This window comes from Lentzea sp. NPDC037011 (assembly GCF_055607425.1).
This window is the reverse complement of the sequence record NZ_JBVJRT010000007.1, coordinates 338639-450307: the sequence shown is the minus strand read 5'-3', so window position 1 is coordinate 450307 and position 111669 is coordinate 338639. Positions and strand designations below refer to the sequence as shown.

Here is a 111669-nt window from a genome sequence, read left to right as displayed (position 1 = left end):
CCACCCATCACGACACCTTCATCGATTTGCTCAACAGCATCTCCGACTACCTGCACACCAGCGGGCAACCCCGCCAAGCGCTTTCCCACGCCCAGTACGCCCATCGGCTTGCCCACAACAATCACTGCCCCGACCACACCATCACGCTCGATGCTGGCACGCGCCTGGCCACCCGCCTGTCGGCATTGGGTGAGTACCGAGCCGCGCACGAACTCGACGAAGACACTCTCACCCGACGCCGCCGCATCCTCGGCGACGACCACCCGACACCCTCACCTCCGCCAACAACCTCGCCACCCGCCAATGGGCGCTAGGTATGTATATGGCCGCGCGCGAACTCAACGAAGACACTCTCACCCGACGCCGCCGCGTGTTCGGCGACGACCACCCCGATACGCTGGCTTCCGCTAGCAACCTCGCCATAGACCTGTCGGCGTTGGGTGAGCATCAAGCCGCGCGCGAACTCGGCGAAGACACTCTCACCCGACGCCGCCGCGTGTTCGGCGACGACCACCCCAACACCCTCAACTCCGCCAACAACCTCGCCATAAACCTGTCGGCGTTGGGTGAGCATCAAACCGCGCGCGAACTTGGCGAAGACACCCTGACTCGCTCCGGCCGCATCCTCGGCGACGACCACCCCAACACGCTGCGCACCGCGCACAACCTCGTTGCAGTCCTGCGCAAACTCGACCAAACCAACCAAGCCGACGCTCTGCAGGCATGGATCGACAACGCCACCAACCCTTGACCACGCGAGCCACGCAACACCGCGGTAGAACTTTTGTGTTCTCACGAACATTCGGTCATGCCACCGAGCGTGCGGGCGTCACCGCGATCCTCCGAGCCAGTAGAGGGCGAGAGCGACGTCGCAGGCGATCTAGGCGTGATCATGCTGGTGAGCCAGATCGAGCAGGTCGTCGATCAGCTGCATGTAGCGATGGTATCGATCACGTGAGGAGGACAGAGTCCTGCCCAGAAGTTCCAAGCCACGGTGGGCTCGTTTGTCGTACACGGCCATTCGGTGTGGGGCGACGGCTACGAGCACCGCGGAGGCCAGGGCATCCCCTGTCCTGAATCCCGGAAGCGAACTCAACAGCCGGCGGCTTTGGAATGCTGCCGCCGGTGTCGACGCGCGCTCGTCACGCACCGCGTCCACAGCGCGCGCCGTAGTGGTGCGCACCTTGAGGTCCGGCAGGCTCATCAGCCGGCGCACCCACGAGGTGTCTGCCCGAAGCCGCTTCCACAACAGCAACGCGCCGATGTCCGACTGGCCAACGCTTCCCGCGGCCTGAACGCGCCGCTACCTCGACGAGCACCCCGTCGTAAGCGGACGCCACATGGCGCTCGTACGCGGTGCGAGCCCGTAGCCAACCGCGCCCAACTTTGATCTTGAGCACCGCCTTGATCTGTCACACCCGTCAGCATGCAGGGCAATGCCCACTCAGTTCGACAAGCCCGGTGCCTAACCATCCGCATCTGCCGATGAGCGGACACTTGAGGGGCGCGGGTGCAAGTTAACAGCGGAGAGACGTGGCGTTCGGGGCGTTGCGTGGCGGCGCTCGACGGCTCCTCCATTCGGGACAGCGTGTTGGTTCCTGCTGGCTGTGGGCGTATTCCAGTCCGTGGCCACTGCCAGACGGCACCGCTCCATTCAGCAGCACCGACGGCGATCTACCCCAAGACTGGCACCTCAGCACGCAATAGGTACCTCAATTCGATTTGGGACCGGCTGGCCATGCCAGCACGCCGACTATGATCATGTTCTACGTTCTGGCATTCATGATGCAGGAGAACAATAATTGACTGAAGGTAGTTATCGCCGGTTGCACCTAGTGCCGCGTAGAGAAGGTCCCTAAACGCAGAGACCTCACCCCAGAAGATGTATCTTCTGGCAGTCCCGTTCGTCGCCGAGCAATGCGATGGTTTGATACTTACCGTGCCAGGCTCGACGAACCATCCATCCCCGCACACCGCGAGTACAATCTCGTCGGGTGTCTGGTATCGCGTTGTCACGTATCGCGCATAGGGACCGATCCCCTCCTTGGCGCGAGGATACTCCCCCAGTACCGAGTTCTGCAGCCAGACTCGAACACCATAATCGGGAAAGTACGGTGCCAGAATACCACCCAACGCCGGGTCATCGGCCCATGCCACCAGTAGTTTCATCCTGGCGCGAGGGCCCAGCCTGTCCCAGCCCACCTCGTCGGCCCTACGATAGACCCTAGAAACTACCTGCGTGCGGACACTCTCCGGCATGCGCTGGCGATACCAACTACTGCCTGCGCCTCCATCGCTCGCGCCAGTGGAGGTGCGAGGCTTCTGGGCGCCGCCTACGTCGCGAGCGCCGTAGGCGACTGCACGAAGCGGCTCCTGGGCACTTTTATCCAATACCTGTTGCTCAGGCACCAGAACCTTTGACCCGCCGGTCGAAGTCTGGACGAGCGTTCGGCCATTGATGAGCTGCCAATGGCAGCGACCTTCCTCCGAGTGGTACATGATGAGGACGACCGGCAACGAGTGATTCGTCCAGTAGCTCACGTGGTCGTCGGATGGCCTGAACCACCATCCACCTGGGCCCCGATCCCGGAAGAAACTCTCGCCACTCTTAATCTGTAGAGCCAGCAGCTTTCCTGTGACGATCTCGCCGTCGACAACCTCAATATGAGCGTCGATACCGAAGTCCTCCGCAGACTGCTCACGAAACAGCCACCCAAGTTCCTCTTCGACGGCTAGCCTGGTTCGAGTCACACCGAGACTCGCCGACTTGGCCGACGGCTTCCGACGCATCATGTGCTCATCTTCGCAGGTTGCTCGACGAAAACGCCTTGCGGACTGTCGATAGTCACCGCACTACAGCCTCCTGCGGTGCGGTAACCATGGTCATCGTGCCGGTAAGCGGTCGTGACCTGTAGTGGCCCCAGCCGCAGACCTCCAGTTGGGACTGGCGGCGAAGCCTGGCGGCGTTGTATCCGGCTGAACTGGCGGCACAAACGAAGCCTCGCAAGCCGGCTAAGTCGAAACGGCAAGCACCGCAGCAGTACCTCTCCTGTGTCGCCATGAACGTCCGGTCATGCCGCTGATTATGCGGCCGAGCACAGGCAAGACAGCGCCAATGAGCCTTGGGAGCACAGAGTGGGAGCAGATTGGGAGCAACTCCGCGCGTTGAACATGCCAGAACGGTCCTCAATGGACTTGAACTGAACCGCACTGACCTGCGAGAGTCGCGTTTCCGCAGGCCAGCGCGGTATCGGTGTCATAGTTCACACCTAAGTAGTCCTCGGACCGACCCGACCTGCGCTCGGTAGAGCCAAGCCGCAGGTCAAAGCGTTGAACGGCTTCCGACCCTCAGTGACCAGATGTGTCCCCTGGAACATCACCTGGATGACCACCGCGCGAGGAACACCGCGATGTCACCACACTGATCACAGCCCAGCGCTGCAGGTGCACGATCCATGAGATCACCAGGCTCTGCCGCGCTCGGACAACGCCGTCACACGCCGACCGCGACCAGGAAGAACACCCAAACGGAGGGTGCAATTCGCTTGAGGCAACGCAACCCCATTTCGCCCCGCGCAAACCGATTCTCCCCAAATCCTCCCAAATAGCGGGCTACCGGCCAGTAAGGACCAATTTGGACAGTCACAGCAAGATCGAAAGTGACGGTCGCGTTCAGGCTGGCCGGGTCAGCTCACCGAGCACCGCAAGCGCTCGCGCCAGCACCGGCGAGTCGTCGTCCACCCGCACGGCGGCGGCGAGGTCGATGCGGTGCTCCCCGGTCAACGGCCGGTAGACCGTGCCGGTGACGCCCAGCTCGGCCACCGGCTCCGGCACCACCGCCACCCCGAGACCGGACGCCACGAACGTGACCAGGGTCGAGGTCTCCGACACCTCGTGCCGCACCCGCGGCTCGAACCCGGCGGCACGGCACAGCCGCGCGACGATCCCGTGCATCACCGACCGGCCGCCGGAGGCGTGCACGACCAGGTCTTCGGTCTCCAGGTCCGCGATGCCCAACCGGCGGCGGCGGGCCAGGCGGTGGCCCTCGGGCAGTGCGATGATCAGGCGGTCGCGGCGGACCGTGCTCAGCCGCACCGACGGGTGGTCGACCGGCGGGCGCAGCAGGGCGAGGTCGATCGTGCGGGCCAGCAGCGCCGCAACCTGGTCGGGGGCGAGCATCTCGCCGCGGAACGCGAAGTCCACGTCGGGCAGCTCCTCGCGCAGGGTGCGGGCGAGGGCGGGCAGCAGGCTGTAGGTGGCGGAGCCGACGCAGCCGACGACGAGCCGCCCCTCCATCCCGGCGGCGACGCGGCGGGCCTCGGCACCGGCGTCGTCCACGGCGGCCAGCACGGCGCGGGCGCGGTCCAGGTAGACGGCGCCGGCACGGGTGAGCTCGACCTTGCGGGTGGTGCGGCGCAGCAGGGTCACGCCCAGCTCCGCCTCCAGCTGCTGGATCTGCTGCGACAGCGGCGGCTGGGCCATGTGCAGGCGTTCGGCGGCCCGGCCGAAGTGCCGTTCCTCGGCGACGGCGACGAAGTAGCGCAGATGGCGGAGTTCCACGCATTGATACTCACAGAGTCTCAGCCGACGTGAAATGAGTATTTCCAGATATGGACGTGACGATCTAGCGTCGAGGGCATGACCGACGTCGTGATCTGCGCGCCCCTCCGCACACCGGTCGGGAGGTTCGGCGGTGCTCTGGCACCGCTGAGCGCCACCGACCTGGCGGCCACCCTGCTGAAGGAACTGGTTCGCCGCACCGGGCTGGGCGAGGGCGACGTGGACGACGTCGTGCTCGGGCAGTGCTACCCGAACGGCGAGTCACCCGCGATCGGCCGGATCGCCGCGCTCGACGCCGGGCTGGGCGTCGGGGTGCCGGGTGTGCAGGTCGACCGGCGCTGCGGGTCGGGGCTGCAGGCCGTGCTGTACGCGGCGGGCCAGGTCGCGACCGGTGCCGCGCGGGTCGTCGTGGCCGGTGGTGCCGAGTCGATGTCGCAGGTGGAGCACTACGCGCTCGGGCTGCGCACCGGCGTCAAGAGCGGCGGCGTCGAACTGATGGACCGGCTGGTGCGGGCACGCGAGACGGCCGGTGGCCGGTTCCACCCGGTGGCCGGCGGCATGCTGGAGACCGCGGAGAACCTGCGCCGCGAGTACGGCATCTCCCGCGAGGAGCAGGACGAGCTGTCGGTGCGCTCGCAGCAGCGGTGGGGCGCGGCGCAGGAGGCGGGCCGGTTCGCCGACGAGCTGGTGCCGGTGACGGTCCCGCACCGCAAGGGTGACGTGGTCGTCGACCGCGACGAGCACCCGCGGCCGGACACCACGCTGGAGGACCTGGCGAAGCTGCGGCCGGTGCGGCTCAAGATCGACCCCGAGTCGACGGTCACGGCGGGCAACGCCAGCGGGCAGAACGACGGCGCCGCGCTGTGCGTCGTCACCACGCGCGCCGAGGCGGAGAAGCGCGGGCTGCGACCCCTGCTCGCGCTCAGGTCGTGGGCCGTGGCCGGTGTCGGGCCCGAGGTCATGGGCATCGGTCCGGTGCCCGCCGCTGCCGCCGCGCTCGACCGCGCCGGGCTCACCCTCGACGACGTCGGCGTCATCGAGCTCAACGAGGCGTTCGCCGCCCAGGTCCTCGCCTGCCTGCGCGAGTGGAAGCTCGACCCGGCCGACGAACGGCTGAACCCCAACGGGTCCGGCATCTCCCTCGGCCACCCCGTCGGCGCCACCGGGGCGCGCGTCCTCGCCACTCTGGCGCACGAGATGCAGCGCAGGGACAGCCGCTACGGGCTGGAGACCATGTGCATCGGCGGCGGGCAGGGTCTCGCCGCCGTCTTCGAGGCGGTGCGGTCATGAGCCTGGACAAGGTGGTCGGCTCAGCCGCGGAGGCGGTCGCCGGCATCCGGTCGGGGGCCAGCGTCGCGGTCGGCGGGTTCGGGCTCGCCGGCATCCCGTGGTTCCTCATCGAGGCGTTGCTGGAGCAGGGCGCCAACGACCTCACGATCGTGTCCAACAACTGCGGTGTCGACGGTGCCGGTCTCGGGCTGCTGCTCGACCACCGCCGGATCAGCCGGGTGATCGCGTCCTACGTCGGGGAGAACAAGGAGTTCGCCCGGCAGTACCTCTCCGGCGAGCTGACCGTCGAGCTCACCCCGCAGGGCACGCTCGCGGAACGGCTGCGCGCGGGCGGTTCCGGCGTCGGCGCGTTCTACACCCCCACCGGGGTCGGCACGCTGGTGTCCGAGGGCGGCCTGCCGTGGCGCTATCACGCCGACGGCACCGTCGCGGTCGTCTCACCGCCCAAGGAGGTGCGGACGTTCCACGGCAGGGAGATGGTCCTGGAGGAGTCGATCGTCACCGACGCCGCGCTCGTGCGGGCCGCGGTCGCCGACCGCGCGGGCAACTGCGTGTTCCACGCCGCCGCCCGCAACTTCAACCCCGCGGCCGCGATGGCGGGCCGGTTCACCGTCGTCGAGGCCGAACGCGTGGTCGAGGTCGGCGAGATCGACCCCGACCACGTGCACCTGCCGGGCGTGTTCGTGCAGAGCGTCGTCGCGCTCACCCCGGAGCAGGCCGCCCGCAAGGACATCGAGAAGCGCACCACCCGCGCCCGCCCGGAGGCGAACTGACATGGCCTGGACCCGCGACGAGATGGCCGCCAGGGCCGCGCTCGAACTGCGCGACGGCGAGTACGTCAACCTCGGCATCGGCCTGCCCACGCTGATCCCCGACCACCTGCCGGCGGGCTCGGCCGTGACGCTGCACGCCGAGAACGGCATCCTCGGCGTCGGCCCGTTCCCCTACGACGACGAGGTCGACCCCGACCTGATCAACGCGGGCAAGCAGACCGTGAGCGTGCTGCCGGGCGCTTCGTTCTTCGACTCCCCCACCAGCTTCGCCATGATCCGCGGCGGCCACATCGACACCGCCGTGCTCGGCGGCATGCAGGTCTCCGCGCACGGCGACCTGGCCAACTGGATGGTGCCCGGCGCGATGGTGAAGGGCATGGGCGGCGCCATGGACCTCGTCAGCGGCGCCGGACGCGTCATCGTCCTCATGGAGCACACCACCCGCAAGGGCGAGCCGAAGCTGGTCGAGTCGTGCTCGCTGCCGCTGACCGGCCGCGGGGTCGTGTCCCGCGTGATCAGCGATCTGGCCGTCCTGGACGTCGCCGACGGGGCGTTCCACCTCGTCGAGCTCGCTCCGGGCGTGCCGGTGGAGGAGGTCGTGGCGAAGACGGGTGCGCCGGTGGTGGAACGCGAGCCGGCCCGGCCGTGACCGCACCGCTTCCGCGGCGCGTCAGGACTCGCGCAGCTCCAGCGCCGCCTCGATGGCCGAGGTGACCGCCTCGGACTCGGGCTCGGTCGTCGGCCGGAACCGGGCCAGCACCTGCCCGTCAGCGGACAGCAGGAACTTCTCGAAGTTCCACTGGACGTCACCGGCGGTGCCGTCGGCGTCGGCGTGCTCGGTGAGCGCCGTGTAGACGGGGTGGCGGCCGGGTCCGTTGACGTCGACCTTCTCGTACATCGGGAACGAGACGCCGTAGGTGGCCGAGCAGAAGGTCGCGATCTCCTCCGACGAGCCGGGCTCCTGGCCGCCGAACTGGTTGCAGGGGAAGCCGACCACGCTGAACCCGCGGTCGGAGTACTTGCCCTGCAACCGTTCCAGGCCCGCGTACTGGGGCGTGAGGCCGCACTTGGAGGCGACGTTCACGACGAGCAGCACCTTGCCGCGCAGGGGGCCCAGGTCGCCGGGTTCGCCGGACAGCGTGGAAACGGGGATGTCGTAGATGCTCACGGCACGAACCTATGTCACTGGTGCCTGACTCCACACGGCACTGGTCGATCTTGCTCCGCCGCACCGCCGTGACCTGCGGTGTCGGGGTTCACGGAAGAACGCGCGCCAGTTTCTCGCGCACCGCGTGCGCCTCCGGGAGGTCCAGCGCGTCGAACAACGCCTCGGCCCGCTGCCACGCCTCCACCGCCTCCGCGGCATGGCCGGTGGCGGTCAGCGCGTCGCCCAGCTGGTCGGCCGTGACGGCCTCGCTGTAGGAGTCGCCCAGCTCGCGGAACAACGCGCAGGCGCGCCGGTGGTGCTTGACGGCGGCGGCGTGGTCGCCGCGTTGCTGCTGCACGAACCCGAGGGTGCGCCGGGTGTGCGCCTCGCAGTCGCGGTCGTGCACCTCGTCCTGCAACCGCAACGCGGCGAGGCTGTGCTCGACCGCGAGGTCGAGGTCGCCCAGCAGTGCGTGGAACCACCCGGCCGCGCTGAGGCTGAACGACTCCCACGCGCGGTCGCCGGTGGCGCGGAACAGGGTCAGCGCCCGCCGGGCGTGCTCCAGGGCCGCGGCGGGCTCGGCGCCGCGGGCGTGGGCGACGCTGAGCGAGAAGTGCGCGATGCCCGCGCCGGTGTCGTTGCCGACGGCGCGGAACGACGTCAGCGCCTCGGTGAGCTCCTCGACGGCGCGCGGCTGGTCGCCCGCGACGCTGGTGCCGCGGCCGAGCAGCAGCGACACCTCGGCCAGTGCCGTGCGGTCGCCCAGCCGGTGTGCGGCGGCGAGGGCGGTGCGCTGCGTGGCGACCCGGTCGTCCCACTGGCCGACGCGGGTCAGGAAGGTCGACAGCACCCAGGCCAGCTGCCAGGCGTGCACGTCCCAGCCGGACCGCGCGGCCAGAGCGGTGGCGGCGAGCAGCACCGGGCGTTCGGCGGTGAACCACTCGACCGCGTCGTCGTAGGAGTCGATCGGCAACGGCGTCACGCCGTCGCACGGCGGGGCCAGGTCGATCGGCGGCCAGTGCGGCGAAAGGTGACGCTCGGCCGCGAAACCCGTGTGCAGGTAGTGGTCGAGCACCCGGCTCAGCGCCTGCCGGGTCTCCTCCGGCGCGGCCTCGGCACGGGCGAAGGCGCGCAGCAGGTCGTGCGAGGCGAACCGGCCCGGCGCGGGCTCGTCCAGCACGTGCGCCCTGGTCAGCTCCGCGAGCAACGGCCGGACGACGCCGGGGTCGGCACCGGCGAGCGCGGCCGCGGCGGCCAGGTCGGCGTCCGGGCCGGGGTGGGCGCCGAGCAGGCGGAACAACCGGGCGGCAGCGGGCGAGAGTCGGTGGTAGGACCACGACAGCACGGCCCGCACGCTCGACGCCGGGTCCCCGGCGTCGAGCGCGTCGAGGCGGCTGCGTTCGTCGCGCAGCTCCGTCACCAGCACCCCCAACCCGAACGCGGGGTGCGCCAGCGCCCGTGCCGCGACGACGGACAGCGCGAGCGGCAGCCCGGCCGTGAGCCGGACGAGGTCGTGCACCGCGCCCGAGTCCGCGACCCGCGCCGCACCGAGCCGCTGGGTCAGCAGCGCGGCCGCCTCGTCGTCGGTGAGCACCGGCACCGTGACCGGCCGGGCCTGCTCGGCCACGACCAGCCCGGTCAGCCGGTTGCGGCTGGTCACCAGCACCAGGCAGGTGGTCCCGCCGGGCAGCAGCGGCCGGACCTGGTCCTCGTCGAGCGCGTTGTCGAGCACGACCAGCACCCGCCGCCCCGCGACCCGTTCCCGGAACAGCGCGCTGCGGGCATCGAGGTCGTCGGGCATCCGCTCGGGCAGCACGCCCAGCGCGCCCAGGAACCCGCGCAGCACGACACCGGCCGCGGCGGGCGGCGCGGACGGGTCGAAGCCGTGCAGGTTCACGTGCAGCTGGCCGTCCGGGAACGCGTGCGCGTGGTCGTGCGCCCAGCGCAGGACCAGCGAGGTCTTCCCCACCCCGCCGGGCCCGCCGACGACGACCACCCCGCCGGCCACGCCGTCCAGCTCGGCGCGCTCCCCCTCCCGCCCGACGAACGCGGGCGGTGGCGCCGGCAGCTGGCGCGGCACCGCAGGCGGCGTGACCAGGGCGAGCGCGGCGTCGTCGGTGAGCATCTGCCGGTGCAGGCGCCGCAGCTCGGGGCACGGGTCGACGCCCAGCTCCTCGGCGAGCCGCACGCGCAGGTCCTCGTAGCACCGCAACGCCTCCGCCGCCCGCCCGTCCCGGTACAGCGCGAGCAGCAACTGCCCGGTCAGCCGCTCGTCGTGCGGGCGCTCGGCGACCAGCGCCATCAGCTCCGGTACCAGCGCGCTGTGCCCGCCCCGCCGCAACGCGATGTCCGTGCCGAGCAACCGGGCGGCGAACCGCTCGTCCGCGAGCACGGCGCGCTGCGCGGCGAACCAGGGCGTGTCGGCGCCGTCGAACGCTTCGCCGCGCCACAGCCCGAGCGCCTCCGCGAGCAGCCCTGCCGCCGCGTCGTCGGGCAGGTCGCGGGCCTGCCGCACGAGTGCGCGGAACCGGTGCACGTCGACGTGGTCCGGTGCGACGTCGAGCAGGTAGCCACCCGGCCGCCGCACGATCACCACGCCCGGCACGCGCCGCAGCCGGGCGACGTAGGTGTAGAGCGTGGCCCGCGCCCGGTGCGGCAGGTCGTCGTGCCACACCGCGTCGACGACCTGGTCGACCGGCACGACCTCGCCCGCCCCGACCAGCAGCACCGCGAGCACCTTGCGCTGCATCGCGGGGCCCAGGTCGAGCGGCCCGTCGCAGGACCGCGCCTCGATGGTTCCCAGCACGGCGAACCGGGTCCTGACACCGTTCACGCCGCCACCTTACCGAGGTGGTCACGGACCGTTACGACCGGACACGCTGCGCTGCCGTCCGCCGGTCCCCGCCCCGGCGGGTCCGCTCGCTGTATCGTCGCGTTTTTCACCTCGTACAGGTACTGGTGCATGACTGACGCCGATGACCGCTCCGGCCGCGACACGTCCGTCGCCGGTGTTGCTCGCCGCCTCTGGGGCGTCGAGCCGGCACCCGCGATCCCGCGCTACGCGGAACCTGGCTGGCAGCCCTCGCCCCACCCGATCGACCGGCCGTGCCCGCGGTGCTCCGGCGAGCTGCACGGGCTGTACCGGGTGGCGGGCAACGTCGGCAAACCGCGGCTGCAGGCGGCGGTGGTGTGTCCGGGGTGCCCGGCGTCGTTCAAGCTGAGCGACCTGCACCTGGCGCAGCGCGCGGTGCTCGGCGAGCTGCGGCCGGAGGCGGTGGCCCGGCGGCTCGCCGACGACGAGCGGTTGTCGAAGCTGGCCGTCGAGCAGTGGACCAGGCCCGCACCGCCGGAGCCTCGGGCGGCACCGGTCGTGGAACGCCCTCGGCCCACCGAAAAGCCCGCCGAAGAACCCGCCGGAAAACCCGCCGGGAAGCCCACCGGGAAGCCCACCGGGAAGCGCGCGGAACCGGCACCGCAGCCGCCCGCGCCACCCGAACCAGTGGCGACAGAGCCGATCTCCCCGGAGCCGATCGCCCCTCCCCCGCGGCGCACGTCGACCACGGTCATCGCGGCGAAGATCCGCCGCATCCTCGCCGACGCCGACGGCGCGGAGGAGCGCAGCCACCCGGTCGCGGTGCCGCTGGCCCCGGCCGAGGACGTCACCGAGCACCGGATGCTGTTCTGGTGCAAGACGGTCGACCCGGACCTGACCGTGCCGCGGCTGCCGGAGGGCACCGACGTCCGCGTCGTGTTCCCGGACGCGGACGGGTTCGCGGACCTGCGCGCCCGGCTGAGCGCCGCCGGGGTCCCGTTCCGCGCGGTGCCGCACTGGGTCGAGGAGGAGTGGATCAGCTCGGTCGGCGAGGACGCGCTGGGGCCGTTGCGGGTGACGCCGTCGCTGACCGGGATGGCGGGCATGGTCGCCGAACCGACGGCGCCGCTGACCGACGCCGGTGCACGGGCGGCGCGGGACGCGTTCGAGCTGCTGTGGGACCTGCACGAGCCGGTCGACCACGCCACCGAACCACGACCGGTGCCCGCGGCTGACCTGGTGCCGCGCGACTGGCTGCGGTTCCTGCCCTACTCGACGCTGAACCCCGCGCAGGCGCAGGCCTGCCCGTCCGTTGTGGACGGTGACGGGCACGTGGTGGTCACGGCGCCGACCGGTGCGGGCAAGACGGTGGTCGGGATGCTCGCGGTGCTGCGCAGCATCCTCGAAGAGGGGCGCAAGGCGGCGTGGCTGGTGCCGCAGCGGACGCTGACCGACGAGCTGGACCGCGAGCTGGAGACGTGGCGCGGGCAGGGGCTGCGCGTCGAACGGCTGTCCGGCGAGTACACCGTCGACGTCGAACGGGTGCGCGCCGCCGACCTGTGGGTGGCGACCACGGAGAAGTTCGAGGCGATCTGCCGGGCGTCGTCGCTGCAGACGGCGCTCGCCGAGGTCGGCTGCATGGTCGTGGACGAGATCCACCTGCTCGGCAGCGCGGGCCGCGGTGCGTTGCTGGAGGCGTTGCTCGCACGGGTGCGCGGGGCCGAGTCGCCGGTGCGGATCGTCGGGTTGTCGGCGACCGTGGCCAACGCCCAGGAGGTCGCGGACTGGCTGGAGGGCGACCTGGTCACCACGACCTGGCGGCCGTCGCGGCTCACCTGGCAGCTGCCGATGCTGCCCGCCACCTCCCGGCACGCCGAGGCGTCGCGGATGCGCGAGCAGGCGGTGGCGGAGCTCGTGCAGCGGCACACCGCCGACAAGGGCAGCGTGCTGGTGTTCTGCGGGTCGAAGCCGAAGGTCCGCTCGACCGCGCTGATGATCGCCGCCGAGCGCGGTGCGCCGGTGCACCTGGTGGGGCCCACCGACTTCGACAAGCTGGAGACGGTGTGCGCCGAGGTCGGGGTGCGGCTGCACTACGCCGACTGGGACGGCAAGCACGCGGCCGAGCAGGCGTTCCGGGCGCGCGAGGCCGACGTGCTGGTCGCCACGACCACGGTCGCCGCGGGCGTGAACCTGCCGGCCCGCGCGGTGGTCGTGCGCGACACGAAGATCGGCACCGACCCGATGGACACCGCCACGGTCATGCAGATGTTCGGCCGGGCCGGTCGCGTCGGCGCCGGCGAGACCGAGGGCTGGGCGTACCTCGTGACCGACGAGACCGAGCGCGCGGACTGGCAGCGGCGGCTCATGGCCGGGTACGCCGTCTACTCGCAGATCTACGACAGCCTGGCCGACCACGTGCTCGCCGAGGTGTTGCAGGGCCGCATCACCACGGTCGTCGAGGCCGAGGCGTGGTGGCGGCAGACGCTGGCCTTCGCCCAAGGCGACGAGGACGTCGAACCGGTGCACGACGCCGTGGCGTTCCTCGTCGAGAAGGACTACCTGGTGCAGCGCGGTACCACGCTGACGGTCACCGACCTCGGCCGGCTGACCGCGCAGCTGATGGTCTCCACCTACACCGGCGCCCGGCTGCGGCAGGTGCTCGGCCTGCTGCCGGCACCGGAGGACGCCGACACGGCGGAGGAAGCGCTGACGTGCGTGCTCGGCGTGACCGTCCCCGAGCTGGCCGACGCACCGGTCGCCGAGGCCAACCGCCCGGCCGTGGCCACCGCGATCCGGGCCCGCGGCCGCACCTCGCGGATCACCGACACCACCGCCGTGCAGGGCCTGGGTTCGTCGGCGAACGTCCAGCGCGGTGACCTGGCGTGGGCGGCGCTGCTGCTCGTGGCCCGCTCACCCGAGCTGTTCGCGGGCCGCAGCCGCCGGGCCGTCGCGGGCATCCCGCTGGGCTCCCTGCACCCGGTGCTGGAGCAGGCACCACGTTACCTCGCCTGGCTTGCGGCACAAGGACATCTGGGCACCGTGCACCCGTGGGTGGCGATCGTGTCGGCGGACCTGGACCGGCGGGTGCGGTGGCGTTCCTGCACTCCCGGCCGCGGCGCGGGCCGCCTGCTGTGGATGTGCGAGCAGATGGCGACCCGCGCGCACGCCAAGGAACTCGTGCCGGGCATGTGGCGCTCGGCGGTCAGCCGCGGTGTGCGCGCACCGGACTGGGCCCCCGGCCGGCCACCGGCGCACTGCCAGCTCGACCAGGCGTCCTACACCGCGTTGCTGCGCGAGCGGACCACGTCGGCGGTGCTGACGGTGAGCGCGCAAGGCGTTGCGGTCACCGGGATCGCGGGTGCGGCGGCGGTCGCGTGGACCGGCCGCAAGCGCACCGCGGTGACGATCACCAGGGCCACCACGGAGATCGGCTACCCGGTCGTGGACGAGGGCGACCCCGACCTGGGCGCCGCGTCCGGTGCCGCGGTGTTCACCCGCCGCGGTGACCACCGGGCCACGGGCTGGCTGGCGGAGTACGACCGGATCAGCCCGACGGTCGAGTCCGACGACGAACCCGCGCCCAAACCGGCCCGGCGCGGGCTCGGCCGGGTGCGCTGAGCGTCAGCGCCAGCCGGTGACGGTGACGTCGTCGCCGACGGCGATGGTGCCGGGCCGCAACACGGCCGCCTTCAGGCCGAAGACAACGCCGTCGGGCCCACGGCGGTAGGTCGCGAGCGTGCGCAGCGGTTCCGGTCCGGCCCGCACGCCCTCGTCCTGGTCGACCAGCGTGACGGCGCACCGGATGGCCAGCTCGCCGAAGCCGAGCTCCGCGCCGCCGACGGCCATCCGCTCGGCCCTGTCCTCGGTGCAGGGCTCCGGCCAGCCGCTGACCACGACGTTGGGCCGGAAGCGCTCCAGCGCCACCGGGTTCCCGCCGCGCTCGGCGATCCGCGCGTTCAGGTCGTCCACTGAGGACAGTGAGAGGACGTGCACCGCGGTCGGGTCCGTGCCCGCGGCGGCCCGAGCGGCCCTGTCCGGCTCCCGCACCAGGCGGACCGGCTTGCCGACGACCTCGGACAGCCACGCGGCCGCCTCGTCGCCCTGGTCGATCCCGGCGTCGGGCCACTTCTCCACCGCCACCGGCCGGGTGGCGCCACCCGTCACGACGGTCAGCACCAGCTCACCGGCGCCGGGTGCGCTGAGCTCCAGCTCCGCGCCCTCGCGCAGCACCCGGCCGCGGACGAGGGCCAGCCGCGGCAGCTCGCCCTGCCACTGGGTCGACCCGTCCACCCCCACGACGGCGAACAGCCGATCGCCCGCCGGCCCGGCCGGGGTGAGCTCCGCCCGGTCCACGGCGACACCGGCGCACCCCTTGATCGGGTACAGCGTCAACGCGTGCACGTGTGCCATGTGCGCCAACGTACTCGGCCTCGGAGACCGCTGGGTCGAATTCGATGAGAACGCTCTCACGGTCGGCGGAACTGCCCGGCGCACACAGCGGCGGGGCCGGCCTGAGCCGACCCCGCCTCGTGATCACCTGGTGGTCACGCCTTCACGGAGTGCTTCCCGTGCGCCCAGGACGTGGCGTCGCCGCCGTCGCCTGCGGGACCGGAGTGGCCACCGACCGTGGTGCTGTGGTTGGTCGCGTCACCGGTCGAACCCGTGGCACCGGTGTTTCCGGAGTCGCCCGAGGTGACCTCGGTCCAGGACTCGGTGCCGTGGTTCGTCCAGCCGTGCTTCCAGTCGTGGCCCTTCCACCCGTGGCACTTGTCGCCGCGGTGGCCGGGCTGTTCGTTCTTCACCACGGCCGTGTTGCCGCCGGTGGCACCGGAGCTCCCGGAGTTGCCCGAGTTGCCGGTGGTGGCGTTGTTCGAGCTGGTGGCGTTGCCACCGTCACCCGAGTTGCCGCCGTTGCCCGCGGTGGCCTTGGTGGAGCCGGACTTGCTGTGGTGGCCCCACTTGTCGCCGTGGTGGTTCCAGGACTTCTTCTGCTCGGTCACGGCCCACGCGTCGCCGCCGTCACCGGCCGGGCCGGAGTTGCCGCCCACGGTGTTGCTGTGGTTGGAAGCGTCACCGGTCGCACCGGTGGCACCCGTGTCGCCGGAGTCGCCCGACGTCACCGCGGTCCAGGACTTCGTGCTGTCCCAGGACCAGCCGTGGCCCCGCTCGGACCCGATCGTGCGGACGACCGCCGTGTTGCCGCCGGTGGCACCGGAGCTCCCGGAGTCGCCCGAGTTGCCGGTGGTGGCGTTGTTCGAGCTGGTGGCGTTGCCACCGTCACCCGAGTTGCCGCCGTTGCCCGCGGTGGCCTTGGTGGAGCCGGACTTGCTGTGGTGGCTCCACTTCTGACCATCGGTGGCGTGCCCACCGTTGCCCGCGGCACCGGAGTTGCCGCCCACGGTGTTGCTGTGGTTGGCCGCGTCCCCGGTCGCACCGGTGGCACCCGTGTCGCCGGAGTCGCCCGACGTCACGTTCGTGTGGCACTCCGCCAGCACGCAGAGCCCGTAGGCGCTGTTGCCGCCGGTGGCACCCGAGTTCCCGGAGTTGCCCGAGTTGCCGGACGTGGCGTTGTTCGAGCTGGTGGCGTTGCCGCCCTGACCCGAGTCACCACCGTTGCCGGCGGTCGCGGAGGTGTTCCGCGCACGACCCGTGGCGGTGGCGTCGCCCCCGTTGCCCGCGGCGCCGGACTTTCCGCCCACGGTGTTGCTGTGATTGGAAGCGTCACCGGTCGAACCCGTGGCACCAGTGTTCCCGGAGTCACCCGAACTCACGTTCGTGTGGCACTCCGCCAGCACGCAGAGCCCGTAGGCGCTGTTGCCGCCGGTGGCACCCGAGTTCCCGGAGTTGCCCGAGTTGCCGGACCGCGCGGTGTTCGAGCTGGTGGCGTTGCCGCCGTTGCCCGAGTCACCGCCGTTGCCGCCCTTGACGACCGAGCTCACGATGTCGTTCACCCCGCCCAGGAGACCGTGGTCACCCGTGTCGGCGCTGGCCATCGCTGTTCCGAACAGGAGGAATCCTCCCGAGAACGCTGCGGCCACGAGACCGCGTCGCACAGAGCTGTGCATGTCGAACCTTCCCGTCAATCAAGCTGGTGATCTGGTCGGCTTGGTTGCGGGACTGCTCAGCTGGGATGATTTCGGCCGTAGTAATAACACCACGAGCCGCGGAACTGCTGTTTTCCACTCGCCATCGGCGACGCGTTGTCCGGGTGCACTCCCGAAAGAGCCGGGAGGTCCGAGACGGCGGTGCCCGTCGATCCGCTCGACGACGCCGATCCCGTCGTGCCGGGCAAAGCGAGCGGCACAGCGGGCGACTGCCCTTCCGGCGACTGGACCGGCAATTGGACCGGCGTCTGGACCGGCGTCTGGGCCGCTGGCACCACGTCAGGCGCGGAGGTCTGCTCGGCCTTCGCCGGCACGACCTGCTGGGGCAGCGCCACCGCGGGCGCCTCGGGAACAACGGCCGGCACCACGGGTGCGACCACCTCCGGCGGGGCCGATGGCAGTGGCACCAGCGGTTCCACGACCTGCGGAGGTGGAGCGTCCCGCACCACGCCCACCACGGGGGCGAGCACCGGCGCGGTCACGGGCCGCAGCGGCTCCAGCACCGGGTCCAGGGTCTGCACCGCGGTGTCGACCACGGGTGTCAGCAGCGGTGCGGTCACCTGGGCGATCGGCGCCACCACCTCGGCCACCGGGGACACGAGCGCGTCCAGCAAGCCCGAGTCGTTCTCGTCGGCATTCGCCACTCCCGCCGAGAGCAAGCCGAATCCCAAGAGGAACCCGGCCACTCCCAGAGTTCGCCGCAGCGTTGTGGAACATGTTGATTTCATGCGTATCACCCCCTTTCGCTGAATCAGCACCTGTCATCGAGGCATTCGGTGCCCCACGGGTGCCGGTTCACTCGAAAGTGGAAGTTTTTCTTCTGCTCCAGGTCAGCGATCTGAATTAGTTTGAAACACGCATTTCCCACTACTTTGCGACACCGTTCGAGGCCGAAAGGTCAACGCGGAGTGAGAGTGGCGGAGCGACCGGTTGGATCATCGGCGATCGGCGGTCCGTGGGTTACGGTGGTCGGCGTGCTGACGACCACGTCGCCTGCGACCGGGCACCAGGTGGCCGAGCGGATCAGGCGGCTGGAGGCGCGGCTGGTTCGCGACCACGACGAGGTGCCACCGAGCCTGGTGCACGAGTGGGTCGAACGCGCCATCGCCCGCTTCGGCGGCGCCCGCGTGCGCGACTACGTCCCGCTGCTGGTGGAACGCTCGGTGCGGGCCTCCGCGCAGGACTTCTCCTCCGGCTCACCCGAACTACCCGGCACGTGGCTGTCGGCCTGGGCCCGCAACACCGCCCGCCGCCTGCTCGCCACCGAGCTCCCCCGCCGCTGGTCGCACACCGCCGGTGTGGCCCGCCGCGCCGAGCAGGTGGCCCGCGTCCTGCCCGCCGGCCAGCGGGACCTGCTGGTGGCGGCCGCCTGGGTGCACGACATCGGCTACGCCTCCGAGCTGGCCGACACGGGCCTGCACCCGGTCGACGGCGCCCGCTACCTGCGCCGGGCCGGGATGTCCCCGCGGCTGTGCGGTCTCGTCGCCCACCACTCGGGCGCCGCCGCCGTCGCCGAGCTGACCGGTCTGTCCGACGCCCTGGCGGAGTTCCCCGACGAACGCGGCCGGCTGCGCGACGCGCTCTGGTACGCCGACATGTCCACCTGCCCCGACGGCCACGCGATCACGGTCGAGGCCCGGCTCGCGGAGATCCGCCGGCGTCGTGGCCCCGACGACCCGGTGGTGCGCGCGCTCGCGCTCAACGGCGAGGAGCGGCTGGCCGCGGTGCGCCGCATCCACCGGCTGCTGCGCCGGGCGAGCTGACCTCAGCCGCGGCCGGCCTCCGGCCACCGGAAGATCCCCGAAGTCGCCATCACCACCCGCCGCCGCGCCTTCTCCTCGTCGTCCCCGAACCGGTCGATGGCCCAGGACAGCGCCAGCACCAGCTCGAACACCTCGTCGGCGCTGATCTCCCCCGCCACCTGCCCTGCCTCCTCGGCCGCGTCCAGCAGCACCCCGACCCGTTCCACCAGCGGCGCGTTCGCGGAGTGCAACGCCGAGCTGTCGTCGTCGTGCGCGGTCGCGAGGCACACCGGCAGGTCGTGCCAGATCCGCAGTCCCCAGCCCACCCGCACCAGCCACTCGGCCAATGCCTCGGCCGGAGGCAGTGCACGGGACAGCTCGTCGGCCTCCGCCAGCGCACGGGCGTAGAAGCCCTCGATGACGGCGGCCACCAGGTCGTCGCGGGTGGGGAAGTTCCGGTAGAGGGTGGCGTTGCCGACGCCGGCGCGCAACGCGATCGCGTCGAGCGAGGCGAGCACTCCCTCCGCCTCGAACGTCTCCCGCGCGGCGACCAGGATCGCGTCGCGGTTGCGCTGGGCGTCAGCGCGAAGAGGGCGTGTTCCAGCCAACGCAACTCCTCCTCGACAAAGTGGGGAGTGTCCCCACATACTCGTATCCGGGGAAGCTCCCCACTTGTCCCAGGAGTGTAGATGACCTACGACGACCTGACCGGGCTGCGGATCTCCGTGGCCGGCGGCATCGCCACCGCCACGCTCGACCACCCGCCGCTGAACCTGATGGACGGCGTGCTGGTGCCGTCGTTGCGCGGCTTCGTCAACCGGGTGCGCCACGACACCGGCGTGCGCGTCGTGGTGTTCGACAGCGCGGACCCGGAGTTCTTCAGCGCACACGGCGACATGGCCTACCTGACCGACCCAGCGGCGTTGCCCGCCGCCACCGCCGCCGCGATCGCCGCCGCGCCGGACGTGCCCGTCCCGGACGGCATGAACATCCTCCAGGCCGTTGCCGACGAGGTGCGCGGGCTGCCGCAGGTGACCATCGCAAGATCGCCGGCTTCGCCCGTGGCGCGGGCAACGAGTTCCTGATGGCGCTCGACCTGCGCTTCGCGGCCATCGGCCGGTCCGGTCAGGCGCAGCCGGAAGCCGTCATGGACATCCTCCCCGGCGGCGGTGGCACCGTGCTGATGACCCGGCTGCTCGGCCGGGAACGGGCGCTGGAGGTGCTGCTCGGGACCGACCTGGTCGACGCCGAGCTGGCCGAGCGGTACGGCCTGGTCAACCGGGCGCTGCCCGCCGACGAGATCGACGCGTTCGTCGACCGGCTGGCCCGCCGGATCGCCCGCCTGCGCCCCGAGGTCGTCGCCGCGATCAAGGCCACCGTCGAGACCATCGCGCCGAAGATCCCCCACGAGGCCTACGCCGCGGAGAACGCCGCCCTGCACTCGCTGTTCACCGAGGACATGGTCGCGTCCGCCCACCGCCAGCTCGCCGCCGGCGTGCAGACCCGCGAGGGGGAACGCGACCTCGAAGGTCTCCTCGACGGGCTCTGACCAGCACGGCGACGCCGGTGACGTGGGCGGTGCGGATCGGCAGGAGGTGGTCGTGGTGCGGCGGATGCCTTAGCCGCCCGCCCGGAGGGTCCGGGAGCACGGGTGGCTGGTTCCGGAGGAACGAGATGTCCCGCACGGACAGACGAAACCGGCGTGGGTGCGGCACCGCGAGCACGGCGGCCGGCCGCTGCACGACCTCCGGAGCGGCCCCTGCGACCTGCCGCCACTGCCCACCAGGGAGGACACCGGCACCCGGTGCCGCGGTCACACCTGGACGTAGCCGCCGTCCACGAACAGCTCCGCACCGTTGACGAAGCTCGCGGCGTCCGAGGCGAGGAAGAGCGCGGCCGCGGCGATCTCGTCCGGGTCGGCGACCCGGCCCAGCGGCACGGCGCTCGCGAGCTCGTCGAGGAACCCGGACCGCTGGTCCTCCGCCACCAGGCCGACCAGGCCCGGCGTCTCGGTCGGGCCGGGGCTGAGCACGTTGACGCGGAAGCCGCGCGTCTTCGCGTCGCGCGCCCAGCTGCGGACGAGGTTGCGCACCGCGGCCTTCGAGGCGCCGTAGACCTCCAGCCCCGGGTCCGGCCGGAGCGAGCTGGTCGAGCCCGTGACGATCACCGACGCACCGGGCGACAGCAGCGGCAGCGCCTTCTGCAGTCCGAAGATGACACCCTTGACGTTGCCGGCGAACGTGCTGTCGAACTGCTCCTCGGTGATCTCCTCCAACGGCGCCATCACGCCACCGCCCGCGTTGGCGGCGAGCACGTCGATCCGCCCCGCCTTCTCGCGCACGACGGCGTAGAGGGCGTCGAGGTCGGCGAGCTTCCCGACGTCGGCCCGCACGGGCACGACCGCGTCACCCAGCTCGGCCGCGACCGCGTCGAGCTGCTCCTGCCTGCGGCCGGTGACGAAGACCCGTGCGCCTTCGGCGACGAACCTGCGCGTGATGGCCAACCCGATCCCGCTGTTGCCGCCGGTCACCACGGCCACCTTGTCGGCGAGCACACCGGACATGAAGCACCACTCCCTAGTTCTTGACTGGTTCGTCCATAACGTAGGCACTTATGGACGATTCAGTCAAGAACTGGGTACGATGAGGCATGCCACGTCCGCGGAAGTTCGACGAGTCAGCCGTCCTGGCCGCCGCACGCGACCAGTTCTGGTCGGCCGGGTACGCCGGCACCACGATGGACGCCGTCGCCGCGGCCACCGACCTGGGCAAGGGCAGCCTGTACGGCGCCTTCGGCGGCAAGCAGGAGCTGTTCCACCGCGTGTTCGACGACTACTGCGCGCAGGCGGAGGACGGGGTCCGCCGCGAGCTGACCGGCCCCGACGAGGAGGCCTTCGCGCGCCTGACCGCCCACGTGCACGGCATCGCGGCCTCCGTCGCCGCGGACACCGCGCACCGCGGGTGCCTGCTCGCCAAGGGCACCGCCGAACTGGCCGAGCACGACCCGGTCGTCGCGGCCCGCGCGCTGCGGACGTTCGACGAGCTCGAACGCCTCCTGGTCGCCGACATCGAGGCGTGTCAGCGCCACGGCGACCTCTCCCCCGGCGCCGACCCGCACCGGCTGGCCGCGCTCGTGCTCACGGTGTTGCGCGGCATGGAGGCCCTGGGCAAGGCGGGCAAGGACGCGCGCTTCCTGGAGGCGGTCGCGGAGAGCGCGCTGGCCGCACTCCCGCGACCCTGAGCGCCGTCAGACCCTGGCCTGCTCCCGGACCGGCCTGACGGCGTCCGGCACGCGCCCGCCTTCGGGATAGGCGCAGGTGAAGGTGCCGCGGTAGCCGAAGAGCGGCCCGAACCGGTGGTTGGTCACCTCGACGTCGATGCGGAACCGGCCGAGGTCCTCGTCGTAGGACTCGCGGACCGTCGCGGCGCCGGTCACCAGGCCGGGGACGCGGAAGTGGAGCGGGCCCTCGTGGAAGCGCTGCTCACCGCTGCGGATCAGCAGCCCGCCGCGGTCGTCCACGGACAGGTCGAGGTCGACCGAGACGTGCTGGTGGGTGCCCAGGTAGTCCACGACGCGGCCGCGTTCGGGGCTGTAGATCATCGTGGCGTCCCACCGCCGGGGCCGCTCGAAGGCGAAGGTGCGGACGAACGTCATCGTCTCCCGGCCCAGCGAGTCGCGGTAGGGGTAGTTCTCGATGGTGAAGGGGACGTCGCTGCCGTGGCCGGGGAGCAGGATGTGGCGCTTGGCCCCGAGCCACAGGAACGGCCGGGTGAAGCCGCGCCCGTGCCACACCCGGTCCATCGTGCCGGTGCCGACGCAGGCGATGCCGTCGTCGCTGGTGAAGCCGAACCGGCGTTGCAGCTGCGGGTGCAGGCGGTCGAAGTCGGCGCCGAGGGCGCGCTGGAAGATCGACGTCACGGGCGCTCCAAGGTCAGCAGGGTCGAGGGCGCCGTCGACGACCGGCGGTCCGGCGGCGTGCGCCGGCACCTCCTGGCGGCCGGGGTGGACGGCAGCGGCGGAGCCAGCAGGGCGGCGAGGGTGAGGGCCGCGGCGAGCACGGCGGGCCCGGACAGCCAGGCCACGGCGCAGACACCGGCCCTCGTGCCCGCGTCCAGCAGCGCCCACCGCAACGACACCTCGGGACGGACGCCGCGTTCGAGCCACAGCCGGAGCCGGTCGAACGACCAGGCCGTCCCCCACCCCATCAGCAGGCGGAACGGGCGGTCGGCCAGCGCCCCCAGCCGCCCCCAGCCGGGCCGGTAGTCGTAGCCGGTGAGGAACCGGACCCCCGCGGCGGTCGGCACGTACCGCCAGTACCCCGACCCGGAGCGGATCGGGGACAGCGGGTGCGCCGAGCTGAACCGCAGCGCCGACGTCCGCGAGCCGTCGGCCTTGACCCGCTCACCGACGCTGACCCCGGTCCCGTCCACCTCCAGACCGGGCAGGACGCGGACCGAGTACCGGAAGCGCTGCTCCGCGTCCTGGTCCGCCTTCGGCAGGTGGTCGATCGTGGTGAACCGCAGGTCCCACCGCTGGTGCTGGTGCGGGTCCTGGGTCCGCAGCCACACGTCGTCGAGGTCGGCCCTGATCACCGTCTCCACGTAGAGCGTCCGCCGCCGCGCCATGGCACCCCCTCCTGTTTGAGCAGTTGCTCAAACAGGAGGTTAGCCGGATTTGAGCATATGCTCAAACAGGGCGTTGAGCTGGGGTTACTTCGCCTTCCCGGCCGTCTTGCGGAGTTTGGAGCGCAGCGCGCGCACCGCGATCGGCCCGAGGTCGTCCACCACCTCGATGAGCACGGCCAGCCGGTCGAGGGCGTCCATGGCCGCCTTCGACCCGTCCGGGTCGACGCCCTCGTACAGCTCCAGCCCGATGAACCCGGCGCTCACCGCACGGGCGAGACCCGCCGTGTCGATCAGGTCGGAGACCGGGGAGCCGGCCAGCGACCGGGTCAGCGCCCGCTCGATCGGGTTGATCCACAACCGCAGGGACGCCGCAGTGGCCTCGGCGAGCCGGGGGTCGGTCTGGGCGCCGGCCAGCAGCTGGGCGAGCACCATGACGTTGCCCTGCGCCCGTTCCTCGGCGTGCAGCGCGCGGCCCAGCTCCAGGAGCCGGCGCAGGTCGGTGATCTGCTCGAGCCGCTCGGCGAACAGCTCGACCCGCGCCTGCGTGGCGGCCAGGCACGCGGCCTGGAGCAGGTCGTGGACGGTGCCGAAGTGGTAGAAGACCAGCGCCTGGTTGACCCCGGCGGTGGCCGCGATGCTGCGCGCCGTGGTGCCGGTCAAACCGTGCGTGCGAATGGTCTCGATCGCGCCGTCGATCAGGCGTTGTCGGGTGTCGGCCACGGCATCACCGTAGAGGCCGGTGCCGGTCGCCCGAGGTGAGGCGGCCCTCGACTGGACGCGCACCGGACGCGCCGGTACCGGTGGGTGCTCCACGGCCTCACAGGGCGCACCGACCGGCGGGTCACCGACGAGCCGTTCCTGTCACCACGCATCGCCGAACACCACGTCGCCCGCGCGATGCGGAAGCGGGACGTCGGGTCCCGCGCTGCCGCCTCGGTGCGGCGGCGGTGTCGAACTCGGTCCTCGTGACCCTCGACCTGAGGTCACCACCGGCCCCAGCGGCTCCAGTCGGCGAGGGCGTACGACCCGACCACGACCTGCGGATTTGATCGAATTCGGCCGGGCGTTCGCGCCAATCGGAGATCGTGGTGTAAGGTAGTCCCATCAGTCATGGTTACGAAGTAGAACTCGCCCGTGATCAATATCACGGGCTTTTTGCTGTTTCAGCGTTTCCGCAGGCCGTGGCGGATGATCCCCAGGCACCCGCGACAGTGCGGATGCCAACTCATCACAGGAGTGCACATGGCTACCGGAACCGTGAAGTGGTTCAACGCCGAAAAGGGCTTCGGCTTCATCGAGCAGGACGGCGGCGGCGCCGACGTGTTCGTCCACTACTCGAACATCGCCGCGCAGGGCTACCGGGAGCTCCAGGAGGGCCAGAAGGTCTCCTTCGAGGTCACTCAGGGTCAGAAGGGCCCGCAGGCGGACAACGTCGTTCCCGCCTAGTTCTGCGTCGGCTGCCGGTCCGCTCGTCGGACTGAGCTGGTCACACCGAAGCCCGGCCTGGGTCCACCGATCCCGGCCGGGCTTTGACGTGCGCGGTGGCCGCTCGCCGGCTCCGGTGCCACCACCCGCCGCGCCGAGCCGGACCGAGCGTCGTGCGCTGGTCGAGCAGGCCACCGACTTCGCGTACTCCTCGTTCACCGCCGGCACGGCTGATCACGCCGATGGAGCGCGAGTGGTGTGCCGCTCGACGTCCGGGGTACTCGACCGAGCGACCCCGACGGGAGAGAGCCCATGCGTGGCGACATCGAGACCTACTTCGAAGACGGCCGGTGGAAGAACAAGGTCCAGGGCAACGACCAGGTCTCCAGCACACACCTCACCAAGCAGGACGCGGCCGCGAACGGTCGTGAGATGGCGATCGTGCACGCGGTGGACCACATCGTCCGGGGCCGCGACGGGGTGATCAGCGAGCACGACGTCTACCCCCGCGGCCGCGACCCCCACACCTTTCCCCGCTGATGTCGCTGTCGGTGTTCTCGCACCGGGAGTGCGAGAACACGGCACGACCTGGTCGGCGGGTGAGGAACGGCGGGGTGGCGACCGCGGAGCCTGCCCGGCGACGCGCCCGCAAGCCGCCGGCGAGACCGTACTGCGCGCCGCGGGCATGCGCGCAGTACGGTGAAGAAGTTAAACCTGATGCGGTCACGCAAGGCGTGGGCCCAGACCTCGCTACGTCCACGAGCGACTGGAATCAGTCGACGTGGTGGAGGAATGCTGTGCCAGCCGTGGACGACCGGCCGTTGTTCGGCGGTGTGAGCGAAGGTGCGCGCACCTGATGGGCCGCATCGGTCGGTGAGCGACGCACGAGCGGCGGTGATGGCCGCGCTTCGGGACAGCGGGAGCGGGCTCGACACCATGGCGCGCGTGATCCGCGCGTGCGTGGACGTGCTGCCGGTCGACGGCGCCTCGATCTCGGTGATGAGCAGCCCGCGGGAACGTGAGACGTTGTACGCCAGCGACGAGATCGCGACGAAGATCGAGGACGTCCAGTTCACCCTGGGCGAGGGCCCGTGCTTCGAGGCGTTCGCGAGCCGCAAACCCGTGCTGGTTCCCGACCTGCCCCGTGCGTCGGTCCTGGAGTGGCCGGTGTTCGCGGCTGCCATCGCCGCGCTGCCCATCGGCGCGATCTTCGCGTTCCCGCTGCAGGCGGGGGCGATCGGCATCGGCGCGCTCGACCTCTACCGCAGGCAGCCCGGCTGGCTTTCGGCTGACGAGCTCACCATGGCGCTGGAGGTGGTCGACGTCGTGACCGCGGTGCTGCTCGGTCTGCTCCTGGGCGAGGTCGACGACACCACCGGCCTCCGCAGCGTCATGGCACCCGGTCGCGAACAGGTCCACCAGGCGACCGGCATGCTCATCGCCGCCCTCGGCGTCCCCGCGGAGGAGGCGCTGTCCCGGTTGCGGGGCTACGCCTTCGCGAGGGGCAGGTCGCTGGACGAGATCGCCAGGGACATCACGAGCCGCAAGCTGTCACCGCTGGAGCTCGCCACATGACCACGTACGACACAGCACTCCCGTCCTGCGCGGCACCCACCGCAGGACGACCAAGACAGGAGCTGGTGATGAGCGATAACGCACTGTCCACGACAGAGCGGGAGTCGCGGTTGCTCAGGGCGCTCGTCCAGCTGGCGGACACGCTCGTCGACGACTACGACGTGGTGGACGTGCTGCACCGGCTGGTCGAGCACTGCGTCCACCTGCTGGATGCGACGGCGGCCGGGTTGATGCTGTCCGACCAGCACGGCGGCCTGCGGGTGGTGGCCTACTCGTCGGCCCAGACCCACATGCTCGAGCTGTTCCAGCTCCAGGCGAGCGAGGGCCCGTGCATGGACTGCGTGCACAGCGGTGAGGCTGTGCTGGTCGCGGACCTGACGACGGAGGTGCGGCGGTGGCCCCGGTTCGCACCGCGCGCCGTCGAGGAGGGTTTCGCCTCCGTGCACGCGGTGCCGATGAGGTTGCGCCGCGAGACCATCGGGACGTTGACCCTGTTCCGCCGCGAGACCGGGCTGCTCAACGACGAGGACCTGCTGGTCGTGCGCGCGCTGGCGGACACGGCGACGATCGGGATCTTGCAGGAGCGCGCGATCCGGCGCGGTGAGGTCGTCACCGAGCAGCTGCAGACGGCGTTGAACAGCCGGGTCGCCATAGAGCAGGCCAAGGGGGTGCTGGCGTTCGCCGGGGATCTTGAGATGGAGCAGGCGTTCCACACACTGCGCAGCTATGCGCGCAACGGCGGTCGCCGCCTGGCCGACGTGGCCAGGGAGCTCGTCGTCGGAGAGCTGCGGCCCGAGGACCTGCTCTCGGTGCGGCGTCGTCCTTCCGACGTGTGATTCCGACTCACGTCGCCCGCACGCCGATCGCGGGCTGCGCTCACCGCGTCACCGCGTGTGGGACCCACCGGGTCCGGGTAGTCTGATCTCGCTGGTAACAAGGAACAACCGCCCGGACCCGCGGTCTCATCACCTCGTCGTGAGGAGAACGCCGTGGGCGTCAGCACCGAGTCGATCGCGTTCACGCGCAAGAGGATCGCGCTCGTGTCCCAGCAAGCCAGTCCGCTGACCGATCCGGGTGTGACCGGTTCCGGGAGCCAGAGCCGCCACGTGGCGGGGCTCGCCGCCGCCCTGGCCGCGCTCGGCCACAGGATCGTCGTCTACACGCGGCGCGACCACCCGCACCTTCCGCAGCACGTGCAGACCCCGCAGGGCTACGAGGTCGTGCACGTGCCGGCCGGGCCGGCCGCGGCGCTGGACGCGGAGGAGGTCCTCGGCCACGCGGGCGACTTCGTCGAGTTCCTCGAACGCGCCTGGACCTCGCAACGCCCCGACGTCGTCCACGCCCACGGCTGGCAGTCCGGCATCGCGGCCGTGCTGAGCGCGCGGAGGAGCCTGGTGCCCGTCGTGCAGACGTACCACTCGCTGGGCCCGGCGCAACCGCAGGACCGCTGTGCGACGGACCGCGACTCCACCAAACGCCGCACCGTGGAGCGGCTCGTCGGTCACGAGGCCACCCGCGTCGTCGCGACCTCGTCCGCGGAGGCGCGGGCCGTGCTGGGGATGGGCGTGGACCGGTCGAAGCTCGTCGTGGTGCCCACCGGCGTCGATCTCGACCTGTTCGCGGCAGGACAGGGGACCACCGACCGGAATCCTCCGCGCAGGATCGTCTCGGTGGGCAGGCTCTTGCCGCACAAGGGGTTCGACGACCTGATCCGCATCCTGTCCACTGTGGACAACACAGAGCTGGTGATCGCCGGCGGGGGCGCGCAGGGCGACGTCCGCGGTGACGCGGAGAGCAGGAGGCTGCTCGCGCTGGCCCGTTCGACGGGTGTCGGCGACCGCGTCGTGTTCGCGGGCCACGTGCCCTACGCGCAGCTGCCCGTGCTGCTGCGGTCCGCTGACGTCGTGGTGTGCACGCCGAGGCACCAGTCGTCCAGTGGCGTGGCGCTGGAGGCGATGGCCTGTGGCACTCCTGTTCTCGCCACCCCGGTCGGCGGTCTGGTCGACCTCGTGGTGGACGGGCTGACCGGGGTGCTGGTCCCGCGCGACCGGCCGGAGGCGACCGCCAAGGCGTTGAGGGCCCTGCTCGCCGACGGCACGTACCGCGATCTGCTCAGCGTCGCAGGACACGACAGGGCACAGGCGCGGTACTCGTGGCAGCGGGTCGCCTCCGACCTGGTGCGCACCTACTCCACGGCGGTGAACGCCCGCAGTGCCGGTACCTCGGTGGTCGGGTCGCGGTCCTCCCGCGCGCGGACGGGGTCGACACCGAGGTGAGCGCGTCGGCTCCCCCCGCCGCCGCCCCGGACTACCGATACGCCGGACGCCACCGCCCCCGACCACCACCGCACGTCACGGGGGCACCGCCGTCACCACCGGCGCCGCCTGGCCAGCCAACGCCCGTACGCCCTCTCCCGTGCCGCGACCGGCTCGAACACGTTGCCGGAGGTGGGTGAGACCGTCTCCCTCGTCAGTGCCGCGAGACGGAACAGCGGCCCGACGAGCCGGTCGTAGAGCTCCGGCAGGCAGCGGAACGCCGAGACGATCAACGGGTTCGCCGGGCCGACCGGCACGGAGACGTGCCGGCGCGGCCGGTCGGCCAGGCGCACGATCGCGGCGGCGACGCGATCCGGGCTCAGCACCGGGACCGGTGGGCGTGCCGCACGTCCGCCGTAGTTGGCGGCCTGGTCGTACACCGGGGTGTTGACGCTGCCGGGGCTGACGATGCACACGTGCACGCCTCGTTCGTCGCGGGTTTCCTGTTGGAGGGTGCGCAGCAGCGCGCGCTGGCCCCACTTGGCCGCGGTGTAGGCGCCCATCCGCGGAACGGTGATCGAGCCGAGCAGTGAGTTCACCCCGATGAACACCCCCGTGCGCTGACGCCGCAGGACCGGCAGGACCGCTTGGGCGAGGTGGAGCGTGCCGTGGACCGCGGTGTCGACGACCGAGGTGAACACGGCCGCGGGCATCGACTCGACGGGTCCGTAGGCCATCACCGTGGCGGTGTGCACGACGACGTCGATGCGGCCGTGCAGCTCCAGCGCCTTCGTGACGATCCGGTCGGCGGCGGCGGGATCTCCGACGTCGTCGACGACGACGTCCACCGCGGCCACGCCCACCGCGCGGCAGGCCTTCTCCGCGGCGTCGAGCGCCTCTCCGCTGCGGGAGACCAGCACGACGTCGTCCCCGCGGAAGGCGAACGCCGTCGCCGCGGCGAGCCCGATCCCGCTGCTGGCCCCGACCACGAGCACGACGCGCCCCGTCACGGGTTCAGCACCACCTTCACGCAGCCGTCGCTCTTGGCGCGGAACACCTCGTACCCGTGCGCGGCGTCGGCGAGCGGGAGGCGGTGCGTGGTCAGGTCCAGGGTGCCGAGCGGATCGGCCGGGTCGAGCACGAACGGCAGGATGTCGTCGGTCCAGCGGCGCACGTGGGCCTGTCCCATGCGCAGCTGGATACCGCGGTCGAACATCTCCATCATCGGCATCGCGTCGAGCTCTCCACCGTACACACCGGACACCGACACCGTGCCGCCGCGCCGCACGCCCTTCAGAGCGGTGTGCAGGGCGTCGAGCCGGTCGACGGCCAGCTTGTCGACCACCTTCTGCGCCAGCGCGTCGGGGAGCAGTCCCGCGGCCTTCTGCGCCAGGGCGACGGCACCCCCGCCGTGCGCCTCCATGCCGACGGCGTCGATGGTGGCGTCCGGACCGCGGCCGTCCACCATCTCGACCAGCGCGGCGGCGAGCTCGTCGGAGCCGCCGAACTCGTCGAAGTCGACGGGTTCCGCGCCGTGCCGTTCGGCCAGCGCGAGACGTTCGGGCACCCGGTCCACGCCGATCACACGGCCGGCGCCGAGCAGCCGCGCGATCCGGACGGCGAACTGCCCGACCGGGCCGAGGCCGAGCACGGCGACGGTGCCGCCCGGTGGCACGTCGGCGTACCGCACCGCCTGCCACGCCGTCGGCAGGATGTCGGACAGGAACAGGAACTGGTCGTCGGGCGTGCCGTCCGGAACGACGATCGGCCCGAACTGGGCCTGCGGCACCCGCAGGTACTCGGCCTGGCCGCCGGGCACCGAACCGTAGAGCGAGGTGTAGCCGAACAGGCTCGCGCCCTTGCCCTCGCCGCGCACCTGCGTCGTCTCGCACTGCGCGAACAGGTCGCGCTCGCACATCCAGCAGTGCCCGCACGAGATGTTGAACGGCACCACGACCCGGTCGCCCACCTCGAGGTGACCGCTCGCCTCGGAACCGACCTCCTCGACGACGCCCATCGCCTCATGGCCGAGCACGTCACCCGGCTTCAGATAGGGCCCCAGCACCCCGTACAGGTGCAGGTCCGATCCGCAGATGGCGGTCGAGGTGACCCGGACGACCGCGTCGGTCGGTTCCTCGATGCGCGGGTCCGGCACGTCGACGACCTCGACGTTCTCATTGCCTTGCCATGTCAGCGCTTTGATGACATCTCCTCGGTCAGGTCACGGCCGAGCTGACCGCGGACGGTGTCCGCGAGCTCGTCCCAGCTGTCGGTGAACTTGCGGACCCCCTGGCGTTCCAGCTCGTCGGTGACCTCGCGGTAGTCGATCCCGAGCCGGCCGATCTCGCTGAGCACGTCGCGGGCGGGGCCGTAGAGCTCCCCCGGCACGAGAGGTGGTACCGAGCCGTGGTCGGCAAAGGCTTCCAGGGTGGGCCCGGGCATGGTGTTGACGGTGCCCGGGATGGCCAGTTCGGACACGTACATCGTGTCCGGGTAGGCGGGGTCCTTCACCCCCGTGGAGGCCCACAGGGGCCGTTGTGGCCGGGCTCCCGCCTCGGCCAGGTGGCGCCAGCGCTGCGTGGTCAGGCTCGACACGTGGATCTCGTGGGCGAGGCGGGCGTTGGCGATCGCCGCCTTTCCCTTGGCCGCGAGCGCGCGGTCGGTGCCGATGGCGTCGAGGCGCGCGTCGATCTCGGTGTCCACGCGGGAGACGAAGAACGAGGCCACCGAGTGGATGCCGGCCAGGTCGTGCCCGTTGAGCCGGGCCGCCTCCAGACCGGTGACGTGGGCGTCGACCACCTCGCGGTAGCGGTCCAGGGAGAAGATGAGCGTGACGTTGACGCTGATGCCCTCACTGATGACCGCGGTGATCGCGTCCAGTCCGGCGGTGGTGGCCGGGATCTTGATGAGCAGGTTCGGCTCGTCCACCACCGACCAGAGCAGACGGGCGCGGTCGACGGTGGCCTGCGGGTCGTGGGCGAGGCCGGGGTCGACCTCCAGCGACACCCTGCCGTCGACACCGCCCGTGCGGTCGTACACCGGGCGCAGGACCTGACAGGCCGCCCGGACGTCGTCGGTCGTGATGGCGAAGACCGTGTCCTCGACGCTCGCCTCTGCCTCCGCGAGGCGCCTGAGCTGCGGTGTGTAGCGCTCGCCGCGTGCCAGCGCGGAGGCGAAGATCGTCGGGTTGGTGGTGATGCCGACGACCCCGCGGTCCGCGACCAGCGCCTTCAGGCGGCCGTCGGAGAGGAGCTCGCGGGACAGGTCGTCGAGCCAGATGGACACGCCTGCGGCGGCGAGTTCGGTGAGCGGGTCGTGGCCCGTGGCCATGATGCCTCCGTGGTCGGGAAATCCTGGTGGTTCAGGCGGGGCGGTCGCCGGTGCTGCCGGTGGTGGGCGCGGTGCTGCGCTGCACACCTCCCGGGCGGACCGACGTGACCGCGTCGTGCAGGCAGTCGTGCGCGGCCTCCGCGACCGCAGTGGCGGTGACGCCGAACTCCTCGTAGAGGCGGCGGTGGTCGGCGGAGGCGCCGAAGTGTTCGAGCGACACCATCCGGCCGGCGTCGCCGACGACGTCGCGCCAGCCCTGGGCGACCGCGGCCTCGACGCTCACGCGGGCCCGCACGCCCGGCGGGAGCACTTCGTCCCGGTAGGACGGTTCCTGCGCGGCGAACCACTCGAGGCAGGGCATCGAGACCACGCGGGCCTCGACGCCGTCCTCTGCGAGCAACGCGCGGGCGTCGAGGGCGATCTGCACCTCGGACCCGGTCGCGACCAGGACCACGTCCGGCTCTCCTGGTCCGGCGAGGACGTATCCGCCCCGCGCGGCGCCCTCCGCCGGGGCCAGGCCGCCGGGACCGCGGTCGAGCACGGCGACGTCCTGCCGCGTCAGGACCAGACCGGCGGGACGGTCCCGGTTCTCCAGAATCCGCCGCCAGCACACCGCTGTCTCGTTGGCGTCGGCCGGGCGCACGACGTCCAGACCGGGGATCGCGCGCAACGCGGCGAGGTGCTCGACCGGCTGGTGCGTGGGTCCGTCCTCCCCCAGCCCGATCGAGTCGTGGGTCCACACGTGGGTGACGGGCAGCTGCATGAGGGCGGCCAGCCGGATCGCGGGCCGCTGGTAGTCGCTGAAGACCAGGAACGTACCGCCGTACGGGCGGGTCAGGCTCTGCAACGCGATGCCGTTGAGCGCGGCGGCCATGGCGTGTTCGCGGATGCCGAAGTGCAGGGTGCGCCCGTAGGGACCGCCTTGCCACTTCGTGGTCTGCTTGCCCATCGGGACGAACGACGGTTCGCCGTCCATCGTGGTGTTGTTGCTCCCGGCCAGATCGGCCGATCCACCCCACAGCTCCGGCAGCACGGGAGCCGGTGCCGAGAGGACCTTGCCCGACGCCGTGCGGGTCGCCATCCCCTTCGGGTCGGCGGGGAAGACCGGCAGGGCGTCGGTCCAGCCGTCCGGAAGCCGCTGATCGCGCAACCGGTCCAGCAGCGCCGCGCGGTCCGGGTTCGCGGTGCGCCAGCGCGCGTAGCCGGCTTCCCAGCGCTCGTGGGCGGCCGCACCGCGGTCCAGCACCGCACGGGCGTGCGCGAGCACCTCGTCCTCCACCGCGAAGCTGCGCTCCGGGTCGAAGCCGAGCAGGGTCTTGACGGCGGCGACCTCCTCGGCGCCGAGCGCGGACCCGTGCGCCTTGCCGGTGTTCTGCAGGGTGGGCGCGGGCCAGCCGATGACGGTGCGCAGCACGATCAGGGACGGACGGCCGGTGTCCGCCTTCGCCGCCTCGACCGCGGCGAGCACCGCGTCCACGTCCTCGACGTAGCGGCCGGTGCTGGTCCAGTCGACGGACTGGACGTGCCAGCCGCAGGCGGCGAAGCGGGCGGCCACGTCCTCGCTGAAGGAGACGTCGGTGTCGTCCTCGATGGAGATGTGGTTCGCGTCGTAGAACGCGACGAGGTTGCCGAGCTCCTGATGCCCCGCGAGCGAGGAGGCCTCGGCGGTGACCCCCTCCATCAGGTCGCCGTCGGAGGCCAGGACGTACACGTGGTGGTCGAACGGGCTCTGCCCCGGCGCGGCGTCCGGGTCGAGCAGTCCGCGTTCGCGGCGAGCAGCGAGCGCCATGCCCACCGCGCAGGCGAACCCCTGGCCCAGTGGTCCGGTGGTGATCTCCACACCGCGGGTGTGGCGGTACTCCGGGTGGCCGGGCGTGGCGGAGTTCCAGGTGCGCAACGAGGCCAGGTCGGTCAGTTCCAGCCCGTAGCCGCTCAGGTAGAGCTGCGCGTACAGCGTCAGGCTCGTGTGGCCGCAGGACAGGACGAACCGGTCGCGGCCGAGCCACTGGTCGTCGGCGGGATCGTGCCGCATCACCTGCTGGAACAGCAGGTAGGCCAACGGTGCGAGGCTCATCGCGGTGCCGGGGTGGCCGTTCCCCGCCTGTTGGACGGCATCGGCGGCCAGCACGCGGACGGTGTCCACGGCACGGACGTCCGCGTCGGTCCAGCCCGCGGCCTGCGCGACCGGCAGCGGCAGGGACGGGTCGCGGTGAAGTGGTGCGGTGGCCGTGCGTGTCATCTGTCGAGGCCTTCCCGGAGCTCGGTGCGTCCCCGTGCTGGATCAACGAAGTCGCGGGTCCGGGCGGCTGTTGAAGCTTCCCCACGCGAATAGCCGCAATCGGGCCGCCGAAACTCGCCGTGCACCTCGGTGTCGCCGATGTGGTGGAACCGGCGGACCGGGTGACTGCGGGACCTGAGCCGGTCGCTCGTCCACGGGGACGCGCGCAGCACTGTCGCGACCGCCTCGGGCACACCGGTGGCTCCGCGCAGGTTCCGCTTGACCGCCTCGGCACACCTCGGCGGTTCGGGGACGGCGCCGGACCGCGAAGCCGCCTGCCCCGCCCGGTGCGCCGGGCGGGTGTTGCGGGTGACGTGCCAGGGCGGCAGAGCACCGGAGCTGGTCCTGGTGCTGCCGGGTCTCGGCGGCAGGTGGCGGTGCACGGGGCACCGGGCGAGGGCCACGTCCCGGTGCCCTGTGCCGCCGCCGACGTCGTTCCGGCGCGACCGGCGCGTCCCGGTCAGGGGCGTAGAGTGAGTGGTCCGAGGGGACCTCGCGCATCGGCGTCCGAGCCAGGTGCCCCCTCCGGAGTGTCAGCGACCCCGCCCGGCTGGTCCGGACGGAGGCGGGAGCACCGGGATGATCTCGGGCCCGACCAGCACCAGTCCCAGCACCGAACTGACCGCGCCACGCGGGCTGCGGGTGACGAGGAAGCCGGACGCCCTGTCCGGCGGCCGGTTCCCCGGCGGCTGGCGACCTCTCGCCACCGACCCCGCCACCACCGTTCCGGCGCTGAACCCGCCGACCTGGTGCACGCGGCCGTGACCCGGCTCGTCTGACCTCCGCACCGCCTCACTCCTGAACAGACACCGCCCCGCCCCGGCCTCACGCCGGGGCGCGAAGCCGTCTGCCCCGATCCGAAAGGCCCACCGCTCCATGGTTCGCACCTATGGCTTCTTGAGCACCTATCCACCAACACAATGCGGGCTCGCGACGTTCACCGCCTCCCTCCAGCGCCACCTCGCCGCCGTCACCCCCGGCAGCGGGAGCCGCGTCGTCCGCGTCCTCAGCGACGTCGAACCGCACACAGCGGAACCGTCGGCGGGGCACCCCATGCGTCCCGGTGGGGTGGAGGCCGCGGCCGCGGTCCTCAACCGGTGCGACGTCGCGCTGGTCCAGCACGAGTACGGGATCTACGCCGGCAGTGACGGCGAGGAGGCGCTGGACGTGCTCGCCCGGCTGCGGGTCCCGGTGGCCGTCGTGCTGCACACGGTGCTCACCACGCCCACGCCGGGACAGCGCCGGGTGCTGGAGGCGGTCGTCGACCGCGCCGACGCCGTCATCACCATGTCGGAGGCGGCCAAGAGCCGCCTCCTGGCGGGTTACGCGGTCGAACGGCCGGGCGAGGTCGTGGTGATCCCGCACGGCGCCGTGCCCGCCGACAGGCCGGCCTCCGCAGCACCGGGCCGTGGCCCGCTGGTCCTCACCTGGGGCCTGCTCGGACGCGGCAAGGGCGTCGAGTGGGGCATCGCGGCGCTCGCCGCGCTGCGCGACCTGCGTCCGCGGTACCTCGTGGCGGGTCAGACCCATCCCAAGGTGCTGGCACACGAGGGCGAGGCGTACCGGACGCACCTGCGTGAGCAGGCCGCCGCCGCCGGGGTGACCGACCTGGTCGAGTTCGACCCGGCCTACCTCAGCGCCGAGGCGCTGGCGGACCTGGTGGGCAGGGCCGATGTCGTGCTGCTGCCGTACGACTCGTCCGAACAGGTCACCTCCGGAGTGCTCGTCGAAGCCCTCGCCGCGCGCAAACCGGTGGTCGCGACGGTGTTCCCGCACGCGGTCGAACTGCTCGCGGACGGCGCCGGACTGCTGGTACCGCACCGCGATCCCGCCGCCATCGCCGCGGCGCTGCGGCGCGTGCTGACCGAACCGGGTGTCGCCGCGGGCATGCGCGACCGGTCCGCGGAACTGGGTGCCGTGCTGAGCTGGCCCGCCGTGGCGAACCGCTACCGCAGCCTCTGCGACACCCTCGTGGCGGACAGGCTGTTCGCCGACCGCGTCGCCGTGACGCGATGAGCGGCCTTGATTTCGCCCACCTGATCCGGCTGAGCGACGACACCGGTCTGCACGAGCACGCCGACGGCCCGCTGCCGCGCCGCGAGCACGGCTACTGCCTCGACGACGTCGCGCGGGGCTTGGTCGTGCTGAGCCGCGAACCAGCCCTGTCGGCTGAGCTGGCCGCTCTGGCCGAACACTTCCTGGCCTTCACCGCCTACGCGCAGGCCGAGGACGGGCGCTTCCACAACCGACTCAGCCCCGATCGCCGGTGGATCGACGAACCGGGACTGGGCGACTGGTGGGGACGCGCGCTGTGGGGGCTCGGCACCGCCGCCGCGCGCAGCACGGTGCCCGCGATCCGGCGGACCGCGCTGGAGTGCTTCGACCGCAGCGCCCACCACAGGCCACCGTCGGTGCGCACGATGGCGTTCGCCGCACTCGGTGCCGCCGAGGTGCTGAGCTCCGAACCCCTCCACGCGCCCGCCGCCGCCCTGCTCGGCGACATCACCTCCTACATCGGTGGTCCCCGTCCGGACCCGAACTGGCCGTGGCCGGAGAACCGGCTGTTCTACGCCAACGCCGTGCTGCCGGAGGCGTTGATCGCCGCGGGTGACCTCCTGGGCAGCGACGAGGTCCGCGACGACGGGCTGCGGCTGCTGGACTGGTTGCTGGCCGTGGAGTCCAAGGACCGCCACCTCTCGCCGGTCCCGACCGGCGGGTGGTTCCTCGGCGAGCCGCGACCGGCGTTCGACCAGCAGCCCATCGAGGCGGCCGCCCTGGCCGACGCCTGCGCCCGCGCCTACCGGGTCACCGGGGACTCCTCGTGGCTCACCGGTGTCCGCCGCGCGATCGCGTGGTTCAGCGGGGACAACGACCTGGGCTCGCTGATGCAGGACGAGCACACCGGGGGCGGCTACGACGGCCTGACACCGCACGGCCCGAACACCAACCAGGGCGCCGAGTCGACCCTGGCGCTGATCTCCACCCGGCAACACCTCCGCACGCTCCAGCGGAGCGCCGGGTGAACGCCCGCGTCACGCGCAGCCCAGTGCGGCTGCGCCCGGACCCCCGCCGGGTGATCACCAAGCTGTTCGTGCCGGGAGAGGAGGTTCCCGAACACGAGTCCCGGTCGGCGGCCGTCATCCGGCGGGTGATGGCGCTGGACGAGACGACCGCGTGCGCCGCGCTCGAACGCACGGTCCGGCTGTTCGCCGGACGGCACCGCGACGTCCGCGCGACCTTCGCGGACAACTTCGCGAGCGTCAGCCACCGGCTGGCCCCGGACGTCGAGCTGTCCGAGTCCCGCCGTCTGCTGATCGGCGCGTACTTCACCCACGAGTACGCCGTCGAGGGTGCCGCGCTGTGCAACCCGTCCATGGTCCCCCACCCCGACCAGAGCGGGATGGCGCAGGGACAGCTGAGGTTCGTGCTGAGCGTGCGCGGGATCGGTGAGGGGCACCTGTCCTCGATCGGTTTCCGGACCGGCACGGCCGGTCCGGATGGCGTTCTCACCGTGGACCCGCAGCCGGGCACCACCAGCACCGGTCTGCGCAGGGACTCGGTCTACGACAAGGGCCTCTTCCAGGGCAAGCTCGCCGAACGCGGTCATGACGACGAGGTCTCCGCCGTGCTGAACCGCTGGCTGCCGGTGCGGTTCACCGGAGCGGAGCTCGACGAGCTGCTGACCGGTCTGCACCCGAAGCTGGTCGAGCGGCAGGCCGCTCACCGCACCGTCGAGCTGGTCAGGTGGATAGCCGCGTGCAACTACACCACCGAGTTCCCGCAGGAGTCGTCGGTGGGTGGACGGGTGCTCTGGCCGGCCGGCCCGTCGGAACGCCACGGCATGGAGGACGCCAGGTTCGTGCGCTTCACCGACGACGACGGCTCGCAGACCTACTACGCGACGTACACCGCTTACGACGGTGTCGACGTGGCGCCGCAACTGTTGCAGACCGACGACTTCCGCACGTTCCAGGTCACGCAGCTGACCGGTCCCGCCGCGCGCAACAAGGGGATGGCGCTGTTCCCCCGCCGCATCGGCGGCAGGTTCGCCGCGTTGTCCCGCGGAGATGGCGAGAGCACGGCCGTGACCACCTCCGCGGACCTCAGGACGTGGCAGCGACCCCAGGCCGTGGCGGCACCGGCCAGGGACTGGGAGCTCGTCCAGGTCGGCAACTGCGGCTCGCCGATCGAGACGCCCGAGGGCTGGTTGGTCCTCACCCACGGAGTGGGTCCGATGCGGCTCTACTCCATGGGCGCGATGCTGCTCGACCTCGACGACCCCTCGAAGGTGCTCGGCGCACTGCCGGAACCGTTGCTGACGCCGAGTCCCTCCGAGCGCGACGGCTACGTGCCGAACGTCGTCTACTCGTGCGGCGGCCTGCTGCACGGAGACACCCTCGTGATCCCGTACGGCGCGAGCGACGCGACCATCGCTCTGGCCACGACGTCGGTGACCGAGGTGATCGCCGCGATGGTCCCGTGACACCGTCCTGCGCGCGTGCCGCGACGGCACCCGAGCGACCGGCCTGACCGGCACGAGCGCTCGCCGGAGAGCTGTTCCGCACGACCGGGATCGCCGCTCCGGTGCCGGTCGCGCGGAGCCGGGAGAGCCTGCCACTGCTCGTCGCGCCGGCACCGCAACAGGTGCGGCGCCGCCTGCGCGTCGCCTTCGCCGACCTGCGGAACCTGGCAGGCTGGGTGTGCTTCGACGCCGGCCTGGTCACCGCTGCGCAACCACTTCTCGCACGCGCCGGCGCCGGCCGAGGTGGCCCGTGACGACGGGCTGATCGCCAACGCGTGCCACCGGCTCGGGCGGGTGTCCCTGCGCCACGGGCAGCTCGACGAAGCGTTGCGGTACTTCGACCTCGGCCGTCTCGCGGCCGCGCGCTCCGGCGACCGGCTCTCGACCGGCGTCCTGGCCGTCAACTCGGCGTGGGCGTGTGCGCAGAAGGGCGTCGAGCACAACGCCCTCACGTTGCTCGACCGCGGCCGGGAGGAGTTCGGCGCCGCGGACCGCGCCGAGGTGGTCGGCTGGGCGCGGTTCCTCACCGAGCCCGACCTGTCGGCCATGGGCGGAGCGGTGCACACCGTGCTGGCCGGCACCACGCACACCGCCGTTCCGCTGCTCCTCACGGCGGTCGACGGCTACGGCGAGGACATGCTCCGCAGCCGGGTGCTCAGCCTGGTGCTGCCGGCCACCGGTCAGCTCGTCGGGGGAGACCTGGATGTCGGTGTCGCCACCGGCCTGCGGGCCGTCGAGTCGGCGACCGCGGTCGGCTCGGCCAGGGTGCGCGACCGCTTCCGCTCCCTCGCCGCGCAGGCGCGCAGCCACCCGTCCCACGCCGGGGCGCTCGACCTCGCCCACCGCATCGACTCGGGAACGCCACGGCGGCGTCGTGAGCGACGAGCGGCCGGTCGCGGCACCGAGGTCCGCGTACCGGCCCGGTCGTTCCGGTCGACCCGCCCGCCTCCGCGAGGACGACCGCAGGTGGCGGCGGGTTTCGGGGCGGTGCGGCGGACGTCGCGCCAGTCCACCGGCTCCGGGCGCAGGGGGTGGACGATCCGGCCGGGTGCGGCACGCGCTGCGCAGCAGGGTGCTCGCCGACCGGGCGGAAGTGGTGCTCGCCGGGCACCCGCGGATCGCGCTGGGCGAGGCGGTCGTCCTTCCGCGGCGGCGGGGTCGACGTGGCGGCTCCACGGCCGGCGGGTCGTGGCCACCACCTGACTCACCGCCGGGCGGGCGCCAGGTCCTCCTCCACGTGGACGACCATCGACTCCAGCACAGGACTTCCGAACGTGGTGACCATCGCGACGTCGGCGGCGTCCCTGCCGCGGCCGACCACGACCCTGCCCTTGCGGGGCCCGCCGTTGCGCGGGTCGAAGGTCCACCAGCGGTCTCCCAGCCAGACCTCCATCCACGCCGCGAAGTCCATCGACGCCCCGTCCGGCCGCGCGTCGAGGTCGGGCAGGTAGCCGAAGACGTAGCGGGCGGGGATGTCGAGGGCGCGGCAGAACGAGATCGCCAGGTGCGTGAAGTCGCGGCAGAGCCCGATCTCCGTGGCGTTGACGCCGGCGGACAACGCCGTGGAGGTGCCGCAGCCGCTCTCCAGCGACTCGTGGACGTGTCGGCAGATCGCTCGCACCCTGCGGTATCCCGGCGGATGGGCGCCGAACCTCGACCAAGCCTCGTCGCCCAGCGCGTCGGACGCGCAGTGGCGGCTGGGCAACGTGTAGAGCAGCGCGTCATCGGGGAGGTCGTCGGGCCACAGCTCCGGCGCGTCCTCGTCCACGTCCTCGACGCGGTCGGGCACGTCCACCCACCCGACGTAGTTCACAGTGGACAGTCCGGGTGGCAGCACCAGGCGCGCGAGCCGGTTGCCGTACACGTCGAAGTGCTCCCGCACCGGCAGGTCGGGTTCGGTGAACAGGTCCTCACCGCTCACCCGCACGTGGTCCCGCCGGTCCGGTCCGACCAGGAACACCGCCGGGGTCGGCACCTCGGCGCGGTAGGTGAACACGCAGCCGACGCGGAGCAGGCGAGTGCTCCGCGTCGGTCGTGCCTCGCCGCTGTGGCGGAAGGTCACCGCACTCGCTCGGGGATGTGGTCGAGCGCGTGCAACACGTGCACGGCCAGAGCCCGCGCGGCCTTGCCGCCGAGCTCGGTGCGGCCGGTCAGCACGTCCTCCACCATCTTGAGCCGGCGGTCGTAGGCGGACGTGAAGGTCGATTCAGTCATTCTGCATCTCTCGTCTTCTGCTGGGGTACCCGGCCGCCCTCGGCTTCCCAGAAGTCCACAGTGGACTCCTCGGCTTCCAGGGCACCGATGCGGAACAGGTCTTCGACGGTGTCGGTGTTGTCGCGCCGGACAGCGCGCATCATCGTGTGGTGGGCGGCGGACGGGTCGGTGCCGGGCGGTACGACCAGCAGCGCGAGGCGGCTCCGGTCACCCGCGATGAGGTCGAGGGTGTGCGCCGGCCTGGACCAGAACCCGTTGAGGCGGACGCGGACGCCGTCCACCGCGATCTGGCGCGGCGCCGTGTCCCAGCCGGTCAGGTCGTAGCTCACCCGCGGGATGTCGCCCAGCCGAACTGCCAGCACCGAGAGCAGTGCCGGCAGTTCGGCGGCGAGGTCCCGGGAACGCGGCCACCACGCACCGTCGACATGCCCCATGACGAGCGCCTTCGGCCGCAACCGCAGTCGCAGCTGGTGATGCCGAGGCTGCTCCGTGGCCGTGACGGCCGGCGGGGCGATGGACCGGTGCGGAGCCGACGTCATGCCGGGACTCCCGTCTCCGGCCGAAACGGCCGGTTCTGGTTTCGCCGAGTACGACGTGAGCTTGACCGCTCAGGTACGAGATGTTCTCGGCACAATTGACACTACACTCTTTTTTCGCACTCAACCGATTGCACGTCCACTGATTTCTGACCGCCACCACCTGCCGACAGCGCTGCCGGCAGGTGGCACGCAGGGGCAAACCCGTTGCGCGGCCGTCCGCCCGCAGAATTCCGCCGCGCCCACCGGAACGTTCTCGCCACGGTGCGCGAAATGATCCGAGGAGGTTTCGGCCGGCGATTTCCTGGCTGAGCCGGAAAATCGCCGGACGCCGGCGGCCGTTCCGTTCTCGCGAGAAATCGCCGACGAGCACGAACGTTCATCGGGCTCGCCGACGGGGGAACAGCCGCCCGGCGGATCAACGGAGGTCGCCGGGGTCGCGTGCTCGCACACCACCGCCCCGGCGACGTCGAGGTGGAGGTCGAGGACGGCCGACAGGCCGTGATCGTCAGGGGCATGCACACCTGGCGGTTGCGCGCGACGACGCACAGCACCGCGCCGGCCTGCCGTGCCGTCTTCTCCAGGGCGACGAGGACGGTGAGTCCGGCCGCGCAGAGGAAGTCCACCCCTCCGAGGTCGAGAACGAGGTGGTGGGTGAGCCGCAACTGCCAGAAGACCTGATCGTGCAGCACCGCGCAGGTGATCCCATCCACCTCACCGCGCACGGCGACCACGACCGCTCCGGTGGGGGTCGTCCGCGCGGTGGTGGTGAGCAGTTCGGCGGGGCACCGGCTCGGCCGGGCCGCCCGCAGGCCGCCAGCACCGGTGAGATCGATGTGCACCACAGGAACTTCCTTCGTCGGCTGGCGCGACGCCGGGTCCAGGGCACGTGCCGCTGACGTTGCACCGCAGTACCACCGAGGCGGAAGCTCCGCGTGCCGCGACGTCTCCCCCGCCGCACCGGAAGATCCACAGTGGATGATCGAGGACACCGGTCCCGCGGAGGTGGAGTAGCGTCGGAGGCATCAACGACTCCGAGCACGAAGAACGACCGGCCGCGGGCCCGACTCAGGTCAGGGGGAGGATCCGCGCGGGCGTCGCCGTGGTGGCGGTCCTCCTCGCGCTCCTCGCGGCGGTGCTGGCGGTGCTGCTCGGCCTCGACCAGGCCGGTGTGGTGCTGCTGGGGGTCCTGGGCTGGCTGGTCGCCCTGGCGGCTCGGCTCCCGGTGCTGGGCTCAGCCGGGCGGCTGCACGCCCTCCGGCGGCGCGAGACCATCATCGCGGTGGTGTCCGGTGCCACCGACGAGGTGGTCCGGCTCGCGCTCGTCGTGATCGTCGTCAGCGGTGTCGAGTCCGCGCTCTGGGCCGGGTTCGGCTGGGCGCTGGCTCAGCTCGTCTTCCTCGCCGCCACCGAGCTGACCAGGTTCAGCGGGCCCGTCGGACGGCTGGCCGCCGAACAGCTGAAGGCACAGGGCGGGTTCGTCAGCACGCACCCCGCGCACAGCGCGGCTCGTGGCATTACGACCATGTCGTTCCACCTCGGTGCGACGCTGCTGCTGAGCACCGGCCCGTGGTGGGTGGTGGTGACGGCGTTCGCACACCTGCTGGTGAACACGGGACTCGTGCGGTGGGCCGGAAGGCGGCTCGTGCCGGTCGAGCTGTTCGGCGCCTTCGTGAGCGCAGCGCTGCTGCTGGCAGGACTGGTCGGCACCGGGGTGCTCGGCTGACCGCGGGTGGAGCGTGCGCCGATCTTCTCCACCGGCTCCTCAAGCCGCCGGACTCGGCGTTGGAGCCGGTCCTTCCTCCCACCTGACCCCCGGCGGGACGTCGATCCCCGGATGCCCGGCGCCGCCGAGGCCCGACAACGCCACAGCTCATCCGGGTTTGTGGTCCGGGCGGCGGGGAATCCCGTGCAGAGGTGCGCGGGCAGACCGCTGCCCCACCGATGACCCCGGACCCGGCGTCGGCGACCGACACCGGAGGTACAGCCGTCGTGACCACCGACCGCGGGGACTCGTCGCCCACGCGGACCGCAGTCCCCTTCACACTGCGCGTCAGCGCGGCTCTCGGCTGGCGCTTCCTCGTCGTCGTGGCCTCGCTGTACGTGATCGGTGTCATCTTCGGCCGGCTGGCATCGCTGGTGGTGCCGCTCGCGATCGCGTTGCTGCTGGCCGCGTTGCTCACACCGGCGGTCGGTTTCCTCATGTCGAAGCGGTTTCCGCGAGGTGTCGCGACGCTGGTGGTGCTCGTGGGCGGGCTCGTCGTCCTCGGCGGACTGCTCACGTTCGTCGTGACGACCTTCGTCAACGGCATACCGGCCCTGGCCGCGCAGCTCGTCCGCAGCATCGACGCCGTGTCCGGCTGGCTCGTCGACGGCCCCCTGCACCTCAGCGAGACCCAGCTGCGCGAGTTCGCCGACCGGGTCGTCAAAACCTTGCAGGACAACCAGTCCGGCATCACGTCGAGCGCCATCACCACGGCCGCCACGGTCGGGGAGACCCTCGTGGAGATGCTGCTCGTGTTGTTCGCACTCGCGTTCTTCCTCTACGACGGCCCGAGGATCTGGCAGTTCCTCATCCGCGTCGTCCCCGACGGCCCTCGCCGCAGGGTGGACGTCGCGGGCAGGCGCAGTCTCGCCGCGCTGGTCAGTTACGTCCGCGCGACCGGGGCGGTCGCCGTGGTGGACGCGCTCGGCATCGGCATCGGACTGGCCGTGCTGGGGGTACCGCTCGCGGTTCCGCTGGCGGCGCTGGTGTTCATCGGCGCGTTCGTCCCGATCTTCGGCGCGGTGGTGGCGGGTGGTGTGGCCGTCCTCGTCGCGCTCGTCGCGAACGGCCCGGTGACCGCGGCGATCGTGCTGGTCATCGTGATCGCGGTGAACCAGTTGGAAAGCCATGTCCTGCAACCGTTCCTGCTGGGACGGGCGGTGAAGCTGCACCCCCTCGCGGTGGTGCTGGCCATCGCGAGCGGGCTCCTCGTCGCGGGCATCGCCGGCGCGTTGCTCGCGGTACCGCTGTTGGCGGTGCTCAACTCCGCGATCCGTTCCCTGCTGAGCGAGGCCGACGAGCACGTGGCACCCGCCGACGTGCACACCAGCGAACCCGAAGAGTCCGGACCGGACGAACCCGGACTGGACACCGAAGCCGACACACCGAAACCCGGAGCAGGCAGATGACCTCGACGCACGACGTGCTGACGAAGACGGCCGACCGTCCTCGCGGCAGCGACTTCGCCCTTCTGACCAAAGAGATCAAAGCCGCCGGACTGCTGGAGCGCCGTCGCGGCTACTACGTGCTGCGGATGGCGGTGAACGGCGTCCTGCTCGGCGCCATCGCCGCCGCCTTCGTGCTGCTGGGCGACTCCTGGTGGCAGGTGCTGCTCGCCGTGGCCCTGGCCGTGGCCTCGACCCAGCTGGCGTTCATCGGGCACGACGCCGGGCACCGGCAGATCTTCCGCAGCCACCGTTCCAACGACGTGGTCGGGCATCTGCACGGCAGCCTGACCGGCATCAGCTACCAGTGGTGGGTCGCGAAGCACAACCGCCACCACGCCAACCCCAACCACGAGGACCACGACCCCGACATCGAGATCCACGCCCTCGCCTTCAGCCGCGCCCAGGCCAAGGACAAACGCGGCCTGAACGCCTGGATCACCAAACGGCAGGCCTTCCTGTTCTTCCCGCTGCTGCTCGCCGAAGCGGTCGTGCTGCGGATCTCCGGCATCGTCGCCCTGTGCCGCAACGAGCTGCGCAACCCGTGGCGCGAGGCCGCGCTCCAGATCGTGCCGCTGGCGGCGTACCTGCTGGCGGTCTTCGCCGTCCTCTCACCGTTGAAGGGGGTTGTGTTCATCGCCGTGCACCAGGGCCTGATGGGCGTGTACCTCGGGTGCTCGTTCGCACCCAACCACAAGGGGATGCCGATCATCACCGGTGAACAACGCCTCGACCACCTGCACAAGCAGGTGCTCACCTCCCGCAACGTCACCGGCGGCCGGTGGGTCGACGCGCTGCTCGGCGGGCTCAACCACCAGGTCGAGCACCACCTCTACCCGCACATGCCCCGCCCCAACCTGCGCCACGCGCAACCCGTCGTCGAGGACTTCTGCGGACGCCACGGAATCCCGTACAGCAAGACGACCATGGTCCGGTCGTACGCCGAGGTCCTGCGGCACCTGCACGACGCGGGTGCGCCGCTGCGCGGCACAGCACGATGACCGGTCCTGGGGAGACGCCGACGAACGCCGTGTCCGCGGACGGGACGCGTCCGCGGTCGACCAGCGCCTGCACCTGGCCATCGGCTTCCCGGCGTCCGAACGCGACTGGGTCGTCGAGCGCCTGGCGGCTCTCGGTGCCCGCCTGCGCTCCTACCGCGACGACCGGGCGGAGCCGGAGAGAGCGGTGAAGTGCCGGGAAGCGCCGACCGGCGGGTGGGCTGGTCGGCGAGCGCGGCGTCGAGTTCGGGCCGATCACGTCGGCGCGATCCCGTGTGGTGCGTCCCAGAGGTGGCGGCCAGGCTGTCGAGCGAGGAGCCACCACGCCGTCAGGCCTGCTCCCGCTTCCTCCACCGACGGCGCAGCCACAGGCTCACGCACACGAGCGGGTCGTGGTCCGCTCGTACGACAGTCCGGACGCCTTGCCCAGCGCGTACGAACCGGCCTACATGATCGCGAAGTAGACCAGAAGCGGCACCGCGATCCGGACGACGTCGAGCGGGCGGCTCGTGACGGTCCCGCCCCGCAGCGCGAACAGGACGACGATCGTGAACAGCAGCCCGTACAGGGCGATCGGGCCGCCGCGCGGCAGGTACTCCGACTCGTACGACTCCCGGCCCTTCGACCGCTCCCCCAGCCTGCGGCTGATGGCGGTGTTCTCGACGCGGTACCGGCTCAAGTCCCGCGCCTCTCCCCGTTCAGCACGCCGTTCCGGACTCGTCATGGCCACGACCCCGGCCACTTGGATTGACGAAAGTCGATACAACAGGTGTGACCTGCGACGGAGGACCTCACCGGGACCGAGGAGGACCGCCGTGGCCGACACCCCCGAGGTGCTGGTCGTCCGCGTCCACAACGCGGGCCGTTCCCAGCCGGCCGCGGCACTGCCGCAACACCTCGGCATGGGCCGGGTGTGAGGCCGAGCGCCACGTCGGCCGTTCCGGGCGCTTCGCAGCACCCTCCGCCGTCGGCCTGCTCATCGGGCGCGTCGAACACACCGGCACCGCCGCACACACCGGCCTCGGGCAGCACCAGCTCGACCCGCCGGGTGGCCGCGAGGTCACCGGAGACCGCGCCAACGGCAGACCGGGCCCGCCCGGAGCCGGTCAGCGACAGGAACGTCGGCGCACGGCCGTAGCTCTTCATGCCGACCGGGCAGACCCCGGCGGGCGCTTCCGGCCGGGCGACCTCAGGCGTCCTGCGCGGCGTGACCGGAGCGCGCACCCCGGCCCGGTCGCCCGAAGAGCCGCACACCCTGTTCGAGGTCCAGGGCCGTGCGCACACCATCGAGCGCGAGGCCCAGCTCGACGAGCGTGATCGCCACGGCCGGGCGCATGCCGACCACGACGGTGTCGGCGTCGAACAGCCGGGAGATGGACGCGATCGTGGCGAACATCCGGCCGATGAACGAGTCGACGATCTCGACGGCGGAGATGTCGATGACGACGCCGTGGGCGCCGGTCGAGCTGATCTTCTCGGCCAGGTCCTCCTGCAGCGCGAGCACTCCCTGGTCCCGCAGGTCGATCTGGACGGAGACCAGCAGCACGCCACCGATCTCGAGAATCGGGACGCGTTCCATCACACGGCCTCGTGGTCCGGGACGCCAACGCCCTCGTGGCGCAGGGCGTGCCTCAGGGCGTCGGCGAGCGAGGCCTTGGTGACGATGTCGCCGAACTCGATGCCCAGCGCCACGATCGTCTGCGCGATCTGCGGGCGGATGCCGGACACGATGCACTCCGCACCCATCAGCCGGGCCGCGACCACGGTCTTGAGCAGGTGCTGCGCGACCTGCGTGTCGACGGCGAACACGCCGGTGATGTCGATGATCGCGTGCTCGGAGCCGGTCTCGACCAGCATCTCCAGCAGCTTCTCCATCACCACCTGGGTGCGCGCGGAGTCCAGCGTGCCCACCAGCGGCACGGCGAGGACGCCCTCCCAGATCTTGACGACCGGCGTGGTCAGCTCCAGCAACTGCTCCGACTGCTCGCGGATGATCTCCTCACGCGCCCGCGCGTACGACTCGAACGTCCACAACCCCAATGCGTCCAGCAGCGCGGAGAACGCGAGCGCCTGCCGGAACAAAGCCGGATCTTCGCCGTTCTCCACCAGCGCGAAGACCCCGCGCTTGAGCGAGAAGACGCTCGACGCGGTCTCCGTGGGCGTGAAGCCGCCCCGCACGCCGGAGCGGGAGTACTCCTGGAGGAACGACCGGACCTCGTCGAACGCCGGTCCGGAGACGTCCCGGCCGTCCGATCCCGCCAGCGGCAGCACGAGCTGCAACAGCTCGCGGAAGTCGATGGTGAGCTCCGCCCTGGTCGAACGCCCGCGCAGCGGGGCCGCCACGGCGTCCACCCACTCCTCGACCACCCTTTCGGCGTTGGTCCGCAACAGCTCCGCCAAGTGGTTGGCTTGCCCTGCGCCTGCAGTCATACGAGCCTCCTGGGCTTCCACCTCCGCGGCCGGGGCTGACCACCCGCACGCCTGGTGGGGGCCAGGTCCGCCGGCACGAGGTGCGTTCGGTGCCGATGCGGTCAGTCGCGGTCTGGCGGGTGGGGCGAGGTCGGCGCGGCCGCGTCGAGGTCCGCCGCGCGGAGGCGGAACACCTGGAGTTCGGTGCCGAAGTACTTCGTGGTCTCGCCGACCCAGTGCATGCCGTTGTTGCGCACGGTGGCCGCAGCGCGGGTGTTGCCCGGCCGGACGACGGCGAACACCTCGTTCACGTCCTGGCTGAACGCCCAGGAGGCCAGGGCGTGGGTCGTCTCGGTGGCGTAGCCGTTGCCCCAGGTGTCGGGACGCAGCTGCCAGCCGATCTCCAGGTCCTCCTCGCCCGGCGGCAGCGGCAGCAGGACTGCCCCGCCGATCACCAGGCCGTCGCTGTCGCGCTGGATCGCCCAGCGGCCCGACGGCGCGGGCAGCCGCACGCTCTCCGCGGCCCACTGCTGCAACAGCAGCCGCATGGCCGCCCGGTCCGGGACCTGGTCCATCTCGGGACTGAGCCAGCGCGTCACCTCGGTGCGCCCGTACACGGCGAGTGCCGCGGCGGTGTCCTCGAGCTTCCACGGGCGCAGGGTCAGCCGCCCGGTGGTGAGCACGGTGGTGGTCGTCATGAGCAGATGCACCCCCGGGGCAACGCGGAGACCGCGGTGGCGGTGCAGTACCGCACCCCGAGGGGGTCGTGCTCGCGCCACAGGTGCGGGCAGACGCCGCACACGCGACCGGCTTCGGCTTCGGTGTCGATGGTCAGTGGCTCGGACGTGGTCATGCGGGAACTCCGATGAACGGTGCTGCGAGGAAGAGGACGCCGGTGGAAGAGGCGCGAGGACACCAGGGCCGCGAAACGGGTCCGAGGTCGCCCCGGCGCTCCCAACCTCCAGCCGGACGGCCGGGTCTCGTGATGCGCCCAAGGCGGCACCAGCTCGACCGCTGCTGCACGACATGCCCTCGGTGTTCCCCAGTCTACGCCAGTCCCGGAGCCCGGCTCGCCGGTGCCGCCGCACAGCGCGACGCGCCCGCGAGTCCGCGGCGAAGTTCGGTCCTGTTAGGACAGTTCGCGCCGCGGCCGGGCCCCGGCGCACCCCGCGCCAGGGCCCGGCGGGTTCCTCCGAGCGCGGCGCACCGCGTTCGCGCTGAACGTGGGCGCCGGTCCGGCCGCCACCGCACGTCCCCGCGAGGTCGAGCCGGAGGAGCACCCAGCCCTCATCGTCCGAAGTGGACAGACATCGCGGGTCACCCGTCTCCTGTGCCGTGATCGGGGTCTTCCTGCCCGCCACCGGTCGTGTTCGCGGAGCAGCGCGACCCGGCCCTCGCCGTTCGCGGGGGTGAGCCGGGCAGCCGGTCTCCGCGCACTCCCCCGCCCCACGCCCGTGACATCGCGGCGACGAGAGCCGGTGCGGGGAAACCGGTCAGGAGCAGACCGGTGCGCGATGGAGTACTGTCGGCGGGGTTGGGGTTCCAGTTGCCGCATCCAGCCGCCGCGGGCCCCGATCCAATCCGGCGCTGTCGCCTTCGGCCGGAGATCGGAGCACCGGCTTGCCGCCGGACCGCCAGCTCTTCACCTCGTCCTCCCGAAGCCACCGCACCGCACCGGACGAGCAGGTGCGCTCATGACACGGACCGGCCAGATCGGCAGGCAGACCGGTGCCGCCGCGGATTTCACCGAGGCCAGGCTCGCCGCCGACGAGACGGGGGTCGTCCGGCAACGCCAAGCGGCCCGCCTCGTCGCGCAGCACTGCCACGACGCGCAGGACTGCCGCGACCTGCTCGCGATGCTGGGCCTGTCCGAACTCGCACCGCGTACCGCAGGTCCGACGCGGGACGAGCAGAAGACCACGACTTCCCCGGAGGCGCTCGGCGTGCACCGGACGACCGAAGGAGCACGTCGATGACCCAGGGAACCGTGAAGTGGTTCAACGGCAGCAAGGGGTTCGGTTTCATCGCCCCCGAGGGCGGCGGACCGGACGTGTTCGTGCACCACTCCGAGGTCCACGAGTACGCCTACCAGGGCATACCGGAACACCAGCCGGTGCAGTTCGAGATCAGGCAGGGCGACAGGGGGCCGCAGGCCACGTCGGTCCGCCTTCTCTGACAGGACAAGGCATCCGAAAGCGGGCCACCACCGGGTGGTCCGCTTTCTCCGCCGGTTCGCCGGTGGCGGACGGCCCCTCCTCGCGCGCCCGCTGAAGGCGCCGGCAGTACTGTCGCCCCATGACTGATGCACAGGGCGGTCCCACGCTCGGTCCCACGTTGTCCGAGTGGCTCAGCGCTCGCGGGGAGACCGAACGGCACCTGGCGGCGGCAGTCGGCGCCCCGGTCGACGCGAAATGGGTGCAACGACTCGCGGACCTGCTCGCCACCGAGAGGTCCTGGCAGGAGCAGTACACCGACCTCCTCGCGCTCGGCAGTGCCGGTGGTCAGTTCCCGTCCTCGAACCGCTGAGCCGCCGACTGCCGGGACCACGTCTCCATGACGCCGCCGGCGCGCGCTGCGGTCAGGCTTCGCGCGCGTCCGGCCCCGTCACGTCCGCACGGGCAGGCGGTCGACCTCGGGCGCGTCCACCTGCCGGGTCGCACGGGACAGCAGCGCGCAGAAGCCCGCCGCGATCGTGGCCAGCACCGCGATCGTGACCGCCATGGGCCACGTCGAGTGGCCCTCCCCCGCACTCACCAACGGTGACACGACCGCGGCAAGCCCGAACTGCGACGCCCCCAGCACCGCCGACCCCGTGCCCGCCGCCTGCGGAACGGCGTCGAGGGCCAGTGCCGTGGCCGGCCCGAGCACGAACCCGAGGGACGCGACCGCGAAGAAGATCGGCACCACCAGCCAGCCCGCGCCGATGGGCAGCAGCGCCAGCACGAGCAGCACCACCGCGGCCGAGAAGAGCCACGTGACACCGATCGTGAGGATGCGGCGGGGGTTGCCGCGACGCAGCAGGCGGGAGGCGACCGCGCTGCTCGTGATCAGACCGAGCGCGTTGAGCCCGAACAGCAGGCCGTAGCTGACCGGCCCCATGCCGATGACGACCTGGTACAGGAACGGCGAGGCCGAGATGTAGGCCATGAGGACGGCGAACGAGAAGACGAACGTGGCCGTGGCGGTGAGGTAAGCCTTGCGCCCCAACGCGTGGAAACCGCCGGACCGCGCCGAACCCCGACGTGAACGCGGGTGGGTCTCGCGCACCACGACCGCGGAACCGGCGAGCATCGCGACAGCGAGACCGGCCAGGACGAACAGCACACCGCGCCAGCCGATGCCGTCGATGAGCAGGCTGCCCAGCAGCGGGGCGACAACGGGTGCCACGCCGCTGACGATCATCATGAGGCTGAACGCGCGCGCGGCGGTGCGGCCGGTGGCGAGGTCGGCGATGACCGCGCGGCCGATGACCATGCCCGCGGCGGCGCTCAGGCCCTGGAAGAGGCGGCCGGCCAGCAGGACCTCGATCGTCGGTGCGGTGGCGACGAGGAGGCTCGCGGCCACGAACACCGCCGAGCCTGCCAGCAACGGGCCGCGGCGGCCCCAGCGGTCCGACAGGGGGCCGAAGACGAGCTGGCCGGCGGCGAGGCCGAGCAGGAACGTCGTGAGGGTCAGCTGGACGGCGGTGTCGGTGGTGGTGAGGTCGGTGGCCATGCGCGGGAACGCGGGCAGGTAGAGGTCGATGCCGAACGGGGCCACGCTCGCCAGCAGGGCCAGCACGAGCAGGAGCGGCGTGGGGACGGCGCCGCGCGCGGGGGTGTCCACGCACTCTCCTATCGGTTGATAGCTATCAGGTGACAGCGAAGTTATCATGTGGCCGTGGACGAGGACCAGAAGGCGCGGTTGTTCGAGCTCGCCGACCTGATCGCGGCGGTCGGACGGCAGATCCACGCCGCCAAGGAGGTGCTGCACCGGGAGCCGTTGACACCGGTGGAGATCGCGGCGATGCGGTTCATCGACCGCAACCCCGGCACGTCGGCGGGGGTGGCGGCGGAGGCCACCCACCAGATCTCCAGCAACTTCAGCCGGGCGTTGCGCAGCCTGGAGAAGAAGGGGCTCGTGCACCGCGAGGCGGATGCGGAGGACGCGCGGCGCGTGCGCCTCTACCCCACCGCCCGCGCGCAGGAGAACCTGCGGCGGTTGAGCGTGCTGTGGAGCGATCTGCTCGACGACGCGCTGTCCGATGAGGACGACGTGGAGTCGATGATCTCGACGCTGCAGCGGATCGAGGCGAAGCTCGGCGAGAAGGCCCGCGCCCGCGCCGGTCAGGGCGGTGGGGGCGAGCCGGGGTCAGGCTGACGGGCCGCCGAGGTGGCGGGCCGGGAAGCGGCCGGCAAGACACCGGCCGGGGACACGAGGGTGCCGCGGTGTTCCCAGGGCCACGGAAAGGCCCCACCTGGCCGTGACCGGAACACCGCGGCGGACTCGTGCGACCCGGTCAGAGCTGGCCGGTACCGGGCGCGGTCTGGCCGGGCGCGGTCTGGCCGGGCGCGGTCTGGCCGGGGCGGTCGACGTCACCGCGCCACGCACCGGTCTCGGCTCCCCCGCGCTCCTCGATGAAGGTCTTGAACCGGTCGAGGTCGCCCTGCACGCGGCGGTCGAGGACGCCGAGCTTGTCGGCGACGTTCTCGACGAAGCCCTCCGGGTCGATGTCCATCTGCACCGTCACGCGCGTGTGGCGGTCGTCGAGGCGGTGCACGGTCACCACACCGGCGTGGTCGGGGCCGCTGTCGGAGCGCCACGCGACCCGCTGGTCGGGGTGCTGCTCGGTGATCGTGGCGTCGAACTCGCGCTTCACGCCGGCGATGCTGACCGTCCAGTGCGTGTGGGTGTCGTCGAGCTGGTCGATCCGGTCGACGCCCTCCATGAACCGCGGGAACTCCGCGAACTGGGTCCACTGGTTGTAGACGCTGGTCACGTCCGCCTCGACGTCGACGGACTTGGTGATCGTGCTCATGCTCGGAACTCCCTGCGGTTGAGGTGAACGCGTTGGCGGACGCGGACGACCGGCGGTCAGCGGCGCAGGCCGAAGACCCCGCACAGCACCGCCCAGGTCACGGCGAACACCGCGACCTTGCGCCGTGCCGCGGGGTCGGGCAGCGTCAGGCCGAACACCGCCGCGTCCGAGAGGTCCGCGGCGACGCGCGTGGCCACGGCCGTGCGCAGCGGTCGCCCCGTAGGTGCGAGGACCATCGCCAGGCCGATCGCGGTGTCACGGGCCCCGATGGCGGCGACGAGCGTCCGCACCGGTCCCGGCACGTCATCTCCCCGCGTGGTCAGGCCCGTGGGCTTGGCCAAGATCCGCGGGGACACGATCAACGCGGCGCTGTACGCGGCGGTCACCGCACCCAGCACACGTGTCATGACCACACCGGCACCATCACGGGACATTCCCGTCTCCTCTCGACACGACCGGGTCATCCGCCGCTATAGCGATACCCGAGAAATCGACTCAGAAACGGTTCACACTGGGATTCGCACCGATTCGGTGACGGTGCGGACGAACGACGCGAGCGTCGGCGACCGGTTGGCGGGCTGCCAGGCGAGCACCGTCGTGACGTCCGGCGCGTCCACGACGGGCACCGCCACGTGCTCCGGCCACTGCCACGCCCGGCTGGACGCGGGGATCACGAGCAGCGTCCTGCCGAGCGCCACGAGCTGCGCGAGCTTCGACTGGGTGCGCACCTCCGGCCCCGGACCGTCCGGATAGGACCCGTCCAGCCGCGGCCAGCGCGCGATCGGCAGGTCCGGCACGTGCTGGACCTCCGCGAGCGTGAGCTCCGCGCGGGCCGCGAGCGGGTGGGCGGCGGGCAGGATCGCCACCTGCCCCTCCACCACCAGGTCCTCGGTGTCGAACCCGGCCAGGTCGTCGTAGGGGCGGTGCATGACCGCCACGTCCGCGCTGCCGTCGCGCAGCAGCCCGGCCTGCTCGCCGACCTCGCACAGCAGCACCTCGACCGGCACCGGGTCGGGCGCGCTGCCGACGGCGTCGAGCAGGCGCTGCAACAGCTCGTGGGACGCGCCGGCCTTCGTCACGAGCACCAGCGGGCGGCGTTCGGCCGCGGCCTGGCGGGTGCGGCGCACGGCGGCCGAGACCGCGGCGAGGACCAGGCGGGCCTCGTGCAGCAGCACGCGGCCGGGTTCGGTGAGGGAAACGCCGCGGCGGTCGCGGTCGAGGAGCTGGACGCCCAGGCGGTGTTCGAGCTGCCGGATCGCGCGCGAGAGCGGCGGCTGGGCGATGCCGAGGCGGTCGGCGGCGCGACCGAAGTGCAGCTCCTCCGCGATTGCGACGAAGTAGCGCAGCTCGCGGGTCTCGACGTCGTGCACCCCGTCCAGCGTACGCGCGCTGATACCCGTGGAGTATCACGAGGTACTGGATCGATCTTGGACACCGTCCGCGGCGGCGCTGAGCATGGGTGGTGTGAACAAGAAGACCGCGCTGGTCACCGGCGCGAACAAGGGAATCGGTTTCGCCATCGCACGCGGGCTCGGGACGATCGGGTTCCGGGTGGCGGTGGGTGCACGTGACAGCGCACGGCGCGAGGAAGCCGTTGCGCGCCTGCAAGATGAGGGCATCGACGCGTTCGGGGTGGCGCTGGACGTCACGTCCGGCGAGAGCGTCACCGTTGCGGCGAAGACGATCGAGAAGACCGCGGGCGGGCTCGACGTGCTCGTCAACAACGCGGGCATCGCCGGCCGCTTCGACGGTGGCGCGCAGAACCCGTCCACACTGGACCTCGATGTCATGCGGACCGTGCTGGACACCAACGTGTTCGGCGTCGTGCGCGTGACGAACGCGGTGCTGCCGCTGCTGCGCCGGGCCGAGTCGCCGCGAATCGTCAACATCTCCAGCAACATGGGCTCGCTGACGTTGCAGACCGGGCCGGTGCTGGCCGCCTACGCGCCATCGAAGTCGATGCTCAACAGCATCACCGCGCAGTACGCGCGCGAGCTCGCCGGCACGAACGTCATCGTCAACGCCGTCTGCCCCGGTTACGTCGCGACGGACTTCACCGGGTTCAACGCACCGCGGACGCCCGAGCAGGGTGCGGCGGTCGCGATCAGGCTCGCCACGCTGCCCGACGACGGACCGCGCGGCGGGTTCTTCGACGACGGAGGCCCCGTTCCCTGGTAACGCGCTGGGGCGGGTCGAGCGCCGCGCCCACCCCTGCCTCTACCGGCATCTGCAAGTACCACCAACTCAACATCAACAGGCTCGTAGCTACTACCAACAGCACCTCGGGCTCTCCGCGGACGCCGATCGGGTTCGGCGGGTGACAACGGTGAGGACGGCGGTCAAGGCCTTGCGATCAAGTCGGAGACCCCCGGGGGTGAAGGCACTGCCGGCGTTCAGGGAGAGGCTGGTGCGGTGACCGGGCCGAACCAGCGGGCCAGGTGCGCGTCGAGGTCGTGCTGGTCCTCCCCCGCCCACGCCACGTGCCCGTCGGGACGCAGCAGCACGCACGGCGCGTCCACGTCCGCGGAGGGATCGGCGAGGAGGTCGACCCGGTCCGCCCAGCCACCGACGCCGAGGCGCCCGGTGCGGTCGAGCAGCAGGCCGCGGCCGCGGTGCAGCCGGTCGTAGAGCCGGCCCTGTGCCACGTCGAGGTCGCGCAGCCGCCGGCCGACCAGGTCGTGGCCTCCTCCGAGGTCGTAGCGCAGGCCGATCGCGGTGGTCTTCTCGGTCAGGTGGCGGTTGACCACGTCGAAGTCCATCAGCTCGGTGAGCAGCCGGCGCAACGCCCGCGCGCCCGGTTCGGGGGACGCCAGCAGCACCTGGGCGCGGGTGCTGTCCAGGACGTCCGCGGCGACCGGGTGCCGTTCGCAGTGGTAGGTGTCCAGCAACCCCTCCGGTGCCCGGCCGCGGACCTGCGCGGCGAGCTTCCAGCCGAGGTTGACCGCGTCCTGCACGCCCAGGTTGAGGCCCTGGCCACCGGCGGGCGGGTGGACGTGCGCCGCGTCGCCGGCCAGCAGCACCCGCCCGACCCGGTAGTGCTCGGCGAGCCGGGTGGCGTCACCGAAGCGGGACAGCCAGCGCGGTGAGTGCACGCCGAAGTCGGTGCCGGCGATGGCCAGCAGCGCCTGCCGGAAGTCGTCGAGCACCGGCGGTTCGCCGCGGTCGCTGACGTGCGGGGCGGGGACGACGACGCGGTGGACGCCGTCGCCGAACGGGTTGACGTCGAAGAACCGGCAGGTCCGCCTGACCTCGGCCACCTTGGCGTCGATCTCGTCCTGCGGGGCGCTCACCGCCAGCGCGCCCATCAGCGTGTCGTTGCGCGAGGGTTCACCGGGGAAGCCGACACCGAGCAGCTTGCGGACCGTGCTGCGCGCGCCGTCGCAGCCGACGAGGTAGCGGGCGCGCAGCCGTTCGCCGCCGGCCAGCTCGACGGTGACGCCGTCGTCGTCCTGGTCGAGTCCGGTGACCGCGCAGCCGCGCCGGACCAGGGCGCCCAGGTCGGCCGCGTGCCGTTCGAGGACGTCGACGACGACCGGTTGCGGCATGCCCAGCAGGTAGGGGTGCGCGGTGTCGAGGCCGGTGGGCGCCGGCTTGTCGATGGCGGCGAAGAACGCGGAGGCCGGTCGGCGGCGACCGCGGTAGAGCAGGCGGTCGAGCAGGCCGCGCATGGCCATCAGTTCGAGGGTGCGGGCGTGCAGGCCGACGATGCGGACGACCGAGGCGGGTTCGGTGTCGCGTTCCAGGACGAGCACGCGCACGTCGTGCAGGCGGAGCTCGGCGGCCAGCACGGCGCCGGTCGGACCGCAGCCGGCGATGATCACGTCGGGGTGGTCGGCGGGGTGGCCGGTGGGATGCATCGGTGGTGCCCTTCGGGAGTGGCTCGGTGGTCGAGGCGCTCCCGGCGACACCTGCGTCAGTCGCCCGGCCGTGACGGGAGGGAGAGCGCCCACGGCGTTGCGGTCATGGGTCTCACCTCCTCGGTCAGCGTCACGTTCGCCGGGAAGCTACAAGCCCGGCGCGTTCTCCGTCCACCGCTTTTGCCGCGGGTGGCGTTCGGCAAGGCCCGCCTGAAGTTCCTCGTCCTGATCCGCTGACACTCGTCAGGGCGAACGGACCGGCGACACCCACGGTATTAAACCGTCCAGCCGGTACAATAAGTCCGTGACTCCTGAGAACACCCCTGCGGCGGCGACAGCGCCGACTCTCTATCGCCGCAGGTGGGCGGCGTTGGCGGTGCTGGTCGGCTCGATGTTGCTGCTGGCCATCGACGGCACGGTGCTGTACCTGGCGGTGCCGTCGCTGACCGCCGACCTGGCCCCGAGCTCGACGCAGGTCCTGTGGATCGGCGACGTCTACGCGCTGGCGCTGGCAGGTCTGCTGGTGACGACGGGCACCCTGGCCGATCGGCTCGGACGCAAGCGGGTGCTGCTGGCGGGCACCGCGGCGTTCGGTGCGGCGTCGGCGCTGGCGGCGTTCGCGCCGGACGCGGAGATGCTGATCGCGGCACGGCTGCTGCTGGGCGTGGCGGGCGCGACGATCATGCCGTCGACGCTGTCGATCATCCGGAACATGTTCCCCGACCAGGCCGAACGCACCAGGGCGATCGCGATCTGGTCGGCGGCCTCCGCCGGAGGGATGGCGCTGGGGCCGCTGGTCGGCGGGCTGCTGCTGGAGCACTTCTGGTGGGGCTCGGTGTTCCTGATCAACGTGCCGGTGGTGCTGGTGTTCCTGGTGGCGGGCGCGGTGCTGCTGCCGGAGTCGCGCGACCCGCGGCCCGGCCGGTTCGACCTGCTGTCCGCCGCGCTGTCGATGGCCGCGGTCGTGCCGCTGGTGTACGCGGTCAAGCACGCCATCGGCTCCGGGGTGGACCTCGCGGCGGTGCTGACCGCGGTGGCCGGGGTGACCGCGGGCGTGCTGTTCGTCCGCCGTCAGCGGCGGCTGGAGACACCGCTGATCGACGTGGGGCTGTTCGCGAACAGGGCGTTCAGCGGAGCGGTGCTGGCCAACTTCGTCGCGATCTTCGCGCTCATGGGCGTGCTGTTCTTCTTCTCCCAGTACCTGCAGCTCGTCCGCGGTCTGCGCCCGCTCGCCGCCGGGCTGGTCGAGCTGCCCACGACGGTCGCGTCCATCCTGGCCGTGGCGGTGGTCGGCGTGCTGGTGGCACGGCTGGGCACCGGCCGTGCCGTCGCGGCGGGCCTGCTGTTCGCCGCGCTCGGCCTGGCGCTCGTCGCCGTCGCCGAGAGCTCCGACCACGTCCTGTGGCTGGCGGCGGCGCTGGTCCCGCTGGGGCTGGGCATCGGCGTGGCGATGACGCTCACCACCGACGCCGTGGTCTCCGCGGTGCCGTCCGAACGCGCCGGTGCGGCCTCGGCCATCTCCGAGACGGCCTTCGAGCTGGGCGGCGCGCTCGGCATCGCGTTGCTCGGCTCGACGGTGAGCCTGGTCTACCGGGCGGCGCTGGAGCTGCCCGCGGGCCTGACCGGCACGGCACGGGCGGCCGTGGAGGACTCGCTGGCGGCGGCCGTCAACACCGTCCGCGACAACGCGGGCGTGCTGGAGGCGGCACGGGCGGCGTTCACCACCGCCATGCAGGTCACGTCCGTGGTCGCCGCGGCGACCACGGTGATCGCCGCCCTCATCGCCTGGCGCACGATCCCCTCCGGTAGGAAGAGCGGCACCACCACGGCCCCGATCGAGGAGTAGTCCATGCCGCGTGTAGCCGGGCGCACCCCCGAGGACACCCGCCGCGCGCTGCTGGACGCCGCGGGCGTGTGCATCCGCGCCCGCGGCACCTCCGCCACCCTCGACCACATCGCGCGGGAGGCGGGCGTGTCCAAGGGCGGTCTCCTGCACCACTTCGCCACCAAGGACGACCTGGTGCGGGCCCTGGCCCAGGACCTGTTCGACCGGTTCCGCGCCGACGTCCTCGCCGCCGTGGACCCCGCCGACACCGGGCCGGGCCGCCTCACCCGCGCCTACGTCCGGGTCAGCGCCGCCTTCTCGCAGGACCCCGGCAACTTCCGCGACCTGGTGCCGCTGCTCAGCCACCTGGTCGCGATCCCGGAGATCATCGACCTCGCTCGCGACGACACCCTGCGCTGGCACGGCGACCTCGCGGCCGACGGCCTCCCGCCGCACGTCACCGCACTGGTCATGGCCGCGGCCGACGGGATCAGCGCCATCCCGACCTGGCACCACCACCCCGACCGGCAGCCGCTGGTCGACCTCGAGGCCCTCCTGCTGAGCCTCACCACGCCCGGCCCAGCCTGGGAGCACCTCGCCCCGGCGTGAGCGACGGCTCAGGCGACCTCTTCCAGCTCCCGCGGTTCCGCCGCTGCCTTGCCGCGGCGGCGCAGCACGACGACCGCGCCGACCACCACCGCGATGCCCAGCAGCACCCACATCGCGCCGTTGAAGACGGACTCGACGTACTTCGCGGAGGCACCCGCCGCCGAGCCGATGCCGATGTGCAGCGCCGACCAGCACGCCGCACCGGCGACCGAGGCAGGCAGGAACCTGCGGTACTCCAGCTTCGACGCACCCGCCGACGCCGGCACGAGCGTCCGCACGACGGGCATGAACCGGGCGACGAACACCGCCCACGCCCCGCGCCGCCGCAGCAGGTCGCTCGCCTTGTCCCAGTGCTGCCGCCCGATCCTGCGGACCAGCCGGCTGTCGCGCAGCCGGTCGCCGTAGCGGCGCCCGAGGTAGTAGCCGATGCTGTCGCCCGCCACCGCGCACACCGTGACCACCAGCCACATCACCGCGAACCGGGGCACGCTCGTCACCGTCGTCGAGGCGAGCAGCAACGCGGTCTCCCCCGGCGCGAGGAACCCCACGCCGAGCGTGCACTCGGCCAGCGTGAGCGCACCGGTCACCGCCAGCACGGCGGGCTGCGGCAGACCGGCCAGGCCTTCGAGGGCGTCGGTCAAGAAGGCCATGAACTCTCCCGCGGCAGGCGTCGGCGCGGTGGCTCGACGGTGGACTTGCGGACAGTTCACCGGAGCGGCCGCTGCGCGCACATCGGTCCGCGGTCTGAAGAGCGGTACACCTCAGGGGGTAAGGGGACCCCCCGAGTGGTGGGGGACGTCCCCGTCAGGTGGATGCCCCGGAACGATCGTTCGCCTCCGAACCGGAGCACCGGTCAGTAGGCTGGGCGTGCTGTGAGAGGAGCGCGATGAGCTACTCCACCCCGTTCCGGCGCGACGACGGTTTCCACCGCGAGAAGCGGCAGGAGGACACGTCGGTGGTCGCCCAGGCGCGGCAGGCGGCGGAGCAGCTCCCCGCACCTCCCGCGGACGACAGGGTCGTCGCACGGCCGCTGCGGCAGAAGGAGGTGCCGGCTGCCACTGCGCCGCCCGTGCTCGAACTGCTGCTGCACCACGAGGAAGAGCGCGCGGCGGCGCGGGCCTCCGGTGACCTGCGGCTCGCGGCCACCGCGCTCGTCGGGGTCGTCCAAGACCTGGACGTGTTGCTGGACAGCGTGGAGGACCACCTGCGCCAGACCTCCCGCCGCAGGTCGCGGCAACGGGTGCGGGAGGCCATGCCGCACCTCGTGGCGATCTCCGCGATCTCCGCGCTGCCCTGGGCGGAGGTGGGCGAGTTCCTCGACCTGCCACCCGACCGGGTCGCGGCCGTGCTGGACTCGCTGGCCCGGCACGGTGGCATCAGTCCCGCCCAGCGGCAGCGGGCGCTGGAGCAGATCAGGTGGCTGCGCGGCCAGTTGCGGCAGGTGGTGGCCACCCGGGACCACTCGTTGCTCGACCGGCTGCTGGCGTTCGTGTCGAAGTTCGTCCTGCTCGGGTTCGTCGTCCTCGCCTCGGCGGCCTCGGGCGCGTTCGCCGTGAGCGAGTCGGTGCTCAAGGAAGTCGTCAAGACGGGGGTCGTCGCGCTGGTCGCCGCCGCCTTGCAGATGAGCGTGGACCACGTGCTGGGAAAACGCACCAGGCAGGGCCGGCACAGCGCTGCCCGGGACGAGCACGCCGCGCTGGTCTCGGAACTGTCCGCGGCGGAGAGCCTGTGGGAGGCACCCGCGTACGACGGGGAGCACGCGGTCGTGCGCACGCGGGTGGCGGTGCGCATGTGCGCTGTGCGGGTTGCGTCGATTCCGTTGGAGTGGCGGGAGAAGTGGCGCTACTGGGACCTGCTCGACGAGCTCACCGCGGCGCTGGCCGAGGACACGCCGGACCGCCTTCGGGTCGGGCTGAGGAGGATCACCGCCCTGAGCCCACCGGCGTGACGCCCTACTCCGCCGCGGGCTGACCGTCGGCCTCCAGCCACGGCACGACGGCCTGGACGAAGCCGTCGGGGCTGGTCATGGGCCGTCCGTTCAGGCACGCCACGAGGTGGCCGACGCCGAGCAGCGCGTCCCAGGTGCGGGCCCGGTGGTAGGTCTGCGCGGACACGGCCCTGCGCACGGTGTCCCAGCCGTGCCAGGCCATCAGCGCCGCGTCGATCGCGGGGTCGGCGGGCATGGCGGTGTCCCAGTCGAGGACGCCGAGGAGCTTGCCGTCGGCCGACCAGTGGACGTTGCCGCCGCCGAGGTCGCCGTGCACCAGGGCGTCGGGGACGGGGTCGAGGGCCAGTGCGGCGTCCAGGCGGCGCAGGACCTCGGCCTGCCAGCGCCGCGGCAGGCGGGGCACGACGTCGGTGCCGATGACGTCCGACCAGTGCCTGCCTTCGACGCGGCCGTCGACCGCGGCCAGCAGGCCGGCGTCGAGCGGTACGGAGCGGACGGCCTCCAGCACCTCGGCGACCTGGTCGGGTGAGCCCTCGCCCTTCGGCAGCGGGGTGCCGTCGAGCCACGACACGGCGACCGCGGTCTGATCGCCGAACGGGGTGACCGGCGTCAGCGGCACCGGGACCTGGAACGGCAGGTCGGCGGCGGCCAGCGCGTGCAGCACGGCGACGCGCCGGGGCATGGTGGCCGCGGCCAGCGGACGCTTGCTGACGCGGACGGCGGCGGTGCCGGGGACCAGCAGCACGCGGTGGACGTTGCCCTCGGTCGCGAGGACGGCCCGGTCGAGGTTGACGCCGGGCAGCAGGGCGGCGGCGATCTCCAGCAGGTCGTCCACGACGGGTGTCCTCCGGGCTCGGGTGTGGATCTTCGACGGTAGCCGGTGCACCCGCTGGCGCGAAGCCGAGTCGTTCGGCGGGCAGCGGGTACCCGCAGGCGTCCGGCCGACCAGGACGAGCCGAGGAGATGCCCACGATGCGCCTGATGCGGGCGGGGAACGTGCCGGTGCGCGAGGTCGTGCTCGGGTTGCGGGAGAAGAGCCTCAACTACGACCCGGCCGAGATCCGGGCGTCCACCTGGCACTTCGACCACCACCGGTTCGTGCTCGGGCAGGACCCGGCGGGACGGCCGGAGGAGGGGTCGCTGTGGTGGCACGCCTGCCGCGAGCTGGGTGCGTACACGTTCACGCCGAAGAAGCTCCTGCGCGCCCACTACGTGCCCGAGGAACCGCTGCTCGGGCGCAACCTGCTGCTCGTGGGCCGGTTCGCGTTCGCCCGGTTCCTGATGGGCGTGCGGATCACCGAGACGGCGTTCGACGAGGACGGTGTGCGGTACAGCTGGGGCTGGAGCTACGAGACGCTGCAGGGGCACCTCGAACGGGGACGGGTCGACTACCGCGTGGTCAAGCACCTGGAGTCCGGTGTGGTCGCCCTGGAGGTGAACAGCTACAACCAGGTGAACCCGCGGGCGCACCCGCTGGTGCGGCTGGGGTGGGCGGTGTTCGGCCGGGGCGCGCAGCACCGGTTCTACACGGCGGTCGGCGCGAACCTGCGGGAGCTGTCCGAACGGGCCCATGAGACCGGGGTGAGCCCGGCCGTGAGCGGGGAGGGCCTGGTGGAGGTGCCGGTCGAGAGCGGGCCGGAGTCGTCCTGGGCGGTCGCCGTGCTGGACGGCGCGCGGGACTCGCACCCGGACGAGGTGGTGGCGCATACCGGGAGGTCGCACGGGTACACGCCGTAGGACGGAAGTGGACGCCGAGGCGGATCGAGGTCGATCGTGAAGGTCGTGATCACCGGTGCGTCGGGGAACGTGGGCACCGGGCTGGTGCGCGCGTTGGCCGCCGACAGCACCCACCACGAGGTGATCGGCGTCTGCCGCAGGCCACCGGATGCCGTCGCACCCTACGCCGCGGTCCGCTGGGTGGCGTGCGACCTGGCCGACGACTCGGCGCCGGACGTGCTGGAGGAGGCGATGCGCGGGGCCGACGCCGTCGTGCACCTGGCGTGGATGTTCCAGCCGGTGCGCGATGGCGAACGCTTGCAGCGCACCAATTTCAAAGGCACCACAGCGGTGCTCAGGGCGGCGCGGCGGGCCGGTGTGCGGCAGGTCGTGCACGGGTCCTCGATCGCGGCCTACGCGCCCGCGCCGGCACCGGTGGACGAAAGTGCCGCCACGACGGGCATTCCCGGCTCCAGCTACGGCGCGGGGAAGTCCGAAGTGGAGAGCGAGGTCGCGCGGTTCGCGCAGGAGAACCCGGACATCGCGGTGGCGCTCGTGCGGCCGGCGCTGGTGGCGCAGGCCGGTGCGTCGGCGAGCTTCCTGGCGCTGTTCCTCGACCCGGTCGTGCCGCGGCAGCTGTTCGGGTTGCTGCGCAGGGGGAAGCTGCCGCTGCTGCCGCTGCCGTCCTCGCTGCGGGTGCAGCTGGTGGACGCCGACGACGTGGGTGACGCGATCGTGCGGATTCTGAAGACCCGTGCCCGCGGGCCGTTCAACATCGCCGCCGACACCCTCGACGTCACCGACCTGGCTTCCACCGCCGGTGCGCGCGCTGTGCCGGTGCGGCCGGGCATCGCGCGTGCACTGGTGAGCCTGCTGTGGCGGCTGCGGGTGCTGCGGATGTCGCCGGGCTGGTTCGACGTCGGCACGCGTTCGCCGCTCGTCGACACCGCACGGGCGCGCACCGAGCTCGGGTGGGTGCCGCGCAAGTCCAGCGCGGCCTGTGCGCGGGAGCAGCTCGCGGGGCTCGCGGAGGCGACGGCGCTGCCGAGTCCGGCGTTGCGCCGCGACCGGTTCAAGACGGAGTCCCCGGTTTCCTGACCTGGCACAGGGGGATGTGGTGACGCGCAGGCCGGCGTGGTTCCTGGTGGCCGCCGTCGTCGCCGGCACGCTGTCGGGGGTCGTCACCCGCAGGCGGTAGCGCACGGCTCCGCGGGGTCCCACCTGGTACGAACGGCGCTACTATCCGGTTCGGTGGATCACAGCCACCTCCGGTGGCGCCGACAGGGAGTGGCCGAACATGGGAAGACCCGAGGAGCCCGGCGCAGGCGGCGAGCAGGAGTCGCTGCTCGTCGGCCGGCCCGGCACGCTGGAACGGCTGGACGAGGCCACCGTCGCGCTGGAGGCGCTGCGCGACGTCTTCGCGCTCGCCGAGCCGCTCGGCGCCGTCCTCGACCGCGTGGCGCACAGCGCCGTCCAGGCCTTCCACGACGCCGACGGCGTCACGATCACCGTGGTGACCGACAGCGGCAGCCACACCGAGGCCGCGACCGACGAGCACCTCGCCGAGATCGACCAGGCCCAGTACGCCGCCGGACGCGGTCCGTGCCTGCAGGCCGCGCACGCCCGTGAGACCGTCCGCGCGGTGGTGGGTGAGCACGAGCAGGTGTGGCCGGAGTTCGAGGAGGCGGCGCACCGCCTGGGCATCAGCGCCCACCTGGCCGTGCCGATGCTGGTGACGAGCACGAACGGCGACGAGCTGCTCGGCTCGCTGAACATCTACAGCGCCACGGCGAGCGCGTTCGACCCGTTCGACGAAGGGGTGGTGCGGCTGTTCACCACTGCCGCGTGCGCGGCGATCACCAACGCCCGGCTGTGGCACGACACCCGTTCCAGGGTCACGCAGCTGGAGACGGCGCTGTTCTCCCGCGCCGAGATCGACCAGGCCAAGGGCATGCTGATGGCGTTGCACGGGTGCAGTGCGGACGAGGCGTTCGCACTGCTGGTGAAGCGTTCCCAGGAGCAGAACACCAAGCTGCGCGAGGTCGTGCACGAGCTGCTCAGCTCCGTCCGCAAGGCCTGACCGGGTTTCCCGGTGCTGCCCGCGTTCACCGAGGCCGGGTACCGCACGCTCACGCAGGACCTGCCCGGTCACGGCGCACGGTCCACAGAGGACCTCTCGGTCACCGGTGCTGCGCGCGTCGCGGGTGCTGCTGTGACTTGGTGTCGGCGTGGTTGCTGCGCAAGCGCTTGGCCGCTCACAGCACACGCACCACCACCGCCTACGACCACGCGCGCCGCTCGGCGACACCGTCAGTCGCGCACCGGCACCTCGCGGCGCAGGACGACGTCGGACGGCGCCATGACGTGCCTGGCGTTGAGCGACCCGAACAGGGTGGCGAGCGGCTTGACCGCGGCGACCAGCCGCAGCACCGGCGCCGGCCCGTCGAGCCCGCGCCGCAACCGCTTGGCGCTGCTCTGCTCGATGCGCACCTGCCGTTCCTGCTCGGCCTGCACCGGCGGCCGCCGCCGCGCCTCCACCTCGGCGCAGGCCGCGTCGAGCTCGGCGTCGGTCCCGCCGTCGAGCAGCACCGGCACGACCTGGTTCGCGGTCTCGGCGGCGTCGCAGATGGCGAAGTTGATGCCGTTGCCCCCGACCGGTGAGATGACGTGCGCCGCGTCGCCGATGAGCAGCACCCCCGGCCGGTACCAGCGGTCGACCGCCGTGATCCGGACCGGCAGCAGCGTGAACTCCCCCGGATCGGCGACGGCGTCGACCCGGTCGCCCAGCCACGGCAGGCTCTCCCGCAACGCCGCCACGACCGGCCCGGCCCCCTCCTCCCTGAACCGGGGGAACGAGCCGGCCTCGATGGTGAACCCGACCTGCCACCGGTCGAGCTGGTTGAGCACGGCGATGGTGCCCAGCCGGTGCCCGAACAGCTGCAACCCCGACAACGCCGGATCGCCGCCGCGGCGCGGGAACTCCCGCCACAGCAGGTCGAGGCTCGCCCCCAGCTCGGTGGTCCGCGCCTCGGCGAGCACCCGCACCCTGGAGTTGCGCCCGTCTGCGGCCACCACGAGCCGGGCCCGCAGCTCGTGCCGTCCGTCGGCGTCGGCGTACTGCACACCGCACACGCGTCCGGTGTCGTCGCGCAGCAGTTGGCTCACCTTGGCCTGCATGCGCACCTCGAAGCCGTCGTAGGCGCTCGCGAGCCCGACCATGTGCGGCAGGAACAACGCCTGCGGGATCAGCGCGTAGTACGGGTACTTGGCGCTGGTCTTGTCGTAGCGGGCAATCGTGTACGTCTTCTTCGCCGTGTGCCAGTCGAACGTGCGGGCCGTGGTGTGCGGGATGGTCCGCAGCAGCTCGTCGGCCAGCCCCAGCTCGTCGAGGTAGTCGAGCACCGCCGGGGCGAGCGTGTCGCCGCGGAACCGGCGGTTGAAGTCCTTCTTCGCCTCCAGCAGCACGACCCTCAGCCCGGCGCGGGCCAGCAGGTGGGCGAGCACCACACCGGCCGGCCCACCGCCGGCGACGACGCAGTCAGTTGCGCGTTGTTCGACCATCGAAAGCTCCCGTGGCTGACTACCTGCGGAATCTGGTGAGGTGGGCTCAGGCCTGCATGACGGGCGGGAGGTAACGACGCATGCCGTGCCTCCGATCCAGATCGAGCCAGGCGAATCCGAGCGAGAGCGGAGTGGCCCGTTGAGCGCTGCCGAACCCGAGGAACCGAACCGCACCGGGACATCTCCCCAGCAGCACGCGCGACAAGTCACCGGGAACAACTTCTCGGGCACGAACTACGGGACCGCGCTGCAGGCCGGCGTCGTCCACGGCGGCATCAACGTTCAACCCGAGTCGTGCCAGTGCGGCATCAGAGCGATCGGGGCGTGCGTTCGGTGCCGAAGACCCCTGTGCAGCCGCCATGCTCCGATCTACGCGGACCCGTTGCTGTGCACCTCGTGCGCCGTCGCGGACAGCGAAGAGCGGAAAGCGGCCGCGCCCGCGCTGGAAGCGGCTCGCAAGCTGCAGGAACAGGAACGACAGCGGCAGTACCTGGCACTTCCGCTGATGGACCCGCTGGCCCTCGCCACCTGGCTCACGACTCGTCCGGGCCTGGACGGCGAGACACTCGTGATGCGGCCTGGGCCGGTCGACGGTGCGCGCTTGCTCAGAGCGCTCCAGATCACGCGCATACCGCCGCGAACGCGCCCCAACAACGACGGCTCCTGGTGGGACCGGCGCCGGAACCCGGTGATCACCCTCGGATGGCCGGTGCGCGACGAGCACAAGAGCTTCACCGAGACCTCGGGCTGGAGCGAGAAGAGGTACCTCCAGCCCGACGGTCGCACGCTCGTCGAGCGGTGGGGGATGCGGACCTCGCTCCCGACCGACGACGAACTCCTGCCGTCCTCCCACCTGTACGAGCACGACGACCTGTTCCAGGCGCGGATGATCCTCCACAGGTGGAAGGACCACTACCCCGGCGGCGCGACCCTGTTGCCGGAGGTCTGACCGCCGCAGGTACGCCACCGCCACCACGTCGACCCTCACCGCACGCCCCCCGAGCGCCGCCCTCGGCTCGGATCTGGTGCGTGGAGGGACCGCCTGGCTGGTGGAGCGGGACAACGCGACTCCTCGGACACGCGGAACCCGCAACCTGGGATCACACGACGCTCATCATGCAGGCCTGGCAGGGCCGGGCAACCATGGATCGCATGGACGCCGAGGCGTGTCTTGTCACCGGTGCGAGCCGTGGTCCGGCCGTGGGGCCGCCGCGCGGCTCGCGGACGAGCGATGACGCGCCAGGACCTCCAGCAGCTGTGCGGCGCCGCGGTCCGGGCCGGCCGCGCGGACCGCGGCGCGCAGGGAGGCGAACGGCTCGGGCTGGTCCAGCACCGACAGCAGCGCCTTCGTCACGTCCTCGGGGGTGGCGGCGTTGGGGTCGAGGCACACGCCCGCGCCCGCCCGTTCCGCGTCGTGGGCGATGCAGAACTGGTCGCTGGAGAACGGCAGCACCACCGCGGGAACCCCCGCCTGCAGGCATTCGGTGAACGAGTTGTTGCCGCCGTGGTGCACCATCGCGGCGACGTGCGGCAGCAACGCGCGCTGCGGGACCACGGACTCGATGACCACGCGTGGATCCGTTGCCAGGTCGGCAAGTTCAGCGACGCGGCCGCCGGCGGCGACCACCACGGTCAGGTCCGGGACCTGCAGGGCGCCGCGGACCACCGTGCGCAGCACGTCGTGGCGTGCGGACAGGAACGTGCCCAGCGCGACGAGCAGGACGCGGCGGCCGCGGACGCGGGCGAGCCAGGTGTCGTCGAGCGGTTCGGGAGTGGTGCAGTGGCCGAGGAACACCTGCTGTTGCGGTGACGGCAGCGGCGGAAGCCAAGGCAGGTGCGGGTAGTTCACGACGGCGGCGTGGGAGGAGGTCGAGGCGAACGCGCGGGGCGGCACCGGCCTGGACGGTGCGTGCTCGGCCAGGAACTCGGCGAACGCGGCGGTGAGGGCGCGGTCGGTGAGCCGCACTTCTGTTGCCAGCTCGGCGAGTTCGGCCGGTGACGGACGCACCGCGGACGGCCACAGCTGCGGCAGGCCGAAGAACTGGTCGTCGCGCGTGACGAGGTAGGTCGGGTGCCCGGTGACGTAGGACACGAACGGCAGGTCGAGCGCGTGCAACGCGAGCGTGGTCGCGTAGTCGATCTGGTCGACGACGTAGAAGTCCGGTCGCACGTCCTCGTGCAGTGCGCGGATGTCCTGCAGCACTTGGGCGGGCGCGGTCAGCGGCTCCGTCCTGCGCCGCCGGGTCTGCGCGAGCAGGGCCGCGACCGCACCTCCTTTCGTGGCTTCGAGGAAGTCGGTCACACCACGGGCCGCGCGGGCGTCCTGCGCGGTCCTCTCGGCGATGCCGCTGTTCGACTCGCGGGTCGTCCTCATTGCCGCGAAACGAACATCGCGTGCCAGGTCGGCGAACTCCGCGCCACAGGCGAACGTCACCTCCCGGGCACCTGCCGCGGCCAGCGCGGTGGCGAACACCGACATGGGCTGGGCGTGCGAGCGGAAAGGGGGACTCACAACGACAAAGCGCGGCACCTGGCTCCTCCTCCTCCTTGGCAGAACTCGGAAGTTGTTCGATCCGAACGCGCCTCCCGGTTCGAACACCGGGTGTGCGGACACATCCAGAGGTTCAGCGAGCGCTGGAAGCCCGGCAGAACACCGCTGCGGCGCCGGCCCCCGAGTCCGTGGTCGCGGCACTGACGAGCGACCCGGCCTTCTTCTCCCTGCTGTGCGAACAACTCCCCGCGATCGTGCGGGCACACGGCGCAGCGGCCGTGACCGCGCGGCTGCGGCACGCGTTGCGGTCCACTCAGGACGGCGAGCTCGGCACGTGGCTGCTCGACGCCGCCACGCTGCACCGCCTCACCCCGCTGACCCCCGACGAGGCACGGGCGCTCCTCCGCGGCCCGGCGCTGTGGCGGTACCTGGACGCGCTGGGCGAGCCGGTCGACGCCTCTCCGCGGTCCCCCTACGAGAAGCTGATGCTCGACCTGCTGCACGACGACCTCGCGCTGCCGGTGGCACCGCCGGCGGACGGGCCGGTCATCGCCCAGTCGATGCTCATCGGCGGCACGGCTCGGCCGGGTGAGGGCGCGAGCGGCGGGCTCACCGTGTTCCTGTCGTCACTGGCGGACGCGCTGGTGCGGCGGCCGGACGTCGGCCGGGTCGTCACCGTCGTGCTGGCGCCGGAACCGACGGCGGTGACGGTGACGCGGCACGCCGGGCTCGACCACTGGACGGTGCACGTCCCGGTCGACTCGCCGGTCGCGCTCGTCCAGCCGGACATGGCCCGCCACCGGGCCGGGATCACGTGGTGGCTCAGCCGGTTGCTGCCGAGGTGCGGTCTGGCGCCGGACGTCGTGCACGTCCGCTACTCCGACGACGGGTCCCTCGCCGTGGCCGACGCCGCGCGGCTGCTCGGGGCGCGGCTCGTGTTCACCGTGACCCCGGACCCGCACCGCCACCTCGCCGAACGCCACCTCGACGGCACCGCGGACGTGGCGGCGATGCGGTTCGACCTGCACCGGGTGCGGGCCGCCGACCACCTCGTCGCACGCGCGGACCAGGTGATCACCATCGGTGGCCGGCAGGACGAGGTCCTGGCGCACTTCCCGCAGCTGGACGCGGCGGCGTTGTGCGCGTTGGAGGAGGGCATCGCGCCACCACCGGCACCGGTGGGCCGCTCGCTGGTCGCCGAGCTGTTCGGGCCGTCCGCGCTCCCCCGGCTCGACGACTCGGCCGCCGGGTTGCCGGTGCTGCTCAACGTGGGGCGGCTGCACCCGATGAAGCAGCAGCCGCTGCTGGTGCGGGCGTGGCTGGAGGCGGGTCTGCACGAGCGGACCGCGCTGGTGGTCATCGGTGGTTCCCGCACCGACCGGACGCCGGACGAACAGGCCGTGCTCGACGAAGTGCTGGCGCTGGCCGAGTCCACGCCGTCGGCACGCGGCCGGATCGCGGTCCTGCCCGCGTGGTCCAACGACGACGTCCGGCGGTTGCAGCACGAGCTGGCGGCCACGGGTGGACCGCACGTCTACGCGTGTTCCAGCGTGAAGGAGGAGTTCGGCATCGCCGTGCTGGAGGCGATGGAGGCCGGGCTGCTCGCGGTGGGCCCGCAGCGCGGTGGCATGCACTGCTACCTCGACCACGGGCGCAACGGGTTCCTGGTCGACACCTCGACCGCGCGCACGCTCGGGGCGGGGCTGGCCCACGTCGTCGGACTCGGCGCGGCGGCGGCACCGGTGGCGGCGGCCGGGCGGGCGACCGTGCGCGAACGGTTCGCCATCGACGCGGTCGCGGAACCGTTCGCGGACCTCTACCGCCGGCTGGCGGGCCGACCGGTCACGCCGAGCTGACCCGCACGAACACCTCGTCGGCCCCCAACCTGCTGAACAGGTCCTGGTTGGCCGGGTCGCGGACCGCGGCGACGATGATCGCGGTCCGGTTGAGGCTGCGGACCGCCAGGGTGATCTGCAACCCGTCGAGGTCGTCGGGCACGGCGACGACCACCCGTCCCGCGAACGGCACCCCGGCGTGCCGCAACGCGCAGATGTCGCGCCCGTCGCCGCGGGTGGCCCTGGCGCCGTTGGCGAGCGCGCCGGTGAGCGCGACCGCGTCCGGGTCGACCACCACGACCTCGGTGTGCCCGTGGCGCAACGGCAAGTGGCGTAAGACGTCCAGCGCGGCGTCCCCGTAGCCGACGACGACGGTCAGCCCGATCACAGCGCACCCCGCCTCTCGTCACCCGCGCCGAGCGCCTTGCGGGACGGCGTGAGCTTCTCCGGCGACTCCGACTTGCGCGGCGGCCGGTCGTTGGCGATCAGCACCGCCATCCACGGCAGCGGCACGGACAGCAGGATCAGGGCGAGCGCGAGCCACCAGACCTTCGCGAACAGCACGGCCAGCACGAAACACGGGATGCGCAGGCTCATCATCACCGCGTACCGGCGCCGCCGGGCCGCGAGCTGGTCGGAGTAGGACGGCGCCGCCGAGGTGATCAGCACGGGGTGTTCGCTTCGATGCGAGTTCACAACCGATACCTCCGTTCTCCTAGTGGTTCGGCACGGGGACCGATCGGGTTCGTGTCTTGTGCGTCACTGCGGCGATCCCCGGAGGAGCTCGCGTCGGTGCGCCTGCGGCGGCCTTGTCAGTCGTACCCACGGCGCCCGGTTCCACACGACGCCGGACGGAGTGCTTTCGATGCGCGGCCGCGTGGAACACACCCCCTGGGCGGCGGGCGGGCCGACTGAGGACCACCTGCGCACCTGTGCGGCGTGCCGGTCCGGGCTCGCCGCGCGAGATGGCCGGACTGGGCCGGGAGACGCGCCGGAAGGGCTCTACCGGGTGTGGCTCCACGACGGTGCGGCCACGCTCGGCGTTCTCACCGGCGGCACCGGCACGGGGCGGGGCGATCTGAGCTGACGGTCACGCCGCGGCGGTGCGGCGCATGCGGAACCACGCGGTCGCGGCGGCCACGAGCACCAGCGCCACGGCCGCGACCACCGCCAGCGCGGGCTGTCCGGCGTCGGCCGCGGCGATGACCACCGCGACGAGCGCCCAGGCCACGGCGAGGCCGTAGGACAGCAGCCCGGAGGTGCGCCACAGCAACGCCACCGCGGTCGCCGTCGCACCGGCGAGGACCGCGACCTGGCCGGCGACACCGGCGGTGCCGTCGATCGGCGCCCCGCTCCCGGTGAGCGCCGTGGTGAGGTTGACCCAGATCGCCACGGTGCTCCAGCCGGTGTAGACGCCGAGCATGGTCCACAGCAGCAGCCGCGGTGACCGGTGCCAGCGCGCGATCTCGGCGCGGTGGGCGAGCGCGAGCCGCAACGCCTTGAGCAGGAACACGACCATCACGACGAACACGGCCACGGTCGACCACACCGGTTCCACCTCGGCCGCGACGAGCCAGACCGTGAACCCGGCGAACACCACCGCCAGCGGACGCGCCAGCCGGTCGCGCAGCTCACCGCCCGGTGCCTTCGTGACCAGCGCCCACACCGCGTACCCCAGGCACAGGGCCTCGACCAGGCCCCAGATGGAGAAGGCGTACCCGGCGGGCACGATCGGCGGCTCCCCCGCGCGGTCGGACGTGCGGAACTCCCCGCCGCCCAGCGCGGTGACGACGAGCGGGCTCACGACCTGCCCGGCCGCCAGCACGGCGAGCAGCACCCGCCACCCGAGCCCGGTACCGGTCCTCGTGGTCGTCAGCACTGCCTTCCTCCCCGCTCGGCGAACCGCTGCACCTCCATCGTCGGGGTCCGGTGCTCGGCCCGCACAACGGCCGGACGTCACCCGTTCGTGCAGTTCTGCCGGGAGGGGCGCCCGAACTAGGTTCGAAGTGCCGCCGAGGTGGGCCACGACGACAGGAGCAGGTGGGTGAACGCGTCAGCACGGGACGCCAGGGCGGGACTGCTGACCAAGCGCACGCTGGTGATCGCCTCGCACGCCGTGGAACGGGCCGCGCTCGCGGGCGACGGCTCCGAACCGCTGCTGGTGATCGCGATGTTCCAGCGGCTGCCCTACTTCGAACGCGAGAGCGAGGTCTACCGCCGCATCGCCGGGCTGGCGGAGGTCACGGTCGTGGGCATGGTCGCCGACCGCAGGCCGGACCTGCCGGCGGGGGTCACGCCGGTGCTGCTGCGCAAGGACGAGGAGCTGGCCGCCGAGTGGTCGGTGGTGGTGCTGTCGGCGCGGTTCGGTGCGAGCGTCGTGGCGACCGACCTCGGCGAGGTGGCCCTCGACGGCACCTCGCTGGAGCCGGCGCGGCTCTTCCACGGCCGCTGGGGGTTCCGGCGCGAGGAGGCCTACGCCGAGGCGGTCCGGCTGCGCGACGTGCTGGGCGACCGGGTGCCGCCCGACGTGCGGCGGCGGCTGGACGACGTGCTGGCGAGCGCGGTCGAGCCGCCCGCGACCGAGGTGGAGCGGCGGGCGGAGGCGGCGGTGGTGCACCTGGTCACCGGTATGGCCCGTGCGCGTGACCGCGTCGAGCGGCTGACCGCGCGGCGGGCCGACGAGGTGCGCGACGCGCGCGACCCGTGGACCGGGCTGCACACGCCGGAGTCGCTGGACTCGTGGCTCGGCACGGACTTCGCCGACACCGTCGAGCTGGGGCTGATTCGCGTCCGGGTGCCGGACCTGGAGGACGTGGAGGGCCTGCACGGGCCGAGCGCCGCGGTGCACACCGAGAACAACGTCGCCGACCTGCTGCGCCGCGAGCTGCGGCCGGTGGACCGGGCGGTGCGGATGAGCCGCACGGAGTTCCTGCTCGTGCTGCCCGCGGTCCCGGCGCCGCGGGTGTGGTCGATCGCCGACAACGCCGCGGAGGCACTGGGGCGGCTGGAGGAGACGTACCCGCACGTCCCCGTCCGGGTGGAGGTGCAGACGGCGGCGACGACCCGGCGGCCGCTGCGGCTCGACGAGGTCTTCGGCACCCGCGGGCCCGCGGAGAACCGGGAGATGGTGCTGTCGGGCAGTTTCGACGACGACGAGTGGGACCACCTCCGCCCGGCCTGAGACGCCTGCCGCCCGTTGTGCGGCGTCGAACGAGGTGCGGTCCGGGCGGCGCCCCGCGGGACTGGTTCCGCTCATCGTGCAGATCCCGCAGGGCCTGCTTAGCGTTGGTGCATGTCCCTGATCTACTCCAGCGTCGTCGACGCACCGCTCGACGAGGTGTTCGCCTGGCACGAGCGCCCCGGTGCCATCCACCGGCTGACGCCGCCGTGGCACCCGATGAGCGTCGTGCGCGAGGCAAGCACGCTGGACGGCGGTCGCGCGGTCCTCGGCTTCCCGCTGGGGCTGCGCTGGGGCGCGAAGCACTCCGGGTACGCGCCGCCGCACCGGTTCGTCGACGAGCTCGACTCGGCGCCGCTGCGCTGGGCGTTGAAGTGGCGGCACAGCCACGAGTTCCGGGCCGAGGGCGACGGCACCCGGATGACCGACCGGGTGGACACGCAGGTGCCCGGCGCGCTGCTGCGGTCAACGTTCGCCTACCGGCACCGCCAGGTGGCGGCCGACCTCGCCGCCCAGCGGGCCGCCCGGCTCGCGGGCGACCGGCCGAGGACGATCGCGCTGACCGGTGCCGGCGGTCTGGTCGGCCGCGCGCTGGGGCCGTTCCTGACCACCGCCGGGCACCGGGTGGTCAGGCTGGTGCGCGGCCAGGTGAACGGTCCCGGCGAACGGCGCTGGGACCCGGACCGGCCCGCGCCCGACCTGCTGGCCGGGGTCGACGCCGTGGTGCACCTGGCCGGCGCGTCGATCGCCGGGCGGTTCACCGACTCCCACCGCGCGGCGATCCGCTCGTCCCGGATCGGGCCCACCCGCGCGCTCGCGGACCTGGCCTCGGCGGCCGGGGTGGAGGTGTTCGTCAGCGCGTCGGCGATCGGGTTCTACGGTCCCGACCGCGGTGACGAGGAGCTGACCGAGGAGAGCGAGCGCGGCGACGGGTTCCTGGCCGACGTGGTCGCCGACTGGGAGGCGGCGAGCAAGGCGGACGGGGTGCGCGTGGTGACCGTGCGCACCGGGCTGGTGCAGTCACCGGCCGGGGGCACGCTGCGGATCTTCCACCCGTTGTTCGCGGCCGGGCTGGGCGGCAAGCTCGGTGACGGGCATGTGTGGCAGTCGTGGATCGGCATCGACGACCTCGTGGACGTCTACCACCGCGCGCTCTACGACACCGCGCTGTCGGGGCCGGTCAACGCGGTGGCACCGGAGGCGGTGCGCAACAGCGAGTACACGGAGGTGCTGGCGCACGTGCTGCACCGGCTGGCGCTGCTGCCGGTGCCGTCGTTCGCGCCCAAGGTGCTGCTCGGCGACCAGGGTGCCCGCGAGCTGGCGCAGGCCAGCCAGCTGGTGCGCCCGGCGGTGCTCACCAAGGCGGGGCACGTGTTCCGCTACCCGCGGCTCGACCCGGCGCTGCGCCACCTGCTGGGGCGGTGAGCGGTGGACGGCACCTGCGAGCTGTGCGAGGGCAGCGGCTCGATGACGTGGATGCAACCCGTTCCGGGCGCGGACGGCGGCATGACGCTGACGGAGATGAGCCACCCGTGCGTCAACGGGTGTTCCGGCTGGTACCGGGCGCCTGCCGCTGAAGCGGGTCTGGTGGTCGACGGCGGACGGGACGCCCCCGCGGTCGGCAACGTCGCCGAGACCAACCTGCACCACCGCAGCGACTGGTCACGGCCGGAGCGCTGAGCGGGCGTAGGTGCTCGGCGTCGTGCCGTACCAGCGGCGGAAGGCGTGGATGAAGCTCGCCGCCTCGGCGAACCCGAGCTGACCGGCCGCCTGCTCCACCGACAGCCCGCCGCGGGTGAGCAGGACCGCGGCGCGCTCGGCGCGGACCTCGTCGAACAGGACCTGGTAGCTGGTGCCGGACTCGGTCAGCCTGCGCCGCAGGGTGCGGGGGCTGACGCCGAGGGCGCGGGCCACGACCGGCATGGTCTCCTCGAACCGGGCGGAGCCCTCCAGCAGCCGGCGGACGTCCCGCGCGGTGCCCGGCGTCCTGCGGCGGCGGGCGGCGAGGTCCTCGCACTGCCGTGCGCACAGCGCCGTGGCCTCCGGGCTGGCCAGCGGCAACGCCCGCACGAGCACCGAGGCGTCCACCACGGACCGGTTGTGCGGTGCGCGGAACCGCGGCCGGGTGCCGAAGACCTGCTCGTGGTCGCGGGTGTCGGCCGGTGCGGGGTGGGCGAGGTCGACCGAGAGCACCGGCACGGCACCGGCGAGGAGTTCGCCGATCACCGTGTGGATGGCGGCGAGGTCGCGTTCGACGAGGAACGGCACCACGTCGGCGGGCAGTGCGCCGGGGTCGAGCGTGATCACCAGCCGGTCGCCGTCCAGCACGGCGGCGGGCGCGGTGAAGGTGAAGCTGAGGTCGAGGAAGCGCAACGCGACGTCGACCGCGTCCTGCACGGTGGCCGCGCTGAGGAACGCGTGACCGAGCACGCCGAACGTGGTGGCGTGGTAGTGCCGGCCCGCGGCGATCCCCGCGTGCGGCAACCGCGCGGCGAGGTTGCGCACGACCGCCAGCTCCTGCCGGGCACCGATCTCCGCCACCGGGTCGGCGAGCTGTTCGGCGGTGAGGTCGCTGCCGTCGAGCAGCTCCGCGCGGGACAGGCCCTGCCCGGCGCCGAAGCGCAGCAGCAGGGCCGCGCTCGCGATGCCGCGGGGGAAGTCCCAGTGCCGGGTCGCGGGTAGGGCCAACGTCCTCATGGCCGCGATTGTCAATCGCGCGGCCGGTGTTGTCCTGGTGCGAACGGGTGGTTGTTCCTAGCTTCGGTGACGTGCGAGAAAACCCCGAGGTGGTGGTCATCGGTGCCGGTTTCGGCGGCCTGGGCGTGGCGTTGTCGCTGCACAGAGCCGGTTTCGACCGGGTCACGGTGCTGGAGCGGGCCGACGAGGTCGGCGGCGTCTGGCGGGACAACACCTATCCGGGCGCCGCGTGCGACGTGCCGTCCTCGCTGTACTCGTACTCCTTCTTCCCCGACCCGTCGTGGCCGCGCCGCTACGCCGCCCAGCCCGACGTCCTGGACTACCTGCGGCGGGCGGCGGCGGTCGTGCGCGACCGGATCCGGTTCGGTGCGCGGGTCGTGGCCGCGACGTTCGACGAGGCACGGCACCGGTGGCGGGTGGAGCTCGCCGACGGCGAGGTGCTGGAGGCCGACGTGCTGGTGTCGGCGGTCGGCCAGCTGAACCGGCCGGCGGTGCCGGTGCTGCCCGGCCTCGACCGGTTCGGCGGCCCGGTGTTCCACAGCGCCCGGTGGCGGCACGACGTGGACCTGCGCGGCACGCGCGTCGCGGTGGTGGGCACCGGGGCGAGCGCGGCGCAGTTCGTGCCGCGGGTCCAGCCGCGGGCAGACCACCTGACCGTCTTCCAGCGCACCGCCCCGCACGTGCTGCCCAAGCCCGACGGGCGGCTGCGCGGCCGGGCTCACCCGCTGGCGGCGCGGGCCGCGCGCGGCGGGGTGTGGCTCGCGGGCGAGGCGTTGACCGGGTTGCTGCACTCCGGCCGGTTCTCCCGCGGCCTGGTCGCCGGTCTCGCGGCCGCCCACCTGCGGGTGCGGGTGCGGGACCGGGCGTTGCGCGAACGGCTGCGGCCGACCACCCCGGTGGGCTGCAAGCGAGTGCTGTTCAGCAACGACTGGTACCCCGCGCTCACCGCCGCGAACGTCGACGTGGTGACCGAGCCGATCGCCGAGGTCACAGCGCGGGGCGTGCGCACCGCTGACGGCCGCGAGCACGCCGCGGACGTGCTGATCTGGGGCACCGGGTTCACCGTCGCCGACTTCGCCCTGCCGATGCGCGTCACCGGCAGGCGGGGCCGGGAGCTCGCCGGGGTGTGGGGCGGGCGGCCGCGGGCGCACCTGGGCCTGTCGGTGCCCGGTTTCCCGAGCTTCTTCCTGGTGTACGGGCCGAACACGAACCTCGGCGGCAGCTCGGTGATCACGATGATCGAGGCGCAGTGCCGTTACGTCGTGGCCGCGGTGCGCCACCTCGCGCACACCGGTACGGCGGCGCTGGAGGTGCGGCCCGGGGTCGCCGACGCGTTCGACGCGGAGATGCGGGCGCGGCTGACCGGCGGGCTGTGGAGCGGCTGCGGGTCGTGGTACCGCGCCGGCGACGGGTCCGTCACGACGAACTGGCCCGGCAGCACGCGGGAGTACCTGCGGCGCACCGCGGAGCTGCGGCTGGGCGACCACGTGCTGACGTACACCGGTGACCTGGCAGCGGAAGGGGTGTGACGCCGTGGACCACGACGTGCTGGTGGTCGGGTCGGGGTTCGGTGGCGCGGTGACCGCCCTGCGGCTGACCGAGAAGGGCTACCGGGTCGGCGTGCTGGAGGCGGGGCGCCGGTTCGCCGACGACGAGTTCCCGCGCACGTCCTGGCAGCTGCGCGACTACCTGTTCGCGCCGCGGCTGGGGTGCACGGGCATCCAGCGGATCACGCCGTTGCGCGACGTGCTGGTGCTCAGCGGCGCCGGGGTCGGCGGCGGGTCGCTGGTGTACGCGAACACCCTGTACGAGCCGGGCGAGGCGTTCTTCCGCGACCCGCGCTGGGCGCACGTCACCGACTGGCAGGCGGAGCTCGCGCCGCACTACGACCAGGCGAGCCGGGTGCTGGGGGTGGTGGAGAACCCCTGCCGCACCGCCGCCGACCGGTTGCTGCGCGAGGTCGCCGTCGAGCTCGGGGTGCCGTCGACCCACCGCCCGTCCCGGGTGGGCGTCCACTTCGGACCCGACGGCGAGGACCCGTTCTTCGGCGGTGCCGGGCCGCGTCGCACCGGGTGCACCGCCTGCGGCGCGTGCATGACCGGCTGCCGGTACGGCGCGAAGAACACGCTGCCGAAGAACTACCTGCACCTGGCCGAGCAGGCCGGTGCGCGGGTGTGGCCGTTGACGACGGTCACGGACGTGCGGCCCCGTCCCGGCGGCGGGTACGCGGTGCGCACGCGGCGGACCGGCGGGCGGGCGGAGCGGATCTTCACCGCCGGCCAGGTCGTGTTCTCGGCGGCGTCGCTGGGCACGCAGCAGCTGCTGCACCGCATCCGCGCCGGCGGCGGTCTGCCCGGACTGTCGCCGCGGCTGGGAGCGTTGTGCCGCACGAACTCCGAGGCGGTCGTAGCGGTGCGGGTGCCGGGCGGGCGGATCGACAACTCGCTCGGCATCTCGATCACGTCGTCGATCCACCCGGACGCCGACACGCACGTCGAGGTGGTCCGCTACGGGCGCGGCAGCAACCTGATGGGCCTGCTGATGACCACGCTCGTGGACGGCGGACCCGGCCGGTTGCGCCGCGGTCTGGCCCAGCTGCGGGCCGAGTACCGCACGGCCCTGCGGATGCACTCGCCGCGCAGGTGGTCGGAGGAGACGATAGCGTTGCTGGTGATGCAGAGCCTGGACAACTCGCTCACCACGTCGTTGCGGCGGGGTCGCCTGACGACCCGGCAGGGCGAGGGCGCGCCGAACCCGTCGTGGATCCCGGCCGGGCACGAGGTGGCCCGCCGGCTCGCGGCCCGCGCCGGCGGCGTCGCGCGGGGCGCGTGGAACGACCTGGCGGACGTCCCGCTGACCGGCCACCTGATCGGCGGCTGCGTGATCGGCGACTCCCCCGCCACCGGCGTCGTCGACCCGTACCACCGCGTCCACGGCCACCCCGGGCTGCACGTGGTGGACGGCTCCGCGATCCCGGCGAACCTCGGCGTGAACCCGGCGCTGACGATCACCGCGCTCGCCGAGCGCGCGATGTCGTTGTGGCCCAACAAGGGTGAACCGGACCCGCGGCCCCCGCTCGGAGCGACCTACGCCCGGCTCAGCGCCGTGGCACCGCACCGGCCGGCGGTTCCGGCGGGGGCGCCGGCGGCGCTGCGGTCCGCGGGCGAGGTGACCGATGTCCGCTGACTTCCCCCCGGCGCCGTGGAACCTGTGCGGCCAGGGCTGGCTCACGGTGTGGACGGCACCACGTTCGGCGACGACCCTGCGGTTGCCGGGCGGCGTCGTGCCGCTGTCCCTGTTCGGCCGCGTGCTCGTGGTGTCGGCGTTCGTCGACTACCGCCCGCCCGGACTGCTCTCCTACCACGAGCTGATGACGGCCGTGGTGGTGCGGCGCGGGTTCCGGCCGGGACTGTCCATCACGGACATCTGGGTCGACGACACCCGGTCGCAGCAGGGCGCGCGGGCGATGTGGGGCATCCCCAAGGAGTTGGCGGACTTCACGCTCTCCGCCGGCCCGCTCGACGCCGTGGCGCTGGTGGACGACACGACCATCGCCGCCGCCGACGAGCAACCGCTCCGGGCACCGGGCCTGCCGGTGTGGGCGGGGACGTCGGTGTGGCAGTCGCTGCACGGGAAGGCGCACCGCACCGCGCTGCGCACCTCGGCGCGGGTCCGGCCGACGCGGGTGCGCTGGCGGCTCACGCCCGGCGGGCGGCTCGGCTGGCTCCGCGCGGGCAAGCCGTTGCTGCACCTCGCGGTGACGAACCTGCGCATGCGCTTCGGCTGACGCCCCGCCGCCGGACCGACCGCGCGCACCGACTCCGCGGTCGTGTTCGAGGGCATCGGGCAGACCCTCCCGGCACCCGGTGGGTCGCCACCGGAGCGCGGGCGCGACCGGCGGCGGAGGCCGCCCGCCTTCGCCGCGGCGGGGCGGTCCGGTCCCCCTCCACGCCGTGGCGCGGGGCACACCCGTCGGATCTGGTTGTGCAGCCGTCGCCGGGTTTGGGCACCCTGGACAGGTCAACTGTCGAGGTGTGGCGAAGGGACGGTCGGTGACCCGCTCTGACGACACCGGTGGAAGAGACGACCGGCCCGCGCTCACCGGTGTCTTCGCCGAGGACCCGCTGGTCGGTCGTGACCTCGCCGCGGTCGACTGGACCGCCACCCCGCTCGGCCCGCCCTCCGCGTGGCCGCAGAGCCTGCAGACCGCCGTCAGCGTGCTGCTGTCGTCGCGGTTCTCGATGTGGCTCGCGTGGGGCCCGGAGCTGACCTTCTTCTGCAACGACGCCTACCGGCGCAACACGCTCGCCCGCAAGTACCCGTGGGCGCTGGGGCGACCGGCGGCAGAGGTGTGGGCGGAGATCTGGGAGGACATCGGTCCCCGCGTGGACAGCGTGCTCACCACCGGGCACGCGACGTGGGACGAGGCGCTGCTGCTGTTCGTGGAACGGTCCGGCTACTCTGAGGAGAGCTACCACACCTTCTCCTACAGCCCGCTGCGCGACGAGAGCGGCGCGGTGGCGGGGATGCTGTGCGTGGTCAGCGAGGAGACCGACCGCGTCATCGCCGAGCGGCGGATGGCCACGCTGCGCGACCTCGGCTCGGACCCGAGCGTCGCGCGCGAGGAGCAGGAGGTGCTGGCGTTCGCGTGCACGCAGCTCGGGCGCAACCAGCGCGACCTGCCGTTCACCCTGACCTACCTGTTCGACGACGGCCACGCGCGGCTGGCCTGCGCCACCGGCATCGAACAGGGCCACCCGGTCGCGCCGGAGGACCTGCCGGCGCCGCCGGGTGCCGTGGACTGGCCACTGGCGGCCGCCAAGCGCGGCGAGTCCGTCGTGGTCGGGCTCGACGACCACGACGGCCTGCTCAGCGGGGCCTGGAGCCGGCCGCCCACGAGCGCGCTGGTCGTGCCGCTGCAACGGCCCGGTGGCGCGCCGTACGGGTTCCTGGTCGCGGGCCTGAACCGGCACCGGCCGCTCGACGACGGCTACCTCGGGTTCGTGGAGCTGGTCGCCGGCCACCTGGCGGCGGGCATCGCCGGTGCCCGCAACTTCCAGGCCCAGCAACGGCGGGCCGAGGAGCTGGCCGAGCTCGACCGCGCCAAGACCGCGTTCTTCTCCAACATCAGCCACGAGTTCCGCACGCCGCTGACGTTGATCATGGGTCCGGTGCAGGACCTGCGCGACCGGCTGTCCGCCGCCGACCCGCAGGCCGGTCAGGAGCTGGAGGTCATCCACCGCAACGGCCTGCGGCTGGGCAAGCTCGTCAACACCCTGCTGGACTTCTCCCGCCTCGAAGCGGGCCGCATGCAGGCGCACTTCCAGCCGGTCGACCTCGCCGCGGTGACCGCGGAGCTCGCCAGCGTCTTCCGCTCGGCGGTGGAGAAGGCCGGGCTGCGCTTCGAGATCGACTGCGCGACACTGCCGGAGCCGGTGCACGTCGACCTCGGCCTGTGGGAGAAGGTCGTGTTGAACCTGCTGAGCAACGCGCTCAAGTTCACCGTCGAGGGATCGGTCGGCGTGTCCGTGCGGGCCGGGTCGAACCGGGCGGTCGTGACGGTCAGCGACACCGGTGTGGGGGTGCCGGAGCACGAGATCCCGCGCCTGTTCGAGCGCTTCCACCGCATCGAGAACACGTGGTCGCGGTCCAAGGAGGGCAGCGGCATCGGGCTCGCGCTGGTGCAGGAGCTCGTCGGCCTGCACGGCGGCACGATCCTCGCCGAGAGCACCGAGGGCGCCGGCACCACCTTCACCGTCGAGCTGCCGTTCGGCACGCACCACCTGCCCGCCGACGCGCTCGCGCAGGACTCCGCCGCGCCCGCCACGTCCGACATCGCCGCCCCCTACGTGCAGGAGGCGCTGCGCTGGCTGCCGGAGCCCGGCCTGACGGTGGAGGAGCTGCTGCCCAGCACGGCCGCCGGTGCCGCGCCGGAGCTGCCCGCGACGGTGCTGGTCGCCGACGACAACGCGGACATGCGCGAGTACCTGACCCGGCTGCTGCACCGCGCGGGCTACGAGGTGCGCGCGGTCGACGACGGCCTGGCGGCGCTGGAGTCCGCCCGCGCCCGGCCGCCGGACCTGGTGGTCAGCGACGTGATGATGCCGCGGATGGACGGGTTGTCGCTGGTGGCGGCCCTGCGCGCGGACCAGCGCACGCTGGCGGTGCCGGTGCTGCTGCTGTCCGCGCGGGCCGGTCAGGAGGCCTCCGGCGAGGGCCTGCGCGCCGGGGCGGACGACTACCTGGTCAAGCCGTTCGCCGCTGCGGACCTGCTGGCGCGGGTGCGGGCGAACGTGGACCTCGCCCGGTTGCGCGGCCGGCACGCCCGCTGGCGGGACGCGTTGATCGACTCGTTGCAGGAGGCGTTCTTCGTCTGCGACGGCGCCGGCACGGTCGTGGAGATCAACGCCGCGTTCACCGACATCCTCGGCTACGGGCCGGAGGGGCTGCCCTACCCGGTGCCGCACCCGTGGTGGCCCACGGACCCGGAGGCGCGCAAGCAGTTCGCCGCCGCGTTCGAGCAGCGGTCCGGCCGCGACCAGCGCAGCCACACCGTGCCGGTGACCCACCGCGACGGCCGGCGGTTGTGGCTCAGCGCCCTGATGAACCCGGCTCGCGACCCGGACAGCGGCGACACGATGACGGTCGGCACCTTCCGCGACGTCACCGCAGAGCACCACGCCCGCAGGCGGGAGGCCGCGCTCGCGGAGATGAGCATGCGGCTGTCGCAGGCCACGGACACCGGCGACGCGCTGACGAGTGCGATCGAGCAGCTGGAGGGTCTCTGGCGGACGGAGCACGTCCTGGCCGTCGTGTTCGCACGGCACCACGACCCGCTGGTCGTCAACGGGTCCGCCGGCTTCGTCTGGGAGGACATGCCGGAGCACGAGCGGGTGGTGCTGACGTCGTTCCGGGAGCACCAGGCGCTGGTCCCGGTCGTGCTCGGCGACGGCAGCGTCGTGGTCACCGTCGAGCACCCGGACGGACCGATGGTGCTGTGGCTGCGCATCGACGCGTTGCAGCAGTTCACCGAGCAGGACGAGCTGCTGTTGTCGGTGCTGGCCGGTCACCTCACGCAAGGCCTGTCCCGCGCGCACCAGATCGACCAGCAGCGGGAGACCGCGATCGCGTTGCAGCGGGCCATCCTCGGTCCGTCGCTCCTGCCGGGCGGGTTCGCCGTGCGCTACGAGCCGGCCGCGCGGCCGCTGGAGGTCGGCGGCGACTGGTACGACACGTTCGAGCTGCCGGACCGGCGCATCGGCATCGTCGTCGGCGACTGCGTGGGCCGCGGGCTCACCGCGGCGGCCGTGATGGGCCAGCTGCGCAGCGCCTGCCGCGCCCTGCTGCTGCAGGAGATCGGTCCCGCCCGCGCGCTGGAGGCGCTCGACCAGTTCGCCGCCGGGGTGCCGGGGGCGTTGTGCACCACGGTGTTCTGCGGTGTCCTCGACGCGGCTACCGGTCACCTCGTCTACTCCAGCGCCGGGCACCCGCCCGCGATCCTGGCGCTGCACGACGGCACCACCCGGCTGCTGGAGGACGGCCGGTCGATCCCGCTCGCGGTCAAGCCGGGCGTGCGGCGCGCGGAGGCCGAGTGCACCCTGCCGCCCCGCTCGACCCTGCTGACCTACACCGACGGCCTGGTGGAACGCCGGCGCCGCTCGCTGACCGAGGGCATCGAGAAGGCGGCGGAAGCGGTGCAGCAGGGCCGGTCCAGCGGCCTGGAGGACCTCGCGGGCGAGATCATGCAGACCCTGGCCCCGGCCGGCGGCTACGACGACGACGTCGCGTTGCTGCTCTACCGCCACCCGGCGCCGCTGGAGCTGAACTTCGCTGCCGAGCCGAACCAGATGCACGGCGCGCGCAACACGCTGCGCACCTGGCTGGGCCAGTGCGGACTGTCCACGACGCTGGCGCAGGGCGTGCTGCTGGCCGTGGGCGAGGCCTGGACCAACGCCATCGAGCACGCCTACCGCGACGAGACCCGCGAGAACGTGCGGGTGCGCGTCGAGTCCGCCGGCGACACCGGGCTGCTCGTGACCGTGGTCGACACCGGCACCTGGAAGACCCCGAACACCGACCCGGCCGCGCGCCGCGGCATGGGCACGACGATCATGCGGACGATGATGGACGAGGTCGCCATCCTCCCCGAACCGACCGGTACGACCGTGACGATGCAGGTGATGATTCCTGATGACGACGCCGCTGAAGCTGACCAAGACCACCGCCGCGGACGGCCGATCGGTGGTCAAGGCAGCGGGTGAGATCGACCTGAGCAACACCGGGGCGTTCGCCGCCGCGCTCTCCGGCACCACCGGCCCGCTCGTGGTGGACCTGACCGAGGTCCACTACATCGACAGCGCCGGCATGAGCGTCCTGTTCGCGCACGCCGAACGGGCGGAGCTGATCGCGACGCCGCTGCTCACGCCGATCCTGGAGATGTCGGGCCTGACGTCGATGACGACCGTCCGCGGCGTGGAGGGGTAGCCGGTGCGCAGCACCTCGGTGACCAGGACGGTGCCCGCGGCGGCGGAGCGGATCTTCGACCTGCTGGCGGACCCGGCGAAGCACCCGCTGATCGACGGGTCGGGTACGGTGCGCGCTCCCCGGCCGGGCGCGCCGGCCCGGTTGTCGCTCGGCGCGACCTTCGGCATGGACATGCGCATCGGTGTGGCGTACCGGATCGAGAACACCGTGGTGGAGTTCGAGGAGGACCGGCTCATCGCCTGGCGCCACTTCAACGGCCACCGGTGGCGGTGGCGGCTCGTCCCGCTCGGCGACGGCACGACCGAGGTGACCGAGACGTTCGACTGGTCGACCGCGCGCACGGCGTGGCTGCTCGGGCTGTCCGGGATTCCCCGGCGGAACGAGGTGGCGATGAAGCGGTCGCTCGACCGGTTGGCGGGGCTGTTCGGCGCGGCGGCGGCCTGAGCGGTCAGCGCCTGCGGTTCTGCTGTTTGCCCTGCTTGTGCTTCCTGCGGGCGCTGACGAACCGCGCGTACCCCTCTTCCAGCCCCACCACGGGTCCCGGGTAGTCGAGTCCACTGCGGACGGACGCGTCGAGCTCCCACGGCCGGTGCACGAGCGGACCGGGCACGGACCGCAGCTCGGGCACGTACCGGTGGACGTAGGCGCCGTCCGGGTCGTGCTGCTCGCCGTGCCACACCGGGTCGAACACCCGGCCGGGGCGGGTGTCGGTGCCGGTTCCCGCCACCCACTGCCAGTTGAGCTGGTTGCTCGCGAGGTCGCCGTCGACGAGGTGGTGCAGGAAGAACGCGGCGCCCGGCCGCCAGTCGAGGTACAGGGTCTTGCAGAGGAAGCTCGCGGCCAGCAGGCGGGCGCGGTTGGGCAGCCAGCCCTCGGTGGTGAGCTGGCGCATGGCGGCGTCGACGACCGGGTAGCCGGTGCGGCCCCGTTGCCAGGCGAGCAGGTCGGCCGGGGCGTGGCGCCACCGGTCACCGCGGTCGCGGTAGTCCTGCCACGCGGCGTCCGGTCGTGCGGCGAGGACCCGGAGGTAGAAGTCGCGCCACGCCAGCTGGCGCACGAACTGGCCGGCGTGCGCGCCGACGGCGTGACGGGTCTCGGCCGCGGAGAGCGAGCCGAAGTGCAGGTGTGCGGACAGGTGTGACGAGCCCTGGCGGGCCAGGTCGTCGCGGTCGTCGGCGTACCGGTGCACTCCGGTTCGCGCCCAGGAGTCCAGCAGGGCCCGGCCGTGGCGTTCGCCGCCGGGTGGCAGGCCGGGTGCCGGGATGCCGCGGGAGAAGGTCTCGGCCGAGGGGAGCTCGCCGGGGTCGACGCTGGGCAGCCGCAGGCCGCCGGGTGCGGGCAGCGGGGTGCGTGGCGGGACCTCGTTCCAGCGCTGGAAGAACGGTGTGAAGACCGGCTCGAACGGACCGGTCGGTGCCACGGCGGGAACGACGTCGTCGTGCACCACGAGCCGGTCCCCCACCGCCTCGCGCAGGGCGCGCTCGCGGCGGTGGGCGTATGCGCTCGCGTCGGCGGACACGTGGACGCGGGTGATGTCGTGCTCCCGCACCAGGTTCGCGACGACGGCCGCGGGGTCGCCGTGCCGGACGACCAGTGCGCTGCCCCGGTCGGCGAGGCCGCGGGCGAGGTCGCGCAGGCAGCCGGTGAGGAACGCGGCCCGGTTCGGCCCGGCGAAGTCCGTGCGGGAGACCACGAAGAGCGGGAGCACCTCGCCGGCGGTGGCCGCGGCGGTGAGCATCGCGTTGTCGTGCACGCGGAGGTCGCGCGTGAAGAGCGCTAGCGAGACGGGCAACGAACCCCCTGCGGCTGGGCGGTGAGCACCTCGTGCGTGCTCAGTGTCGCCCGGTACCCGAACAACAGCAGGGCGTGCAGCAGGAACAGCCACAGCGCGAGCGCCGCCACGACGCCGGGACCGGCCAGGCCGCCGTAGGGGATCGCCCAGTCCACCGGGATGGCGAGGAACAGCACGAACCCGTGCAGGAAGCCGGTGAGGACCGCGCCGACGGCGACACCGGCCGCGAAGCTCGTCCTGGCAGGCAGGTCGACGGGTCCGGCGAGGGCGAACACCAGGCCGACGGTCGCGCAGACCGGCACGAGGTCGGCGTGGAACGACAGCACGACCCCGAGCACCGCGGACCAGCCGCCCTCCGCGTACAGCGGGGCGACGACGGGGGTCACCGCGAGCGGCAGCGCGATCAGCAGCGGCGCCAGCGCGAGCACCGGCAGGAACGCGATGCGGCCCGCCCACCCGGTCCACTTGGTCACCTTCTCACCGGCCGCCTGGCCCAGGCCGCGGCGCAGCCCCTCGCCGTAGAGCGACGCGGGCAGCAACGACGCCGCCAGCAGCGGCCACGGCGCGGTCACCGCCGCCTCGGCCAGCCGCACGAGCCCCTCGGTCGGGTTCCGCGCGGCCGCCGGGAGCGCGTCACCGAGCAGGCGGGCGCTGTCGAGCACGAACCCGGGCCCGAACAGCAGTGCCGCGCCGCGCAGGGCCAGCAGCAGCAGCGGGACCAGGCCCAGGCCGGCGAAGAACGTCAGACCGGCCGCCCACAGCAGGAGGTCCCGGCCGTGCAGCGCCGAGCGGGTGGCTGCCACCACAGCGCGGAGTACCTGCATGATCGGGAGGTACCCGAACCTGCGTGATGTCACCCCTCCGCCTACGGTTGTGGTTGTGACCGGTGCTGAGCGAAATCCCGTCGCCGAGTGGTCGCGGGTGCACGGCGAGGACGTGTCCGGCAGCCGGCTGGTCGTCGGCTGGCTGCGGTTCGTGCACGCGCTGGCCCGCCCGTTCGACCGGGTCCACCCCGACGTGTTGTCCGCGGCCGGTGTCGTCGTCGCCCTGGGTGCCGTCGGTGCCGCCGCGGCGGGCGGGTGGTGGGCCCTGCTGGCGTTGCTGCTCGTGGTGGGCACCGGGGTGCTCGACGGGCTGGACGGCGCGGTCGCCCTGCGCACCGGCCGGGTGCGGCCGCTGGGTGCGGTGGTCGACGCGGTCGCCGACCGGCTGGCCGACGTGTGCCTGGTGCTGGTGCTGCTGGTGCTCGGGGCGCAGGCGTGGTGGTGTGCCGGGATCGCGATGTCGTTGCTGCTGCACGAGTACGCGCGGGCCAAGGCGCAGGCCGTGGGGATGACGTCGGCGGGTGCGATCACCGTCGCGGAGCGGCCGACGCGGGTGGTCGTGGTCGCGGTCGCCTGCGCGGGAACGGCCCTGTCGCCCGGTGGCACGCCCGTCACCGGGTGGGGCTGGGCGGCGGTGTCGGTGGTGCTGTGGGCGGTGTGCGCGGTCGTGGGGTTCGGTCAGCTCGCGGCCGGTGTCCGGCGGGAGCTCGCCGGCCGACCGTGGACCGGGTCAAGCCGGGCCCACCAGCCGAGCGACGATCTGCGCTGACATCGCCACGAGCGGCAGCCCGCCGCCGGGGTGGGCGGAGCCGCCGACGAGGAACAACCCCGGTACCGGCGACCGGTTGGCCGGGCGCAGCAACGCCGCCCGCGGCCCGTTGGACGACGAGCCGTAGATCGACCCGCCGACCGAGCCGGTGTCGCGGGCCCAGTCGGCCGGGGTGCGGATCTCCCGCAGCCGCACCCGGTCGCGCACGTCGAGGCCGCGGTCGGCCATCACCCGCAGGACGCGGTCGGCGTAGGCGGTGGCCAGCCCCGGCTCCGTCCAGTCCACCGGGCCCTGCCGGGGCGCGTTGACCAGCACGAACCACGCCTCGTCGCCCTCGGGTGCCACGGCGGGGTCGTCCGGTGCGCACACGTAGACCGTCGGGTCGGTCACCGGGTGCGGGTGCCTGCCGAAGATCGCGTCGAACTCGGCGTCGTAGTCGGCGGGGAACAGCACGCGGTGGTGGGCCGGGTCCGGTGTCCGGCCCCGCAGCCCGAGCAGCAGCACGAACCCCGACAGCGACGGCTGGGTCTTGGCGAGCATCCGGCGCGGGCGGCGGGCGCGCCGTTCGGTGAGCAGCTCGCCGTAGAGGTGTTCGGCGTCCACATCGGACACGACGACGTCGGCGCGGTGCCGTTCGCCGCCGGGCAGCAGCACCCCGGTGACGCCGCTCGCGTCGGTGTCGACGCCGACGACCGGTGTGTCGAACCGGAAGCGCACGCCCAGCTCGGCGCAGCGTTCGAACAACGCGTCGCCGAGCCGGCGCAGCCCGCCGCGGACGTACCAGCCGCCGAACCGCTGCTCGATGAACGGGACGACCGTCATCAGCGCCGGGGTGCGGCGCGGGTCGGACCCGCTGTAGGTGGCGTAGCGGTCGAGCAGCATGCGCAGCCGCGAGTCGGTGAACCGCCGCTCCCCCACCCCGCGCAGCGTGCGCCACGGCGCGATCGCCATCAGGTCGCGGACGCTCGCCGAGCGGCGCACGAGGTCGCGCACACCGCCGAGCGGGTTCTGCAGCACCGGTTCGCCGACGAGGTCCCACAACCGTTCCGCGTCGGTCATCACCGCGCGCCACTGCCGGGCGGCCTGCGGTCCGAACGCGTCGGCGATGGCGTCGTCCACCTGCTTCTCGGCGTGCGGCAGGTCGAGCTCGGAGCCGTCGGGGAAGCGGTAGCGGCAGGTCGGTTCCACCGGCACGACGTCGACGAGGTCGTCGAGCGGGGCGCCGGTGGCGGCGAAGAGGTCGCGGTAGACGTGCGGCAGGGTCAGCAACGAAGGCCCGGTGTCGAAGGTGAAACCGCCGCGCCGCACCGTGCCGAGCTTGCCGCCGTGCCCGGCCGCCTGCTCGAACGTCGTGACCTCGTGCCCGGCCTTCGCGAGCCGTGCGGCCGCCGCCAGTCCGCCCATGCCCGCGCCGATGACCGCCACCCGTGCCACGTCAGCTGCTCCCCTTCAACGAACGGCCCTTCCAGTGCAGGCTGCCCGCCCGCCGGGCCCGCCACGACCGGGCGACCAGGGTCAGGAACACCCCCACCGACACCGGGTGCGCGAGCGCGTCCGGCCAGACCCGGCCACCGGTGTGCCGGGCGGCCACGACGCGGCTGAGCACCCCCGCCGCGTACCCGACCGCACCCGCGCGCGACCCGGTGAGCGCCGCCAGCGGTGGCAGGACGTACAGCCAGGCGAACAACGCCGACACGGCGACCGCCGCCGCCGGGGTGCCGGTGGCCGACCACAGCGACTTCTCGTAGCCCTGCCGCACGTCCGCCCAGTCCTCGTACATCCGGCAGGCCGCCACCGTGCTGCCGTCGACGACCACACCGCGGCCGCCGCTGCGTTTGACCGCCCGCATCAGCGCGATGTCGTCGAGCACGGCGGTGGCGACACCGGCGAAGCCACCGCAGCGGTGGTAGGCCTCGGCGTCCACGACGAGGAACTGGCCGTTGGCCGCGGACAGCGCGGGCCGCGGCGAGGTCTCGGCCAGCCGCAGCGGCAGGAACACGAGCCACGACCACTGCAGCAGCGGCTGCACGAGCCGGGTCACGGCACCGTCGGCGAGCTGCCGCGGGAACGGCGAGACGATGTCGAGCCGGTTGGCGCGCAACAGCTCCACGGCCGCGGCCACCGCGTGCGGGGCGAGCACGACGTCCGCGTCGACGAACACCAGCACCCGCCCGCGGGCCAGCTCGGCCAGCTGCGCGCAGGCGTGCGGCTTGCCCGGCAGCCCGGCGGGTGGCCCGTCACCGGTGACGACCTTCAGCCGCGGGTCGCCGGCCGCCACCCGGCGCACCTCGTCGGCGGTGCCGTCGGCCGAACCGTCGTCGAGCACGACGACCTCCAGGTCGGGCACGCCCTCCTGCTCCAGCACCGAGCGGATGGTCGGCGCGATCCGATGGGCCTCGTCGCGTGCGGGCACCAGCACGGACACCGGTTCCACGCACTCGCGCGGGTCGGCGGGCGGCACGCGCATCAGCCGCGCGTTGACCACGGTGTGCACGGCGGCGGCAACGGCCCCGACAGCGGCACCGCGCACCGCCGCGGTGACCAGCCGCCTCATCGGTGCGCTCGCCACAGCGCCACCGCGAACGGCACCGCCACCGCACCCATCAGCAGGCCGGCGACCACGGACACCATGGGGCGGCCGAAGAACGCCGTGTGCGCCCACACCGACGACCCGTACGTCCACAGGTACAGCACCGGCGCCGGTCCGGACCGCAGGTCCAGCTCGTGCGACCGGCGCGCTTCGGCCGCCGCGTGCGGCACCGGCGCCCGGTCCAGCTCACCCGACCGGCGCGCCTCGGCAGCCCGGTGCGGCACCGACGCCCGGTCCAGCTCACCCGACCGCGTCCCGACGCCCCGGTGGGGCACCGGTTCGCGCGTCCGGATCAGCTCCACGACCCGCCGCCCCAGCGGCACCCGGTGCAGCTCGCGCGCCTCCCCGACGGTGCGCTGCAACGCGGTCATCATCAGCACGGCGACCAGCAGCCAGCCCGCGTAGTTCGTCAGCGGCACGTCGGCCACACCGGGCAGCGCAGGGGTGGGGTGCGCCCACTCCCAGTGGCCGGCGTCGACCATCTGCGGGTCCAGGAACACGTCCCACGCCGCCAGCGCCCACGCACCGAGCGCGACCACCGGCCACACCGGCCGGTCCGCGCGCAGCCACCGCGCCAGCGCCCGGCCGGCGAGCAGCGCGGGCCAGCACATCATCACCCAGGCCAGCGGCACGACCACCGGCACTCCGGCGACCTCCAGGCCCAGCGTGCCGGTGTAGCGGTAGTCGCCGAACGGGAACCCGGTGTGCACGCCGATCGTCTCGGCCAGCAGACCGCCACCACCGGCGACGGCCACCAGCAGCCCCGCCGCACGCGGGCCGAACCGCGCGTACGCGTCGCACACCGACGCGACGGCGAACGCGAGCACCGAGCCGACCGTCGTGAACAGGCGGTCGGCCGGGTCGGTCATGGAGTAGACGATCTGCGCCAGCACCACCAGCGCGCCGAACAGCCACGCGACCGCTGCCGCCGCCCGTGCGCCGGTGGCCCCTCTGCCGACCGGCTGCCCGGCCGCGGTCACGCGGACCTCCGCCGGCGGGCCGCGGCGCGCAGCAGCGGCACGCGGCCCTCGGACGGCACGGTCCACAGGTCCGTGCCGGTGACGCCCCAGCGGCCGAGCAGCTGGTTGGCGGCGACGAACCCGGTGGTGGCCGCGCGTTCCATCAACGCGACCGGCAGGTCGACCCGGACGAGGTCACCGGCCAGCACGACGAAGTCGTCCGGTGTGCTCACCCGCGGCCGGTGCTCGTAGCCACCGGCGGGGAACAGCGGGCAGTCCTCGCGCCATTCGTGCCGTTCGTCGACGACGGTGGCCCGTTTGGTCTCGGGGTAGATCTCGGTGAGCTGCTGCCAGAGCCGTTGGCGGGCCTCGGTCTCGTCCACGTCGGCCGGAATGGCGTACCCGTGCAGCTCCACGACGGAGCCGCCGGTGCGCGCCGCCCACGCCCGTGCCTCGTGCTCGTAGTTGTCGAGCACGCTGACGTTGTCGAGCAGGTCGTACCCGCTCGTGCCGACGAAACCGGGCCGGTCCACGGGTTCGTCGAGCCAGTACCGCGACACCAGGAACGGCGGTGCGGTCCGCAGCGCCGCGATCCGCTCCCGCCACGGGGCGTCGCCCAGGTCCGGGGACGCGGCCACGACCTTGCGCAGACCGGGCACCTCGGCGGCGAGGACCACCGCGTCGGCGTCGATCGTGCCGCCGGCGGTGGTGACGGTGAACCGCCGCTTCCCGCCGCGGGCCACCGACCGCACCTCGGTGCCGGTGCGGACGTCGGCACCGAGCTCGACGAGCCGGCATCCCAGCGGGTCCCACAGGCCGTGCGGGAACGGGTCGGCGGCGACGTCGAAGAGCAGGCCCTCGCTGGAACCGAGGAAGTAGATGTGGAACATGACCGCGAGCTCGGCGGCCGACATGTCCCGCGGGTGCGCGAAGAAGCTGCGGGAGAACACCTCGAACGCCAGCGCGTGCGCGGCTTTCGGGAACCGGACGCGTTCCAGGTACTCGACGGCGTCGATGCGGTCCAGGTCGTCGTAGACCTCCGGCACCGACACGTCCAGCAGCTTGAGCGCCGCCTCCGGGTTGATGCCGGGCAGGTCGCGCCACCGGAACGTGGGACTGCTGCGCAGGAACGCGAGCACGTTCCACGGCGCGGTCGTCGGCAGCCCGGCGAACGAGTCGCGGTCGCCACCGGCGTGCCACAGCGGGTAGTCCGGCATCGGCGTGAGCGCCCTGCCGCCGGGGTCGACCCGCCCGAGCAACGCGCGCAGGTTGTAGTACTGCCGGAAGAACGCGTGGAAGCCGCGGGTCATCGTGACCTCGCTGCCGTCCTTCAGCCGCGTGCTCCAGCCGCCGACCCGCCCGCCGAGGTAGTCCTCGCGTTCGCACAGCACCACCCGCGCGCCGCGCTCGGCGAGCACGGTGGCCGCCGAGAGCCCCGCGATCCCGCCACCCACGACGACGACGGCGGGAACGTCGTCGGTGAACCCCGGCCGTCCCGCGGGCGCGGCGATCCGCACCGCCTTGCGATCCCTCACCGCTGCTCCTGTCCAGCCCCAAGCCCTTTGGTCGACCGTATGGGTGACCGGGCCGGTGTGCACGACGAGCGGGTCAGCGACGTCGAAAGCGCTGGTCAGGAAGTGGGCTCGCGGAACAGGTCGGTGTAGAACCCCTGCTTGGCCGCGACGGCGGTCTTCGTGGTGGCCGGCTGCACGTCCGGGTGGCTGAAGAGCCCGTCCGCGACGACGTCCGCCGTCGACTGCGCCGAGGCACGCTGCGAAACCATCTGGTTGTTCATGGGAATGCGACTCTCCGAGTGCTGTGCCCGCCGGCGGCAGGCGGTGGTGCTCCAGCTTTCCCGCGCGGGACCCACCGGAAACCGGGAACGGCGACGAATTCGTCCATAATGGAATGCAGGGGTCCGCGGCCAGCCCGTGACGACGCTCACCCGGTGTTCACCTGATCAGGGCGTGACGCCCGCCGCGGAGCACGTGTCCTCAAGACATCCGGAACTCGACTGAGGAGGACGCGATGTCGCTGGCGGACAAGTTCGGCAACAAGGCGGAGGACCTGGGAGGCAAGGCCAAGGAGGCCGCCGGCGAGGCCCTGGGCGACGAGCGGCTCGCCGACGAGGGCCGCGCCGACCAGGCCAAGGCTGCGCTCAAGGACGGTGTCGAGAAGGTGAAGGACGCGGTCGGCGGCATCGTCGACAGCGTCACGAAGAACCTCAAGAAGTAACCGGAGCGAGCCGGGACGCCCGCGCCGGGGTGTCCCACCCGCTCGCGGGGAGCACGGAGGTTCGCGGACACCGGTCACCGGGAACCCGGTGCGACATGGACACGCGAACGGCGACGGCCCCATGAACGCCCAGCAGCTCGACATCAGCTTTCTGACCTGGGCGGTGACGGTCGGTCTGGTCGTGCTGCTGCTCGCGGTCGACCTGCTCGTCGCGGCCAAGCGCCCGCACCACGTCGGGTTCGGCGAGGCGACGGCATGGTCGGTGTTCTACGTGGCGGTGGCCCTCGGGTTCGGCGTCTGGTTCACGCTGCACTACGGCGGCGGGCCGGGTTCGGAGTACTTCGTCGGCTACCTGGTCGAGAAGAGCCTGTCGGTCGACAACCTGTTCGTGTTCGTCATCATCATGTCGACGTTCGCGGTGCCCGACCAGCACCGGCACAAGGCGCTCACGTTCGGCATCGTGCTCGCGCTCATCATGCGGACGATCTTCATCGCGCTCGGCGCCACGCTGCTGTCGTTGTTCTCGTTCGTGTTCCTGCTGTTCGGGCTGCTGCTGATCTACACGGCGGTCCAGCTGTTCCGCCACCGCGACGAGGACCCCGACATCGAGGACAACGTCGTGGTCAAGACCTCGCGCCGGGTGCTGCCGGTGACCGACGACTACGTGGACGGCAAGCTGTTCACCCGCGACAACGGCAAGCGCATGGTCACGCCGCTGTTCGTGGCGCTGGTGGCGATCGGGACCATCGACCTGCTGTTCGCGCTCGACTCGATCCCCGCGGTCTTCGGCATCACCGCCCAGCCCTACGTCGTCTTCGCCGCGAACGCCTTCTCGCTGCTCGGGTTGCGCGCGTTGTTCTTCCTCGTGCAGGGGTTGCTGGACCGGTTGGTGTACCTGTCGGTCGGGCTGTCGCTGATCCTCGCCTTCATCGGCGTGAAGCTGATCCTGCAGTGGCTGCACGAGGACGTCGACGAGAGCGTCCCGGAGATCCCCACGCTGCTCAGCCTCGGGGTCATCGCCGTGGTGCTGCTGGTGGTCACGGTGGCGAGCCTGGTCAAGACCAAGCGCGACCCGTCCGCGAAGGCCCGCCCCGCCTCGCTGCGGACCCGGCGCGCGTCCGCCGGACGGACCCGGCGCGAGGAAGACGACCGGGCGCGTCGCTGACCGTTGCGGCGGGCCGGTTCTTGGACACTCCACAGTGGACTTGCCTCCCGCGTCGAGATCACCACGCGTGACCCCTTCCTCCCGGTCGGGCGGAAGTGCGCACCTCTCCCGGGTGACAGTCGCACGTCGAGTTGTGGGCCCTGCCGTTCCGGGCCTAGGTTCGGAGTCCTGACGACCTGACGTGCGAGTTGAGCCTGCAGCTCGGTGACCGGCCTCGTGCGAGGGAGAACCCGAGATGCCGCACCCCGTTCCAGGGCTGACCGACCGCTGGTCGCTCCACTCGACGTCGCACGACGGGATCACCGTGATCGCCGTGGCCGGCGAAGTGGATACAACCGCGGCCCCGGCACTGGCGGCCGAGCTGACCGCACAGGCCGAGCAGCAACCCCGTGCCCTGCTGGTGGACCTGGGACAGGTCGTCTCGCTCAGCCCGTGCGGGGTCGGCGCCCTGCTCGACGCGCACGACCAGACGGCGAACCGGGGCGTTCCGCTGCACCTGGTCGCCGCCGGGCCGGAGGTGCTGCACGCGCTGGAGGTCAGCGGCCTCGCCGACCTCGTGCCGCGGCACCGGACGCTGCTCGACGCGTTCCGCTCGGCCGGCCCGGCGGTGGTGCGGCGCATGCGCGTCGCCCTGGTGTCGGAGCAGGCAAGCCCGCTGGTGGCCGACCACGGGCAGGGGGCGCACGTCGGACAGCTGTCGGCCGCGTTGAGCGGGCTGGGTCACGAGGTGGTGGTCTACACCCGGCGGAACGGCCCCTCACCCCTGGACCGCGTGCGGACCGCCGAGGGCTACGACGTCGTCCACGTGCCGGCCGGGCCACAGCACCCGCTCACCGAGGACGAGACCGTGCCGCACCTCGGCGAGTTCGCGGAGTTCCTGGCGCGGGAGTGGCGGGCGCGTCCGCCGGACGTGGTGCACACCCACCACTGGACCTCCGCGCTGGTGGGCGTGATCGGCGCCCACCTGGTCGGGGTCCCGGTCGTGCACACGTACACCGCGGTGGGGGCGGAGCGGACCGGCCGGCGGGCCGATGCCGAGGTGCTGGTCGCGCACAGGGCGTCGGCGATCGTGGCGATGAGCGCGCAGGAGGCGCAGGAGCTGTGGCGGCTGGGGTTGCGCCGCACGCAGGTCTCCGTGCTGCCGTGCGGGGTCGACCCGGTGCTGTTCCGCCCCGAGGGCCCGGTTGCGGTGCGCAACGCCCTGCGGCGGGTCCTCGTGACCGGCGGGCCGGCGCACCGCGGCGGGGTCGCCGACACCCTCACCGCCGTGTCCACGATGGACGACACCGAGCTGGTGGTCGCCGGGAACTGCGGTGACGACGCGGACCTGCGCGAGCTGGCGGGCCGGCTCGGCGTGCGGGACCGGGTGGTGTTCGCGGGCGCGGTGCCGCGGGCCGAGCTGCCGCGACTGCTGCGCTCGGCCGACGCCGTGGTGTGCGTGCCGTCGGCGGAACCGTTCGGTGTCGCGGCGTTGCAGGCGATGGCGTGCGGCGTCCCGGTGGTGGCCACCGCGGTCGGCGCGTTGCTCGACGTCGTGGTGCACAACGTCACCGGCCTGCACGTGCCCGCCGGCAAGCCCGCCACACTGGCCAGGGCGTTGCGGCGGCTGCTGGCCGACGACACCTGGCGGGAGGAGTTCGGCGTCGCCGGACGTGACCGGGTGCTGGCGCGCTACTGCGGTGACCGGATCGCGAGGGAGGCCGTGGCGGTCTACGAACGGGTCGCGGCGTGCCGGGGTGTCACGACGAAGTCCGACTGAACCGGGTGCTCAGCTCGGCCACACGAACGCCTCGTGCTTGGCCGCGTGGTGGTGCTGCGCCGCGGGCGGGTGCTGTCGCTCGTCTCTCGCCGTCGCCGGAGGAGGCAGGACGGGCCGTTCCGCGACCGCCGCCCCGGCGCGAGGCGCGCCGGTGACGTACTTGGCGTACAGCTCATCGAAGATCGGCGTACCAGTCATGCGGACATTGTGGCGGCAAGAATCGCGGAAAAGGACCGAAAACCTGCAAACCGCGAGATCGGGTGACGCCACGTCGTGGCAAGCGGAACAATGTCGTTGCCCGGCTGCGGAGGTCACCGGCAAATCTACGGGTTCCGAACGCGAAGCAGCGCCCGGCTGGTTTGCCCAGCCGGGCGCTGCTTGGTGGGGACCACCGGTCCGCTGAACCGCGAACCGGCACCCGCCGACCTCAGTCGCGATGTTCGCCCAGGTCACCCGCGTCGTCTTCGAGAAAACGGAACCGGACGTCCGGACATCGCCGAAACGGTCGGGGTCACGCAGCGGTCAGACGATCAGTCGTCGTCGCCGTCGTGGGCGTGGGCCTCGACCACGTCGATGTCGGTGTCCGGGTTCGCGCAGACGCCGCTGTCGTTGTTCGAGAGGATCGGCACCGCGATGACGTTGACGTCGACGTGGCAGACGTTGATGTCGCTGAGGACCTCGGAGTCCTCCAGGTTCAGCAGGCCGACCTGGTGGGTGTGGTCGTACTCGGCGGCCATCGCCATCATGTGGCCGAAGTCCTCGGACTCACCCGCGAACGCCGGCGTGCCGACCAGCAGGAAAGCAGCACCGACAACAGCAGCGGCAACAGTCTTCTTCAGCATGGAGAATCGCTCCTCTTCGAGCACTCGTGGTTGGGTCTGACTACGTGCAGGTGCTGGAGAAGGGGAACGGAGTGCGGCACCCCGGCCTCGGCCCCGCTCCCACCCACGACAACGGCGCAACCTGGGTTGCGCCGTCGCGTCACTTGTCGTCGGGGTTGCCGCACAGACCGCTGTCGTTGTCCGACAGGACCGGCACCGCGATGACGTTGACGTCGATGAAGCAGGCGTTGAGGTCGCTGAGGACCTCGGAGTCGTTCAGGTCCGCAACACCCACCTGGTCGGTGATGTCCAGCTCGGGGGTGTCGGCCAGCGCCTGCGAACCGAAACCGAGGAAAGCGCCCGCGATAGCGACGGCCGCCCCTGCCTTCTTCAGCACGAAAATCTCCTTGAGTGATTGAATCGATCGGAATGCGCCGAGAAAATCGAACCGGCCGCAACTCCGCGAGAACCGTATCCAAGTGCTCTCGGAACGCAAAATCAGACATCACGCGATGGTGTGAACGAATACAATTCACCACTCGATCGAGTGATCTTGCGTTTCCCGCGTTTGGGGAATTTTCGGCACAGGAACCGGACTGGTGCCGGAAATGGCGGCGGGGATGGCCGGTGCGCCGGCCGCCGGCCGCCGGCCCGCGTCGTCACGGACACCGGTCGTGCATCGCGCGTCCGCGACCGGGATGCTTGTCGGGAGCGGAAGGCGGACTGGTGATGCGGATAGCGGTCTCGGCGCAGGACGGTGTCGCCGTCGTGCGGCTGGCCGGCGAGGTCGACATGACCAACGCCGACCAGGTGCACGGCGCACTGGCGAAGGAGCTGGAGGCGCGCCCGCGGGGTCTGGTGCTGGAGCTCGCGGTGGAGTTCTTCGACTCGGCGGGCCTGTCCGTGCTCGTGGCGGTCAACCGGCTCGCGGCGGAGTCCGGGGTCGCGTTCGGCGTCGTGGCGAGCGAACGCGCCGCGCGGCAGCCCATCGAGATGACCGGGCTGCACGAGCTGCTGACGATGTTCGCCGACGTGCCCGCCGCGGTCGGGGCGTTCACACCGGCGTCTTCTGCCACCGAGTGACCACCGGTCCGCTCGCGGACATCACCCGTTCGTAGGTCGTGGCCGTCTCCAGCGCCACCCGCTCCCACGCGTAGCGCACGCGGGCGCGGTCCTGGGCTGCGAAGGAGAGCTCCTGGCGCCGGACGTCGTCGCGCAGCAGTGACCGCAGCGCCCGTGCCAGCAGGCCGGGTTCCCGCGGTGGCACGAGCAGTCCGGTGGCGCCGTGCACGACGCTCTCGGCCAGGCCGCCCACCGCCGAGGCCACGACCGGCACACCGCAGGCCATCGCCTCCAGCGCGGCCACGCCGAACGGTTCGCGCCGCTGCGGGCACGCCACGACGTCCGCGGAGCGGTAGAGGGCGGGCAGCTCCGCGTGCGGGACGGGGCCGCGGAAGGTGACGCGGTCGGCGACGCCGAGCTTGACGGCCAGGGCGCGCAGCCGGCGCAGCTCGGGGCCGTCCGCGCCGCCGGCGACGACGAGCTCGGTCCACGCCACCGCGGGCAGCGCGCCGATGAGGTCGTCCACCCCCGCGTCGGGGCCGAGCTCGCTCACCGCGAGAACGCGGCACATCCCGGTGCGCGGTGCGGCCGGGCCGGTCGGCGTGAAGACGTCCGCGTCGACACCCCACGGCACCGTGGTGATCGCGGAGCGGCGCAGGCCCAGCCGGACGAGCTCGTCCACCTCGTGCCCGGACGTGGCGATCACGGCCGCTGCCGTGCGCCCGACCAGCCGCTCCGGTCCGGCGGAGTCGCCGCCGACGGGTGCGTGGAAGCTCTGCACGACCGGGATTCCACTCGACCGGGTGGCGAGCACCGCCGCGAGCCCCGACGTCCAGTGGTGGGCGTGCACGACGTCGGGTGCCGCCGCACCGGACCAGCACCCCTGCAGCCGCCGCACGAACTCCCCGATGTGCGCGACGACGACGTCCTCCTCCAGCGGTTGCTCCGGGCCGGCCGGCAGGTGCACGACGGCGAACCCGTCGGCGACGCGCACCCGCTGCGGCAGCCTGCGGTCGGTCCGGCGGGTGTACGCGGTCACCTCGTGGCCCTGCCGGCGCAGCGCCTCGGCGAGCTTCGCGACGTGCAGGCGCGGGCCGGCCGCATCCGGGTCGGTCAGTGCGGTCAACGGGTTGGTCTGCAGCGAGACCATCGCGATCTTCACCTGGTCACCTCCGGGTTCGGCCACGGGTTGGGCCGGCACGTCCTGCCGTCGCGCGGCACCGTCCTGCCCTGCGGGGTGGCGGCGGTGACCTCGGCGAGCCGGTCGTTCGAGACGGAGAGGGTCTGCTGCATCATCACCGGCGCGAGCGCGCCGTCCTGCGGGCAGACCTCGTGGCCGTGACCGAGGTGGTGCCCCACCTCGTGGTTGACGAGGTACTTCCGGTAGCCCGCCAGGTCTCCCCCGAACGACTCGGCGCCGCGGAACCACCTCGGAGCGCTCACGTACACGACCCCGTCGATGTAGCAGGACGTGTCGTAGGGCAGCTCGAACCCGCAGGTGGCCCTGGCGGTCGCCGGTGCGGTGAGCCGGATGCGCACGTCGGGTTCCTCGACGTCGACCCGGCGGAAGGCGACGGTCCCCGACGCCGTCCACCCGCGCGGGTCGGCCAGCGCCGCGTCCACGGCGGCGGCGAACGGCTGGTGCTGCGAGGGCAGCACCGCGCCCTGCTCCACCTCGACCGAGTAGGTGTGCACCTGCCCGCGCCCGACCTGCGGGGTGGTGCCGGCGATGGTCCGCCACCAGCCCTCGCCCGTCTCGCGCACGTACTCGCCGGGCGGCAGGTCGGGTCCCGGCTTCGGGGTGTCCGGGCTGGTGAGCGCGAGGACCTCGGTGCCGGGCGCCGGGCTCGGTGTGCTCGACGGGCTCGGCGGCGTGCTGGTCGAGGAGGGTCCAGGGCGCACGGAGATGCGCGAGTCGATCACCGGGACCTGGGGCTGCGCGACACCGTTCTGCACGTCCGATGGCGGCCAGCTCCTCAGCAGGCCGAGCGTCACCCCCGCCAGCATCGCGGCGAAGACGTACATGACGATCCTGCCGGTGGTCATCGGTGTTCCCCCGTCATGAGCAGCTGAACAGCACCGGGCAGGGTGCGCGGTGCAAGGCCGCGAGCGCGGCCGGTTGCAGACCCTCCGCCGGCCCGCGTTCCCGCCCGGACACCACGAGCAGGTCGCTCGGGTAGAGCCGGGTCTCGTCGTCGACGGACCTGGTCTCGTGCACCAGCTCGACGATCACGTCCGGGCACGCGGAGTGGACGACGTCGGCGGCGTCGAGCGAGTCGACGACACCGGCGTACGGCCGCGTCAGCACCCGCAACCGGGTGGCCCGGCGCGCCCGGCAGTGCACGACCGCCCGCCGCAGCACACCTTCACCACCCACGGGGTCGATGACCGCGGTCACGACACCGTAGCGCCCGGCGAGCGCGGCGGGTTCCCCGCACACCACCACGACGTCGCGGCAGTCCCGTCCGGCGAGCGGCGGCGCGGCCTGGGCGGTCGCGCGGGAGATGACCACCAAGCCGCCTTCCCAGCGCGCGGGTGGCTGGTCGGGGTGTTCGACGTGGACGGTCAGGTCCGGGTGGCCCTCCAGGAGCTGTGCCACGCGGTGCGGGGCGTTCCCGGCCCGCACCACCAGGCCGACGCCCAACGCCTCGGCGCACGTGGCCGCCCAGCGGACGCCCGTGCCGCCGCAGTCCTGGAGGTCGACGACGACGCAGGTCGCGGTGACGTCAGCAGGGTCGGCGGTGAGGTCGTCGGTGGTGAGGTCGTCGGTGGTGAGGTCGTCGGTGGTGGGGCGGTCGGCGATGGCGGTCATCGGGTCACGCTCAGCGGGTCGGTGGTGGTGCGGGTGGTCTCGGCGGGCGCCTCGGGCGGCGCGGTGACGGCGGCGGGGCCGGACGCGGGGTCGGCGTCGAGTTCGGCGCCAGGCTCGGTGCCGGGTTCTGCGCCGGGTTCGGTGGCCGTGGAGTCGGCCGGTGCGGCGTCGGACTGAGCGACATCGGACTGAGCGGTGTCGGGCTGGGCGGGGTGGGTGAACAGCTTCTCGACCAGGGCCGGGTCGGCCAGCGTCGTCTCGGCCGGTGCGGCGTCGGACTGAGCGGTGTCGGGCTGGGCGATGTCGGTCGGTGCGGGGTGGGTGAACAGCTTCTCGACCAGGGCCGGGTCGGCCAGCGTCGACTCGGCCGGCGCGGGTGCGGGCTCGTCCAGCAGGGGCAGGCCCGGGGTAGTCTCGGTCAGCGCGGCCATGGCCGGAGCGGAGTCGAGCGGCGCGGACGGCGCAGCCGCGGCCAGCGCGGTCCCAGCCGGTGCGGGCTCGATCGACGCGGACTCGGTCGCCGCGGCCATGGTCAGCGTCGACTCGAGCGGCGCGGACTCGGGAGCCGCGGGCTCGGTCAACGCGGCCATCGTCAGCGTCGACTCGGCCTGTGCGGGCTCGGGAACCGCGACCTCAGCCCACGCGGGCTCGGCCAGCGCCGACCTGCGCAGCCTGCGCCGCACCACCGCGGGCTTCGCGTCCTCGGCCTCGGTCCGCACAAGCGCAGCCGGTGCGAGCTCGGTCGAACCCGGCCTCACCCGCCCCGGCTCCGCCCGTCCGGTCTTCCCCGACCCGGGTTCGTCCACACCGGACTCACCCACCCCGGACTCACCTCGCCGGATCTCGTCCACTCCGGACCCACCCCGGCCGATCCCACTCCGCGCGAGCTCGTCCCGGCGGGAACCGTCCATCCCGGACTCACCCCGGTCGTCCCTACCCCGCTGGAGCTCGTCCCGGCGCGACTCGTCCACCCCGGCCTCCCCCAGCCCGGGCTCCTCCCACGCGGCACGTGCCTGCTCCCCCGGCTTCCGCTCCGGTTCCGCCTGCCGGGGCAGTGGCAGGCCCTGCACGGTCGCCAGCTCGGTGTACCACTGGTCCAGCAACCGTTGCCGTTCCCCGAGATCGGCGAGCAGGGAGCGGGACTGCTCCAGCGCCTCTCCTACGATCTGCCGGGCGCGCTGGCTCGCCTCCGCGAGGCGGCGCTGGGTCTCCTGCTCGGTCTCGTCGAGGAGCCGGGCGTGCCGGCCGGCGGCCTCCTCGGCGCGCTGCACGGCGTTCTCGGCGCGGGCGCGGGCGTCGGTCTCGATCTCCTCCGCCTTGCGGCGGGCGACGTGCAGCAGGTAGCGGATGCAGCCGGAGACGGCGTTCTCCTTGCTGTGCCCCGCGTGGATCATGCGGTACTCGGTGAGCTCCGAGCGGGCTTCCTCGAGGTGCCGGGCGAGGTCCTCCGCGGTGGCGAGGGCGGCGTCGCGGTCGGCGCAGGCGACCTCCAGCTGTTCCTCGAGGCGGGCGAACGCCTCGTCGACCTGCGCGCGGTCGTAGCCGGGCCAGCGGGTGCGGAAGCCGTCGTGGCCCTCGTTCAGGAGTTCGTCGATAGCCATTGCCCCTGTCCTTTCCCTGAACGTGGGCTGTGGTCGTGTCGTGGTCGGCAGGTACCCGCGACCTGGCCATTCAGTCGTTCCGGACCAGGTATGCACTCGCTCTAGTGAATTCCTCACGGAGTGTCATCAATTCTGGTGGACGGTTCATCCGTCACGGGGGCGCAGGGCGGTGACCCTCGGGTATCCCGGTTCAAATCCGGTTGGAGGTGGATGCGGTGAGCGAACACGGAGCACTCGACAACGCCGACTGGCGGCCGTTCACGACCGCCCTGTGCACGGCGGCGGCCACGTGGGACGCCGACCTCGGACGGCTCCTGGTCGGCGACGACACCGAGGTGCCGATCAGCCCTGCCGACGCCGAGGACGTCATGCGCGCCATCGCCGCACTGTCGCAGCGGATGGGTGCCGCCACGGCCTCGATCGTGCGCGCCACCGCGCAGACCCGGCTCGACGTGGCCGACACCGGCGAGCTGGCCGGGCACGTCGAGTCGCTGGGCCTGATGGCGCTCTACGCGGAGGCGATGCACCGCGCGGCCGACCTCGCGCGCGCCGTGGTGGCGTGCGCGGAGACCGCCGACGCCTGAGGCGGCCCGGGAGCACGGGCGGGACGCCCGTCGAACGGGACCTCGGCACAGACCCGGCACCTGTCAGGAGCCGCCGGCGGGCGTGCTCACCTGGAGCCCGGCCCGCCACGGTTCCGAGGTGTTGTCCACGGTGAACTCGAACGCGACCTCCGCGGTCAGCGACAGCGACGTCGGGCTGGGGGCGCGGACGACCAGCACGTGGTCGCCCTCCGCGAGCTTGACCTCGTTCAGCACCAGCCGTTCGCCGACCCGTCGTGTCGCGACCACGGTGTCGTCGACGAGGACCTCCACCTCGTTCAGCACGCTGGGGTCGCTCGCGGAGACGCTGACGTTGCGCATCGCCGAGACGGGCACGACCGACCCGTCCTCGATCCCCTCGACCACGAGGCCGGTTCGCTCGATGTGCACCACCGAGATCACCACGAGTGTCGACGACACCGCGAAGACCACGGCGAGGAACACGAGCAAGATGAGGTTCGACCTGCTTGCCGAGAGGCTCATGGCTCATCCTGTGGCCAGTGCGGCTAGCCGGTCGGCGCCGCCGTTGAAGACGTTCTGGTCGATCGGTGAGGACGTGAACTGCCAGATCGTGTGGAACGGCCACTGGAACGGCATCGGGCCCACCGAGGGCGCGTACCTGGCCACCCACAACGGGTTCGTGGAGCTGAAGTCACCGGTGCGGCCGGTGCACCTGTCCCACCACAGCGTCGAGGTGTAGATCACCGGCCAGCGCTTGGTGAGCGCCTGGTAGGTGTCGCTGAAGCTCTTGATCCAGCCCACCATCGCGGCGGGGCTCAGGCCGTAGCAGGTGTCGCCGCCGTAGGGGTTGTACTCGATGTCGAGCGTTCCCGGGAGCGTGCGGCCGTCACGCGACCAGCCGCCGCCGTTCGCGACGAAGTACCGCGCCTGCGTGGCGCCGTCGGAGCGGTCGGGCAACGCGAAGTGGTAGGCGCCCCTGGTCATGCCGACGTTGTAGGAACCGTTGTACTGCTGGGTGAAGTTGGGGTTCTTGTAGTTCGTCCCCTCGGTGGCCTTGATGTAGGCGAACCGCTTGCCGTTGTTCCACCAGTGTCCCCAGTCGACGGCACCCTGGTGGCTGCTGACGTCGATCCCGTCCACCCGGCCCACGCCGAGGTCCGGTGGTGTCATGAGCATCTCGCCGGTGCCCTCGTGCTTGGCGATCTGCGAGCCCGCGAAGTGGTCCTCGGCGCCTTCTGACGCCTGTGCGGGCGCGGTGCACAGCGCGCCCACGACCAGCGCGACCGCGGCGGCGCGAAGTACGAGGTGGCCAGCACTTGGTTGCGACGGCATTGGACTTCCTCCCCGTGTGTGAATCGTCTGATGGCCAGCTACCCGTGCCGGTAACGGAAAAACCGGACACCCACGGGTTGACACGAGCGGGTGGACGGACGGCCCGGAAAGCACTCTCGGTGACCGGTTTCGCGGACCGGGTTCATTCGAAGCGGGCGCCTGATCACGGGGACGGCGGGTAACCGTCGGAGGCCGAACCATCGAGGGGAGTCGACAGTGGACCGCAGGAGGATCGCTTCGTGCGTCGGAAAGCTCGCCGGGCTGTGCCTGGTGGCCGGCCTTCTGGTGGCGGGGCTCCTCTTCCCGGCCGCCGGGACGATCGGCACGGTGTCGAACCGGATCAGCGACCAGGTGAAGTCCACACTGGCCCAGATGCTGAACACCCAGCCGCCGTTGATGACGACGGTGGTGGACAAGGACGGCACGCCGATCGCGTACCTGTACGACCAGTACCGGGTGCGCACGCCACCGGACAAGATCTCGTCGCACATGAAGGACGCGTTGTTCGCGATCGAGGACCGCAGGTTCTACGAGCACAACGGCGTCGACTGGCTCGCGACGCTACGGGCCGCCGCGCGCAACAACGCCAGCGGTGAGGTGGAGCAGGGCGCGTCGACGCTGACCCAGCAGTACGTGAAGAACTACCTCGTGCACGTGCTGGCCCGCACCGACAAGGGCGCGCAGCAGGACGCGCAGGAGCAGAGCCTGTCCCGCAAGCTGCGGGAGGCGCGGATCGCGGTGGGGCTGGAGGTGGCGCTGAGCAAGGACGAGATCCTCTCCCGCTACCTCGACCTGGTGCCGTTCGGTTCGACGATCTTCGGCATCGGTGCCGCCGCGCAGGCGTACTTCGACACGACGCCGGACAAGCTGACGGTCACGCAGTCGGCCACGCTCGCCGGCATGGTCAACAGCCCGACCGCGCTCGACCCGGAGGCGCGGCCGGACAAGGCGTTGCAGCGCAGGAACATCGTCATCGACGCGATGGTGGCGGAGAACAAGCTGCCCAAGGAGGAGGCCGAACGGCACAAGGCCGCGCCCCTCGGGCTGCAGGAACCCGTCCGTCCGCTGCAGACCGGGTGCGTCGGCGCCGGGCCGTCGCACGGCTTCTTCTGCTCGTTCCTCATCGAGTACCTGACCGAGGCCGGGTTCAACCTGGAGGAGCTCAAGATCGGCGGGTACCGCATCGAGACCACGCTGGACCCGAAGATCACCGAGCAGGCCAAGCAGGCGGTCGAGGCGCAGGCGCCCAAGAACACGCCGGGCGTGGCCAACACCATGGCGATCGTCAAGCCCGGCAAGGACTCCCACGAGGTCGTGGCGCTGGTGGCCAACCGCGACTACGGCCTCGACAAGGAGAAGTTCCAGACCCAGTTCGACCTGCCCAGCGGTGTGGAGAACAAGTTCGGCACGGGCTCGGTGTACAAGGTGTTCACCGCGGCTGCCGCGCTGGAGAAGGGCATCGGCATCGACACGGTCATCCCCTCCCCCAACTCCTACACCTCGCGGGTGTTCAAGGGCGGCGCGGCGTCCTGCCCGTCGACCGGGGAGCCGAACACCTACTGGTACTGCCTGTCGAACCACAACGACCGCTACCCGCCGCAGATGCCGTTGCGCCAGGCCCTCGCGACCTCGCCGAACACGGCGTTCGTGATCCTGGAGGAGAAGACGGGCCTGGACGCGGTGGTGGACATGGCCTCCCGGCTGGGGATGCGCAAGACGATGGCCACGAACATCGCCGGTGTGGCACCGGACCCCAAGGCCGTCAAGGAGCTGCGCGTCTCCCAGGCCGAGTACTACAAGGCCAACGCCAACGCGTCGTTCACCCTCGGCCCGGCCCCGTCGAGCACCCTGGAGCTCGCGAACGTCGCCGCGACGATCATGAGCGGCGGCAAGTGGTGCAAGCCCACGCCGGTGCGCAAGGTCTACGACCGCGACGGCAAGCCCGTGGAGCTGGTCAAGCCGCCGTGCGAGCAGGCCGTGGCCGAACCGCTCGCCAACGCGCTGGCCGTCGGCCTGAGCGAGGACAACAAGGGCATGGGCACCACGGCGTACGCCGCGCGCCAGGCGGGCTGGACGCGCCCGATGATGGGCAAGACCGGCACGACCGAGGAGTACAAGTCCGCCGCGTACATCGGCGCGACCCCCGACTACGCGGGTGCCGTGCAGGTGTTCAACGACAGCACCTCGCCGCAGGGCATCTGCATCAGCTCGGGCCCGCCGCGGCTGTGCCCGGAGGGCAACATCTACGGCGGCACGGCTCCCGCGGCCACCTGGTACCAGACGATGATGACGGTGCACGCGGACCTGCCGGAGAAGCCGCTGCCGGAGGTGGAGGACCGCTACCGGCACGGCGACCAGCAGCAGAAGATCCCGGACGTGGTGGGCGCGGACCTGGAGAAGGCGACGGCGATGCTGCGCGAGGCCGGGTACCAGGTGTCGACGGTGTCGGTCAGCTCGACGAAGCCGTCCGGCTCGGTGATCTCCCAGTCGCCGCAGGGGATCGCGATCCGCGGCACGGCGGTGACGCTGTCGGTCAGCAACGGCGCTCCCCGGCCGGCCCCGGCGGCGCCGACGACTCCGGAGACGACCGCGCCGCGGCCGGAGCCGGTGGCACCGGTGTCCTCGCCGGCGGAGGAGCCACCGTCCTCCGCGCCCACCGGCTGACGCGGTTCTCGCCGGTGGTCTCAGCTCGGGTGCGGGCCGTGCTCGCCGTCGAGGCCGAGGGTGTGGTCGTCCGGGCCGCAGCCGAGCGCGGCGGCCCGTCCACGTCCACACCGTCCGAGCGGCACTGACCGGACGCGCACGGGCCGCGGTCGCGCCGGGTCCGGCGGGCACCGCATCGCAGAACGGCCTCCGGCCAACGCCGGCACCCCGTCGAGGCCGAGCGCGGCGGTCCGGTGAGCGTGATCAGGCCAGGTGCGCGGACCGGATGTCCCGCCGCGAGCCCAGCCCGAGCTTCCGCAGCACGCTCGACGTGTGCTGCTCGACGGTCCGCGGTGACAGGAACAGCACCTCGGCGATCTCGTTGTTCGTGAGCCCGGCGACCAGCAGCCGCGCCACCTCCCGTTCCCGCGGCGAGAGGTCGTCGCCGTAGCCGCGGCTGCCGCGCCGGGACGGGGTGACCGCGCCCAGGCCGCGCAGCAGGTGGCGGCAGCGGGCCGCGTCGTGGGAGGCGTCGAGCGCCTCGAACCGGTCGGCGCAGCGGGTGTAGGCGGTGATCGCGGCGCTGCCACCGCGGCGCAGCAGGTGCGAGCCGGCCCGTTCCCACGCCAGTGCCGCGAGGTAGGGGGCCCGGCAGTCCTCGTAGGCGCGGGCGGCGGCGGTGAAGCACGGTGTCCCGTCACCGCCGGTGTGCGCGGCGAGGGCGCCCCGGCAGGAGTGCAGCGCGGCGGCGGCCAGCGGTGCGGCCGCCTGTGCGATGCCCTCCTCCAGGTCGCGCACGACGTCCCTGGCGTCGTGGACGCGGTCAGCGGCCAGGTAGGCGTCGACCGCCGCCTCGGCCAGCTCCCCCGCCCACGCCCACACCTGCTTGCGCCGCGCGAGTGCGAGCCCCGCGTCGGCTTCGTGGCCGGCCCGTGCCACGTCGTCGCGCAGCGCGAGCCGGACCAGACCGGCGCTGCCGGCGAGCGCGACCGGGGTGACGGCGTCGCGCGGGGTGCGCACCCCGGTCTGCTCCAGGTGCGCCGCGGCGGCGGCCCACTGGCCGCGGGCCAGTGCGAGCAGGCCCAGCACCAGGTGCAGCTCGCCCGCCACCGCCACCAGCCCGCGGTGCTCGGCCAGCAGCGCCGCCGCCCGTTCGGCCAGCCCGTCCCACTCGCCGGTGAACCAGGCGAGCCGCACCTCGGTGCTGTGCGCGGTGCTCAGCACGTACCGCGCGCCGCTGTCGCGCGCGGCCCGCATGCCGAACCGCAGGTGGGCGCCCGCCTGGTCGAAGCGGCCGACGATGGTGAGCGAGTCGGCGAGGTTGCAGTGCGCCCGCGCGACCTGGCGCTGTTCGCCGAGGGTGCGGCCCGCCCGCGGCAGGCTGTCGAGCCGGTCGAGCACCGCCCGGTCGCCGACCGCCACGAGCGAGCCGACAACGTTGGCAACGAGCGAGATGCGCAGCTCACCGTCCTCGCAGCGACCGGCGATGGCGTCGGCCTCGCGCAGCCACCTGGTCAGCGACGGCAGCGGCGCGTCGCCGTTGAACGGCTGGGCCAGCGCGCTCACGCACTTCGCGGCCAGCTCCGGGCGCCCTGCCAGGTCGTCGACGGCGAGCTCCAGCTGCGCGCGGCCCTCGGCGAGGGTGTCGGACTGGCGGGCCAGCAGCAGCCCCAGGTGCATCCGCACCTCACCGCGCGCGGCGGGCGAGAGCCGTTCGTCGGCCAGCAGCGGTTTGAGCACCGCCACCGAGGCGGCGACGTCCAGGCCCAGCAGCGACGCCTCCCCCAGCTTGGCACCCAACCGGTCGACGTCGGCACCGGACAGCGACGCCTCGGCGAGCAGCAGCCGCAGCAACGCGGTGGCGGTCGTGGCGTCGGCGGAGGCCAGTGCCTGGTCGGCGGCCCGTTCGCCGTAGGTGAGCCACTCGTCGCGCCGGTGGGCGAGGCGGCTGTGCTCGGCCAGCTGCACCAGCGGCGGCGGGTCGGCCGCGGCCAGCGACCGGACCGCCCGCGCGTGCAGCTCGGTGCGGTGCATGACGCCGACGGCGCAGTACACGGCCTGCCGGGCCAGCGCGTGCCGGAACCAGTAGGTGTTCTCCCCCGTCTGGTGCAGCACCGGGCGGGCCAGCGCCTCGTCCACCGCCGCGCGCAGCCGCTGCCCTGCCAGGTCCGCCACCTCGCCGAGCTGCTCCGCGGTGACCGGCTCGGTGAACACCGAGGCCGCGCGGACCAGCCGGCGCGCGTCGGGCGTGAGCGCCGCGACCCGTTCCGCCACGGACTCCCGCACCAGCACCGGCACCCCGCCGTGGCCCGCACCGTGACCGCGGATGGCCTCCTCGACGACGAACGGCAGCCCCGCCGTGCGTCCGTGCAGCTCGGCGGCGACCGCCTCGCCCACCGCGGGCACCCCCAGGACCGCCGCGGCCAGCTCACCGACCTGCGCGACGTCCAGCGGCGCCAGCTCGACGATCTCCGTCGTCACCCCGGCGGCCGGCCGGAACGCGGTCCCCAGCGGCATCCCGCCGGTCACGTCCTCGCGCCGGAACGTGATCACGACCGCCAGCCGCGCGGGCGGGTCGGACAGCAGGAACCGCAGGAACGCCAGCGTCGCCTCGTCGGCCCAGTGCAGGTCCTCGACGACGAGCACCGCCGGTCCCGCGACCGCGAGCACCTCGCGGACCGCCCGGAACAGCAGGTGCCGGTCGAACCGCGGGTCGGCGGCGGTGACCGGCGCCGGCAGCACGTCCGCGAGCTCCGGCACGACGGCCCGCAGCGCGGCGGTGACCGGCGACAGCCCGCCACCGGCCAGCACCCCGCGCAGCCCGCGCAACGCCTCCAGCACCGGCCCCAGCACGAACGGTTCCGGCGTGCGCTGGCACCGCCCGGTCAGCACGGTCGGCAGCACCGGCGCGACGGCCGCGACCAGCTCCCGCACCAGCCGGCTCTTGCCGACCCCCGCCTCGCCCTCCACCTGCACCAGCGCCGGTCTGCGCCCCACGACGGCGGCCCGCAGCAGGCCCAGCTCGGCGGCACGGCCCACCAGGGCCGCGGGGGTGGACGACGACTGGGCTCCTGGCATGTGGTCCCTCCGGACGAACGTGCGTTCACCGGTGTAGAGGCGCCCAGGGCCGGAACGGGATGCGCGGGAGCGGAATCCGCCGGAAACCCGGCAGCGCGGGACGCCGCCGTGAGCCCACCGGCGACGTCCCGCGCTCACCGCCTACGCGCTGCGGTAGTCGATCGTGTGCCGGTAGACGAGGTTGCGGGTCGACGCGGACACGTCCAGCCCGGCGGCGGGCCTGCGGGAGAGGAACCACTCGCGGAGGTTGCTGGTGCGGTTGCCGGCGAGGCTGTCGAACGTGCGCACCGGCCCGTTGTCGACCTCGCGCCACAGCCGGATCAGCGCGCCCGCCACCCTGGCCTCCACCTGGTCGCCGTTCTGCAGGTTGGTGGCCGAGGTCGGCTGGGACGGGTCGAACCAGCGGGTGTTCATCAGGTCGACCTCGACGCCGTTGACGTAGACGTACTTGCCGTCGCCCATGACGTAGCCGGCCAGTGCGTTGGCGAAGCCCTCGGTCCACCCGCAGTTCGTGCCGCTGACCCGGTTCGGGTAGTGCGGGCTGGGGCAGTCGTCCCGCGGCCACCACCCCTGGTGGAGCACGTCCATCAGCCCGTGCCCGGCCTCGTGGATGACGAGGTGCTCGGAGTCGGGGTCGGCGG

At 72.5% G+C, this 111669-nt stretch carries 109 protein-coding genes and 1 pseudogene (2 of these 110 only partly in view); 53 read left to right on the top strand and 57 right to left on the bottom strand.

Features of this window, described 5'->3' with window-relative positions; translation table 11 throughout:
* Together fxsT and ACZ7CH_RS24300 are read left to right on the top strand one after the other, a co-directional pair.
* Positions 1–314 carry the end of an FxSxx-COOH system tetratricopeptide repeat protein gene (gene fxsT / locus ACZ7CH_RS24305; RefSeq protein ID WP_470374939.1) on the top strand. The gene continues 1729 nt to the left of window position 1, outside the view, so 314 of the gene's 2043 nt are visible here — the last part of the coding sequence; its start codon lies off the left edge, out of view; it ends in the stop codon at positions 312–314.
* Between the two features lie 8 nt (positions 315–322).
* Positions 323–751 (top strand): tetratricopeptide repeat protein, encoded by a 429-nt coding sequence (locus ACZ7CH_RS24300; RefSeq protein ID WP_470374938.1) that lies wholly within the window; start codon positions 323–325, stop codon positions 749–751.
* 129 nt (positions 752–880) lie between these two features.
* On the opposite strand, the gene ACZ7CH_RS24295 is transcribed toward ACZ7CH_RS24300, so the two are convergent.
* The 3 genes from ACZ7CH_RS24295 to ACZ7CH_RS24285 form a co-directional block, all read right to left on the bottom strand.
* Positions 881–1204 carry a hypothetical protein gene (locus ACZ7CH_RS24295; protein WP_470374937.1) on the bottom strand — a complete coding sequence of 108 codons (324 nt, stop codon included), beginning with the start codon at positions 1202–1204 and terminating at the stop codon, positions 881–883.
* 470 nt (positions 1205–1674) lie between these two features.
* Positions 1675–2793, bottom strand: a complete 1119-nt coding sequence (locus ACZ7CH_RS24290) for a DUF4365 domain-containing protein (protein ID WP_470374936.1) — start codon at positions 2791–2793, stop codon at positions 1675–1677.
* Between the two features lie 879 nt (positions 2794–3672).
* Positions 3673–4560: a LysR substrate-binding domain-containing protein gene (locus ACZ7CH_RS24285; protein WP_470374935.1), complete on the bottom strand. Its 888-nt coding sequence runs from the start codon at positions 4558–4560 to the stop codon at positions 3673–3675.
* Positions 4561–4638: 78 nt separating this feature from the next.
* Here ACZ7CH_RS24285 and ACZ7CH_RS24280 point away from each other — a divergent pair, with 78 nt between their 5' ends.
* Genes ACZ7CH_RS24280 through ACZ7CH_RS24270 form a run of 3 tightly spaced genes read left to right on the top strand, consistent with a single transcriptional unit; the run spans position 4639 to position 7272 of the window.
* Positions 4639–5850 carry an acetyl-CoA C-acetyltransferase gene (locus ACZ7CH_RS24280; protein WP_458431510.1) on the top strand — a complete coding sequence of 404 codons (1212 nt, stop codon included), beginning with the start codon at positions 4639–4641 and terminating at the stop codon, positions 5848–5850.
* Positions 5847–6623 carry a CoA transferase subunit A gene (locus ACZ7CH_RS24275; protein ID WP_470374934.1) on the top strand — a complete coding sequence of 259 codons (777 nt, stop codon included), beginning with the start codon at positions 5847–5849 and terminating at the stop codon, positions 6621–6623. The genes ACZ7CH_RS24280 and ACZ7CH_RS24275 overlap by 4 nt, the downstream gene beginning before the upstream one ends.
* Before the next feature lies 1 nt (position 6624).
* A complete protein-coding gene (locus ACZ7CH_RS24270; protein WP_470374933.1) occupies positions 6625–7272 on the top strand; it encodes a CoA transferase subunit B in 648 nt (215 codons plus the stop codon).
* A gap of 21 nt (positions 7273–7293) precedes the next feature.
* Here ACZ7CH_RS24270 and ACZ7CH_RS24265 read toward each other — a convergent pair whose 3' ends face one another.
* Both ACZ7CH_RS24265 and ACZ7CH_RS24260 read right to left on the bottom strand, forming a co-directional pair.
* Positions 7294–7791 carry a glutathione peroxidase gene (locus ACZ7CH_RS24265; RefSeq protein ID WP_360393191.1) on the bottom strand — a complete coding sequence of 166 codons (498 nt, stop codon included), beginning with the start codon at positions 7789–7791 and terminating at the stop codon, positions 7294–7296.
* An 88-nt stretch (positions 7792–7879) separates the two neighbouring features.
* On the bottom strand, positions 7880–10603 hold the full coding sequence (locus ACZ7CH_RS24260; protein WP_470374932.1) for an AfsR/SARP family transcriptional regulator: 2724 nt from the start codon (positions 10601–10603) through the stop codon (positions 7880–7882).
* Between the two features lie 129 nt (positions 10604–10732).
* Between ACZ7CH_RS24260 and ACZ7CH_RS24255 the strand changes: the two genes are divergently transcribed.
* Positions 10733–14200: a DEAD/DEAH box helicase gene (locus tag ACZ7CH_RS24255; RefSeq protein WP_470374931.1), complete on the top strand. Its 3468-nt coding sequence runs from the start codon at positions 10733–10735 to the stop codon at positions 14198–14200.
* 3 nt (positions 14201–14203) lie between these two features.
* On the opposite strand, the gene ACZ7CH_RS24250 is transcribed toward ACZ7CH_RS24255, so the two are convergent.
* The 3 genes from ACZ7CH_RS24250 to ACZ7CH_RS24240 all read right to left on the bottom strand — a co-directional run bounded on the left by ACZ7CH_RS24250 (position 14204) and on the right by ACZ7CH_RS24240 (position 17330).
* Positions 14204–14992: an MOSC domain-containing protein gene (locus ACZ7CH_RS24250; protein WP_470374930.1), complete on the bottom strand. Its 789-nt coding sequence runs from the start codon at positions 14990–14992 to the stop codon at positions 14204–14206.
* A gap of 134 nt (positions 14993–15126) precedes the next feature.
* On the bottom strand, positions 15127–16575 hold the full coding sequence (locus ACZ7CH_RS24245; protein WP_470374929.1) for a hypothetical protein: 1449 nt from the start codon (positions 16573–16575) through the stop codon (positions 15127–15129).
* Between the two features lie 128 nt (positions 16576–16703).
* On the bottom strand, positions 16704–17330 hold the full coding sequence (locus ACZ7CH_RS24240) for a hypothetical protein (protein WP_470374928.1): 627 nt from the start codon (positions 17328–17330) through the stop codon (positions 16704–16706).
* A 330-nt stretch (positions 17331–17660) separates the two neighbouring features.
* On the opposite strand from ACZ7CH_RS24240, the gene ACZ7CH_RS24235 reads away from it, so the two are divergent.
* Complete coding sequence (locus ACZ7CH_RS24235) at positions 17661–18449, top strand: HD domain-containing protein (RefSeq protein WP_470374927.1); 789 nt, start codon at positions 17661–17663, stop codon at positions 18447–18449.
* 2 nt (positions 18450–18451) lie between these two features.
* On the opposite strand, the gene ACZ7CH_RS24230 is transcribed toward ACZ7CH_RS24235, so the two are convergent.
* On the bottom strand, positions 18452–19036 hold the full coding sequence (locus tag ACZ7CH_RS24230; RefSeq protein WP_470374926.1) for a TetR/AcrR family transcriptional regulator: 585 nt from the start codon (positions 19034–19036) through the stop codon (positions 18452–18454).
* A gap of 81 nt (positions 19037–19117) precedes the next feature.
* Here ACZ7CH_RS24230 and ACZ7CH_RS24225 point away from each other — a divergent pair, with 81 nt between their 5' ends.
* On the top strand, positions 19118–19513 hold the full coding sequence (locus tag ACZ7CH_RS24225; protein WP_470374925.1) for a Clp protease/crotonase-like domain-containing protein: 396 nt from the start codon (positions 19118–19120) through the stop codon (positions 19511–19513).
* Positions 19513–19977: an enoyl-CoA hydratase/isomerase family protein gene (locus tag ACZ7CH_RS24220; RefSeq protein ID WP_470374924.1), complete on the top strand. Its 465-nt coding sequence runs from the start codon at positions 19513–19515 to the stop codon at positions 19975–19977. The genes ACZ7CH_RS24225 and ACZ7CH_RS24220 overlap by 1 nt, the downstream gene beginning before the upstream one ends.
* Positions 19978–20241: 264 nt before the next feature.
* On the opposite strand, the gene ACZ7CH_RS24215 is transcribed toward ACZ7CH_RS24220, so the two are convergent.
* The gene (locus tag ACZ7CH_RS24215) at positions 20242–20991 is read right to left on the bottom strand and encodes an SDR family NAD(P)-dependent oxidoreductase (RefSeq protein WP_360393164.1); all 750 of its coding nucleotides are present in this window, start codon (positions 20989–20991) and stop codon (positions 20242–20244) included.
* Between the two features lie 86 nt (positions 20992–21077).
* On the opposite strand from ACZ7CH_RS24215, the gene ACZ7CH_RS24210 reads away from it, so the two are divergent.
* Entirely contained in the window at positions 21078–21668 is a 591-nt protein-coding gene (locus ACZ7CH_RS24210; protein WP_360393161.1) for a TetR/AcrR family transcriptional regulator, read from the top strand.
* A 6-nt stretch (positions 21669–21674) separates the two neighbouring features.
* Here ACZ7CH_RS24210 and ACZ7CH_RS24205 read toward each other — a convergent pair whose 3' ends face one another.
* The 3 genes from ACZ7CH_RS24205 to ACZ7CH_RS24195 form a co-directional block, all read right to left on the bottom strand.
* A complete protein-coding gene (locus tag ACZ7CH_RS24205) occupies positions 21675–22346 on the bottom strand; it encodes a DUF4166 domain-containing protein (protein WP_360393159.1) in 672 nt (223 codons plus the stop codon).
* The gene (locus ACZ7CH_RS24200; protein ID WP_470374923.1) at positions 22343–23053 is read right to left on the bottom strand and encodes an SRPBCC family protein; all 711 of its coding nucleotides are present in this window, start codon (positions 23051–23053) and stop codon (positions 22343–22345) included. Before ACZ7CH_RS24200 ends, ACZ7CH_RS24205 begins: the two co-directional genes overlap by 4 nt.
* Positions 23054–23137: 84 nt before the next feature.
* The gene (locus ACZ7CH_RS24195) at positions 23138–23773 is read right to left on the bottom strand and encodes a TetR/AcrR family transcriptional regulator (protein ID WP_458431497.1); all 636 of its coding nucleotides are present in this window, start codon (positions 23771–23773) and stop codon (positions 23138–23140) included.
* A gap of 522 nt (positions 23774–24295) precedes the next feature.
* Here ACZ7CH_RS24195 and ACZ7CH_RS24190 point away from each other — a divergent pair.
* The 5 genes from ACZ7CH_RS24190 (at position 24296) to ACZ7CH_RS24170 (ending at position 28329) form a co-directional block, all read left to right on the top strand.
* The gene (locus ACZ7CH_RS24190) at positions 24296–24499 is read left to right on the top strand and encodes a cold-shock protein (protein WP_086661517.1); all 204 of its coding nucleotides are present in this window, start codon (positions 24296–24298) and stop codon (positions 24497–24499) included.
* A gap of 291 nt (positions 24500–24790) precedes the next feature.
* Positions 24791–25018 (top strand): DUF2188 domain-containing protein, encoded by a 228-nt coding sequence (locus ACZ7CH_RS24185; RefSeq protein WP_360393150.1) that lies wholly within the window; start codon positions 24791–24793, stop codon positions 25016–25018.
* Positions 25019–25351: 333 nt separating this feature from the next.
* Entirely contained in the window at positions 25352–26053 is a 702-nt protein-coding gene (locus tag ACZ7CH_RS24180; RefSeq protein ID WP_470374922.1) for a GAF and ANTAR domain-containing protein, read from the top strand.
* Positions 26054–26121: 68 nt separating this feature from the next.
* The gene (locus ACZ7CH_RS24175; protein WP_470374921.1) at positions 26122–26889 is read left to right on the top strand and encodes an ANTAR domain-containing protein; all 768 of its coding nucleotides are present in this window, start codon (positions 26122–26124) and stop codon (positions 26887–26889) included.
* 153 nt (positions 26890–27042) lie between these two features.
* Positions 27043–28329 (top strand): glycosyltransferase, encoded by a 1287-nt coding sequence (locus ACZ7CH_RS24170; protein ID WP_470374920.1) that lies wholly within the window; start codon positions 27043–27045, stop codon positions 28327–28329.
* Positions 28330–28421: 92 nt separating this feature from the next.
* Here ACZ7CH_RS24170 and ACZ7CH_RS24165 read toward each other — a convergent pair whose 3' ends face one another.
* From ACZ7CH_RS24165 to tkt, 4 genes are read right to left on the bottom strand one after another with little or no spacing between them, the layout of a single operon-like run.
* The gene (locus tag ACZ7CH_RS24165; protein WP_470374919.1) at positions 28422–29318 is read right to left on the bottom strand and encodes an SDR family NAD(P)-dependent oxidoreductase; all 897 of its coding nucleotides are present in this window, start codon (positions 29316–29318) and stop codon (positions 28422–28424) included.
* The gene (locus ACZ7CH_RS24160) at positions 29315–30511 is read right to left on the bottom strand and encodes a zinc-dependent alcohol dehydrogenase (protein WP_470375008.1); all 1197 of its coding nucleotides are present in this window, start codon (positions 30509–30511) and stop codon (positions 29315–29317) included. The genes ACZ7CH_RS24165 and ACZ7CH_RS24160 overlap by 4 nt, the downstream gene beginning before the upstream one ends.
* The gene (gene tal / locus ACZ7CH_RS24155; protein ID WP_470371095.1) at positions 30499–31638 is read right to left on the bottom strand and encodes a transaldolase; all 1140 of its coding nucleotides are present in this window, start codon (positions 31636–31638) and stop codon (positions 30499–30501) included. The genes ACZ7CH_RS24160 and tal overlap by 13 nt, the downstream gene beginning before the upstream one ends.
* Before the next feature lie 31 nt (positions 31639–31669).
* On the bottom strand, positions 31670–33877 hold the full coding sequence (gene tkt / locus ACZ7CH_RS24150) for a transketolase (RefSeq protein ID WP_470374918.1): 2208 nt from the start codon (positions 33875–33877) through the stop codon (positions 31670–31672).
* Positions 33878–34495: 618 nt separating this feature from the next.
* On the opposite strand from tkt, the gene ACZ7CH_RS24145 reads away from it, so the two are divergent.
* The 6 genes from ACZ7CH_RS24145 (at position 34496) to ACZ7CH_RS24120 (ending at position 39641) form a co-directional block, all read left to right on the top strand.
* The gene (locus tag ACZ7CH_RS24145) at positions 34496–34681 is read left to right on the top strand and encodes a hypothetical protein (RefSeq protein ID WP_360393129.1); all 186 of its coding nucleotides are present in this window, start codon (positions 34496–34498) and stop codon (positions 34679–34681) included.
* Positions 34682–34813: 132 nt separating this feature from the next.
* A complete protein-coding gene (locus ACZ7CH_RS24140; RefSeq protein WP_360393126.1) occupies positions 34814–35932 on the top strand; it encodes a glycosyltransferase in 1119 nt (372 codons plus the stop codon).
* A complete protein-coding gene (locus tag ACZ7CH_RS24135; protein WP_470374917.1) occupies positions 35929–36939 on the top strand; it encodes a hypothetical protein in 1011 nt (336 codons plus the stop codon). Before ACZ7CH_RS24140 ends, ACZ7CH_RS24135 begins: the two co-directional genes overlap by 4 nt.
* The gene (locus ACZ7CH_RS24130) at positions 36936–38399 is read left to right on the top strand and encodes a glycoside hydrolase family 130 protein (RefSeq protein ID WP_360393120.1); all 1464 of its coding nucleotides are present in this window, start codon (positions 36936–36938) and stop codon (positions 38397–38399) included. Before ACZ7CH_RS24135 ends, ACZ7CH_RS24130 begins: the two co-directional genes overlap by 4 nt.
* Positions 38400–38500: 101 nt before the next feature.
* A complete protein-coding gene (locus ACZ7CH_RS24125; protein WP_470374916.1) occupies positions 38501–38692 on the top strand; it encodes a hypothetical protein in 192 nt (63 codons plus the stop codon).
* A complete protein-coding gene (locus tag ACZ7CH_RS24120) occupies positions 38682–39641 on the top strand; it encodes a hypothetical protein (RefSeq protein ID WP_470374915.1) in 960 nt (319 codons plus the stop codon). Before ACZ7CH_RS24125 ends, ACZ7CH_RS24120 begins: the two co-directional genes overlap by 11 nt.
* A gap of 1 nt (position 39642) precedes the next feature.
* On the opposite strand, the gene ACZ7CH_RS24115 is transcribed toward ACZ7CH_RS24120, so the two are convergent.
* From ACZ7CH_RS24115 to ACZ7CH_RS24100, 4 genes are all read right to left on the bottom strand, one after another.
* Positions 39643–40434, bottom strand: a complete 792-nt coding sequence (locus ACZ7CH_RS24115; protein WP_470374914.1) for a transglutaminase-like domain-containing protein — start codon at positions 40432–40434, stop codon at positions 39643–39645.
* A 62-nt stretch (positions 40435–40496) separates the two neighbouring features.
* The gene (locus ACZ7CH_RS24110; RefSeq protein ID WP_360393111.1) at positions 40497–40652 is read right to left on the bottom strand and encodes a DUF6307 family protein; all 156 of its coding nucleotides are present in this window, start codon (positions 40650–40652) and stop codon (positions 40497–40499) included.
* Positions 40649–41191 carry a DUF5994 family protein gene (locus ACZ7CH_RS24105; protein ID WP_470374913.1) on the bottom strand — a complete coding sequence of 181 codons (543 nt, stop codon included), beginning with the start codon at positions 41189–41191 and terminating at the stop codon, positions 40649–40651. The genes ACZ7CH_RS24110 and ACZ7CH_RS24105 overlap by 4 nt, the downstream gene beginning before the upstream one ends.
* 101 nt (positions 41192–41292) lie before the next feature.
* Complete coding sequence (locus tag ACZ7CH_RS24100; RefSeq protein WP_470374912.1) at positions 41293–42033, bottom strand: STAS domain-containing protein; 741 nt, start codon at positions 42031–42033, stop codon at positions 41293–41295.
* A gap of 260 nt (positions 42034–42293) precedes the next feature.
* Here ACZ7CH_RS24100 and ACZ7CH_RS24095 point away from each other — a divergent pair, with 260 nt between their 5' ends.
* The 3 genes from ACZ7CH_RS24095 (at position 42294) to ACZ7CH_RS24085 (ending at position 45399) form a co-directional block, all read left to right on the top strand.
* On the top strand, positions 42294–42914 hold the full coding sequence (locus ACZ7CH_RS24095) for a hypothetical protein (protein WP_360393103.1): 621 nt from the start codon (positions 42294–42296) through the stop codon (positions 42912–42914).
* Positions 42915–43180: 266 nt separating this feature from the next.
* Positions 43181–44362, top strand: a complete 1182-nt coding sequence (locus tag ACZ7CH_RS24090) for an AI-2E family transporter (protein ID WP_458431488.1) — start codon at positions 43181–43183, stop codon at positions 44360–44362.
* Entirely contained in the window at positions 44359–45399 is a 1041-nt protein-coding gene (locus ACZ7CH_RS24085) for a fatty acid desaturase family protein (RefSeq protein WP_470374911.1), read from the top strand. Before ACZ7CH_RS24090 ends, ACZ7CH_RS24085 begins: the two co-directional genes overlap by 4 nt.
* Before the next feature lie 445 nt (positions 45400–45844).
* Here the strand turns inward: ACZ7CH_RS24085 and ACZ7CH_RS24080 are convergent.
* The 5 genes and pseudogenes from ACZ7CH_RS24080 to ACZ7CH_RS24060 form a co-directional block, all read right to left on the bottom strand.
* Positions 45845–46045 (bottom strand): annotated as a pseudogene (locus tag ACZ7CH_RS24080) (arsenic resistance protein); the annotation flags it as partial.
* 540 nt (positions 46046–46585) lie between these two features.
* The gene (locus ACZ7CH_RS24075) at positions 46586–46975 is read right to left on the bottom strand and encodes an STAS domain-containing protein (protein ID WP_470374910.1); all 390 of its coding nucleotides are present in this window, start codon (positions 46973–46975) and stop codon (positions 46586–46588) included.
* Positions 46975–47826: an STAS domain-containing protein gene (locus ACZ7CH_RS24070; protein ID WP_470371101.1), complete on the bottom strand. Its 852-nt coding sequence runs from the start codon at positions 47824–47826 to the stop codon at positions 46975–46977. Before ACZ7CH_RS24070 ends, ACZ7CH_RS24075 begins: the two co-directional genes overlap by 1 nt.
* A gap of 101 nt (positions 47827–47927) precedes the next feature.
* Positions 47928–48503 (bottom strand): GNAT family N-acetyltransferase, encoded by a 576-nt coding sequence (locus ACZ7CH_RS24065; RefSeq protein ID WP_360393089.1) that lies wholly within the window; start codon positions 48501–48503, stop codon positions 47928–47930.
* Positions 48500–48658 (bottom strand): RGCVC family protein, encoded by a 159-nt coding sequence (locus tag ACZ7CH_RS24060; protein ID WP_470371102.1) that lies wholly within the window; start codon positions 48656–48658, stop codon positions 48500–48502. The genes ACZ7CH_RS24065 and ACZ7CH_RS24060 overlap by 4 nt, the downstream gene beginning before the upstream one ends.
* An 841-nt stretch (positions 48659–49499) precedes the next feature.
* Here ACZ7CH_RS24060 and ACZ7CH_RS24055 point away from each other — a divergent pair.
* From ACZ7CH_RS24055 to ACZ7CH_RS24045, 3 genes are all read left to right on the top strand, one after another.
* Entirely contained in the window at positions 49500–49781 is a 282-nt protein-coding gene (locus ACZ7CH_RS24055; protein WP_360393084.1) for a hypothetical protein, read from the top strand.
* Complete coding sequence (locus ACZ7CH_RS24050; RefSeq protein ID WP_360393081.1) at positions 49778–49981, top strand: cold-shock protein; 204 nt, start codon at positions 49778–49780, stop codon at positions 49979–49981. Before ACZ7CH_RS24055 ends, ACZ7CH_RS24050 begins: the two co-directional genes overlap by 4 nt.
* A 119-nt stretch (positions 49982–50100) precedes the next feature.
* A complete protein-coding gene (locus ACZ7CH_RS24045) occupies positions 50101–50331 on the top strand; it encodes a hypothetical protein (protein WP_360393079.1) in 231 nt (76 codons plus the stop codon).
* A gap of 78 nt (positions 50332–50409) precedes the next feature.
* Here the strand turns inward: ACZ7CH_RS24045 and ACZ7CH_RS24040 are convergent, their stop codons facing one another.
* Complete coding sequence (locus ACZ7CH_RS24040) at positions 50410–51630, bottom strand: multidrug effflux MFS transporter (protein ID WP_470374909.1); 1221 nt, start codon at positions 51628–51630, stop codon at positions 50410–50412.
* Positions 51631–51684: 54 nt separating this feature from the next.
* Here ACZ7CH_RS24040 and ACZ7CH_RS24035 point away from each other — a divergent pair, with 54 nt between their 5' ends.
* Complete coding sequence (locus ACZ7CH_RS24035; protein ID WP_470374908.1) at positions 51685–52164, top strand: MarR family winged helix-turn-helix transcriptional regulator; 480 nt, start codon at positions 51685–51687, stop codon at positions 52162–52164.
* A 139-nt stretch (positions 52165–52303) separates the two neighbouring features.
* Here the strand turns inward: ACZ7CH_RS24035 and ACZ7CH_RS24030 are convergent, their stop codons facing one another.
* From ACZ7CH_RS24030 to ACZ7CH_RS24020, 3 genes are all read right to left on the bottom strand, one after another.
* Entirely contained in the window at positions 52304–52822 is a 519-nt protein-coding gene (locus ACZ7CH_RS24030; RefSeq protein WP_360393070.1) for an SRPBCC family protein, read from the bottom strand.
* Positions 52823–52878: 56 nt separating this feature from the next.
* The gene (locus ACZ7CH_RS24025) at positions 52879–53229 is read right to left on the bottom strand and encodes a hypothetical protein (protein WP_360393067.1); all 351 of its coding nucleotides are present in this window, start codon (positions 53227–53229) and stop codon (positions 52879–52881) included.
* A gap of 99 nt (positions 53230–53328) precedes the next feature.
* A complete protein-coding gene (locus tag ACZ7CH_RS24020) occupies positions 53329–54192 on the bottom strand; it encodes a LysR family transcriptional regulator (protein ID WP_470374907.1) in 864 nt (287 codons plus the stop codon).
* Positions 54193–54277: 85 nt separating this feature from the next.
* Between ACZ7CH_RS24020 and ACZ7CH_RS24015 the strand changes: the two genes are divergently transcribed.
* A complete protein-coding gene (locus ACZ7CH_RS24015) occupies positions 54278–55000 on the top strand; it encodes an SDR family oxidoreductase (RefSeq protein ID WP_470374906.1) in 723 nt (240 codons plus the stop codon).
* Between the two features lie 215 nt (positions 55001–55215).
* On the opposite strand, the gene ACZ7CH_RS24010 is transcribed toward ACZ7CH_RS24015, so the two are convergent.
* Positions 55216–56679 (bottom strand): FAD-dependent monooxygenase, encoded by a 1464-nt coding sequence (locus tag ACZ7CH_RS24010; protein ID WP_470374905.1) that lies wholly within the window; start codon positions 56677–56679, stop codon positions 55216–55218.
* A gap of 391 nt (positions 56680–57070) precedes the next feature.
* Here ACZ7CH_RS24010 and ACZ7CH_RS24005 point away from each other — a divergent pair, with 391 nt between their 5' ends.
* Together ACZ7CH_RS24005 and ACZ7CH_RS24000 are read left to right on the top strand one after the other, a co-directional pair.
* The gene (locus ACZ7CH_RS24005; protein WP_470375007.1) at positions 57071–58525 is read left to right on the top strand and encodes an MFS transporter; all 1455 of its coding nucleotides are present in this window, start codon (positions 57071–57073) and stop codon (positions 58523–58525) included.
* 3 nt (positions 58526–58528) lie between these two features.
* The gene (locus tag ACZ7CH_RS24000) at positions 58529–59113 is read left to right on the top strand and encodes a TetR/AcrR family transcriptional regulator (RefSeq protein WP_360393053.1); all 585 of its coding nucleotides are present in this window, start codon (positions 58529–58531) and stop codon (positions 59111–59113) included.
* Positions 59114–59121: 8 nt separating this feature from the next.
* Here the strand turns inward: ACZ7CH_RS24000 and ACZ7CH_RS23995 are convergent, their stop codons facing one another.
* On the bottom strand, positions 59122–59763 hold the full coding sequence (locus ACZ7CH_RS23995) for a DedA family protein (protein ID WP_458431478.1): 642 nt from the start codon (positions 59761–59763) through the stop codon (positions 59122–59124).
* Positions 59764–59999: 236 nt separating this feature from the next.
* On the opposite strand from ACZ7CH_RS23995, the gene ACZ7CH_RS23990 reads away from it, so the two are divergent.
* A complete protein-coding gene (locus ACZ7CH_RS23990) occupies positions 60000–61061 on the top strand; it encodes a hypothetical protein (protein WP_470374904.1) in 1062 nt (353 codons plus the stop codon).
* Between the two features lie 4 nt (positions 61062–61065).
* On the opposite strand, the gene ACZ7CH_RS23985 is transcribed toward ACZ7CH_RS23990, so the two are convergent.
* A complete protein-coding gene (locus tag ACZ7CH_RS23985; RefSeq protein ID WP_470374903.1) occupies positions 61066–61896 on the bottom strand; it encodes a phosphotransferase family protein in 831 nt (276 codons plus the stop codon).
* 128 nt (positions 61897–62024) lie between these two features.
* Here ACZ7CH_RS23985 and ACZ7CH_RS23980 point away from each other — a divergent pair, with 128 nt between their 5' ends.
* The 3 genes from ACZ7CH_RS23980 (at position 62025) to ACZ7CH_RS23970 (ending at position 64857) form a co-directional block, all read left to right on the top strand.
* Entirely contained in the window at positions 62025–62798 is a 774-nt protein-coding gene (locus ACZ7CH_RS23980) for a DUF1990 family protein (protein ID WP_470374902.1), read from the top strand.
* A gap of 36 nt (positions 62799–62834) precedes the next feature.
* Positions 62835–63875, top strand: a complete 1041-nt coding sequence (locus ACZ7CH_RS23975; protein WP_470374901.1) for an NAD-dependent epimerase/dehydratase family protein — start codon at positions 62835–62837, stop codon at positions 63873–63875.
* Between the two features lie 199 nt (positions 63876–64074).
* A complete protein-coding gene (locus ACZ7CH_RS23970; RefSeq protein WP_360393037.1) occupies positions 64075–64857 on the top strand; it encodes an ANTAR domain-containing response regulator in 783 nt (260 codons plus the stop codon).
* 230 nt (positions 64858–65087) lie between these two features.
* Here ACZ7CH_RS23970 and ACZ7CH_RS23965 read toward each other — a convergent pair whose 3' ends face one another.
* On the bottom strand, positions 65088–66338 hold the full coding sequence (locus ACZ7CH_RS23965; RefSeq protein WP_470374900.1) for an FAD-dependent monooxygenase: 1251 nt from the start codon (positions 66336–66338) through the stop codon (positions 65088–65090).
* A 139-nt stretch (positions 66339–66477) separates the two neighbouring features.
* Between ACZ7CH_RS23965 and ACZ7CH_RS23960 the strand changes: the two genes are divergently transcribed.
* A complete protein-coding gene (locus tag ACZ7CH_RS23960; protein WP_360393032.1) occupies positions 66478–67287 on the top strand; it encodes a hypothetical protein in 810 nt (269 codons plus the stop codon).
* Positions 67288–67512: 225 nt separating this feature from the next.
* Here ACZ7CH_RS23960 and ACZ7CH_RS23955 read toward each other — a convergent pair whose 3' ends face one another.
* Complete coding sequence (locus ACZ7CH_RS23955) at positions 67513–68817, bottom strand: nucleotide disphospho-sugar-binding domain-containing protein (RefSeq protein WP_470374899.1); 1305 nt, start codon at positions 68815–68817, stop codon at positions 67513–67515.
* A 125-nt stretch (positions 68818–68942) separates the two neighbouring features.
* Here ACZ7CH_RS23955 and ACZ7CH_RS23950 point away from each other — a divergent pair, with 125 nt between their 5' ends.
* Positions 68943–70685, top strand: a complete 1743-nt coding sequence (locus tag ACZ7CH_RS23950; RefSeq protein ID WP_470374898.1) for a glycosyltransferase family 4 protein — start codon at positions 68943–68945, stop codon at positions 70683–70685.
* Here the strand turns inward: ACZ7CH_RS23950 and ACZ7CH_RS23945 are convergent.
* The 3 genes from ACZ7CH_RS23945 to ACZ7CH_RS23935 all read right to left on the bottom strand — a co-directional run bounded on the left by ACZ7CH_RS23945 (position 70672) and on the right by ACZ7CH_RS23935 (position 72543).
* Positions 70672–71052: an NAD-binding protein gene (locus ACZ7CH_RS23945; RefSeq protein WP_470371117.1), complete on the bottom strand. Its 381-nt coding sequence runs from the start codon at positions 71050–71052 to the stop codon at positions 70672–70674. The two genes, ACZ7CH_RS23950 and ACZ7CH_RS23945, sit on opposite strands and share 14 nt — an antisense overlap.
* Positions 71049–71360 (bottom strand): DUF3099 domain-containing protein, encoded by a 312-nt coding sequence (locus tag ACZ7CH_RS23940; protein WP_360393021.1) that lies wholly within the window; start codon positions 71358–71360, stop codon positions 71049–71051. Before ACZ7CH_RS23940 ends, ACZ7CH_RS23945 begins: the two co-directional genes overlap by 4 nt.
* Positions 71361–71754: 394 nt before the next feature.
* Positions 71755–72543 carry a hypothetical protein gene (locus ACZ7CH_RS23935; protein ID WP_470374897.1) on the bottom strand — a complete coding sequence of 263 codons (789 nt, stop codon included), beginning with the start codon at positions 72541–72543 and terminating at the stop codon, positions 71755–71757.
* Between the two features lie 165 nt (positions 72544–72708).
* Between ACZ7CH_RS23935 and ACZ7CH_RS23930 the strand changes: the two genes are divergently transcribed.
* From ACZ7CH_RS23930 to ACZ7CH_RS23920, 3 genes are all read left to right on the top strand, one after another.
* Positions 72709–73845 carry a DICT sensory domain-containing protein gene (locus tag ACZ7CH_RS23930; protein WP_470374896.1) on the top strand — a complete coding sequence of 379 codons (1137 nt, stop codon included), beginning with the start codon at positions 72709–72711 and terminating at the stop codon, positions 73843–73845.
* 111 nt (positions 73846–73956) lie between these two features.
* Positions 73957–75267 (top strand): TIGR01777 family oxidoreductase, encoded by a 1311-nt coding sequence (locus ACZ7CH_RS23925; RefSeq protein WP_470374895.1) that lies wholly within the window; start codon positions 73957–73959, stop codon positions 75265–75267.
* Positions 75268–75270: 3 nt separating this feature from the next.
* Positions 75271–75522, top strand: coding sequence for a hypothetical protein (locus tag ACZ7CH_RS23920; protein WP_470374894.1), 252 nt, complete (start codon positions 75271–75273; stop codon positions 75520–75522).
* Here the strand turns inward: ACZ7CH_RS23920 and ACZ7CH_RS23915 are convergent.
* Complete coding sequence (locus ACZ7CH_RS23915; RefSeq protein ID WP_470374893.1) at positions 75505–76539, bottom strand: AraC family transcriptional regulator; 1035 nt, start codon at positions 76537–76539, stop codon at positions 75505–75507. The genes ACZ7CH_RS23920 and ACZ7CH_RS23915 overlap by 18 nt on opposite strands.
* 71 nt (positions 76540–76610) lie before the next feature.
* On the opposite strand from ACZ7CH_RS23915, the gene ACZ7CH_RS23910 reads away from it, so the two are divergent.
* The 6 genes from ACZ7CH_RS23910 (at position 76611) to ACZ7CH_RS23885 (ending at position 85467) form a co-directional block, all read left to right on the top strand.
* Entirely contained in the window at positions 76611–78068 is a 1458-nt protein-coding gene (locus ACZ7CH_RS23910; RefSeq protein ID WP_470374892.1) for a flavin-containing monooxygenase, read from the top strand.
* A 4-nt stretch (positions 78069–78072) separates the two neighbouring features.
* Entirely contained in the window at positions 78073–79725 is a 1653-nt protein-coding gene (locus ACZ7CH_RS23905; protein ID WP_470375006.1) for an FAD-dependent oxidoreductase, read from the top strand.
* Complete coding sequence (locus tag ACZ7CH_RS23900; RefSeq protein WP_470371124.1) at positions 79715–80326, top strand: acetoacetate decarboxylase family protein; 612 nt, start codon at positions 79715–79717, stop codon at positions 80324–80326. Before ACZ7CH_RS23905 ends, ACZ7CH_RS23900 begins: the two co-directional genes overlap by 11 nt.
* Positions 80327–80591: 265 nt before the next feature.
* The gene (locus ACZ7CH_RS23895) at positions 80592–84800 is read left to right on the top strand and encodes a SpoIIE family protein phosphatase (RefSeq protein ID WP_470374891.1); all 4209 of its coding nucleotides are present in this window, start codon (positions 80592–80594) and stop codon (positions 84798–84800) included.
* On the top strand, positions 84730–85023 hold the full coding sequence (locus ACZ7CH_RS23890) for an STAS domain-containing protein (protein ID WP_360392994.1): 294 nt from the start codon (positions 84730–84732) through the stop codon (positions 85021–85023). Before ACZ7CH_RS23895 ends, ACZ7CH_RS23890 begins: the two co-directional genes overlap by 71 nt.
* A gap of 3 nt (positions 85024–85026) precedes the next feature.
* Complete coding sequence (locus ACZ7CH_RS23885) at positions 85027–85467, top strand: SRPBCC family protein (RefSeq protein WP_360392992.1); 441 nt, start codon at positions 85027–85029, stop codon at positions 85465–85467.
* Between the two features lie 4 nt (positions 85468–85471).
* Here ACZ7CH_RS23885 and ACZ7CH_RS23880 read toward each other — a convergent pair whose 3' ends face one another.
* Entirely contained in the window at positions 85472–86815 is a 1344-nt protein-coding gene (locus ACZ7CH_RS23880) for a cryptochrome/photolyase family protein (protein WP_470371127.1), read from the bottom strand.
* On the bottom strand, positions 86800–87639 hold the full coding sequence (locus tag ACZ7CH_RS23875; RefSeq protein WP_360392986.1) for a YhjD/YihY/BrkB family envelope integrity protein: 840 nt from the start codon (positions 87637–87639) through the stop codon (positions 86800–86802). Before ACZ7CH_RS23875 ends, ACZ7CH_RS23880 begins: the two co-directional genes overlap by 16 nt.
* A gap of 55 nt (positions 87640–87694) precedes the next feature.
* On the opposite strand from ACZ7CH_RS23875, the gene ACZ7CH_RS23870 reads away from it, so the two are divergent.
* On the top strand, positions 87695–88408 hold the full coding sequence (locus tag ACZ7CH_RS23870) for a CDP-alcohol phosphatidyltransferase family protein (protein ID WP_458431451.1): 714 nt from the start codon (positions 87695–87697) through the stop codon (positions 88406–88408).
* Here ACZ7CH_RS23870 and ACZ7CH_RS23865 read toward each other — a convergent pair.
* The 5 genes from ACZ7CH_RS23865 to ACZ7CH_RS23845 all read right to left on the bottom strand — a co-directional run bounded on the left by ACZ7CH_RS23865 (position 88370) and on the right by ACZ7CH_RS23845 (position 93740).
* A complete protein-coding gene (locus ACZ7CH_RS23865; RefSeq protein WP_470374890.1) occupies positions 88370–89842 on the bottom strand; it encodes a phytoene desaturase family protein in 1473 nt (490 codons plus the stop codon). The two genes, ACZ7CH_RS23870 and ACZ7CH_RS23865, sit on opposite strands and share 39 nt — an antisense overlap.
* A 1-nt stretch (position 89843) precedes the next feature.
* Positions 89844–90962 (bottom strand): glycosyltransferase family 2 protein, encoded by a 1119-nt coding sequence (locus ACZ7CH_RS23860; protein ID WP_470374889.1) that lies wholly within the window; start codon positions 90960–90962, stop codon positions 89844–89846.
* Positions 90959–91978, bottom strand: a complete 1020-nt coding sequence (locus ACZ7CH_RS23855) for a carotenoid biosynthesis protein (RefSeq protein ID WP_470374888.1) — start codon at positions 91976–91978, stop codon at positions 90959–90961. The genes ACZ7CH_RS23860 and ACZ7CH_RS23855 overlap by 4 nt, the downstream gene beginning before the upstream one ends.
* Entirely contained in the window at positions 91975–93492 is a 1518-nt protein-coding gene (locus ACZ7CH_RS23850) for an FAD-dependent oxidoreductase (RefSeq protein ID WP_470374887.1), read from the bottom strand. The genes ACZ7CH_RS23855 and ACZ7CH_RS23850 overlap by 4 nt, the downstream gene beginning before the upstream one ends.
* A 95-nt stretch (positions 93493–93587) precedes the next feature.
* The gene (locus tag ACZ7CH_RS23845) at positions 93588–93740 is read right to left on the bottom strand and encodes a hypothetical protein (protein WP_360392972.1); all 153 of its coding nucleotides are present in this window, start codon (positions 93738–93740) and stop codon (positions 93588–93590) included.
* A gap of 245 nt (positions 93741–93985) precedes the next feature.
* Between ACZ7CH_RS23845 and ACZ7CH_RS23840 the strand changes: the two genes are divergently transcribed.
* The 3 genes from ACZ7CH_RS23840 to ACZ7CH_RS23830 all read left to right on the top strand — a co-directional run bounded on the left by ACZ7CH_RS23840 (position 93986) and on the right by ACZ7CH_RS23830 (position 97116).
* Positions 93986–94192, top strand: a complete 207-nt coding sequence (locus ACZ7CH_RS23840) for a CsbD family protein (RefSeq protein ID WP_470371132.1) — start codon at positions 93986–93988, stop codon at positions 94190–94192.
* 121 nt (positions 94193–94313) lie between these two features.
* Positions 94314–95357: a TerC/Alx family metal homeostasis membrane protein gene (locus tag ACZ7CH_RS23835; protein ID WP_470371133.1), complete on the top strand. Its 1044-nt coding sequence runs from the start codon at positions 94314–94316 to the stop codon at positions 95355–95357.
* 235 nt (positions 95358–95592) lie between these two features.
* Positions 95593–97116, top strand: coding sequence for an anti-sigma factor antagonist (locus ACZ7CH_RS23830; protein ID WP_470374886.1), 1524 nt, complete (start codon positions 95593–95595; stop codon positions 97114–97116).
* A 9-nt stretch (positions 97117–97125) separates the two neighbouring features.
* On the opposite strand, the gene ACZ7CH_RS23825 is transcribed toward ACZ7CH_RS23830, so the two are convergent.
* The 3 genes from ACZ7CH_RS23825 to ACZ7CH_RS23815 form a co-directional block, all read right to left on the bottom strand.
* Positions 97126–97314: a hypothetical protein gene (locus tag ACZ7CH_RS23825; protein WP_360392963.1), complete on the bottom strand. Its 189-nt coding sequence runs from the start codon at positions 97312–97314 to the stop codon at positions 97126–97128.
* Between the two features lie 332 nt (positions 97315–97646).
* Positions 97647–97958: a hypothetical protein gene (locus ACZ7CH_RS23820; RefSeq protein WP_360392960.1), complete on the bottom strand. Its 312-nt coding sequence runs from the start codon at positions 97956–97958 to the stop codon at positions 97647–97649.
* Between the two features lie 139 nt (positions 97959–98097).
* A complete protein-coding gene (locus ACZ7CH_RS23815) occupies positions 98098–98334 on the bottom strand; it encodes a hypothetical protein (RefSeq protein WP_360392957.1) in 237 nt (78 codons plus the stop codon).
* A 332-nt stretch (positions 98335–98666) separates the two neighbouring features.
* Here ACZ7CH_RS23815 and ACZ7CH_RS23810 point away from each other — a divergent pair, with 332 nt between their 5' ends.
* Complete coding sequence (locus tag ACZ7CH_RS23810; protein WP_470374885.1) at positions 98667–99020, top strand: STAS domain-containing protein; 354 nt, start codon at positions 98667–98669, stop codon at positions 99018–99020.
* On the opposite strand, the gene ACZ7CH_RS23805 is transcribed toward ACZ7CH_RS23810, so the two are convergent.
* Genes ACZ7CH_RS23805 through ACZ7CH_RS23790 form a run of 4 tightly spaced genes read right to left on the bottom strand, consistent with a single transcriptional unit; the run spans position 98992 to position 103412 of the window.
* Complete coding sequence (locus ACZ7CH_RS23805) at positions 98992–100161, bottom strand: glycosyltransferase (RefSeq protein ID WP_470371135.1); 1170 nt, start codon at positions 100159–100161, stop codon at positions 98992–98994. The two genes, ACZ7CH_RS23810 and ACZ7CH_RS23805, sit on opposite strands and share 29 nt — an antisense overlap.
* Positions 100158–101045 (bottom strand): DUF3152 domain-containing protein, encoded by an 888-nt coding sequence (locus ACZ7CH_RS23800; protein ID WP_458431441.1) that lies wholly within the window; start codon positions 101043–101045, stop codon positions 100158–100160. Before ACZ7CH_RS23800 ends, ACZ7CH_RS23805 begins: the two co-directional genes overlap by 4 nt.
* A 13-nt stretch (positions 101046–101058) precedes the next feature.
* A complete protein-coding gene (locus ACZ7CH_RS23795) occupies positions 101059–101811 on the bottom strand; it encodes a hypothetical protein (protein WP_470374884.1) in 753 nt (250 codons plus the stop codon).
* Positions 101808–103412 (bottom strand): hypothetical protein, encoded by a 1605-nt coding sequence (locus ACZ7CH_RS23790; protein WP_470374883.1) that lies wholly within the window; start codon positions 103410–103412, stop codon positions 101808–101810. The genes ACZ7CH_RS23795 and ACZ7CH_RS23790 overlap by 4 nt, the downstream gene beginning before the upstream one ends.
* A gap of 215 nt (positions 103413–103627) precedes the next feature.
* Between ACZ7CH_RS23790 and ACZ7CH_RS23785 the strand changes: the two genes are divergently transcribed.
* The gene (locus ACZ7CH_RS23785) at positions 103628–103996 is read left to right on the top strand and encodes a hypothetical protein (RefSeq protein WP_360392943.1); all 369 of its coding nucleotides are present in this window, start codon (positions 103628–103630) and stop codon (positions 103994–103996) included.
* Between the two features lie 63 nt (positions 103997–104059).
* Here ACZ7CH_RS23785 and ACZ7CH_RS23780 read toward each other — a convergent pair whose 3' ends face one another.
* Both ACZ7CH_RS23780 and ACZ7CH_RS23775 read right to left on the bottom strand, forming a co-directional pair.
* A complete protein-coding gene (locus tag ACZ7CH_RS23780; RefSeq protein WP_360392940.1) occupies positions 104060–104497 on the bottom strand; it encodes a hypothetical protein in 438 nt (145 codons plus the stop codon).
* Between the two features lie 3 nt (positions 104498–104500).
* Entirely contained in the window at positions 104501–105307 is an 807-nt protein-coding gene (locus tag ACZ7CH_RS23775) for a lysozyme (RefSeq protein ID WP_360392938.1), read from the bottom strand.
* Between the two features lie 216 nt (positions 105308–105523).
* Here ACZ7CH_RS23775 and ACZ7CH_RS23770 point away from each other — a divergent pair, with 216 nt between their 5' ends.
* On the top strand, positions 105524–107971 hold the full coding sequence (locus ACZ7CH_RS23770; RefSeq protein ID WP_470374882.1) for a penicillin-binding protein: 2448 nt from the start codon (positions 105524–105526) through the stop codon (positions 107969–107971).
* Positions 107972–108214: 243 nt separating this feature from the next.
* On the opposite strand, the gene ACZ7CH_RS23765 is transcribed toward ACZ7CH_RS23770, so the two are convergent.
* Complete coding sequence (locus tag ACZ7CH_RS23765) at positions 108215–111028, bottom strand: helix-turn-helix transcriptional regulator (protein WP_470374881.1); 2814 nt, start codon at positions 111026–111028, stop codon at positions 108215–108217.
* A 141-nt stretch (positions 111029–111169) separates the two neighbouring features.
* On the bottom strand, positions 111170–111669 hold the 3' end of the coding sequence (locus tag ACZ7CH_RS23760) for a hypothetical protein (RefSeq protein WP_470374880.1). Its footprint extends 1060 nt past the window's final position; the window shows 500 of its 1560 coding nt (coding positions 1061–1560); its start codon lies off the right edge, out of view; the stop codon is at positions 111170–111172.

Excerpts from the sequence above, each read along its gene's own strand:
- ACZ7CH_RS24300 (WP_470374938.1), top strand. The coding sequence starts at position 323 with ATGGCCGCGCGCGAACTCAACGAAGACACTCTCACCCGACGCCGCCGC.
- ACZ7CH_RS24295 (WP_470374937.1), bottom strand. The coding sequence starts at position 1,204 with ATGAGCCTGCCGGACCTCAAGGTGCGCACCACTACGGCGCGCGCTGTG.
- ACZ7CH_RS24290 (WP_470374936.1), bottom strand. The coding sequence starts at position 2,793 with ATGATGCGTCGGAAGCCGTCGGCCAAGTCGGCGAGTCTCGGTGTGACT.
- ACZ7CH_RS24280 (WP_458431510.1), top strand. The coding sequence starts at position 4,639 with ATGACCGACGTCGTGATCTGCGCGCCCCTCCGCACACCGGTCGGGAGG.
- ACZ7CH_RS24275 (WP_470374934.1), top strand. The coding sequence starts at position 5,847 with ATGAGCCTGGACAAGGTGGTCGGCTCAGCCGCGGAGGCGGTCGCCGGC.
- ACZ7CH_RS24270 (WP_470374933.1), top strand. The coding sequence starts at position 6,625 with ATGGCCTGGACCCGCGACGAGATGGCCGCCAGGGCCGCGCTCGAACTG.
- ACZ7CH_RS24255 (WP_470374931.1), top strand. The coding sequence starts at position 10,733 with ATGACTGACGCCGATGACCGCTCCGGCCGCGACACGTCCGTCGCCGGT.
- ACZ7CH_RS24250 (WP_470374930.1), bottom strand. The coding sequence starts at position 14,992 with ATGGCACACGTGCACGCGTTGACGCTGTACCCGATCAAGGGGTGCGCC.
- ACZ7CH_RS24245 (WP_470374929.1), bottom strand. The coding sequence starts at position 16,575 with ATGGCCAGCGCCGACACGGGTGACCACGGTCTCCTGGGCGGGGTGAAC.
- ACZ7CH_RS24225 (WP_470374925.1), top strand. The coding sequence starts at position 19,118 with ATGACCTACGACGACCTGACCGGGCTGCGGATCTCCGTGGCCGGCGGC.
- ACZ7CH_RS24220 (WP_470374924.1), top strand. The coding sequence starts at position 19,513 with ATGGCGCTCGACCTGCGCTTCGCGGCCATCGGCCGGTCCGGTCAGGCG.
- ACZ7CH_RS24215 (WP_360393164.1), bottom strand. The coding sequence starts at position 20,991 with ATGTCCGGTGTGCTCGCCGACAAGGTGGCCGTGGTGACCGGCGGCAAC.
- ACZ7CH_RS24210 (WP_360393161.1), top strand. The coding sequence starts at position 21,078 with ATGCCACGTCCGCGGAAGTTCGACGAGTCAGCCGTCCTGGCCGCCGCA.
- ACZ7CH_RS24200 (WP_470374923.1), bottom strand. The coding sequence starts at position 23,053 with ATGGCGCGGCGGCGGACGCTCTACGTGGAGACGGTGATCAGGGCCGAC.
- ACZ7CH_RS24190 (WP_086661517.1), top strand. The coding sequence starts at position 24,296 with ATGGCTACCGGAACCGTGAAGTGGTTCAACGCCGAAAAGGGCTTCGGC.
- ACZ7CH_RS24185 (WP_360393150.1), top strand. The coding sequence starts at position 24,791 with ATGCGTGGCGACATCGAGACCTACTTCGAAGACGGCCGGTGGAAGAAC.
- ACZ7CH_RS24175 (WP_470374921.1), top strand. The coding sequence starts at position 26,122 with ATGAGCGATAACGCACTGTCCACGACAGAGCGGGAGTCGCGGTTGCTC.
- tal (WP_470371095.1), bottom strand. The coding sequence starts at position 31,638 with ATGGCCACGGGCCACGACCCGCTCACCGAACTCGCCGCCGCAGGCGTG.
- tkt (WP_470374918.1), bottom strand. The coding sequence starts at position 33,877 with ATGACACGCACGGCCACCGCACCACTTCACCGCGACCCGTCCCTGCCG.
- ACZ7CH_RS24145 (WP_360393129.1), top strand. The coding sequence starts at position 34,496 with ATGATCTCGGGCCCGACCAGCACCAGTCCCAGCACCGAACTGACCGCG.
- ACZ7CH_RS24135 (WP_470374917.1), top strand. The coding sequence starts at position 35,929 with ATGAGCGGCCTTGATTTCGCCCACCTGATCCGGCTGAGCGACGACACC.
- ACZ7CH_RS24110 (WP_360393111.1), bottom strand. The coding sequence starts at position 40,652 with ATGACTGAATCGACCTTCACGTCCGCCTACGACCGCCGGCTCAAGATG.
- ACZ7CH_RS24105 (WP_470374913.1), bottom strand. The coding sequence starts at position 41,191 with ATGACGTCGGCTCCGCACCGGTCCATCGCCCCGCCGGCCGTCACGGCC.
- ACZ7CH_RS24085 (WP_470374911.1), top strand. The coding sequence starts at position 44,359 with ATGACCTCGACGCACGACGTGCTGACGAAGACGGCCGACCGTCCTCGC.
- ACZ7CH_RS24075 (WP_470374910.1), bottom strand. The coding sequence starts at position 46,975 with ATGGAACGCGTCCCGATTCTCGAGATCGGTGGCGTGCTGCTGGTCTCC.
- ACZ7CH_RS24070 (WP_470371101.1), bottom strand. The coding sequence starts at position 47,826 with ATGACTGCAGGCGCAGGGCAAGCCAACCACTTGGCGGAGCTGTTGCGG.
- ACZ7CH_RS24065 (WP_360393089.1), bottom strand. The coding sequence starts at position 48,503 with ATGACGACCACCACCGTGCTCACCACCGGGCGGCTGACCCTGCGCCCG.
- ACZ7CH_RS24060 (WP_470371102.1), bottom strand. The coding sequence starts at position 48,658 with ATGACCACGTCCGAGCCACTGACCATCGACACCGAAGCCGAAGCCGGT.
- ACZ7CH_RS24055 (WP_360393084.1), top strand. The coding sequence starts at position 49,500 with ATGACACGGACCGGCCAGATCGGCAGGCAGACCGGTGCCGCCGCGGAT.
- ACZ7CH_RS24050 (WP_360393081.1), top strand. The coding sequence starts at position 49,778 with ATGACCCAGGGAACCGTGAAGTGGTTCAACGGCAGCAAGGGGTTCGGT.
- ACZ7CH_RS24045 (WP_360393079.1), top strand. The coding sequence starts at position 50,101 with ATGACTGATGCACAGGGCGGTCCCACGCTCGGTCCCACGTTGTCCGAG.
- ACZ7CH_RS24030 (WP_360393070.1), bottom strand. The coding sequence starts at position 52,822 with ATGAGCACGATCACCAAGTCCGTCGACGTCGAGGCGGACGTGACCAGC.
- ACZ7CH_RS24025 (WP_360393067.1), bottom strand. The coding sequence starts at position 53,229 with ATGACACGTGTGCTGGGTGCGGTGACCGCCGCGTACAGCGCCGCGTTG.
- ACZ7CH_RS24015 (WP_470374906.1), top strand. The coding sequence starts at position 54,278 with ATGGGTGGTGTGAACAAGAAGACCGCGCTGGTCACCGGCGCGAACAAG.
- ACZ7CH_RS24010 (WP_470374905.1), bottom strand. The coding sequence starts at position 56,679 with ATGCATCCCACCGGCCACCCCGCCGACCACCCCGACGTGATCATCGCC.
- ACZ7CH_RS24005 (WP_470375007.1), top strand. The coding sequence starts at position 57,071 with ATGTTGCTGCTGGCCATCGACGGCACGGTGCTGTACCTGGCGGTGCCG.
- ACZ7CH_RS24000 (WP_360393053.1), top strand. The coding sequence starts at position 58,529 with ATGCCGCGTGTAGCCGGGCGCACCCCCGAGGACACCCGCCGCGCGCTG.
- ACZ7CH_RS23995 (WP_458431478.1), bottom strand. The coding sequence starts at position 59,763 with ATGGCCTTCTTGACCGACGCCCTCGAAGGCCTGGCCGGTCTGCCGCAG.
- ACZ7CH_RS23990 (WP_470374904.1), top strand. The coding sequence starts at position 60,000 with ATGAGCTACTCCACCCCGTTCCGGCGCGACGACGGTTTCCACCGCGAG.
- ACZ7CH_RS23980 (WP_470374902.1), top strand. The coding sequence starts at position 62,025 with ATGCCCACGATGCGCCTGATGCGGGCGGGGAACGTGCCGGTGCGCGAG.
- ACZ7CH_RS23970 (WP_360393037.1), top strand. The coding sequence starts at position 64,075 with ATGGGAAGACCCGAGGAGCCCGGCGCAGGCGGCGAGCAGGAGTCGCTG.
- ACZ7CH_RS23965 (WP_470374900.1), bottom strand. The coding sequence starts at position 66,338 with ATGGTCGAACAACGCGCAACTGACTGCGTCGTCGCCGGCGGTGGGCCG.
- ACZ7CH_RS23955 (WP_470374899.1), bottom strand. The coding sequence starts at position 68,817 with ATGTCGGTGTTCGCCACCGCGCTGGCCGCGGCAGGTGCCCGGGAGGTG.
- ACZ7CH_RS23925 (WP_470374895.1), top strand. The coding sequence starts at position 73,957 with ATGTCCCTGATCTACTCCAGCGTCGTCGACGCACCGCTCGACGAGGTG.
- ACZ7CH_RS23915 (WP_470374893.1), bottom strand. The coding sequence starts at position 76,539 with ATGAGGACGTTGGCCCTACCCGCGACCCGGCACTGGGACTTCCCCCGC.
- ACZ7CH_RS23900 (WP_470371124.1), top strand. The coding sequence starts at position 79,715 with ATGTCCGCTGACTTCCCCCCGGCGCCGTGGAACCTGTGCGGCCAGGGC.
- ACZ7CH_RS23890 (WP_360392994.1), top strand. The coding sequence starts at position 84,730 with ATGACGACGCCGCTGAAGCTGACCAAGACCACCGCCGCGGACGGCCGA.
- ACZ7CH_RS23875 (WP_360392986.1), bottom strand. The coding sequence starts at position 87,639 with ATGCAGGTACTCCGCGCTGTGGTGGCAGCCACCCGCTCGGCGCTGCAC.
- ACZ7CH_RS23860 (WP_470374889.1), bottom strand. The coding sequence starts at position 90,962 with ATGAGGCGGCTGGTCACCGCGGCGGTGCGCGGTGCCGCTGTCGGGGCC.
- ACZ7CH_RS23845 (WP_360392972.1), bottom strand. The coding sequence starts at position 93,740 with ATGGTTTCGCAGCGTGCCTCGGCGCAGTCGACGGCGGACGTCGTCGCG.
- ACZ7CH_RS23840 (WP_470371132.1), top strand. The coding sequence starts at position 93,986 with ATGTCGCTGGCGGACAAGTTCGGCAACAAGGCGGAGGACCTGGGAGGC.
- ACZ7CH_RS23835 (WP_470371133.1), top strand. The coding sequence starts at position 94,314 with ATGAACGCCCAGCAGCTCGACATCAGCTTTCTGACCTGGGCGGTGACG.
- ACZ7CH_RS23830 (WP_470374886.1), top strand. The coding sequence starts at position 95,593 with ATGCCGCACCCCGTTCCAGGGCTGACCGACCGCTGGTCGCTCCACTCG.
- ACZ7CH_RS23825 (WP_360392963.1), bottom strand. The coding sequence starts at position 97,314 with ATGACTGGTACGCCGATCTTCGATGAGCTGTACGCCAAGTACGTCACC.
- ACZ7CH_RS23820 (WP_360392960.1), bottom strand. The coding sequence starts at position 97,958 with ATGCTGAAGAAGACTGTTGCCGCTGCTGTTGTCGGTGCTGCTTTCCTG.
- ACZ7CH_RS23810 (WP_470374885.1), top strand. The coding sequence starts at position 98,667 with ATGCGGATAGCGGTCTCGGCGCAGGACGGTGTCGCCGTCGTGCGGCTG.
- ACZ7CH_RS23800 (WP_458431441.1), bottom strand. The coding sequence starts at position 101,045 with ATGACCACCGGCAGGATCGTCATGTACGTCTTCGCCGCGATGCTGGCG.
- ACZ7CH_RS23795 (WP_470374884.1), bottom strand. The coding sequence starts at position 101,811 with ATGACCGCCATCGCCGACCGCCCCACCACCGACGACCTCACCACCGAC.
- ACZ7CH_RS23790 (WP_470374883.1), bottom strand. The coding sequence starts at position 103,412 with ATGGCTATCGACGAACTCCTGAACGAGGGCCACGACGGCTTCCGCACC.
- ACZ7CH_RS23780 (WP_360392940.1), bottom strand. The coding sequence starts at position 104,497 with ATGAGCCTCTCGGCAAGCAGGTCGAACCTCATCTTGCTCGTGTTCCTC.
- ACZ7CH_RS23775 (WP_360392938.1), bottom strand. The coding sequence starts at position 105,307 with ATGCCGTCGCAACCAAGTGCTGGCCACCTCGTACTTCGCGCCGCCGCG.
- ACZ7CH_RS23765 (WP_470374881.1), bottom strand. The coding sequence starts at position 111,028 with ATGCCAGGAGCCCAGTCGTCGTCCACCCCCGCGGCCCTGGTGGGCCGT.